Source organism: Nostoc sp., assembly GCF_036916655.1.
Taxonomy (GTDB): domain Bacteria; phylum Cyanobacteriota; class Cyanobacteriia; order Cyanobacteriales; family Nostocaceae; genus Nostoc.
In genome coordinates this window covers 168340-283682 of sequence record NZ_JBALFY010000093.1, presented here as the reverse complement: position 1 = coordinate 283682, position 115343 = coordinate 168340, and the positions used below count along the sequence as shown (strand labels likewise).

Annotated in this window: 92 protein-coding genes, 1 other RNA gene, 4 pseudogenes and 1 CRISPR repeat array (1 of these 98 running past the window's edge); of the genes and pseudogenes, 29 read left to right on the top strand and 68 right to left on the bottom strand. The window is 41.4% G+C overall.

The features are described from left to right. From V7L31_RS25320 to V7L31_RS25295, 6 genes and pseudogenes are all read right to left on the bottom strand, one after another. Window positions 1-1133, bottom strand: the beginning of a protein-coding gene (locus tag V7L31_RS25320; protein WP_334698814.1) for a trifunctional serine/threonine-protein kinase/ATP-binding protein/sensor histidine kinase. 4297 nt of this gene lie to the left of the window's left edge; the window shows 1133 of its 5430 coding nt (coding positions 1-1133); its start codon is at window positions 1131-1133; its stop codon lies off the left edge, out of view. Between the two features lie 86 nt (window positions 1134-1219). Beyond that, window positions 1220-1841: pseudogene (locus V7L31_RS25315) on the bottom strand (sensor histidine kinase); the annotation flags it as partial. Window positions 1842-1856: 15 nt separating this feature from the next. Then, window positions 1857-2033, bottom strand: a pseudogene (locus V7L31_RS25310) (IS701 family transposase); the annotation flags it as partial. 160 nt (window positions 2034-2193) lie between these two features. Next, window positions 2194-3288 (bottom strand): Gfo/Idh/MocA family protein, encoded by a 1095-nt coding sequence (locus tag V7L31_RS25305; RefSeq protein WP_334698813.1) that lies wholly within the window; start codon window positions 3286-3288, stop codon window positions 2194-2196. 116 nt (window positions 3289-3404) lie between these two features. Beyond that, a complete protein-coding gene (gene rnc, locus V7L31_RS25300; protein ID WP_334698812.1) occupies window positions 3405-4124 on the bottom strand; it encodes a ribonuclease III in 720 nt (239 codons plus the stop codon). Window positions 4125-4260: 136 nt separating this feature from the next. Further along, window positions 4261-4443: a hypothetical protein gene (locus V7L31_RS25295; protein WP_099104126.1), complete on the bottom strand. Its 183-nt coding sequence runs from the start codon at window positions 4441-4443 to the stop codon at window positions 4261-4263. Window positions 4444-4571: 128 nt separating this feature from the next. Here V7L31_RS25295 and V7L31_RS25290 point away from each other — a divergent pair, with 128 nt between their 5' ends. Beyond that, on the top strand, window positions 4572-4955 hold the full coding sequence (locus tag V7L31_RS25290; protein ID WP_334698811.1) for a hypothetical protein: 384 nt from the start codon (window positions 4572-4574) through the stop codon (window positions 4953-4955). Window positions 4956-5267: 312 nt separating this feature from the next. Here the strand turns inward: V7L31_RS25290 and rnpB are convergent. The 4 genes from rnpB to groL all read right to left on the bottom strand — a co-directional run bounded on the left by rnpB (window position 5268) and on the right by groL (window position 9661). Beyond that, window positions 5268-5684: RNase P RNA component class A (rnpB, locus tag V7L31_RS25285), an RNA gene on the bottom strand. A 46-nt stretch (window positions 5685-5730) separates the two neighbouring features. Beyond that, the gene (locus V7L31_RS25280) at window positions 5731-6429 is read right to left on the bottom strand and encodes a hypothetical protein (protein ID WP_334698810.1); all 699 of its coding nucleotides are present in this window, start codon (window positions 6427-6429) and stop codon (window positions 5731-5733) included. A gap of 66 nt (window positions 6430-6495) precedes the next feature. Continuing rightward, entirely contained in the window at window positions 6496-7638 is a 1143-nt protein-coding gene (corA, locus tag V7L31_RS25275) for a magnesium/cobalt transporter CorA (protein ID WP_334698809.1), read from the bottom strand. 358 nt (window positions 7639-7996) lie between these two features. After that, window positions 7997-9661, bottom strand: coding sequence for a chaperonin GroEL (gene groL, locus V7L31_RS25270; protein ID WP_334698808.1), 1665 nt, complete (start codon window positions 9659-9661; stop codon window positions 7997-7999). A gap of 158 nt (window positions 9662-9819) precedes the next feature. On the opposite strand from groL, the gene V7L31_RS25265 reads away from it, so the two are divergent. Beyond that, window positions 9820-10902: an MraY family glycosyltransferase gene (locus V7L31_RS25265; protein WP_334698807.1), complete on the top strand. Its 1083-nt coding sequence runs from the start codon at window positions 9820-9822 to the stop codon at window positions 10900-10902. Window positions 10903-10965: 63 nt separating this feature from the next. Here V7L31_RS25265 and V7L31_RS25260 read toward each other — a convergent pair whose 3' ends face one another. From V7L31_RS25260 to fabG, 3 genes and pseudogenes are all read right to left on the bottom strand, one after another. Continuing rightward, a complete protein-coding gene (locus V7L31_RS25260) occupies window positions 10966-11271 on the bottom strand; it encodes a DUF4351 domain-containing protein (protein ID WP_334698850.1) in 306 nt (101 codons plus the stop codon). 6 nt (window positions 11272-11277) lie between these two features. After that, window positions 11278-11871: pseudogene (locus V7L31_RS25255) on the bottom strand (Rpn family recombination-promoting nuclease/putative transposase); the annotation flags it as partial. A 95-nt stretch (window positions 11872-11966) separates the two neighbouring features. Beyond that, window positions 11967-12713: a 3-oxoacyl-[acyl-carrier-protein] reductase gene (fabG, locus tag V7L31_RS25250; protein WP_334698806.1), complete on the bottom strand. Its 747-nt coding sequence runs from the start codon at window positions 12711-12713 to the stop codon at window positions 11967-11969. Window positions 12714-13470: 757 nt separating this feature from the next. Here fabG and V7L31_RS25245 point away from each other — a divergent pair. Next, entirely contained in the window at window positions 13471-14145 is a 675-nt protein-coding gene (locus V7L31_RS25245; RefSeq protein WP_334698805.1) for a type 1 glutamine amidotransferase domain-containing protein, read from the top strand. 97 nt (window positions 14146-14242) lie between these two features. On the opposite strand, the gene V7L31_RS25240 is transcribed toward V7L31_RS25245, so the two are convergent. From V7L31_RS25240 to V7L31_RS25230, 3 genes are all read right to left on the bottom strand, one after another. Beyond that, the gene (locus tag V7L31_RS25240) at window positions 14243-16585 is read right to left on the bottom strand and encodes a heavy metal translocating P-type ATPase (protein ID WP_334698804.1); all 2343 of its coding nucleotides are present in this window, start codon (window positions 16583-16585) and stop codon (window positions 14243-14245) included. Between the two features lie 106 nt (window positions 16586-16691). Beyond that, window positions 16692-16886, bottom strand: coding sequence for a heavy-metal-associated domain-containing protein (locus V7L31_RS25235; protein ID WP_292720653.1), 195 nt, complete (start codon window positions 16884-16886; stop codon window positions 16692-16694). 171 nt (window positions 16887-17057) lie between these two features. Further along, window positions 17058-17225, bottom strand: a complete 168-nt coding sequence (locus V7L31_RS25230) for a hypothetical protein (protein WP_334698803.1) — start codon at window positions 17223-17225, stop codon at window positions 17058-17060. A 113-nt stretch (window positions 17226-17338) separates the two neighbouring features. On the opposite strand from V7L31_RS25230, the gene V7L31_RS25225 reads away from it, so the two are divergent. Both V7L31_RS25225 and V7L31_RS25220 read left to right on the top strand, forming a co-directional pair. Then, the gene (locus V7L31_RS25225; protein WP_334698802.1) at window positions 17339-18133 is read left to right on the top strand and encodes a class I SAM-dependent methyltransferase; all 795 of its coding nucleotides are present in this window, start codon (window positions 17339-17341) and stop codon (window positions 18131-18133) included. A 286-nt stretch (window positions 18134-18419) separates the two neighbouring features. Further along, entirely contained in the window at window positions 18420-19883 is a 1464-nt protein-coding gene (locus tag V7L31_RS25220; RefSeq protein WP_334698801.1) for an RtcB family protein, read from the top strand. 1106 nt (window positions 19884-20989) lie between these two features. Here the strand turns inward: V7L31_RS25220 and V7L31_RS25215 are convergent. Together V7L31_RS25215 and V7L31_RS25210 are read right to left on the bottom strand one after the other, a co-directional pair. Beyond that, window positions 20990-22114 carry an ATP-binding response regulator gene (locus V7L31_RS25215; RefSeq protein WP_334698800.1) on the bottom strand — a complete coding sequence of 375 codons (1125 nt, stop codon included), beginning with the start codon at window positions 22112-22114 and terminating at the stop codon, window positions 20990-20992. A 54-nt stretch (window positions 22115-22168) separates the two neighbouring features. Further along, a complete protein-coding gene (locus V7L31_RS25210; protein WP_334698799.1) occupies window positions 22169-23476 on the bottom strand; it encodes an ATP-binding response regulator in 1308 nt (435 codons plus the stop codon). A 1068-nt stretch (window positions 23477-24544) separates the two neighbouring features. On the opposite strand from V7L31_RS25210, the gene V7L31_RS25205 reads away from it, so the two are divergent. Continuing rightward, entirely contained in the window at window positions 24545-25267 is a 723-nt protein-coding gene (locus tag V7L31_RS25205; protein ID WP_179064032.1) for a response regulator transcription factor, read from the top strand. Between the two features lie 77 nt (window positions 25268-25344). Here the strand turns inward: V7L31_RS25205 and V7L31_RS25200 are convergent, their stop codons facing one another. Beyond that, window positions 25345-26694 carry a lipid-A-disaccharide synthase-related protein gene (locus V7L31_RS25200; protein ID WP_334698798.1) on the bottom strand — a complete coding sequence of 450 codons (1350 nt, stop codon included), beginning with the start codon at window positions 26692-26694 and terminating at the stop codon, window positions 25345-25347. A gap of 242 nt (window positions 26695-26936) precedes the next feature. Between V7L31_RS25200 and V7L31_RS25195 the strand changes: the two genes are divergently transcribed. From V7L31_RS25195 to V7L31_RS25185, 3 genes are all read left to right on the top strand, one after another. Continuing rightward, window positions 26937-28979, top strand: coding sequence for an outer membrane protein assembly factor (locus tag V7L31_RS25195; RefSeq protein WP_334698797.1), 2043 nt, complete (start codon window positions 26937-26939; stop codon window positions 28977-28979). 263 nt (window positions 28980-29242) lie between these two features. Further along, window positions 29243-31477, top strand: coding sequence for a hypothetical protein (locus V7L31_RS25190; protein WP_334698796.1), 2235 nt, complete (start codon window positions 29243-29245; stop codon window positions 31475-31477). Window positions 31478-31489: 12 nt separating this feature from the next. Further along, entirely contained in the window at window positions 31490-33805 is a 2316-nt protein-coding gene (locus V7L31_RS25185) for a COG1470 family protein (protein ID WP_334698795.1), read from the top strand. A gap of 116 nt (window positions 33806-33921) precedes the next feature. On the opposite strand, the gene V7L31_RS25180 is transcribed toward V7L31_RS25185, so the two are convergent. The 5 genes from V7L31_RS25180 to V7L31_RS25160 form a co-directional block, all read right to left on the bottom strand. After that, complete coding sequence (locus tag V7L31_RS25180) at window positions 33922-35124, bottom strand: FtsW/RodA/SpoVE family cell cycle protein (RefSeq protein ID WP_334698794.1); 1203 nt, start codon at window positions 35122-35124, stop codon at window positions 33922-33924. Window positions 35125-35364: 240 nt separating this feature from the next. Then, window positions 35365-36813: a sensor histidine kinase gene (locus V7L31_RS25175; protein ID WP_334698793.1), complete on the bottom strand. Its 1449-nt coding sequence runs from the start codon at window positions 36811-36813 to the stop codon at window positions 35365-35367. Window positions 36814-36823: 10 nt separating this feature from the next. Then, entirely contained in the window at window positions 36824-37375 is a 552-nt protein-coding gene (locus V7L31_RS25170) for a heme NO-binding domain-containing protein (RefSeq protein ID WP_292849785.1), read from the bottom strand. Window positions 37376-37783: 408 nt separating this feature from the next. Further along, window positions 37784-38518, bottom strand: coding sequence for a TenA family transcriptional regulator (locus tag V7L31_RS25165; protein ID WP_334698792.1), 735 nt, complete (start codon window positions 38516-38518; stop codon window positions 37784-37786). Beyond that, the gene (locus V7L31_RS25160; protein WP_334698791.1) at window positions 38515-39285 is read right to left on the bottom strand and encodes a class I SAM-dependent methyltransferase; all 771 of its coding nucleotides are present in this window, start codon (window positions 39283-39285) and stop codon (window positions 38515-38517) included. The genes V7L31_RS25165 and V7L31_RS25160 overlap by 4 nt, the downstream gene beginning before the upstream one ends. 446 nt (window positions 39286-39731) lie before the next feature. On the opposite strand from V7L31_RS25160, the gene V7L31_RS25155 reads away from it, so the two are divergent. Next, window positions 39732-40781 (top strand): hypothetical protein, encoded by a 1050-nt coding sequence (locus V7L31_RS25155; RefSeq protein ID WP_334698790.1) that lies wholly within the window; start codon window positions 39732-39734, stop codon window positions 40779-40781. 84 nt (window positions 40782-40865) lie between these two features. Here V7L31_RS25155 and V7L31_RS25150 read toward each other — a convergent pair whose 3' ends face one another. From V7L31_RS25150 to V7L31_RS25135, 4 genes and pseudogenes are all read right to left on the bottom strand, one after another. Further along, complete coding sequence (locus V7L31_RS25150; protein ID WP_179064020.1) at window positions 40866-41072, bottom strand: phycobilisome linker polypeptide; 207 nt, start codon at window positions 41070-41072, stop codon at window positions 40866-40868. A gap of 223 nt (window positions 41073-41295) precedes the next feature. Next, the gene (apcB, locus tag V7L31_RS25145) at window positions 41296-41784 is read right to left on the bottom strand and encodes an allophycocyanin subunit beta (RefSeq protein ID WP_179064019.1); all 489 of its coding nucleotides are present in this window, start codon (window positions 41782-41784) and stop codon (window positions 41296-41298) included. A gap of 65 nt (window positions 41785-41849) precedes the next feature. Continuing rightward, a complete protein-coding gene (apcA, locus tag V7L31_RS25140; protein ID WP_179064018.1) occupies window positions 41850-42338 on the bottom strand; it encodes an allophycocyanin subunit alpha in 489 nt (162 codons plus the stop codon). A 411-nt stretch (window positions 42339-42749) separates the two neighbouring features. Beyond that, a pseudogene (locus tag V7L31_RS25135) lies at window positions 42750-46043 on the bottom strand (phycobilisome rod-core linker polypeptide); the annotation flags it as partial. 527 nt (window positions 46044-46570) lie between these two features. On the opposite strand from V7L31_RS25135, the gene V7L31_RS25130 reads away from it, so the two are divergent. Continuing rightward, a complete protein-coding gene (locus tag V7L31_RS25130) occupies window positions 46571-46693 on the top strand; it encodes a hypothetical protein (protein ID WP_334698789.1) in 123 nt (40 codons plus the stop codon). A gap of 375 nt (window positions 46694-47068) precedes the next feature. On the opposite strand, the gene V7L31_RS25125 is transcribed toward V7L31_RS25130, so the two are convergent. After that, on the bottom strand, window positions 47069-48094 hold the full coding sequence (locus tag V7L31_RS25125) for a GGDEF domain-containing protein (RefSeq protein WP_334698788.1): 1026 nt from the start codon (window positions 48092-48094) through the stop codon (window positions 47069-47071). Between the two features lie 1007 nt (window positions 48095-49101). After that, a complete protein-coding gene (locus V7L31_RS25120; RefSeq protein WP_179064296.1) occupies window positions 49102-49302 on the bottom strand; it encodes a heavy-metal-associated domain-containing protein in 201 nt (66 codons plus the stop codon). Window positions 49303-49546: 244 nt separating this feature from the next. On the opposite strand from V7L31_RS25120, the gene alaS reads away from it, so the two are divergent. Then, entirely contained in the window at window positions 49547-52189 is a 2643-nt protein-coding gene (alaS, locus tag V7L31_RS25115; RefSeq protein WP_334698787.1) for an alanine--tRNA ligase, read from the top strand. A 285-nt stretch (window positions 52190-52474) separates the two neighbouring features. Here alaS and V7L31_RS25110 read toward each other — a convergent pair whose 3' ends face one another. From V7L31_RS25110 to V7L31_RS25100, 3 genes are all read right to left on the bottom strand, one after another. After that, window positions 52475-52969: an ureidoglycolate lyase gene (locus V7L31_RS25110; protein WP_334698786.1), complete on the bottom strand. Its 495-nt coding sequence runs from the start codon at window positions 52967-52969 to the stop codon at window positions 52475-52477. Window positions 52970-53206: 237 nt separating this feature from the next. Further along, window positions 53207-54226 carry an RNA polymerase sigma factor, RpoD/SigA family gene (locus tag V7L31_RS25105; RefSeq protein ID WP_334698785.1) on the bottom strand — a complete coding sequence of 340 codons (1020 nt, stop codon included), beginning with the start codon at window positions 54224-54226 and terminating at the stop codon, window positions 53207-53209. Between the two features lie 1009 nt (window positions 54227-55235). After that, entirely contained in the window at window positions 55236-55664 is a 429-nt protein-coding gene (locus tag V7L31_RS25100; protein WP_334698784.1) for a bifunctional diaminohydroxyphosphoribosylaminopyrimidine deaminase/5-amino-6-(5-phosphoribosylamino)uracil reductase RibD, read from the bottom strand. A gap of 21 nt (window positions 55665-55685) precedes the next feature. On the opposite strand from V7L31_RS25100, the gene V7L31_RS25095 reads away from it, so the two are divergent. Then, on the top strand, window positions 55686-55808 hold the full coding sequence (locus tag V7L31_RS25095) for a hypothetical protein (RefSeq protein ID WP_334698783.1): 123 nt from the start codon (window positions 55686-55688) through the stop codon (window positions 55806-55808). 126 nt (window positions 55809-55934) lie between these two features. Here V7L31_RS25095 and V7L31_RS25090 read toward each other — a convergent pair whose 3' ends face one another. From V7L31_RS25090 to V7L31_RS25075, 4 genes are all read right to left on the bottom strand, one after another. Continuing rightward, the gene (locus V7L31_RS25090; RefSeq protein WP_334698782.1) at window positions 55935-56333 is read right to left on the bottom strand and encodes a hypothetical protein; all 399 of its coding nucleotides are present in this window, start codon (window positions 56331-56333) and stop codon (window positions 55935-55937) included. Window positions 56334-57367: 1034 nt separating this feature from the next. Next, window positions 57368-57946 carry a hypothetical protein gene (locus V7L31_RS25085; protein ID WP_334698781.1) on the bottom strand — a complete coding sequence of 193 codons (579 nt, stop codon included), beginning with the start codon at window positions 57944-57946 and terminating at the stop codon, window positions 57368-57370. Between the two features lie 10 nt (window positions 57947-57956). Further along, complete coding sequence (locus V7L31_RS25080) at window positions 57957-59537, bottom strand: hypothetical protein (protein ID WP_334698780.1); 1581 nt, start codon at window positions 59535-59537, stop codon at window positions 57957-57959. A 27-nt stretch (window positions 59538-59564) separates the two neighbouring features. Next, the gene (locus V7L31_RS25075) at window positions 59565-61166 is read right to left on the bottom strand and encodes a hypothetical protein (protein ID WP_334698779.1); all 1602 of its coding nucleotides are present in this window, start codon (window positions 61164-61166) and stop codon (window positions 59565-59567) included. Between the two features lie 1177 nt (window positions 61167-62343). On the opposite strand from V7L31_RS25075, the gene nifJ reads away from it, so the two are divergent. Continuing rightward, window positions 62344-65988, top strand: coding sequence for a pyruvate:ferredoxin (flavodoxin) oxidoreductase (gene nifJ, locus V7L31_RS25070; protein WP_334698778.1), 3645 nt, complete (start codon window positions 62344-62346; stop codon window positions 65986-65988). Window positions 65989-66423: 435 nt separating this feature from the next. On the opposite strand, the gene V7L31_RS25065 is transcribed toward nifJ, so the two are convergent. Then, a complete protein-coding gene (locus tag V7L31_RS25065; protein WP_334698777.1) occupies window positions 66424-68004 on the bottom strand; it encodes a DHA2 family efflux MFS transporter permease subunit in 1581 nt (526 codons plus the stop codon). Window positions 68005-68494: 490 nt separating this feature from the next. Next, window positions 68495-69145 (bottom strand): HD domain-containing protein, encoded by a 651-nt coding sequence (locus tag V7L31_RS25060; RefSeq protein ID WP_334698776.1) that lies wholly within the window; start codon window positions 69143-69145, stop codon window positions 68495-68497. A 478-nt stretch (window positions 69146-69623) separates the two neighbouring features. Here V7L31_RS25060 and pruA point away from each other — a divergent pair, with 478 nt between their 5' ends. Beyond that, window positions 69624-72596: an L-glutamate gamma-semialdehyde dehydrogenase gene (pruA, locus tag V7L31_RS25055; protein WP_334698775.1), complete on the top strand. Its 2973-nt coding sequence runs from the start codon at window positions 69624-69626 to the stop codon at window positions 72594-72596. 236 nt (window positions 72597-72832) lie between these two features. Continuing rightward, on the top strand, window positions 72833-73279 hold the full coding sequence (locus tag V7L31_RS25050; protein WP_334698774.1) for a GNAT family N-acetyltransferase: 447 nt from the start codon (window positions 72833-72835) through the stop codon (window positions 73277-73279). Window positions 73280-73511: 232 nt separating this feature from the next. Here V7L31_RS25050 and V7L31_RS25045 read toward each other — a convergent pair whose 3' ends face one another. Continuing rightward, window positions 73512-75287 carry a sensor histidine kinase gene (locus V7L31_RS25045; RefSeq protein ID WP_334698773.1) on the bottom strand — a complete coding sequence of 592 codons (1776 nt, stop codon included), beginning with the start codon at window positions 75285-75287 and terminating at the stop codon, window positions 73512-73514. Window positions 75288-75819: 532 nt separating this feature from the next. On the opposite strand from V7L31_RS25045, the gene V7L31_RS25040 reads away from it, so the two are divergent. Next, window positions 75820-76746 carry a cobalamin-binding protein gene (locus V7L31_RS25040; RefSeq protein WP_334698772.1) on the top strand — a complete coding sequence of 309 codons (927 nt, stop codon included), beginning with the start codon at window positions 75820-75822 and terminating at the stop codon, window positions 76744-76746. 240 nt (window positions 76747-76986) lie between these two features. On the opposite strand, the gene V7L31_RS25035 is transcribed toward V7L31_RS25040, so the two are convergent. The 3 genes from V7L31_RS25035 to V7L31_RS25025 form a co-directional block, all read right to left on the bottom strand. Next, window positions 76987-77289 (bottom strand): TMEM165/GDT1 family protein, encoded by a 303-nt coding sequence (locus V7L31_RS25035; protein WP_334698771.1) that lies wholly within the window; start codon window positions 77287-77289, stop codon window positions 76987-76989. 69 nt (window positions 77290-77358) lie between these two features. Next, complete coding sequence (locus V7L31_RS25030; RefSeq protein WP_334698770.1) at window positions 77359-77790, bottom strand: TMEM165/GDT1 family protein; 432 nt, start codon at window positions 77788-77790, stop codon at window positions 77359-77361. A gap of 126 nt (window positions 77791-77916) precedes the next feature. Then, entirely contained in the window at window positions 77917-78267 is a 351-nt protein-coding gene (locus V7L31_RS25025; protein WP_334698769.1) for a YkgJ family cysteine cluster protein, read from the bottom strand. Window positions 78268-78619: 352 nt separating this feature from the next. On the opposite strand from V7L31_RS25025, the gene psb30 reads away from it, so the two are divergent. After that, window positions 78620-78763 carry a photosystem II reaction center protein Ycf12/Psb30 gene (gene psb30 / locus V7L31_RS25020; RefSeq protein WP_069068686.1) on the top strand — a complete coding sequence of 48 codons (144 nt, stop codon included), beginning with the start codon at window positions 78620-78622 and terminating at the stop codon, window positions 78761-78763. A gap of 168 nt (window positions 78764-78931) precedes the next feature. Here psb30 and V7L31_RS25015 read toward each other — a convergent pair whose 3' ends face one another. The 13 genes from V7L31_RS25015 to V7L31_RS24955 all read right to left on the bottom strand — a co-directional run bounded on the left by V7L31_RS25015 (window position 78932) and on the right by V7L31_RS24955 (window position 92724). Then, complete coding sequence (locus tag V7L31_RS25015; RefSeq protein ID WP_334698768.1) at window positions 78932-81055, bottom strand: single-stranded-DNA-specific exonuclease RecJ; 2124 nt, start codon at window positions 81053-81055, stop codon at window positions 78932-78934. Between the two features lie 81 nt (window positions 81056-81136). Next, on the bottom strand, window positions 81137-81562 hold the full coding sequence (locus tag V7L31_RS25010) for a hypothetical protein (protein ID WP_334698767.1): 426 nt from the start codon (window positions 81560-81562) through the stop codon (window positions 81137-81139). 226 nt (window positions 81563-81788) lie between these two features. Then, a complete protein-coding gene (locus V7L31_RS25005; RefSeq protein ID WP_334698766.1) occupies window positions 81789-81953 on the bottom strand; it encodes a type II toxin-antitoxin system RelE/ParE family toxin in 165 nt (54 codons plus the stop codon). Beyond that, the gene (locus tag V7L31_RS25000) at window positions 81922-82146 is read right to left on the bottom strand and encodes a hypothetical protein (RefSeq protein ID WP_334698765.1); all 225 of its coding nucleotides are present in this window, start codon (window positions 82144-82146) and stop codon (window positions 81922-81924) included. The genes V7L31_RS25005 and V7L31_RS25000 overlap by 32 nt, the downstream gene beginning before the upstream one ends. Window positions 82147-82506: 360 nt before the next feature. Then, entirely contained in the window at window positions 82507-83334 is an 828-nt protein-coding gene (gene pstB / locus V7L31_RS24995) for a phosphate ABC transporter ATP-binding protein PstB (RefSeq protein ID WP_334698764.1), read from the bottom strand. A 51-nt stretch (window positions 83335-83385) separates the two neighbouring features. Further along, window positions 83386-84285, bottom strand: a complete 900-nt coding sequence (gene pstA / locus V7L31_RS24990) for a phosphate ABC transporter permease PstA (protein ID WP_334698763.1) — start codon at window positions 84283-84285, stop codon at window positions 83386-83388. A 6-nt stretch (window positions 84286-84291) separates the two neighbouring features. Next, window positions 84292-85233, bottom strand: a complete 942-nt coding sequence (gene pstC, locus V7L31_RS24985; RefSeq protein WP_334698762.1) for a phosphate ABC transporter permease subunit PstC — start codon at window positions 85231-85233, stop codon at window positions 84292-84294. Window positions 85234-85282: 49 nt separating this feature from the next. Next, window positions 85283-86284 carry a PstS family phosphate ABC transporter substrate-binding protein gene (locus V7L31_RS24980; protein WP_334698761.1) on the bottom strand — a complete coding sequence of 334 codons (1002 nt, stop codon included), beginning with the start codon at window positions 86282-86284 and terminating at the stop codon, window positions 85283-85285. Between the two features lie 82 nt (window positions 86285-86366). Further along, entirely contained in the window at window positions 86367-87524 is a 1158-nt protein-coding gene (locus tag V7L31_RS24975) for a sulfate ABC transporter substrate-binding protein (RefSeq protein ID WP_334698760.1), read from the bottom strand. Window positions 87525-87854: 330 nt separating this feature from the next. Continuing rightward, entirely contained in the window at window positions 87855-88034 is a 180-nt protein-coding gene (locus tag V7L31_RS24970) for a hypothetical protein (RefSeq protein WP_334698759.1), read from the bottom strand. A gap of 340 nt (window positions 88035-88374) precedes the next feature. Next, entirely contained in the window at window positions 88375-89628 is a 1254-nt protein-coding gene (locus V7L31_RS24965) for an exonuclease SbcCD subunit D (RefSeq protein ID WP_334698758.1), read from the bottom strand. Between the two features lie 68 nt (window positions 89629-89696). Continuing rightward, entirely contained in the window at window positions 89697-90422 is a 726-nt protein-coding gene (gene cysH, locus V7L31_RS24960; RefSeq protein ID WP_334698757.1) for a phosphoadenosine phosphosulfate reductase, read from the bottom strand. A 712-nt stretch (window positions 90423-91134) separates the two neighbouring features. After that, window positions 91135-92724, bottom strand: coding sequence for a DHA2 family efflux MFS transporter permease subunit (locus tag V7L31_RS24955; RefSeq protein ID WP_334698756.1), 1590 nt, complete (start codon window positions 92722-92724; stop codon window positions 91135-91137). Between the two features lie 298 nt (window positions 92725-93022). Here V7L31_RS24955 and V7L31_RS24950 point away from each other — a divergent pair, with 298 nt between their 5' ends. Continuing rightward, on the top strand, window positions 93023-93619 hold the full coding sequence (locus V7L31_RS24950; protein WP_334698755.1) for a TetR/AcrR family transcriptional regulator: 597 nt from the start codon (window positions 93023-93025) through the stop codon (window positions 93617-93619). A gap of 96 nt (window positions 93620-93715) precedes the next feature. Here V7L31_RS24950 and patD read toward each other — a convergent pair whose 3' ends face one another. Next, a complete protein-coding gene (gene patD / locus V7L31_RS24945) occupies window positions 93716-94069 on the bottom strand; it encodes a heterocyst frequency control protein PatD (protein WP_334698754.1) in 354 nt (117 codons plus the stop codon). A 297-nt stretch (window positions 94070-94366) separates the two neighbouring features. On the opposite strand from patD, the gene V7L31_RS24940 reads away from it, so the two are divergent. Both V7L31_RS24940 and V7L31_RS24935 read left to right on the top strand, forming a co-directional pair. Continuing rightward, window positions 94367-96634, top strand: a complete 2268-nt coding sequence (locus V7L31_RS24940; protein WP_334698753.1) for a RelA/SpoT family protein — start codon at window positions 94367-94369, stop codon at window positions 96632-96634. A 328-nt stretch (window positions 96635-96962) separates the two neighbouring features. Further along, window positions 96963-97760 (top strand): hypothetical protein, encoded by a 798-nt coding sequence (locus V7L31_RS24935; protein ID WP_334698752.1) that lies wholly within the window; start codon window positions 96963-96965, stop codon window positions 97758-97760. A 75-nt stretch (window positions 97761-97835) separates the two neighbouring features. Here the strand turns inward: V7L31_RS24935 and V7L31_RS24930 are convergent, their stop codons facing one another. Further along, a complete protein-coding gene (locus tag V7L31_RS24930; RefSeq protein WP_334698751.1) occupies window positions 97836-98390 on the bottom strand; it encodes an acireductone dioxygenase in 555 nt (184 codons plus the stop codon). 399 nt (window positions 98391-98789) lie between these two features. Here V7L31_RS24930 and V7L31_RS24925 point away from each other — a divergent pair, with 399 nt between their 5' ends. Next, window positions 98790-100235: a deoxyribodipyrimidine photo-lyase, 8-HDF type gene (locus V7L31_RS24925; RefSeq protein WP_334698750.1), complete on the top strand. Its 1446-nt coding sequence runs from the start codon at window positions 98790-98792 to the stop codon at window positions 100233-100235. A 197-nt stretch (window positions 100236-100432) separates the two neighbouring features. Here V7L31_RS24925 and V7L31_RS24920 read toward each other — a convergent pair whose 3' ends face one another. From V7L31_RS24920 to V7L31_RS24900, 5 genes are all read right to left on the bottom strand, one after another. Continuing rightward, window positions 100433-101431, bottom strand: coding sequence for a hypothetical protein (locus V7L31_RS24920; protein WP_334698749.1), 999 nt, complete (start codon window positions 101429-101431; stop codon window positions 100433-100435). A 330-nt stretch (window positions 101432-101761) separates the two neighbouring features. Continuing rightward, the gene (locus V7L31_RS24915) at window positions 101762-102160 is read right to left on the bottom strand and encodes an MFS transporter (RefSeq protein WP_334698748.1); all 399 of its coding nucleotides are present in this window, start codon (window positions 102158-102160) and stop codon (window positions 101762-101764) included. Then, window positions 102135-102434 (bottom strand): MFS transporter, encoded by a 300-nt coding sequence (locus tag V7L31_RS24910; RefSeq protein WP_334698747.1) that lies wholly within the window; start codon window positions 102432-102434, stop codon window positions 102135-102137. Before V7L31_RS24910 ends, V7L31_RS24915 begins: the two co-directional genes overlap by 26 nt. 100 nt (window positions 102435-102534) lie before the next feature. Next, window positions 102535-102708 carry a hypothetical protein gene (locus V7L31_RS24905; protein WP_334698746.1) on the bottom strand — a complete coding sequence of 58 codons (174 nt, stop codon included), beginning with the start codon at window positions 102706-102708 and terminating at the stop codon, window positions 102535-102537. Between the two features lie 251 nt (window positions 102709-102959). Further along, window positions 102960-103754 carry a hypothetical protein gene (locus V7L31_RS24900; RefSeq protein WP_334698745.1) on the bottom strand — a complete coding sequence of 265 codons (795 nt, stop codon included), beginning with the start codon at window positions 103752-103754 and terminating at the stop codon, window positions 102960-102962. 879 nt (window positions 103755-104633) lie between these two features. On the opposite strand from V7L31_RS24900, the gene V7L31_RS24895 reads away from it, so the two are divergent. Together V7L31_RS24895 and V7L31_RS24890 are read left to right on the top strand one after the other, a co-directional pair. Beyond that, window positions 104634-104879 (top strand): hypothetical protein, encoded by a 246-nt coding sequence (locus tag V7L31_RS24895; protein WP_334698744.1) that lies wholly within the window; start codon window positions 104634-104636, stop codon window positions 104877-104879. After that, window positions 104860-105141, top strand: a complete 282-nt coding sequence (locus tag V7L31_RS24890; RefSeq protein ID WP_334698743.1) for a hypothetical protein — start codon at window positions 104860-104862, stop codon at window positions 105139-105141. Before V7L31_RS24895 ends, V7L31_RS24890 begins: the two co-directional genes overlap by 20 nt. A 245-nt stretch (window positions 105142-105386) precedes the next feature. Here V7L31_RS24890 and V7L31_RS24885 read toward each other — a convergent pair whose 3' ends face one another. The 3 genes from V7L31_RS24885 to V7L31_RS24875 form a co-directional block, all read right to left on the bottom strand. Next, window positions 105387-106616, bottom strand: coding sequence for a glycosyltransferase family 4 protein (locus V7L31_RS24885; RefSeq protein WP_334698742.1), 1230 nt, complete (start codon window positions 106614-106616; stop codon window positions 105387-105389). 396 nt (window positions 106617-107012) lie between these two features. Continuing rightward, window positions 107013-107645, bottom strand: coding sequence for a response regulator transcription factor (locus V7L31_RS24880; RefSeq protein ID WP_334698741.1), 633 nt, complete (start codon window positions 107643-107645; stop codon window positions 107013-107015). Further along, window positions 107642-108478 carry a S1C family serine protease gene (locus V7L31_RS24875; protein ID WP_334698740.1) on the bottom strand — a complete coding sequence of 279 codons (837 nt, stop codon included), beginning with the start codon at window positions 108476-108478 and terminating at the stop codon, window positions 107642-107644. The genes V7L31_RS24880 and V7L31_RS24875 overlap by 4 nt, the downstream gene beginning before the upstream one ends. 56 nt (window positions 108479-108534) lie before the next feature. Between V7L31_RS24875 and V7L31_RS24870 the strand changes: the two genes are divergently transcribed. After that, entirely contained in the window at window positions 108535-108795 is a 261-nt protein-coding gene (locus tag V7L31_RS24870) for a hypothetical protein (RefSeq protein ID WP_334698739.1), read from the top strand. Between the two features lie 118 nt (window positions 108796-108913). On the opposite strand, the gene V7L31_RS24865 is transcribed toward V7L31_RS24870, so the two are convergent. Further along, window positions 108914-109825, bottom strand: a complete 912-nt coding sequence (locus tag V7L31_RS24865) for a S1C family serine protease (protein ID WP_334698738.1) — start codon at window positions 109823-109825, stop codon at window positions 108914-108916. Between the two features lie 568 nt (window positions 109826-110393). Between V7L31_RS24865 and V7L31_RS24860 the strand changes: the two genes are divergently transcribed. After that, window positions 110394-110603, top strand: a complete 210-nt coding sequence (locus V7L31_RS24860) for a hypothetical protein (RefSeq protein ID WP_334698737.1) — start codon at window positions 110394-110396, stop codon at window positions 110601-110603. A 306-nt stretch (window positions 110604-110909) separates the two neighbouring features. Continuing rightward, window positions 110910-111458, top strand: coding sequence for a DUF4126 domain-containing protein (locus V7L31_RS24855; RefSeq protein ID WP_334698736.1), 549 nt, complete (start codon window positions 110910-110912; stop codon window positions 111456-111458). A 246-nt stretch (window positions 111459-111704) separates the two neighbouring features. Here the strand turns inward: V7L31_RS24855 and hemH are convergent, their stop codons facing one another. Continuing rightward, window positions 111705-112871, bottom strand: coding sequence for a ferrochelatase (gene hemH, locus V7L31_RS24850; protein WP_334698735.1), 1167 nt, complete (start codon window positions 112869-112871; stop codon window positions 111705-111707). A 93-nt stretch (window positions 112872-112964) separates the two neighbouring features. Between hemH and V7L31_RS24845 the strand changes: the two genes are divergently transcribed. Together V7L31_RS24845 and V7L31_RS24840 are read left to right on the top strand one after the other, a co-directional pair. Then, entirely contained in the window at window positions 112965-113588 is a 624-nt protein-coding gene (locus V7L31_RS24845; RefSeq protein WP_334698734.1) for a class I SAM-dependent methyltransferase, read from the top strand. Window positions 113589-113684: 96 nt separating this feature from the next. Continuing rightward, on the top strand, window positions 113685-114206 hold the full coding sequence (locus tag V7L31_RS24840; RefSeq protein WP_334698733.1) for a DUF29 family protein: 522 nt from the start codon (window positions 113685-113687) through the stop codon (window positions 114204-114206). Between the two features lie 3 nt (window positions 114207-114209). Next, window positions 114210-115117: a CRISPR direct-repeat array (repeat unit 37 nt; unit sequence GTTTCAATCCCTAATAGGGATTTTGATGAATTGCAAT). Window positions 115118-115343 lie beyond the last annotated feature (226 nt).

Sequence of the window (115343 nt, the reverse complement as noted above, 5' to 3'; positions counted from 1 at the left end):
TGCACAAATGCCGAAAAGGGAATATTGCGCTGGAATTGGTCATATTTCCCTTTAATAAAATAACCGCGTTGCCGGACAATGGGTTTATGAACTTCATTGACAATAGCAGTTTTCCCAATCCCAGAAAAACCTGCTACCAACATCATTTCTGTTGTTCCAAGGCTGACTTTTTCAAATGCTTGGAGGAGGGTTAATACTTCGGTTTCTCTGCCGTAGAGTTTTTCGGGAATGAGGAAGCGATCGCTAATATCTCGCTCTGCTAATCTAAAATGTTCAATGTTTCCGGTGGCTTGTAATTGACTTAGGCAAATCTCCAAATCATGCTTGATTCCCAAGGCACTCTGATAGCGTTCTTCGGCATTCTTCGCCATTAACTTGCTGATGATTTCAGATAAAACTAAGGGAATATTGGGATTGTGATGATGTACAGCAATGGGATTTTTGGCAAGATGACAATGCACTAACTCCATCGGATCGTCGGATACAAATGGTAATTTCCCTGTGAGTAATTCATAAAATGTGATACCTAATGAATAGAAGTCACTACGATAGTCAATTCCCCGGTTCATCCTTCCAGTTTGCTCTGGCGAAAGATAAGCAAGTGTGCCTTCTAGAACGTTGGCATTTTGAATTTCTTGGGTTTCTCTTGGTAGCAAAGATGCAATACTGAAGTCAATTAATTTAACTTGTTTGGTTTCGGGATTAATTAAAATATTACTGGGTTTAATATCTTTATGAATAATGCGATGACGAATGACAATATCTAATGTGTTACATAGAGATATAGCAGAGAGCAAAAATTCCTTTAGAGAGGTTATATGTAACCTCTCTACCTTGACAAAATCCTTAAGGGATATGCCCCCAAAGTCTTCCATCACCAACGCATAGCCATTTTGGTATGGTTCTAGGCTATAAGTTTGAATAATTCCCGGATAGTTAAGATTTTTGGCGATGGTGTACTGATTGCGAAACGACAAGAGTTCAGAGAAGCTAGGATAAGGATTTTTCAGCAGTTTAATCACTACAGGTAACGAGTCAGTCTCTCGAACCCCTCGATAAACCAGGGTTCTGGAACCATTGTAGAGTTCTTCACTGATGCGATATCCGGGAATACTGACTAAAGTGCTAACCATGCTGCTAAATCCTGAATACTTCCAGATTTAGTATTCCCAAAAAAATCCCCGACTTCGCGAAAGTTGTCGGGTATCTGAAGCCCAAACTATACCGGGATTTCAATGATAAATTCTGTTCCTTCACTCAGAACCGAGTTAAAACTTAATTTTCCGCCGTGAGTTTCTTCAACGATTTGCCGAGCGATCGCTAACCCTAAACCTGTCCCTTTACCCACAGCTTTCGTCGTAAATAAATGGTCAAATATTTTTGATTTCACCTCTTCGCTCATCCCCTTACCATTATCTCGAATGGCAATTCTAACTAGATTATTTACGACTGAAGTTGTAATTATAATGCAGTTAGGATTGGCTTGAATTTCTTCAAAACTGCGTCAGGTGTTAGATTCATCTAAGGCATCAATAGCATTTGCCAGAAGATTCATAAATCCCTGATTTAATTGACCAGGAAAACACTCAACTTGAGGCAATTTCCCATAGTCAGTTATCACTTCAATAGCGGGACGTTGTTCATTGCTCTTGAGACGATGTTTCAAAATTAAAATTGTGCTATCAATACCATGCAGCAATAAAACCGAGGGGATTATTCATTTCGTGAGCCACCCCAGCGACTAAGTTACCCAATGCAGACATCTTTTCACTTTGCACAATTTGTAGCGCCCAATGCCGTAACTGGGTTTGGTTTTGTGCCACCCGCTCCAATGCTGCTGACATCTCGCCTGGAGCTAGCCCTACAATTTTCGCTATTTTCGGTAGAGTTTTACGTTTTATATCAGAAACATATCCCATGTGTAGGTACTTCAAAGCTTCAAAGCTCCTAACTTCTGGAAAGAGGTTTTGATACAACTGGCAGTATTCGTCCACAAATTTTACTGTGGGTGCAGGTGGGCGAGGCTCAACCATACTCTCTGTCTTAGTTTTTGCGTAGGCGTAGCCCGTCGTAGACATCGCACTTAATTATACTTTGGCGAGAGTGACAAAAGAGGGCTAAGTTGACACGTATGGGCACTGCCGCCCCTACACCTTACGATCTAATGTCGTACCTCATCTGAATGATGAACCGCTATATTATTGATGCTTGATGAGCATTTAGAAAAACAGGTTTCCCACCTTGCTCAAGAGATACTGTTAGAGCAGCAAGAATTTCTACTAATTCACTACCTACCCAGCCAGATGAAACTTCTGAGGGAGTATTGTTGAGAATAGAAACAACAAAGGAGGAGCAAACCTTCTGCAATGGTTCCCCTGGCTCTAATTCCAGCACCACCTGCTTTTGATTTACAGGAATAAATTGATTATCCTGCTGTTCAAACTCTCCATATAGCAAGGTTAGAGGTGACGATCGCGACATTTCATCAAAAATCAAACTACCAAGGCTTCCCACAATCCCCAGCCGTCGCTGCTTATCAGGATTCAACCAGCATAAGTGAATGTAAGCTTGAAAGCCATCTGGGTATGTTAGTGTCAACCATACTAAATCAGCTAAACCTTGAGGCAGAGGAAGATTTGTATCTTTCTTCCCCTCTGCTCCCCTGCCCCCCTGCTCCCCTGCTCCCTGTAGCCACACCGTACCGGTTGCTTGTACTTTCACAGGGATCTGACCTAGCCAAGCGTTAAAGATGGCAATATCATGAATGGCTAAATCCCACAGCGCATCAACATCTTGCCGCACAGGCCCTAAATGAGTGCGGGTAGCGTAACCATAGCGTAAATCACCTAATTTACCCGCCTGTACTACAGTTTTTCCTCGCTCAACTGCTGGGTGAAATAAATAAGTGTGGTCAACCATGAGTATTAAATGATGCTGCTCTGCTAAATGGCAAAGTTCCCGACATTCTACTGGGTCGAGAGTTAGGGGTTTTTCAGCCAAAACATGGTATCCCTCTTGGAGAGCATCTTTAATCAAAGCATGGTGGGTAGTAGCTGGAGTTGCGATCGCCACTCCTGTCAACTCTGGCAGTATCTTTAAATCTTGCCATTGAGTTGTTAATAATACATTTTCATCTAAATCAAACTGCTGCTTTACCGCCGCTAATCGTTCTGGGTGGGGATCTACTACCGCAACTACACTTACTTGGGGATCGGCTAAGAAATTCCGTAGCAGATGCACTCCCCAACGCCCAACCCCGATGACAGCAATATTAATTTTATTTGTCATTATTTATTAGTCATTTGTCATTTGTCATTTGTCATTAGTTATTTGTATACAAAGGATGAGGGACAAATGACCACTGACAATCAACTGATTATCGACTAATTGTCCTTCTTTTAAGCTCAGGGTATTTGCGGATTAGAAATTGCTAAAAAAGCTACTTTAGCTGCGGCTTGTTCAGCAGTTTTGATCGATCGCCCCTTACCTTCTCCAAGTTTGTTTCCGTGCAGCCACACTTCGGCCATAAAACGTTCTTGATTGCGGTGCGGTTGAGTGACTTCCACAACCCGATATTCTGGTAAAACTTTAAATTGCGCCTGAGTCCATTCTTGGAGAGCAGCTTTGTAATTAAGTCTGGCAGGGTCGAGGCGAATTTCTGTTGCTAGTTGGTGGAAGTGGGGATCTAGCCAAGAGCGAATCAGTTCCAGATTTTGAGTACTTAAGTAAAGCGCACCCAGAACGGCTTCAAAAGCATCTGCCAGTCGTGACTCTAGACCAACTTTATCTGCGGTAGCACTACCAGCGACTAGTAAGTATAATTCTAAACCATAAACTCTGGCCAATTGGGCAAGGATGCGATCGCTCACCAACACCGAACGAATTGCCGCAAAATCCCCTACTGGACAATCGGGATAATTTTCCCATAACACAACAGCCGACACCAGGCGCACCACTGCATCGCCAACAAACTCCAGCTGTTCATAATTTGCCGAATCAGAGACAGTGGGATGAGTGAGCGCTAAATCTAGCAATTCCCACTTTATAGGTGCTTCTAGCGACAAACCAAATTTTTGGACTAAACTTTCAAGTTGCCGTTGACGGCGTGGATAGGCAAGGGGCATTGCATGATAAGGGGAAGGGGGCAGGGGGAGGGGGAGCAGGGGGGCGGAAGGGCAGAGGGGCAGGGGAAGCAGGGGAAGCTATCTATCTATATTTATATTCTTAAAGTTCTTGGACTATTACTCTAACAACTTTTTGTTACTTCTCTCTATCTAGCTTCTCTTGGATAGCTTGACGGCAAAATTCAGGAGGATCGTCTTTAGCTTTCACTTCTTCCTTCATTTCCTTGGTGACACGCAAATGTAGATATTCAGTTAGTGGTCGCTCTCTGTCCGTGGTGAATGGTTTTAAGTTATCTGGATTACCTTTATTTTTAGACATTGTATAGAAATACAAATAAAGTTATTCTCCACGTGTATATCAGTGGAGAATGTTAAATCGATGGGCATCTTAGCCTGAGAAACTTGTTGCCCACCGATTTCCACTTTTACAAGAGGTAACTCTATTTTATGTTTACGCGCACAGAATTAGAAGTTAAAAGCTTGAGAGCGTTACGCGATTTATGTCTGATACAGTATGGCATCCAAGGAATAGGGAATCCTGCTGATAAGGCATCATACATTAATGCACTTCTGACCTTCCCTGTTATCGCCTGCAAGCAAGTGTCGGAAAATAAAGGATTGAAGTCTCCTATATTCTCTCAAGTAGAAGCGCTAGAAGCGACACTAGAAGCTATGGGAACACCGACACCAGAGCAGTCAGCATTGCTCAAGGTGACGATGGAGGGGAGGAAGCTAGAGTATCCAGCACGGTACAGCCAAGAGAAACTGTTTGGACTCTATCGGGTTAAATGGCATCTGGATACAGCATTAGAGATATTGGGAATGCTTTAAATGATGGATTAATTTGAGTTCGATAAACCTCTCCCTGCCTTGAACTAAAGTTCAAGTCTGTCCCTCTCCGAGTCGGAGAGGGAAAGTTTTGCATAGTAAAACCAGGGAGAGGTCTTTTTTACGGCTGATTTTAGTTGGACACTATATGATTCGTCAAACTCACGCTGAATAATGATGAATTAGCGATGTCTACGACGAGCTTCTCTACGAGACGCTACGCGTAGCTTGCTTCTTGAAGGGTACGCTTACGCATAAAACCCATACAAAAAATAATAGAGTACAAACCGTGAAAGGTTCATACTCCATTAAAGGGGAGAGAGCAGGACATAAGCCGGGTTCTGTTCTCTTGCGAGGGCAGTTATCTATCTGGGACGTTTGTTACCAAACGCCTCAAGCGGCTCTCATTGAGCGGAACTGGTAAAAGACCAACCATAGTTCCTATCGCCTTGCTCCCAACCGGGGTTTACCGAGCCAGCACCTCTCGATACTGCTGGTGCGCTCTTACCGCACCTTTGCACCCTTACCAGATCAATTAAAAATGTAAAATTAAAAATTAAAAATTGTTCATTTTACATTTTTAATTTTTAATTGATCTGGCGGTATCTTTCTGTGGCACTATCCTCACGATCGCTCGCACTGGACGTTATCCAGCAAGTTTGGTCTTTCGGGAGCCCGGACTTTCCTCAAACCAGTGACTAAGACTGATCTGCAACCGCCTGCGCCTACTCTCTCCTTAGATCCAGTGTAATCTTGGATGGCATAGTGTGTCTGGTTGCTATTGCTTTTTTTTATTCCAAGGTAGAGCGTAAGTCCAAGGTAGTTTTCTAACCGTGAAAGGACAATTGATAATACTAATGGGAGGAAAATCACGACCTGGGGCTAGACCTAAACGCACTTCAGATATCCTCAGTACCAGTTGCAGGGAAAAATCTAACTCCTTTCTTCTATTAATAAAGTCGTTGTACAACTTTTTTTGCCCTTTTTGTAGCCCATTGATATCAATTAATGGTTTTTTTGCTGAATAGGTTCCAGCTACTTGATCGCGCTCGAAAACATCTTCTGCTGTCACAGTTTCCGAAAGTGTTTTCTTGGGAGCAATTAGGCTCGGACTTTGGGGTACTGCTAAGTCGCGGGTTAAGTCTGGTGATTTCCGAATCACGCGGCGCGATTGCTTACTATGTTCAACTACTAAAGAACTGTTATCCCAGTCAACGTATACGGCAACATTATCAGATTTATTTTCAATGCTAATTCCTAAATCTTTCAAATCATCAATTGGATATGAGGCTTTGAGTTTAAAGGAAATTCCAATTTTATCGTCGAGATTTTGTTCTTTGAGTTGCTCATCAACGGTTCCTTTCTTAAACTCAAACTTAATTTGATCATCGATGGATTCAATCATGCGGTTAAAAACATAAGAGACACCGATAATATAAATCGTCAAAACTATTAAATTCTGGTCGCTACTCCTCATAAATCAAAAATCTTAACTCCCGGTGCTAATGAATATATATTCAGACTTATTGCTCATCTGCAATTTTTAATTGCGCTTGGCTACTACAGAATTTTGTAGCCAGCCTCGTCGCCAAAAAAAGAATAGCAAACCAAGTGCGATCGCTATCATTATTGCCCAGCAAAGTGGATAACCCCAATACCAACTCAACTCAGGCATATTATATGGCGATTTTTCAGTATTGAAATTCATACCATATATTCCAGCGACAAAAGTCAGGGGAATAAAAATTGTTGAAACTACCGTTAGTACCTTCATGATTTCATTCATTTTGTTGCTTACTGCCGAAAGGTACACATCCATTAATCCAGATGCTAGTTCTCGGTAAGTTTCCACCATATCCATTACTTGCACCGTATGGTCATAACAATCTCGTAGGTAGATTCGCACGTCTTCACTAATCAAATCACTGCCATCTCGAATTAAGGCATTAATTGCATCCCGTTGGGGCCAGATAGCACGACGTAGTTGTAGTAATTCTCGCCTAATTTGATAAATATCTTGTAGTGTTTGTGGGGTAGGTCTGACTATTACCTCCTCTTCTAATTCTTCGATTCGCTCACCATAAAGCTCCAGCACTGGGAAAAAGCCATCAATAATTGCATCTAACACGGCGTAAGCTAAATAATCCGCTCCCTGTTTACGGATGATACCTTTGTTTTTTTCAATCCGCGATCGCACGCCTTCAAAGCAATCATGTTCTGGTTCTTCTTGTACTGTCAACAAATAATTTTTTCCTAATATCAAACTCACTTGCTCGCTGTAAAAACCACATGTTTTTTCCTTTGGTACTACCATGCGGGCAATGAATAGCAATTGGTCTTCATAATCCTCTGTTTTGGGACGCTCCGGTACATTGACTACATCTTCTAAAACTAGAGGATGTAACTCAAAAACATTACCTAATCGTTGTAATATGTCTTGACTACCTAAACCTTGTACATCTACCCAAGAAATTGATTCCATCTCCAGATAGGGAACACATTCCTCTGGGGTTGCTATTTGTTCGCGAGTGAAATTGGTTTGATTATAGTCAATCAAGAAAATGATCGGTAGCGGAGCATCTGCATCAATAATGATGGTTCCTGGTAGAGTCCCTGGTTGGTGATGGAACTCATCTTCATATCGCTTAGTGGCTATTTTAGGAAGGCGACGCAGTTTTCGTACCATGCAATATTACCTAATAGTCATTTGTCATTTGTTATTTGTCATTGGTAAAGAACAAATCACAAAGGACAGCTTACACGTAATTTTATAAAAATTAATATAAAGAAGGTAATTTCTAAACTATGCACTTACTAGGTTGCTAATTTGGTCATCAGCCAGATTTAATTTGACGAATCTCAATTACGAATTACGTTAGCGTAGCGGTAGCGAGTCCACGTACTCTTTTAGCGTCTCGTAGAGAGCGTAATTACGAATTACGAATTGGTATAACATATTGCCTCTGAATCAGCAATGTTACAAAAAAACAGTTTGCCTTGGCAAGACAAACTGTTTAAAAAATATTTATCTGGGTCAGCAGAAATTAGAACATACCCATGCCACCCATGCCGCCCATGCCACCCATACCGCCCATGCCACCCATATCAGGGGCAGGAGCAGCGGATTTCTTCTCTGGCTTTTCAACAACGATCGCTTCGGTGGTTAAGACCAAACCAGCAATGGAACCAGCGTTTTGCAAAGCTGAACGCACAACTTTGGCAGGGTCGATAATACCAGCAGCAATCAAGTCTTCAAATTCGCCAGTAGCAGCGTTGTAGCCAATGTTAAAGTCGCTCTCGCGGACTTTCGAGACGATTACAGAACCTTCAGCACCAGCGTTGTCTGCGATTTGGCGCAAGGGGGCTTCTAGCGCTCGTTCGACAATATCAGCCCCAATTCTTTCTTCGTCATTTTGTAAGGTCTTTTTAATCGCTTCTACTGCCTTAGCTAAGTGAATCAAGGTTGTCCCACCACCAGGAACAATACCTTCTTCCACAGCAGCTTTAGTAGCGTTGAGCGCGTCCTCAATCCGCAGCTTACGGTCTTTGAGTTCGGTTTCGGTTGCTGCACCCACTTTAATCACTGCCACGCCGCCAGCAAGCTTGGCGATGCGTTCCTGGAGTTTTTCTTGATCGTACTCAGAATCAGTTTCTTCTAACTGTCTGCGAATTTGACCAATCCGCTTTTGTACTTCTGGTTTGGTGACACTGCCAGCGACAATTGTGGTGCTTTCTTTGTCAATGGTGATTTTGCGGGCAGTTCCCAGCGCTTCTAGAGAAGCGGTATCCAAACTTAAGCCGATTTCTTCCGAAATCAACTGTCCGTCGGTGAGAATCGCAATATCTTCTAACAAAGCTTTGCGGCGATCGCCAAATCCAGGTGCTTTGATGGCAGCTACGGCTAGTACACCCCGCGCTTTGTTCACTACCAAAGTTGCCAAAGCATCACCTTCGACATCTTCAGCGATAATTAGCAAAGGCTGACCAGAACGGGCAACTTTTTCCAAAATCGGTACTAAATCTTGGATGCTGCTGATTTTTTTATCTGTCACTAAAATCCGAGCGTTTTCAAATTCGACGATTTGTCGTTCGTTGTTGGTGACGAAGTAGGGAGAAATGTAACCCCTGTCAATCTGCATCCCCTCAACTACTTCTAGTTCGGTGGTTAGAGATTTAGATTCTTCAACGGTAATTACACCATCTTTGGTGACTTTTTCCATTGCTTGAGCTAACATTTGGCCAACTTCTTCATCGTTACCAGCAGAGACAGTCGCAACTTGAGCGATCGCACTTCCTTCTACTGGCTTGGCTATTTTGGCAATTTCTAGTACCAATGCCTCAATAGTTTTGTCGATCCCGCGTCTCAAGCTAACAGGGTTACTACCAGCCGCGACGTTCTTCAAACCTTCTCTAATCAAGGCTTGTGCTAAAACGGTGGCGGTGGTTGTCCCATCTCCAGCGACATCTTTAGTTTTTGAGGCCACTTCTTGGATGAGTCTTGCACCAGTATTTTCCAAAGGATCTTCTAATTCAATTTCTTTGGCAACAGTGATACCATCGTTGACAATTTGAGGTGCGCCAAATTTTTTCTCTAAAAGAACATTGCGACCTTTAGGCCCCAAGGTGATTTTTACGGCATCTGCAAGGGCGTTAACACCCCTTTCTAGAGCTCGCCGAGATTCTTCATCAAATGCAATAATTTTCGCCATGTTTCATTTCTCCAGCGCTTCCATTAGACAATTTAGCACTCACAGCGCCAGAGTGCTAATCTCTCAAGCGGCTCAAGTTACAAATGGAAATAAAAAAAATTGATTAATATACAGGTGATGCTCATATTAGATACTGGCAGTAATGCTTGAATTGGGAGATGAATCTAGAGAACTCCCTTAAATCCCTTGGTATTGCCGACCCTGGCGGCACCGGCTGGTTGGCAGTAGTATTTACGTTCCTTTTAGCTTGCCTTGTAACTTGGCGTTTAATTCCGACAGTACGCAAATTCGCCTTGCGGGTAGGTTGGGCTGACCAACCCAACGCCCGGCGACTCAACCGAGAACCTTTACCCAATGCTGGGGGACTGGCTATCTACGCGGGTGTAATTGCCGCGCTGGTATTAGCTAGCCTTTTACGACCGATCGAACTCCAAACCGTGTTGGCTCAAGTGTTAACTATTCTGTTGGGGGGTTCGATATTAGTTCTTGTGGGCTTTATTGACGATCAGTTCGGCTTACCGCCCTCTGTGCGATTATGGGCACAAATTGTCACGGCACTATTATTGGTAGCTAATGGCATCAGTGTTAAAGTCCTATTTGGCACTCCCATCGACTCGTTCCTGTCCATATTGCTCACAGTACTATGGGTAGTAGGGATTACCAATGCCATCAACTTGATGGATGGAATGGATGGTTTGGCAGGAGGAATCAGCTTTATTACTGCAATGAGTTTGTTGGCAGTTGCAGCCCAATTTAACAATCGTGCAGCGGCAATTTTAGTACTCGCAGCTTTGGCAGGTGCGGCACTGGGTTTTTTACGCCATAACTTTCATCCTTCACGAATTATTATGGGTGATGCCGGAGCATACTTTTTTGGCTATGTGCTGGCAGCAACTAGTATTTTAGGTAAACTGCAACAAAACACAGTTTATGCCTTAATTCCTACGGTTTTATTTTTGTTGTTACCGGTGCTAGATACAACTCAAGTATTTGTGCGGCGGCTACTAGCAGGAAATAACCCTCTTAGTACTCCAGGCAAAGACCACCTGCACCACCGCTTACTTGCTTGGGGACTATCCCAGCGCCATGCTGCGTTTACCCTTTGGTCAATTACCTTAGTTTTCAACTTGCTGGCGATGAGAATACAAGGTATGAGTTTGGCTGTGATGCTGGCTACCGCTAGTAGCATTATCCTTCTTTTGGGTTTTACTGTCTGGCAAAGAATACGCCAACAGCCTTAGTTACTTGGTAGGGTGAGCATTGCAATGCTAGCCCTACTATGGTTTATTCTGTCCACAAAAAATTCAAGCTTGAGTTAAATTGTCTTGCAGCCAAACAACTAAATCTCCCTCTGTGGAAAAATCTAACAGTGCTTCGGCTAGATTTTCAAGCTGTTCAATAGATAACTGACTGATGCGTTCTGACAATTGCTGACTCAAATTACCAATGCGTCGTCGCAGCAGACGCATGACTACCTCTAGAGTCTGTTTTTGCCTGACTTCATTACGGACTTCTTCAATGATATCATCACGCACTTCCTCAATGATATCATCACGCACTTCCTCATAAATTCTGGTAGTTTTGATATCAAAATCACCAAGTCCAAACATTTTTATCAACTCCTGACGACTGATACGCGGTAGTTTGTAAACTACAATTGTTTCTATTAAATCTAGCACTTTTTTTTGAAGTGCTTTATCGCTCACTTCCAAACGTGTCTTTGCAATCAAACTTTTGACTAATATGGGAGTTTGTTTTTTATTTACAACTACTAATTTGATGATACCAACTCCCAAAGAATATTCAGTTACTTCTCCAAGCTCATTTAGATATAGCCTTGTTACTAATTGGCTTTCGAGTAAGACTCGATAAGGTTGTACTTGGATTGGTTCAAGGCTGCGACGAGGGAATATAACTACTGCTTGCCAATCTGTAGTAGGTGCATAAAGTCGTAAATACAAAAATATTTCTGAAAATAAACGAGCATAAAATTCGTCATCTTTTTGAAATTGAACCTCCACAAAATAAATCTACTGACTACTACTATCAGCAACAGGAAGAAAGACTCCATCAATGCGAAATGCTGTTTGCTTTAATTCTACTGAAGCGAAGTTATATGCATTTGCTTCTGATGGTTGCAGATTAATTAATTCAAAAAAAGCACTGGGGAAAGTTTGAAATAAACGATAAAAAATAGAGTCTGTTTTCATAATTAGTCTGTCAAATTTTATTTAATAAGTTCGTAGTTGGAGCTTTAGCACCAACTACGAAAAATCGCTACCCCTCAATTATTTAGCTCAACGATTTAAGCCATTACCATACCGCCATCGACGTTAAAAACTTGTCCGGTAACGTAGGCGGCGGCAGGATCGGCGGCGAGGAAGCGCACCATACCAGCGATTTCTTCCGGCTGACCGAAGCGACCAAGTGGAATGTATTTGAGAATATCTTCGGGGTTGTTGAGATCGCTGGTCATATCGGTGGTGATGAATCCAGGAGCGACGGCGTTAACGGTGATCCCGCGAGTCGCAAGTTCTTTGGCAACGCTTTTGGTGAAGCCGATTACGCCTGCTTTGGCGGCGCTGTAGTTGGACTGACCTGGGTTGCCCATTAGCCCAGCAACGGAGGTAATGTTGATAATCCGCCCCGATCGCTGCTTCAGCATAATTTTACTGATGGCGCGTGTACATAAGAAAACACCAGTTAGATTAAGGTCTATCACAGCTTGCCAATCTTCTGTCTTCAAACGCAAAAGCAGATTGTCGCGGGTAATACCTGCGTTGTTGACTAAGATATCCACACGACTAAACTTTTCGATGACGGTCTTAACTAGCGCGTCTACTTGCTCGATTTTAGAAACGTCTGCTTGGATAGCGATCGCCTGACCTCCCGCACTTATAATTTCTGTAACAACTGCTTCAGCCGCCGCACTCGAACTGGCATAATTAACAACTGCGATCGCTCCTTGTGAGGCTAATTCAATTGCGATCGCGCGGCCGATTCCTCGTGATGCACCTGTGATAATTGCGACTTTATCTTGTAATAGTGTCATTAAATGTTCCTCAATCTTAGAAATACTGCGCTAATTATCTTATGGTGATTTCGGGAACATCTGAATATTGTCTAGATAATATCTAACTCTTGCGGGATGACAATCTTGCTATCATGATACAAATTAAATTGCCAAATAGATCAGTTGCTAACTTTACGCTCTGAAATCAAGGGATTACTTTCAGGCTGGAAGAATATCAACGATCATCATGAGGAGACAATTTGTCCGATTATTCAAAATACTCCTCAGCGCTGTTAGCGGTAGCGGTGCGTTGAGCTAGTGCTGAGATATCAAAAGTCAGAAATGAAATTTGAGTAATTTCTCTATTATCCACTCAGAAATTAGGACTCAGAACCTTTTATAGAGAAGAAACCACCATAACTCTAATCCAGTTAAGGCTAAACCTGCGATCGCAACCCCAACTTTCAAGCCTAAAGGTTGCTCTATGCTCTGGAATTGGCTGGTTTGTTCGGAATATTAAGCAGTAGTTGATGGCGGCTATTATCACTGCAAGTCATTAAGTTTTTTCGTACTTAACCACATAACTAAAATTACTAGCTGATTACGCAAGCAATTAATTAACAGCAGCAATCCAATGATACAATGTCTCTGGCTTTTTGGCTCTCGCCTCAATATCTTACGAGGGAGCAACGCGATTTTGTGAGATGGCAGAGCAGGGGGGCTGGGGAAGTAAACAAACTCGTTTAAGCCTGCTTTCCGAACCAAATATTGAAACTGACCGCGCCAAGGAGCAATTATGTCGAAGAAAGTATTGATCGTCGTTTCAAACGCTTACGTCATTGGCCCACACAACAGAAGGACAGGCAATTTTTTGCCCGAAGTCGCGCATCCCTATGCTGAATTCGACAGAGCAAAATACCAAATCGACTTTGCAAGTCTTACCGGAGATACTCCGTTTCTGGACGCGCTCAATCTAGCTAACGACCCCGACAATCTCGCCTTTTTGGTAGGAAAAGGATGGGCCTCAATGCAGAAAGCCAAGAAACTGTCAGAGGTGGATGTCAGTCAGTATGACGCCATCTTCATACCTGGCGGTTTGGCGCCGATGGTTGATATGCCTGAACACCCGCTACTTAAGAAGGTTATCAAAGAGACATACGAGCGAAAGGCGGTCGTTGGAGCCGTTTGTCATGGCCCGGTATCGCTGCTCAACGTCAAGCTGAGTAGCGGAACCTTTTTACTGGCCGGGAAAAATATCAGCTCATTTACAAACGAGGAAGAAGAAAACTACGCTAAAGCTGATGTGCCTTTCGATCTGGAGACAGCCCTCACCAAACAAGGCGCTATCTTCCATAAGACCGCACCTTGGCAGGCATACAGTATTGCCGACGGAAATCTCGTCACCGGCCAAAATCCCGCTTCTGCCAAAGGCGTTGCCGAAAAAATGATCGAACTCCTGGAAGCTGTGTGAAGTAATATCCTGAAGGCATAATCACACGCTACAACGAACCGGGCGGGCGTCGCCCCAAAGCGTTTTTTGAGTGAACATTTCCTAAATTATCCTAAATTTATGAGTTAATTTTTGGTTTAAAGTTACGCAATCTGAGGGCGTTGCTAACAACAGAGAGCGAAGAAAGAGCCATCGCAGCGCCAGCAATAATTGGATTGAGTAACCAACCAAAGATGGGGAACAAAATTCCTGCCGCAATGGGAATACCAATAACGTTGTAAATAAAGGCAAAGAAGAGATTTTGCTTAATATTGTTGATGGTGGCACGGCTGAGTTGAATTGCTGTGACAATTCCTTGCAAATCTCCAGAAATTAAGGTGATATCGCTGGCTGCGATCGCCACATCTGTTCCCGTCCCAATAGCAATTCCCACATCAGCTTGTGCTAAGGCTGGCGCATCATTTATACCATCGCCTACCATCGCGACAATTGAGTGCTGAGTTTTGAGTGAGAATTTATCAGAATTCTCTCCCCTTACTCCTCTTCTGCCCCTCTGCTCCTCTGCCCCTCTGCCCCTCTGCTCCCCTTGCAAAGATTGGATAATCGCCGCCTTTTGATCTGGACGCACTTCAGCAAAAATTCGCTGGATGCCAACTTGCAGAGCGATCGCCTCAGCAGTTTTACGATTGTCTCCGGTAAGCATCACTACTTCTAAACCTAACTTCTGTAAGGCTTTCACCACTGCTGCTGACGAAGGTTTGAGGGCATCGGCAATACCCATTATTCCATGTAGTTCGCCTTCTACAGCAATCAAAATAACTGTTTTTCCAGCGGCTTCCCAGGCATCTTTATACTGCTGGAGACTTATGGTATTAATTCCAAGTTCTGTTAACCAGCGTTGTGTACCAATTTGCACAAGCTGATTTGCCACAACTGCTTGCACACCACTACCTGCATTAGCTACGAAGTTCTTTGCATCTATTAAACTCACCTCTTGAGACTGGGCATATCTCACCACCGCTTCAGCTAAAGGATGTTCAGAATTGCGTTCTACCGTTGCTGCTAACTGTAAAACCTGGATTTCATTACCATTAGCTGTGCCGTTGACAGTTACAAAGTCTGTAACTGTCGGTTTCCCTTGAGTCAAAGTGCCGGTTTTATCTAGAACGATGGTTTGAATTTTGTGTGCTAGTTCTAAGCTGTCCGCACCCTTAATCAAAATGCCATTTTCTGCACCTTTACCTGTCCCTACCATGACAGAAGTGGGGGTAGCTAAACCCAAAGCACAAGGACAAGCGATAATCAGTACACTTACCATTGTCATTGTGGCTAGGGTGAGGTTGCCAGTGAAGTTAAACCAAATGACGAAAGTGGCGATCGCAACGGCAATTACAGCTGGTACAAACCATCCTGTCACTCGATCTGCCAAGCGCTGAATTGGTGCTTTAGAACCTTGCGCTTGTTGCACTAGTTTGACGATTTGAGCCAAAAATGTATCATTTCCGACTCGTGTCACCCGAAACTGAAATGCACCCGCACCGTTAATCGTCGCCCCAATTACCTCATCTCCTGGTTGCTTTTTAACTGGCAAACTTTCACCAGTTACCATCGCTTCATCTACCGTCGAAGCGCCTGCAATCACTTTGCCATCTACCGGAATCTTTTCACCAGGACGCACTAAAATCACATCGTTGATCCTGACTTCGGCAATAGGAACATCAATTTCTCTACCATCACGGATAACTCTGGCATCTCTAGCTTGCAATCCGATGAGTTTGCGGATAGCTTCAGAAGTTTGTCCCCTAGCGCGATTTTCCAACAATCGCCCCAGCAAAATTAAGGTAATGACAAAGGCGGCAACTTCGTAATAAATATGAGGTATCAAGCCTTGAGCAATCAAAAATTCTGGAAAAACAGTGACAAACAAAGAATATAGATATGCTGCACTTGTACCCAAAGCAATCAGCGTGTCCATCGTCGCCGTATGGCGCTTCAGGGATTTCCAGCCATTGCGGTAAAAAGATCCACCACACCACAACACGACTGGTGTTGTCAGCACTAACTGCACCCAAGGATTTTGCAGGAAGTTTGGAATTAAAGGTAAATTTAGCCCAGTCATCATGGGCAATGACCCCAAAAGTAGGAAAATGCTGATTACGCCTCCCACCGCTACTTTGAGGGAGAGTTGGCGTTGTAATGCTTGCCTACTAGCTTTTTCAGCATCATCTTCTTTGGAGAGTAATTCTTCCTGGAGTGAGTCAGAAGAATATCCCGCAGATGCGATCGCACCTTGGATTTTCTCTAAATTTGCTAAAGAGCGATCGTACTTGATAGTGGCTTGCTCTGCTCCAAAATTAACGTTACAGTCAATTACCCCAGAAACAGAGCGAATCGCCTTTTCGATATTATTGGCGCAAGCGGCACAACTCATGCCTCGAAGTTTGAGCGTGAGAGTATCCATGTTGGGGATTAGGGATTGGGGATTAGGGATTAGGGATTGGGAGTTAGGGATTGGGGATTAGGGATTGGCAATTGGTCATTCTCCCAGTCCCCAGTCCCCAATCCCCTTAAGCAACTGGATAACCAGCAGCAGCCAACGCTTCCTTAATTGCTGTTTCTGATGCTTGAGTTTCTACATTGACCAGCTTGGTTGTTGGATCAGCCTGAACGCTAGCATTGGCATCGACTGCCTGAAGTGCTTTGGTGATCTTGCTTGCACAAACAGAACAAGACATGCTGGGAACTGTGAGTTGGAGAGTCATAGATTTACGGGATAAAATGAACAACCTTGCCAGATCAAGCTGGATGACTGAGATGTATCCCTCACCCGCCAAAATTTGTGGTTGAGGGTCGTCTTAAATTCATCCTAGACTCTCTAGCCGACTGGAGAGTCTAGAGATTTTTAAAAGTTTTTCGCTAAACTTCAAATTTCTTTACAAGTAACTTATATCTTGCACCAGGCGACTAGAAGTCGCGGCTATACAGACAAAACCTGCCTCCGCAGGTTGAAAAGCCTTGATTTTGTGTAGGCGGACTTCTCTGCGAGACGCTACGCGAACGTTTGTGTAGCCGCGATTTCTAATCGCTAGGGGTAGGTGCAAGATGAGAAGTAACCGTTATCCATCAAAAATACAACGTACTACAAAACGCTTGTCATCCAATGAAAGTGTGTGTTATGAAAGCGACATAAATACACCAGGGGAGTAATGCGATTTTGTTAGATAATTACAAAGAAAGTGCGACGCATAGAACATTACACATAAACCAGACTATTGAAAATATTTACAGTACGGGCACAGTTGTAGGGCAAAACGGGGAAGTTCACAAACTACACTCTGCAATCGATCGCGAAGAGGGCGAGTTTTTATCAAAAATCATTCATAATGATCCTAAAATTATAAAAACTCTCGAAGTTGGCTGTGCCTATGGACTTTCATCCCTGCACATTTGCTTAGGCATCCAAGAACGCGTTGGGGCTTCCCATACCATCATAGATCCATTCCAGTATATTTATTGGGATGGCGTTGGTATAAGGAATTTAGACGAGGCTGGAATTGACTTTTTCGATCTCATTCAAGTCAAGTCAGAATTTGCACTGCCACGCCTATTGGAAGAAAAGGAAGGTCAGTTCGACTTGGTTTTTATAGATGGTTGGCACACATTTGACCATACGCTCATAGATGCTTTCTATGCTTCCCGTCTACTCCGAGTTGGAGGATATCTTGTTGTTGATGATGTTTCTTTCCCAGCTGTGAAACGTGTAATTGATTTTTTGAAAAACTATCCCTGTTATGAGGAATATGATTCTCTGGATGGTGAGGTGTTGAAATCATGGAAAAAGATGATTGCAAGGAGGCTAATGTCTCCGATTAATCAAAAAACTTGGTCTCAGATTCTCTTACCAAGCCTCTATCGAAGAATATTTGATGATCGGATAACGCGAATAGTAGCACTACAAAAGACCCAAGAAGATACCCGCAATTGGAAATGGCACAATGATGCATTCTAGAGATTAATACAGTTAACAAGGCACTGCACCAGATTATTTCTGCCTTCTCAAAATCGCTCGGAAATGGTTGCCGATCAAAAATACAACGTACTACAAAACACTTGTCATCAAATGAAAGTGTGTGTTATTAATGCTATATAACCACATTAATCAGAATTAACCTGTTGTTTTCCCCACAGTTCTGGGAAAACAACACTCCGCACTACTTGAGACGCGGCTGCTGAACCCAAGTCTCCCTATCTCTTCACAACCGAGGGTCTTTTTTAAGACTCTATTTGGAGTTTTCATGCAGCCAAAAAATCTCAAACGTCTCCTGCGTGCCTTAGAGCGCCAAGGTTTAGATGTAACTTATAACAATCGCACTTATTCAGTCCGTTTAGTTAATTCTCCTGATGCGCCTGTAGCAGAAGTGCTACTACCGGAAGATTTTCCCGTAGAAGCTAAGGCATTAAAGCAGTTAGCGAATTTAGCAAGCGTCCGCCACCCATCAGGTGGATGTGTTTGTCGTGCTTGTGCTACGCCTGACTTTCACCCAGGTGATGCTGGTGTTGCCATTGGTTCAGTCATCGAAACTGTGGGTCAAGTCATCCCTGGTGCTGTCGGTTCTGACATCAATTGTGGGATGCGCCTGCATGTTGTTGATTTGACAATCGACGAATTCCTCGCAAAGCGCGACCAATTCGTAGAACGGATGAAGGGCGATTACTTCTTCGGTACGCGTGATGTAACGATGACTGCTCAAGCAATGCGATCGCTATTTCAATACGGTGTTCCTGGTTGGCTGGATGCCATGCTAGATAATCCTACGGGGAGTGTAGTCAAGTCTGATTTGCAGCAACTTGCCCAAGAGAGCGATGGCTCCGCCAACGCCAGGGGCGAACGCATCTTTTTAGGTGGTTCAATGGATGGTGACTGGAAACTTGCGCCAGAAGAATTGGTTCCCGATGCTGGACTAGTGCGCGATGGCGGACTGGCAACCATTGGCGGTGGTAATCATTTTGTCGAAGTGCAGCGAGTTGATAAAGTCGAAAATCGCTCACTTGCCCACGCCTGGGGAGTACGCGAGGGACAGCTAGCTTTTATGATTCACTCTGGTTCTCGAAATGTGGGTAAGTATATCGGCGGAATGTGGCGAGATAAAGCTAAGGCAACTTGGCAAAAAGGTCTAAAGTATCCTGATTCTCAAATTTTTCCTCTCTCTACTTATTCTCACCCGGAACTAGTTGCCAGTTACCTGCAAGCTCAGGCCACTGCTGCTAACTATGCCTTTGTCAATCGCCTGCTGTTAGCAGAATTGCTACGTCTGCGTTTACGAGAAGTATACAAAAATGTGGAAGCACCTCTAGTTTATGATTTGCCCCATAACATCACCTTGCCAGAAGGTGAAGGATGGGTGACACGCAAAGGCGCTTGTCCCGCCCATACAGGACAACCAGTGATTATCCCTGGTTCAATGGGTGCTTATTCTTATCTGATGGTGGGTAGAGGCAATCCAGCATTTTGTAATTCAGCGTCACATGGGGCGGGAAGAATTCGTTCTCGCTTCGATCTCAGTCGCAAAGGTGCATCTCAAAGTGAGTCGGAACTGGGATTAACTGGCGTAGATTGCATTACCCTGCGTGAAGAACGCCGAATTGAGGAAGCACCTGCTGCCTACAAACCGATTCAGTCTGTGATTGATGTGCAAGTTGAGGCAGAAATGGTGGATGTTGTAGCACGATTAAGTCCAGTGCTGACGTTTAAGGCGTAGCTACTAAGGGACTTCCAAATAATATGACAATTAACTCTTGTGGGGTGGGCGACACGAGAGCCATACAGACTGGGCTCTCGTGTCGCCCACCCCACAATATTGGATAATTTGTTTCTTGGAGTTCCCTAAATAAAAAGCCCCTGGTTCACATCCAGGGGCATCCATCTTTATTCCCTTATTTAGAATCGCATTTGTGAAGCTATAGTAAATCCGTAGTAATGCAATAAACACATCAAATCGATGATTATTTTGCAATTAACTAGTTACGCAGCAATTTACCCAATGTCATGAATGAGAGCGATGTCTACTGGCATGGCAAGCTTAAAATAGTGCATTAGCGCTTCTCATTCACATGAGTACACCCGTAGGGGCAATACCCTGTGCTGGTGTCAACTTCAGCTGGAAATAGCTTATCTGTTGGCTTCCATGCCTGCTCGGAAATAAATAAATGAGTAATGAGTAATGAGTAATAAGTAATGAGTAATGGGTATTACTTATTACTTCAAAAATAAATTTTCGGGCTAATAGCTTAAGTTTACTGAAGTAGACTGGAGATTTTTAGTCATCTTCAGATGACTTTAGCTATGAGACGGGAATTTCAATTCCCGGCGGATAAGCGGTTTCGCGTTAAGTTGACACCAATGTACCCTGCGGCAAGCCGCCAACGCGTCTACATGAATTGCCCCTACACCTTGATCTAAAAAAAGATTTAGCTGAGTGCTAAACCTTTATATACATACTTAGTGCTTAAGCAGATATCCCAGATTAATTTAGTTTTTATAAAAAAACACCCTGGGTATTATTTCAGGGTGTATACACATTTTTCAGGCATTAATTAAGCTGAATAATAACTCTATAAAATAGTTATTTCTACTATCCATAGAATGATCTAGATATTACTCCATATATGGTATTGGTGATTTTTTGATGGTGTTCCATAAAACTAAATTTGCAGACTTTCATGATATTTTTTATTCCTTTAGTATCAGGTAAAATATTCCCTAATCTGATAAGGATATTTTTTTAGAGTCAAAAATAAACTCAAATTGAATGTAATTTCTGAGAGAATCCCCTCAAGATAATCTCGCGATCGCTAACAAGTAGACTTAAGTATTTTTAGGTAGCTTCACAGTAAATAAGCTACCTTTACTTACTTCCGAAACGACTTGGATACTTCCTGCGTGTCCTTCGACAATCCGGTGAGATAGATGTAATCCTAAGCCACTACCTGAGCGTTTATTTTTACCTTGGCGAAATCGCTCAAAAATGGTTGCCTGATCTTCTGGCGCAATCCCATATCCTGTATCTTCTATCTCAATTGTTACTAAATCTGGATTTCCTGACTGAGATGGTGTTTCAAAAATGCGGATGGTTATGCCTCCTGTATCTGTAAATTTGATGGCATTTGCAACCAGATTGTTTAGCACTCGCCGTAGTTCTAAGCGATCGCCCATAATAATACCAGCATTTGGACTCAGTGGATCTAATTTACTGGTATCTATTTCTAGAGTCAAGCCTTTTTCATTTGTTAAGGGACTGAGTTCACTGACTACTTCTTGAGATATCTCACGTAAATTACACTCTTCCCAATTCAACGTTTTTTTACCTGCCTCGAAGCGATAGACTTCTAACAGGGTGTTCACCATTTCCATCAAATTTTGGTTACTGCGAATCATGACTGCGATCGCCTGTTTCATTTCCGGCGAAATTTTGCAGAATGTTTCCATTTCAAACAAATTCAACATACGATCGGCGGCTACTAGGGGAGTTCGCAAATCATGAGTCAGGCGGGAAACAAAGTCTTCCCGTTGGCGGGCCATTTTTTGCTGTTCGTCTAGACTATGCTTGAGACGCAATAGCGATCGCACTCTTGCCAGTAATTCATCAGTATCAAATGGTTTACGAATAAAATCGTCAGCACCAGCATCTAAACCTTCGACAACGCTGGATTGGTGAAAGGCAGTAATCAACAAAATTGGAATATAAGAAATTGCAGGGTTCTTCCGAATCCGACGTGTGACTTCATAACCATCTATCCCTGGCATCATCACATCTAACAGAATTAGATCGGGTGGAGATTGGTCAATTTTCTGCAAAGCCTTTATTCCATCTGAAGCCAAATCAATTTCATAGCCCTCACTCTCTAAAATTGCTTGAACTAAAATAAGATTATCTCGAGTGTCGTCAACTGCGAGGATACGATAAATTTTATTATTTTCAACTACAGACATGATTTATCAGTTTTTTTGGAAGTAATTTATATTTTAAATTTAGGATATCCTATTTTATGCTTTCCTACCTCGATAAGATGACTGCGGAGGATTTTTAGCAGGGCAAAAAAAATCGTCATCATCTAACTGCGAAGTTGGAGCATCAACATCTACAGTCGGTAATGTAATTTGACGTGGCAATTCAATTTTAAACATTGAACCAACTCCTACTTTGCTCTCAAGAAATATTTTGCCACCCATCATTCGCACCAGTGAATCGATAATTGCCAAACCCAGACCTGTACCTGGATATTTGCGAGTGATAGTTTGATCGACTTGCCGAAATGCTTCAAAAATATGTTTAAAATCTTTCGGTGCTATGCCAACACCTGTATCCTGAACAATAATTACCACTCGATTTGCAGGTAGTTCTTTAACTTCAACCCAAATTTCACCAGAATCGGTGAATTTAATGGCGTTGGAAAGTAGGTTAATTAAAATCTGTTTGATCCTAACTGGATCGTTAAATACTAAAGGATTTTGTAAATCGGTTTTTATTAATAACGAAAGATTTTTCGCCTCAGCTAGGGAGCGTATTTCACTAACGGCAAGATTTATTATCTTTGATATATTAAATATTTCTGCCTTTAAGTCTAATCCTCCTCCCTCCAGCTTGGAAAAGTCGAGAACTTCATTGAGTAACATTAGCAAATGCTTGCCATTATTCAAGATCCGCTCAACCATATCTCTTTGCTGGTGCGTTAGTTGACCGAACTTAGGACGTAGTAAGACTTGCGAAAAACCAATAATCGCATTCATCGGCGTCCTAAGTTCGTGAGACATAGTTGCTAAAAAGAGTGATTTTAGACGTGATGCCTCCAATAACTTAAAGTGTTGCATTTGAATCTGTTGCTGTCGTCTCTCCAGTTCTTGGTTCTTAGAAATTAGTTCTTCATGAGTTTCTCTAAGCTGCTGGCTGACCAAATCTGCCTGCATTTCAGCTTGATAAATGCGAATCGCACTCCGCAAAACTTGCGACAAAGTTTCTGGAGATATTCTAGACTTAGAGAGATAGTCTGTAGCACCAGCTTTCAATAACTGGAGAGTTATTTGTTCATCTCCTTGACCTGTTAGGACTATTAAAGGAACTTTAATTCCTGAAGAACGCAGCTGTTGAACCAAGGTTAGTCCATCTTGGTCTGGTAAGCGATAGTCGAGGAAAACACAATGATATGCAGTAGTGCTTAAGGCGGAAAATGCTTCATTTCCATCGCCTACTTCAGACAGTTCCATCTGAACACCCGCTTTAGTCAAGGCAGAACGAATTGCTATCCGGTCTACTTCGTCATCGTCTACAACCAAAATTTTCAGCGTCTCTTCCATCGGTTTTTATTTTTGCCGCCAAACATAGATTGATGTATAGTATTTTTATTTTCAGATTATCCAACTAAAGAATATAATATTTTCGGACATCTAAAATCTGTAACTTGATTGACTAAGACATTTTGTATAATGTCTGAAACGTTGAGCATTGCAATAATCTCAACATTTTTGACATTGCCTTAGCTTGAATTCAGTCTGTTGTATCTTCAATTGGATTAATTTACCAGAGTTTGGGAATAAAACTCTTAGTAAATGATCGATAGCTCTCAAAAAATTAGCAATTAACGAACTGAAAACTAGCGAACTGAAGACAGCAGATAGAAACTGATATAAAGTAAAATACAATACTTTACCAAGGTTAAGACTAATTGTAATTGAGTGAGCAAGTGACCGTCGTCAGTCATTGGTGAGAGTTGCATACTATTATCCTGTACCATAAGCTTGAACAGTTTTACCCTTTAGATTGATTAGATTAGGTAAATAACAAAATACTGTCTATACCTATTTGTGAATATGAAGTCATTCTACCTGCTGGAATTTCGACAATTTTCTTAGCGATCGCTAGACCAATCATTAGTGTTTTTACAGATGTATTGCAATTACAATGTTCTTAAAACTACCAATATTTAGCCCCTAAGAAAGCTTCCTGACAAAGGCTCCATTAATCGAATAAATCCAAAGGTTTGGTTAAAAACCGCTTGAAACCATCGTTTACTTTCTTTGAAAACAACTTCGACACATTGTAATTTTTTCATTTTCGGAAGCTTTTTTTAAAGTTGTATACAAAATAATACTAAATGAAACATAGCAACTCAAAGCTGGATTATCAGCCAGGAGTAGCAATTTGGCATTCGTTTCAATATTTCATACTTTTTGTGTAAGTATCCATATATCTTCAGCTAGATTTGTCCTCTATCGAAATATAAAAATTTCGGGTATTTATTATTTCTATCGGTGGATGCAGACTGGTTGAAATATCATCTATCTTTAGATTGGGATAATTAGAGATAGTAGTTACAAATAGGTAATACTTTGAAAGATGCAAACAGCGCAAGAGTGAGTGTAGCGATGAATGAAATTAGTATTATTTTAATTGAAGATCATGACTTAACACGAATGGGACTACGAGCAGCATTACAGTCTCACAGTGCATTGAAAGTAATTGGCGAAGCGGCAAATGCAACCCAAGGATTAAAACTTTTAGAAACGGCAAAGCCAGACGTAGCGGTTGTAGATATCGGCTTGCCTGATATGGATGGCATCGAACTCACTCGTAAATTCAGACGCTACCAGGCGGAAACTGGGCAATCGAATACGAAGATTCTCATCTTGACAATGGATCATACAGAAGACGCTGTACTAGCAGCCTTTGCTGCTGGTGCTGATTCTTATTATATGAAAGAAACCAGCATCAGTAAATTAACTGAGGCGATCCAAGCAACTCACGGCGGTAACTCTTGGATCGATCCGGCAATTGCCAACGTGGTATTGCGGAAGATGCGCCAAGGTATTCCTGGAGAAATTCAAGGTTCTGACAAGCCGAAAACTGTAAAAATTGAGGCACTAGCATCAGAATATGAGCAAGTTTTAGAAACATACCCCCTAACTCAACGGGAATTGGAAATACTAGAGTTGATTGTAGGTGGGTGTAGCAATGGGCAAATTGCCGAGAAACTCTACATTACAGTTGGTACTGTAAAAACCCATGTTCGTAATATTCTAAATAAACTGTGTGCTGACGATCGTACACAAGCTGCTGTGAGGGCTTTACGTTCTGGGTTGGTAGCATAAGGAGTGGTGAGTTAAGAGTTAAGAGTTAGGTAGGAATTTTATTTCCCCTCTCTCTGCCTCTCATGCCCAATTTTCATTCAAAAGCGTTCCTGTAAACATTCTGCAATACGTAGTGCGGCTCCTGGTTTACCCATGCGTCGCCCGCCATTTTCGGCAATAATTTGCAAAATATCAGGATCTTTGAAGAGAGACTGTACGACCTTGGCAATTTCTGCTGGCTGATCAATTAAAATCAAAGATGAGCCGAGAAGACGACTTTGAGCTTCAGCAAAGGCAGGGTTATATTGCGGCCCATTACCGGGAATTGCGATCGCAGGTTTCCCTAAACCGATAAACTGTTCTGTGGCTGTACCTGCCATTGCGATCGCTATATCTCCCAAATGCAAGCAATCATTATAGGCTTGTTGTGTCAAGACTAAATAAGCATTTCTTTGTTTAAATGTCAAGGTATTTGGATCGGAGATTTGGATCGGAGATGCTGATTCAGTGCGCCAGCCTTGAGATTGCACACTTTGGGATAAAATATTAGAGTCTAAACCAGGAGCGATCGCACCTAAAAATACTACTGTTTTAGAAGTATAGAAGATCGAATCTCTCTGCTGGAAACTTGCCATCAATGCAGATACGGCAATCATAATTGTTTCCCAGTTGGTATATGCCTCTGGCGGGCGAGAACCAGGAAGAAGAGTTACTACAAAAGGTCGAACTATTTCTCGCTGTTGGACATCCTGACTATAAAATTGATGGCGTGAAAACGTTGGTTCTAGACCATCCATCATGGGATTACCCAAACTGAAAGCTGGAATTGGCCATTGTTTTAATGTTTCCGTTGTCAGTCCATCTCTAGGAAACACCGCCTTACAACGGCGACGACTCATTACCCAACGTTCCCAAGGATGGTAAACTGAACCGGAAAAGTTTTCCCAACGCGCATCTTTAGATTTCCGTGGCAATAATCCAGCTTCATCCCGCACGTAATATTCAGATTTCGCCGTACCGACAAAAGCATAATTAGCGCCACTGAAAGTTGCAAACAACAGGGGGACAATATCTCCCACTGCTAAAATTGCTCTTTTATTACCTAATTTTTTTTGAGAACTTACCCAACGGCGGACAGCTTTAATCTGGCTGAGGGTCAGTTGCAATAAACCACCGCGTACATCCCGCGCTAATTGACGACCATCCATATAGATAAAGCCGCCAGAAGGCATATTAAGGACTGAACCGATAAAGGGGATATCCAACTGTTCATAAGCACGTCCTTCACCCACCAGAGGTAAAGCAAATATCTCTGGTGGGTTTGATTGTCGTTGGAGTTCTTGCAAAATCCGAACTGCAATTACATCTTCCCCATGACCGTTACTTAATACAAGTAACCGCAAAGGAGGGGAGTTAGAAGCTAGAGATGACCGAGATACATTACTCATAGAAACAAAATATCAAAATTAACTGTCTGTTTAGCTAAGAGGTATAAATAGGGAAATCGACGAAGCAGCTGGAAGTTAGTATTATCCCTATTTCTTTACTTCCCTACAACTAATACCAATTTTGGATAGAAATGTAATTGTTTGAAATTGCTCGAACAGCCTTTTGGTCAATACTTTTAATCAAAAATCTAAAATCTAAAATCCAAAATTAGTATAACTCCCAGTTAATTAGGTTAAATATTATGCGAGTTTCTGCTACTGCAATTTTTACTTTAGCTACTTTAGCTGCTGCCAATGTCACCCAGCAAGCAACGGCTGCACCTACTAAAACCGTTACCCCAACTGCAAAAGCTGGTAACTTGGTAGTGCCGATAATTGAAGACACTCCCGCACGAGTAGAGACAATTGCTTCCCCAGAAACTATAGTTGCACAACAATTTTCCCAAAATCCCGTCATTGTGCAAACGGGTGCAAACAAAAATTCTTCAGTAGTCTTAAAGGGTAATTCACCAGTAACACTCCCCCTCATCTCCTCATCCCCCGCTACTGAAAGCAATTTAGTAGTCACAGCTACAGATGTACAGGTAGTGGGAGGCAATCAAGAATTGCAGCAAATCATTCGCAAAGTGATTAAAACCCAGATGGGTGGAGAAACCAGCCAAAGCCAGCTACAAAAAGATGTCGCAGCAATTTTAGATACAGGTTTATTTAGCAATGTCAGTGTGAATAGCCGCAGCACACCCGCTGGATTGAATGTAGTTTATCAAGTGCAACCAGTGCTTGTGCGATCGCTGCAATTATCTGGTGCTAAAGTACTTACTTATCAAGTCGCCCTACAAAGTTTACAATCTCAGATTGGAACCACCATCAGTCCGGCGGGACTGCAACAATCAGTAGCACAAATTAACAAGTGGTACGCCGATAATGGTTATAACTTGGCGCGGGTACTATCAATTAAACCCAATCCTCAAGGAATTCTCACCGTAAATGTTGCTGAAGGTTTGGTGAGTGATATCAAATTTCGCTTTGTCAACGATGAGGGTAAAACCGTTGATAGTAAGGGTAATCCCGTCGGCGGACGCACTAAACCAGATTTCCTGCAACAACAACTCAAGTTGAAACCTGGTCAAATCTTCCAAGAAAATGTCGTCAAGCAAGATATACAACAGCTATATCGTACTGGTTTATTTGAGAGCGTGAATGTCGCCTTAGAAGGAGATGCGACAAAACTTGATTTAGTTTATCAACTCAAAGAAACTGGGGCGCGTGGTGTTAACTTGGGTGGTAGTTACAATGCCGATCAGGGTTTAGTAGGCACAATCAGCTATCAAGATCAGAATGTCGGTGGTGTTAATGATACTTTAGGTGTGAATGTTGGTGTCAGTAGTCGAGACTTGCAGTTTAATACCAAATTTACCAGTCCTTATCGGACAACTAACCCCGATCGCTTGGGCTACACTGTAAATGGTTTTCGTAGTCAGGAACTTTCGGAAACCTTTGATGACAAGATTAAGCTAGCCAACGGCGATAAAGTGCGAGAAGGTAAAATTGGTGGTGGTGTTAGCTTGCAACGACCAATTGACGACTGGAATACCTCATTAGGATTAAACTATACCCGAACTAGTATTCGCGATCGCCAAGGTAATATTACCCCAACTGATGCTCAGGGTAATCCCCTCTCTGCAAGTGGCACTGGTATTGACGACCTAACAACCGTATCCTTCACCGCCACCAAAGACAAACGAGATAATCCCCTCAATCCAACTCAAGGTTCCGTTTTGAGTCTGAGTACAGAACAATCTATACCCATTGGCGAAGGTAATATTTCCCTCAATCGCCTCAAAGCCAACTACAGCCAATATTTACCAGTGCAGTTATTTAATAGCAAACAGCCACAAGTATTTGCAGTTAATCTGCAAGCTGGTACTGTCATTGGGAATTTACCGCCTTACGAAAGTTTTAACTTGGGTGGTTCCAACTCAGTGCGCGGTTACGATTCTGGAGAGGTTGGGAGTGGGCGTAGTTATGTGTTAGCTTCGGCAGAATATCGTTTTCCCGTCTTACCAATCGTAGGCGGTGTATTATTTGCCGACTTCGCCTCAGACTTAGGCTCAGGTGATACTGTATTAGGAGATCCTGCGGGTGTGCGGGATAAACCAGGTTATGGTTTTGGTTATGGGGCGGGAGTGCGATTAAATTCTCCACTAGGCTTAATTCGGGCTGACTATGGCATTAATGACCAGGGAGAAAGCAAAGTGCATCTAGGTATCGGTCAGCGATTTTAATTTCAGTTCAAGCATTGCTGATAGGTTATATCCAAAAATTTATGCATTATCCATAACCCTTGTAGAGACGTAGCAGTGCTACGTCTCTACATTAGCGATCGCTTTTGAAAATGAATATTATAAATTGACCAATTTATTACACAATATTTAATAATATATACATTTCAATAATCCAACAAAAAAATTATTGTCACATTTTCGTAGACATTAATTTTTTATAGTGCTAATCAGACAAAATATCAAAAAATATTATAAGTAATAGTATGGAAAAAAGTGTTATAAATGCCAGCCTTTCCACCCAGAATCTAACCTTTCGTCCAGGTGATACCCCTGTATCATTTGAGGTAACTGTCAATAATGATAGCGATCGCTTTGTCAATTTTCAAATCGAAATTACCGCAGCCGGAGAAACCCGGAACACAGGCTATCGCTGGTATCGACTCGAACCAGAGGTAGCCGCAGCCAAGCCACCCGGTAGTAGTACCATCTTCCAGGTTTTTGTATTCAATACTCCCATTCCGGGATTTGTCGGTACTGTCAACCTGATGGTAAATATTTTTTCACCGCAATTAGCACAACAGTGCAGACTTGTGCTACGCCTGAAAATCGAGCGAGACAACAGACCAACACATTTAAGTGTAGAATTGCCTGTGCGGGAGTTCCAAGTTTATCCCCGCAATTCTGTAGATATACCAGTACGGGTGCGGAACTTGGGGCAACAACCGACTGATGTCGTATTACGTTTTACAGGTATTGATTCATCCTGGCTAGCTGGCAGTGCAGAACGCCGATTATTCTTAGATCCAGGTGGTTTAGCAGAAGCTACATTCCAATGCCAACCTCCTTCTGTAGTGCAAGCGCCCAGTCAAAATTACCCTTTTACCATTGAAGCTGTTAGCAATAATGGTTATCCAACTAATGCTGAAGGTAATGTTGAAGTTTTACCTGTGGGTTTTATAGACTTTACCACCACAGAAAAACACCTGAAAATTCCGAGTAAATCGGCATGGTTGCCTGACTGGAAATCTCATACAGCTTCCTTTGAATTGTTATTTAAAAATGCTAGCAACCTCAACCAGCAAATTAATGTCCAGATGCAGGGTAGAGACTGGCGAAAATGTAGTTTTAAAAAGCTTCCCGAAACTGCCAATCTCCATCTAGGAGAAACAAGTAAAGTCATCCTTGATGTTAAAACAAAACGCCCTTGGCTAGGAATCGGCAAAACTTTATTACTGGAGGCCAAATCGGAATTATCCGACCAACGTTTAGGGAGTACAGACCCAGCCACGCAGACATTAGAAGTGGAGACTTTGCCAATTATACCTTTATGGCTACAATTGGCTGCGATCGCACTTTTAGCCGCACTCCTAGCACTAATCTTTCAACCAAGAAATGTAATGCATACCCGTTCTGTAAACTCAGTGCGTTTTAGTGGCATTGGTTTATCTGTGGTCAGTGGCTCAGATGATTGCACCTTAAGACTTTGGAGAATCGGTACTGATAGCTTAGATCCTGATGATACAGTAAAATACACTGGGCAGCCCGTTGCTTGCGATCAGGCGCAACAACCCAAAGGTTTAATGGCGATTACTGATGACGCCGTAGAAGTCTTACGCTTCATGCCGTTACAAAATAATCGTGCGGCTGTTGGTTTAGATAATGGTGTCATTGAACTCAGAGATGTCCCATCAGGTGCCAAGATTAGCCAACTTCAAGACCTTAAAGATTCTAAAGCAAAAGGCGATCGCGTTTTTGATTTAGCTTTCACTTCAAACTCACTTAACTTATTTAGTGGTTATGGCAGTGGTAAAGTGAGACTATGGTCAAGATCAGCGCCTAACAGTGATTTTCTGCCAGAACCGCAAGTTATTGACGTACAAAGTACATTGAAACTATCAGGTTTCCAAGTCCGGGCATTAAATCTCAGCCCAGATGCAAAAACTCTCGTAATTGCCGGAAACTTCAAACGTTTCATCTTGTGGCAGTGGAATCCAAATCAATCTGATAAACAATCTCCCAGTTTATTAGTACAAAATCTAGAAAAACTAGACCCATTAGTTGGGCGTGAAGACTATATCTGGGGATTGGCTTTTGTTCCTAACTCGACTAGAAAAATCCTCGCAACATCTGATTCTGCGGGCTTCATTACAATTTGGGATTTAAATCAGTGTCAAACTATCAAAAATCCAAATCCCCTTGAAAAAGTAAATGAACTTAATTGTTCACCCCTAGACCGTTGGTCAGCATCAAAAACATCTGTGCGGACTCTCGCATTTAGTGACGATGGTAGTCTCTTAGTAAGTGGTGGCGATGATGGACGAGTCGTGGTTTGGTACTTAACCTCCGAACATAAACTCGACAAAACAAAAGCAGCAGAAGGTAAAACAATTTACCAAAGCGCTAAAAAAATCAATAGTATCGACTTGAAAACTAATCAAGGAACCATGATTGTAAGTGGTGGTGAAGATTTTCAGGTCAAACTACATCGCATCAAATAAGGAAGTCGATATATGCAAGCAAAATTCAATCCCCTACAAGTTGTTATCAACCCACCTGGAATTCAATTTGGGATGCCAGGAGATACTATTGAACTCTATATTGTTGTAATCAATCGGGGAGATCAAAGTGCGGTTATTGACTTATATTTTGTTTTTGACGAAGTATTTCAAAATTTAACTGGCTGGTCTACTTCTCCTAGAGAAAGTTTAGCATTAGCTTCAGGGCAAAATAGCGACGAAGTAAAATTTGAGTTTGAAATTGCTGCAAATGCTCTCCCCGGAACCTATGACTATACACTAGTCGTAGATTCACCTCTACATTATCCCCAAGATACTCCCATAACCTTCCCCAACCAAATTAAGGTTCTGCTAAAAGAACAGACTGCAATTCGGGTAAATGACCCGACATTTTCCCTTAGACCTAACACCAACCCCAACAAACCACTAATTTTCAATCCTAGTGAACCTCTGCAAGTGGAAGTAATAGTAGACAATCGCTCTTATCTTGTAGATAGGTTCCGCTTGAGTTGCCCAGATTTAGATGATGACTGGTTCACAATTAATTATCCTGCAACTGGGTTTGAAGGGACAGGGTTAGTGTCTGACGTGACTGCACTAGAACTAAATCCTGGTACTCAAGGTCAAATATTCTTGAAATTTCACCCACCTGGGGATACTCTGGCGGGAAGCTATTCTCCGACAATCCGCTTGTATTCAGAAAACTCTCCAGACTTAGTATTACTGGATTTGGTGTATATCCAAATTCCGACAAATTATCACCTAGATATAGAACTTCATACCATCTTGGCACAAGTTAGCCGTAGCCTTGGTAAATACGAATTATCACTAGCTAATCGGGGCAATATTATCCGCGAGCTGATATTAAACTTAAAAAGTCGAGACGAAGAAGAATTATATACTTACAAATTTGAACCTACTGAAATCAGATTATTACCTAATAGAAGTGCCGTAGCTAATTTGACGGTTAAACCCAGACCTTGGTGGCGACGACCGTGGTTTGGTGCAGGACTAGCGATCAATTTTCAACTCGACATCAAAGACCAACAAAGCTTACCTCTACCTAACACATTGCCTCAAGGAACTTTGGTATGGAAACCCCGTCCTTTGTGGCAATTTATTTTGTTAATTTTGGTAGTTTTAGGCTTACTAGGAGGCATAGGATTCCTCATTTGGCGAATTTTAAATCCCGATCCTTTAAGATTAGAAAATTTTAGTGCAAATGACTCTCAAATCACTGAAGGCGATGAAGTAGCTTTAAAGTGGGATATTCACAATTATCAACAGTTGCAAAAGTTAGTTCTCACAGCCAAAGGTTCGCAACCGATTCAGCCTATTACTTATGACTTTAGCAATGGCATTCCTGAAACACTGGGTAAGGGAAATGCTAATGAAATTCCTCCTTGTCAGGTGCAAGATAAACAACACCTAATTTGTAGCAACGTTAAAACTGGAGTGAAAACAAAAGGAAATTACACTTTTGAGTTACAGGCATTTTATCGTAATGGTATCCAATTATTTTCTCCCAAGAATCAAATAGCCAGCCAAACAACCCAAATAGAAATAGCTGAAAAACAAATTGCGGAAGTACTTAGTTTTCAAACGGATAAACCACTGTATACAAAAGGTCAAAATATTCTTTTAAGTTGGACAATTGCCCGTCCCTTATTATTAGGACAAATTCAAATTGCTGGCAATGCAGATGATGGTACATTATATAGTGAACCAATTACTTATAAATTTAATCAAGGTAATCTTGCCGATCCGAAACTCCAAAAGCTATGTACACAACAAAATCAACAACTACGATGTATAAATATTCCTCTTCTAGCATATAAAGCTGGTAAGTATGCGTTTGAAATTAAAGCTTTTCCTAACAATGGAAGTCAAAAAACTAGTTTGAAAAAGACTGAATCAAAAATTGAAATATTACCAAAACCATTTAAAATTGTCTTTTTTAGAATCAATGGTAGCGAACAACCAAATCTGGTTCTCAACGAAGGCGAATCTGCTACCTTGAGTTGGAGAGTAGAGGGAGAAAATATTCAAGTTAAACTTCTACCATACGGCAATGATGTTCCAGCCGTTGGTTCTATGAAGCTTCCAGTCAATCAAGCTTTCCCCCCTCAAATTGGACTGCTAGTCAATGATATATCTGGTAAGCAACAACCCCAGCAACGAGGATTTGCAATCACAGTGATCAAAAAAGTAGAGCCGACTCCTATACCTAGCATTAACCCAATTCCACCGACTCTGCCACCTAGTAATAACCCATTTAAGACTCCCTTACCTCTGAGGAAAGGTTTTTAATTGGTTTATTGGAAAAAATAAAAGTCTTTAGGAGTTACGCAATGACAAAAAACGTCACCCATATATACTAAGCTGCACAACGTTAAAAAAATTGACTTTGACAAAGGCATACTAGCTCAATTCCGATTTTTCTGAAAAGCTCTACGTCTTTGCCCATTTTCAAACAGAGGTTTTCGCAACGGTACTACCTCAGCTTCACTACTCTCCCGTGCTACCCGAATCAGCAACCCAGCAGCTACTAAACTGGCAATCATCGAATTACCACCATAACTAAACATAGGCAAAGGTAAACCAGTAGTTGGTAGAGAACCTGTAGCAACACCGATGTGAAGCAATGATTGTCCTACCATCAAAATCGTCACACCGATCGCAACTAATCTATGTACTATATTTTTAGCCTTGAGCGCCACAATTAATCCAAGAGTGGCGAATGTAGCTAAAAGTACTAACAGCACCATACTGCCAACAAAGCCAAACTCTTCAGCGAACACCGCAAAAATAAAATCAGTATCTTGAATTGGTAAATAAAACAGCTTTTGTTGAGAAAGCCCATATCCGGCTCCCCAAGTTTTACCAGAACCCACAGCTAGTAGACTTTGCACCAACTGGTATCCATCTCCTGTAGCATCCGCCCAAGGATTCAGGAATGACATTACCCGCTTACGCTGGTACTCTTTAATACTAATACTGAGTACTGCTAACATCACTCCACCAACTGCTGTTCCTCCCAGGTACTTGTAAGGTAAGCCAGCTGCGAGAGCAATTAGCCAAATAGTCATACCGCAAAGTGCCGTTGTACTCAAGTTAGGCTGGGCAAGAATTCCTAAAAGTACCAGACCGAAAACACCTAACCAAGCCAAGCGAACCCGCCAACTGATTCGTTCCCACTGACCAAAAAGCCGCGCACTTTGCAGCACCAAAAAGGGTTTAATTAATTCTGAAGGTTGAATCGGAATTGGCCCGATCGCAATCCAACGCGCTGCATCAAAAGCTTTTCTTCCTAATCCTGGGATCAGTGTCACGAAAATTAACCCCAAAAACAGCAACAAAAACCAATGGGATAGTCCCAAAATTTTCTGCAACGGCGAATTAACAATAATATTGAATCCAATTAAGGAAACGAAAACCCAAAGCAGTTGACGCTTAAAGTAGTACAACCCATCATTCTGACGGGCGTCAGCGACGGCATAGGATGCTGAAAATAGCATGATCAAGCCGATGAACAGCCAAATCAACGTTAACCAGCGCAACAACCGCGCTTCTAAGGCCCAGTTGGAGACTGAACTATCAAAAATTGGAATCAGGCGGCGTAGATTCACGATCGGTACAGGTAAAAGTTAGAATTTAGGAGTTAAAAATAAAACTCATAAATCATAACTTATAACTCATAAGTAGGCTTTACAACCATAAATCTTAGAGTTGTCAACTTCAATACACTACTATTTCAATATTTCTGACAAATTGCGATCGCTATTCCGCAATACAGAAGTAGTATTTTATACCTATTTTTTAGAATTTTTATAGTTAAGAGCGATCACTCAACAATTGACTTAAAGTATTTATTTAATTAAACTTAATGATTTCACGCAATTAACTAGTTGTTTATCCATAGATAAGGGAATTTCAATCCAGAACTCAGTCCCTTGCCCAGGTTCCGATACACATCTAAGTGTTCCCCCATGTTTTTCAACTACAATCTGATAGCTAATTGATAAACCTAATCCTGTACCCTTACCTACAGGCTTAGTTGTAAAAAATGGATCAAACAGTCGTTCCTTAACTGCTTCTGTTATTCCTGAACCATTATCGGCAATTCGGATCACACAGTTTGTTTCAATGATTTCCGTAGTAATTGTAATAATATTAGGATTAGCATGGATTTCTGCGATCGCGCGTTTAGTATCATAGTTATCGAGCGCATCGATTGCATTACTAATAATATTCATGAATACTTGATTGAGTTGACCAGCGTAGCAATCTACTAAAGGCAAATCTCCATAATTCTTAACTACTTTAATTCCAGGATGATCGACACTATTCTTGAAGCGACTCTGTAAAATCAGCAAAGTACTATCTAGTCCCTGATGAATATCAACTCTTTTCTTCTCCGCTTCATCAAGACGAGAGAAATTCCGCAGAGACAAGACAATTTCAGAGATCCGTTCGGCTCCTACTTCCATTGAATCTAGGATTTTGGGCAAATCATCTAGTAAAAAATCTAACTCAATTTCTTTAATATATTCTTTAATTTCTGACACAGGATTGGCATAAAATTGCTGGTAAAGATACACAAGATTTAGTAAACACTGTGTATAATCCTTTGCATACTTCAAATTACCGTAAATAAAATTAACAGGATTGTTAATTTCGTGAGCAACTCCTGCAACTAACTGCCCTAAACTAGACATTTTCTCAGCTTGGATTAATTGGGCTTGAGTTTGTTGTAGCTCCCGGAGAGATTTTTCCAATTTTTTAGACTGAGCCTCAGCAATTTCTGCTAAATTCTCCTTGATTTGTAGCGCACTGCGTAGTTGCGCCCTTTGCTGTTTCAGTTCACTTGTTAACTTTTTGGCATCAGCCAAAGCAGTATTCTGAGCTTGTAGCAGAAACAGGAAATCAACAATAGGGTCGTGAATTGCAAAGTCTTTGAGTTTAATACCCAGAGGAGCCAGGCTAGTTGTATCTGTAATCCAGGGAGAACCTAAAAAAAATATTACATCCTCCTCTGGTTGATACATCATCTGCCCCTTGAGATGCATTCCATTGTGGAGAAACTCTAATATAAACAGGGCACGAGACTGTTTACTGATAACATCAAAATCGACTAAAATTTTTGGACGATTGATCTGGAAATGCTGCTCAATCAATTTACCAACCAATGCTTCAGGACAAATACGCCCGAAGACATCACCAGCTTGTACAATTTCCCGATTACGGCTAAAGGCAAAGTGGAAAGGAAAAGCTTTCGCCAGTAACTCTGGTGAAAGTGTAAGGTGAGGAGGAGCCATGCTACTGCACTCAATTTGGTTTATAAATCACTAAAAATTCATCATGTTCAGCGCCCTCATCTCGACTTTGGGTTTGGGTAACATGAACTTCTGTATCAAACTTACTTCCCAATCCCTTGACTAATCCAAGAATCATTGGCGCTAGTCCTTCTCTATCAGAGCGATAATGTAAGCTCAGAGAATTTTCTTCCATATCAGTACATTCAAATGATGGGGGTTGGAGTTTAGGAAAACTAACTCCTACACGAGCATGAAGATTATCAAGGTTTTCTAAAAACTCAGGTAGTTCATCTCCACTCATATCCATCATTTCACCATAGCCTTCTTGGGCTGTATACTGAACCCAGAATTCTCCAAAGGCTTGCATAATCTCATTGGCAGATAAACCCAAAATGGCACTAGCAGCTTTTACCAGCTTGTGGGTGATGTCATCGGGATAGCCTTCCATACTGAGAAAAACATCTACATCCACCTCTGCTTTGTGCTTAATTTTTTTCCAAGTTTCTTCGCCAAAGCGACTGCACACCATGTCTTGAATCGCCTTGTTTACTAAACCGTACATGGAAGCCTCCTCTTGCTGCACCTAATTTTGCTTTGTGAATTTGCCTAAGACTCGACAACTAATTTTTTAAAAGGCTTAATTTAAATGACAAAATTTTCTGTAATCAAACCTTGAAATATTTTATTACAGCTTTAAAAACCGAAAAAATAGGGAAAACTGTTTGCATTTTAATGCTATAAATACTCATTATCACAACCGTATTTTCACTTATTACTTCTGCCCAGTGGTCTGTCCCAAAAGTTTTGAGAGGTTAGTGATGTTCAGATCCCCGACTTTTTCAAGAAGTCAAGGATCTAGCAGCCCCACAAAATTAATGGGACAGATTATTAGATGGCTTTAAGGTGAGGTTTTGTAGTAAGTATTTTAGTGTTTACTACAAATTTACTTGACTTAATCTTGACAGAGTAACTACAGCGATTCATCAAAAGGCAGCCATGAATCGGGATACAAGCTATATTTGGAAATTTGACGCTGAATGCCGTTAAAAAATTGGACACGGGCATCCATCGCTTCAGCAATCGCTAGCTTTACCTTGATATCCTCTTCATTCATAGTGATTCGAGGTTCAATAACTGCTGCTAGCTTCGCTGCATGACTATCATCTACATCAATATGGACTTCAAAAAAGATCAAGGCTTCTTTGGGTAAGGGAGCAGCGCCAACAATTCCTTTGTATAGTTGTGTGTATAGCGAACTAACAATCCCTTCGGAAGCATAACAGACAGCACCCAGTGCAGCTAAATAGCCGTACTTATGTGGCATTTGTAAGTAAGTTTCAATCAGGGCGCGAGTTTCCGGTGCAGTGGGTAGTGATGCTAAAGTTTCGTCATGGATACCAAGGGCGCGGGTAAATTGACGAAACAATTCTGGGTGAGACTGAGTTACATCTCCCTGTCCCATTTCGTCAAACAGGTTTTCCAAGATAACTAACTGACTACTTTCATCTTGGCAGCAAGACAAAATGCTAGCCAAGATGCGATTAAATTCTTTAGAGAATTTGTACATCTGAACAGCTAGTACTTGTATGTCTGGTAAAAATAAATTTCCAGTCCGACAGCGAGTTAAGAACTCATGATTCCATAGAGGATGATTAATCGCTATTTCATGAAAGGAATTTCTAACTAAAGAAGGTGTCTGTATCATCGTGATATTTGTAAGGCTAGATGGAGGGGTTGATCGAGTAAGGGGCTAAAAAATGATTCATCTATTGCGATATGTTCTGGAGTCACACGCAATTCCTGTAAGATTGGCATCGTATTGAAGCCAGCCATTTTCAAAGCATTAAAGTAATCCTCAAGAGTTTTATGAATCAATTGCACATTTAGCCAAGAACCATCTCGTTTCCAAATACGACCAGGAAACTGCTGATCTCGCTTGCTGAAGTAGCCTGAACCCTCAACTTGAAAATAAAACGGATATGCTGCCTCCCGCATATATGGAAAAGATGGATGGGGAACACTAAATACAAATCGACCGCCCGGACGAAGAATGCGTGCAACTTCTGCCATGCATTCTTGGGTCTGAGCAATTGTCAAATAGTTAAATAAAAACACTGCTACCACTAAATCAATTTCGCCATCATCAAACTGCTTGAGATTGGTAGCACATCCTACTTCATAGCTAATACCCAACGAATCTTCTATTTCTTGCGATTTTGCTGCTGCAATCATACTTTCGGAAAGGTCTATTCCATGTACCCATGCAGCGCCACGTCGGCTTAATTCTCGACTGCAATAACCTTCACCACAGCCGATATCAAGTACTCGCAAACCAGCAACAGGCTCACAAAGCCCTAATACAAAAGGGCGTGCGGTAAAGTCTGATAAGGAAGTAGGTTCTCCTCTAATCCATTCTGATGCTGTGCGATTATATAAGTTTTTAGTTGAGTTTTTGTGATTCACATTTGACATTTATCAGTATTGATTTATACTTAATTTACGCTTACTGAATTTAGTCCAAACGGGCTAAAATCATGAATATCTATTATTTAATAATGAATTTGTTTTACTGATAAGGTTGATCTTACCGATTTTCGCTTACTTGTCGATTTTGCGTTTAAAAACTAGCCTTTTCAAAGGAGTAGCTAACCTGAAAAGTGTCATCTTATTAGTTTCTTTAAATATAAACACCTAAATTGTATTTAACTTCATAAACTTGCGTTGTTACTTAGTTAATAGCAACTTTACATATAGATAGTTTGGCTTTTAAGCTCCAACTTCATCTATGCTTTATTAAATAAGTTAAAATTAACTCTTTTAGTCAAGATAGGTAAGAGAAAGAAAACAGTATATTTTACGAAGTATAAAAAGAATAACCTTGTTAATTTGTAATAGCCAAGATTCGTTTTAAAAACGAAATGGCTTTGGATGCATTTAGCCAATTTAAAATAACGTTGGAAGAAATGATGTTAGAAGAACTGTTAGCAGAATCACCGGTGCGCGATCGCTTACAATATGAACGTGCGATCGCATTTTCTGAGCTAGGCGATCGCCTCTTTGATGAGCTTGCTGATAAAATTGCTACAAAGCGACAGTACCGACTACTGTTTGAACACACATTAAAGCCTGAGTTATTCCAACAAATCCGAATTGCTGCTGCTGGTTATATTTCAGCGTGTCTGAATAGTCCCATCATTCTTTCGGAAGCTGAAATGCTGGAACGACTATTAGAAGCAAGAAGTACTTTGGCGAACTACACCGGCACTGGTCTTTTGATGCCCAAGCGAGAACACATTTTGGCATTTAACCTCTTTCAAAAGAGTGTCGCAGAGGCTTTCTACCAACTAGGAGCAAATGACCTGATTGATGCAGTGGATTTACCAGTCAATCTCCGCATGGTCTACGGTAAGACTGATGCCAAGAAGTTGGGTTTGCCCTTCGCTAGCTCAAAATGTCACAGTGATGTCTGGGCAGGTGTTGCTGCTGATGCAACTGTAGTGGTTCTGCCACTGTTTGGTGACATCGATAATATCACCATCGAAGCAGGTGAAATGCCCCGCGAAATGGAACTACCGTCTATGCACGTGATGTCAGACTTCGCTGAAGGTCAGGATATTCCAATGGTTGTCTCCTACACCGAAGCACAACTACAACACGGCACAATGTACTTTAATGATGCCCGTGGATTGCATCAAACAGTAAGAAGGAAAACTGAAGGTCTAAGAATTTCAGTAGATTTCCGGTTTCGGAGGAAATTTAATGAAGCTTACCGGGCAATGGTAGAACCTAATATTGGTGGTATTGAAGAAGATATGAGCGTACCATATCAAGACTGGCTGAAGGTTGGCAAAGAAACGCTAATTGTGTTTGATGAAACTGTTGAACAAGCTAAGAATAGACAGAATCCTGACGCTCCAGTTCCACTTTACACTCGTGGGTATCGCCTTTTAAATATGTTTAACTTTTGATTTGCAAAAATCTCAGTTACAAAAAAGAGGTCTTTCTTGACCTCTTACCAATTCCCTAAAATAATGTTCTATTTACATACAGAATTACGACAAGCCAGTATTAGCACCTTGCTTACCAGTTGCTAATTCCACTTTGATGATTGTGCCACCTGCTTTTTGAATACGTTGCTGTTCGCGGAACCAGTTTTCATAAGGAACTAGCTTAGTAAAGTAAGTATTTTGTAGTTCGCGTTGGGTACGAATTCGGGTTTGGCTAGGAACTAGAGCAGTAATTTTAAAGAAACGGGCCATGTTTTGAAAATCTCCTGTATATTTTGTGAAAACTTTTTTTATCTCAAAATCTTGAGTGCAAATCTTTTAATCATTCCAAGGCTGGAAATCAAACATCAATACTAGACCACCAACACTCATCACTGATAATTTACCAAGATAAGCAATCTAACGTTCTAGCACTCACGGTTGATTTCCAGACCTTAATAAAGCCGCACCTAAATTCTTAAGCGCAAACTAGCTCTTAGCTTAAGCCAGAAGAGATATAGTCTAAGTAAACACCGACTTCCTTACCAGCGTCAGAACCTACCAAGCTGGCAGCTACTTCCTTGATTGCTTGGATAGCTTGCACGGTAGCACCAACAGGAACGCCCAAGGAATTGTAGGTTTCCTTCAAGCCGTTTAGCACACGCTCATCTAGGATGGAAGGATCTCCAGCCAACAAAGCGTAGGTAGCGTAGCGGAGGTAATAGTCCAAATCACGAATGCATGCAGCATAGCGGCGGGTGGTGTACATGTTGCCGCCGGGACGAGTGATGTCAGAGTATAGCAAAGATTTTGCTACAGCTTCTTTAACGATCGCAGCAGCGTTAGCGCTGATGGTGCTAGCAGCACGTACCCGCAGTTCGCCAGTAGAGAAGTAAACTTTCAGCTTCTCTAAAGCAGCGTTGTCTAAGTATTTACCTTGAACGTCTGCGGAGTTAATGACAGCGGTAATTGCGTCTTGAGCCATGTTGTTAATTCCTTATTTCCAACCGTATTGCAATACTTCTGTTTAAGTAGGTAAACAGCTTCAACTTATCCTAGAAGGGCGCCAACTAGGTAGTCGAAGTAGCCACCAGCTTCACTAGCGTCATCACCAGAGAGCAATGTAGCAGCTCCGTTCTTCAGCCCACGGATACCTTCAGCAACACCATCGATAGGAGTTCCCAAAGACTTGTACAGTTCACGCGCACCGATAACACCAATTTCTTCGATGGGGGTAACATCACCAGCAACAATACCGTAGGTAATGAGGCGGAGGTAATAATCTAGGTCACGCAGACAGGTAGCAGTCAATTCTTGACCGTAAGCGTTACCACCAGGAGACACAACATCAGGACGCTTTTGGAACAGTTGATCGCCAGCTTGCTTAACAAGACGTTCGCGATTTTCTGTCAAAATTTGAGCAATCCGCACACGGCGCTCACCACTTGCAACAAAGGACTTGATCCGATCTAACTCACCAGGGCTGAGGTAGCGGGCTTCTGCATCAGCATTCACGATAGCTTTCGTGACAATACTCATTAATGGATTCCTCCAGTACGAATGAAACCAGGATTTGATTAAACTGGTGCGACTTTAGATTTGGTTTACTGAGTTTATTTTCGTTCTTTTAGACACAACCGTTTTACAACTGCTACGGCTAATAAATTACGAGTTTGCTTGAGTCAACATCAGTCAACTAGCTTTTAAACTCAGTTACCTTCCGCAAAACATTTTCCGGCATTCTGTTGAGCATTTATGACTGCTCTTAATACTTTGTAATATTGCTTTTCAGAATTTACTCTTTTAGCAGCAATCTGAGAGCAGTATTACGAAAGGTTACGAATGGGGGACTAGGGACTGGGGACTGGGGACTGGGGATTGGGGATGAGAAATAATCTCTTCCCTGTTCCCTACTCCCTACTCCCTACTCCCTATTCCCTATTCAACCCCTACACTGCCGAGGTAGTTACCTGCTGGCAGAGATGGGAAGCGGTTGTAAGGCACAACATCTTCACCGAAGTAGCGGCTGTATTCTGGACTTTCGACTATGGCTTCTACAGCAGCGGACAAACCACTATCGGTTAGTAGCTTGTTGTACTGGCTAATTTCTTCCTGAGTTGCGGGTGTACGCCCCAACAGATGACGGAAGAGGAACTCAATGACCTTGGCATGAGGATAAGGTGCCAAGAAGCGCTGGCGATAGATTTGGGAACTGGCTAGTTCACGTACAAACTCGCGGACGGAAATTTCACCATTCTGGAGTTTGCTATCTAAGTCAGTACGGCGGAAATTATCAGGCACTTCACCGCTAAATACATCCAACACTTGCCGATAAATGGCGTTGATTGCCTGTTGTTTTTCGGCTTGGTTGGTGTTTTCGGTTAGACGGTAAATGCGTGCATGTTTACGCACACCCGGTTCCACTGATTGTCCGCTAGCATCGTTGTAGGAACGACCCAGTTCCGCAAAGGATGGCTTCCCATTTGTTTGGGCTGCGATATCTGCGATCGCTTGTAGCACAAGTGGTGTATCGTTACTAGCTCCGACACGGGCTTGTACTGGCTTAAAGCTTGGCACAACCACGTCATCGTTTTGCTTGGTAAGCTGGTTGTACAACTTCTCTGTATTCGGGAAGTTTGCCGCAGGTAGGGTCGGGAAGCGACGGTAAGGAACCGTATCTTCACCAAACACTTGGTTATATTCCACACTATCTACCAAAGCACCAATAAAGGCACGAATACCTTGAGTAGCCAAAATCTGGTTATACTTGCGGATTTCTGCTTGGTCTAGTGGCGCACGTCCTAAGAAGTGTTTGGTTCCCAACTCAATCACTTTGGTGTTGGGGTAAGGTGTGTAGAACTCTTTCAGGTAGAGGTTAGAGTAACCCAAACCTTCAATAAATTCCTTCACACTAATTTCGCCATTCCCTAGCTTGCTTTCCCACTTTGTAAATTCGTTTTTGGCGATGTAGGGTGCAATATCCCGCTCAAAAATCTGACGATACGCAGCGCTAATCAAAGTTTTGACTGCAACTTTGTCACTGGTATTAGCCACAAGCTTGAAGATTTTGGTTTGTTCCCGTTGCTTGCTGACACCTTGGTTAATGCGGAACTGAATATCTGGTTCTGACCGATTTTCTGTTACAGTACCCAGTGTCACAAAGCTCGGTGTTACTTCCTTCTGGACTTTTGCGGCAATATCATCACGAATACTACCAACACGCAATTGTCGCCCGGATACACCACCAGGAGTCAAATACCGTTCGTAAGGAATTGTATCTTCACCAAAGGCTTCGCTGTATTCTACGCTGTTAATAATGGCATCAACCACCGCGTAAAAGCCCTGTTTTGAAGCAATATCAAAGTACTTGTTGATTTCTTGACGACCATAAGTCGGACGACCCAACAAGCGGCGGTGAATATACTCGATCGCTTTACAAACATACAGCGATGACCAGTACAGATTGCGGAACACATCTGACTTAGCCAAACCACGGATAAACTCTCGCACCGAGATGTCGCCGTTTTCCAGCTTGATTTCCAATACCTTCGGTCGTTGACCTTCGTAAAGATCGCGACCGAAAACTTGCAGGTAAGCAGCTTTAATCAATGCTTGCGTGGAGCTTTCGGAGTATCTGACGCTAGAATTTTTAGCAGCCTTTTTACCTCTAGTACCAGGTAGTTGATCTAACTTGAACACCTTGGGACCAAGAGTACCAGGAGCTTCACCCCGCGCCCTGGGATTACTATTTTGGTTATTAATCCCTGCCCCTTGGTGAATTAGGATGCGTTTGGTATCCTTGCCAAAAGGAGCAGGATTGGTGCTGGGGTTGCGAGTTTCTTTCGGGAAAATCGCCCCAAACTGAATTTCCAATGGGTCATTACCAGAACCGTAGGGATGTTGATCTGGTAGCGGTTGCTCGTAAGCCGCAAATGTGGTAATAAACTGAGGTATCTTGCGGAAAGGCGCACTGTAGTTAAACAGGTCTTGCTGCGGCCCCCAGTTGCGACATTCTTGTGCTTCTTGACCCAGACCCCGCAGGTAGGGTACTGTTTCTTCACCAAAATAGTCGCTGTATTCAGAAGAATCTACTAAGGCATCTACTAAAGCTGCCAGACCACCCTTAGAAATAATCGAGAAGTATTTTTGTACTTCTTCTCGGCTACTTGGCCCCCGTCCTAGAATGTGACGGAAAGCTAGTTCGATGACTCGGCTGTTAATAAAAGGCTGGTAAAACTGTTTTTGGTAAAGGGGAGATTTAGCTAAACGACGGACAAACTCTTTCACAGAGATGTCGCCATTCTTCACCTTGGATTCCAGGTCAGATATGGATAAGCTATAAGCACGGGTAATGTCGCGCTCAAAGATTTGCCGATATGCGGCCTTGATTACTTCATTTTTTTCGGTGGCTGATAACCCAGTCTTCAAGACAAACTTGGGACGACGTTCTGCGGCATTAAAGTAAATTTGCGGCAGTTGTAACCCTTGTTGGTCGCCAGAGGGGCGTTGGCGAACTTTGTTTGAAGGTGTGGCTGCTTTGAATTCTGTTAACAAAACATCCATGTACTGAGACACAATTTCTGTAGCCTCAGCATCGTTGCGGAAAAAGGAAAGTGATCCGGCTTTGATTTCTTGCAAAGCTACTAGCGTTGCTTCACCAGAGCAGGCATTTTCAATGATTTCCCGTAAACCCCTTGTATTCACCGCTATGATGTTGGGGTCGCCAGCAACGATCGCATAAGTAGCGTAGCGCAAGAACCAGGATAAATCCCGCAAGCTCTTGGCCATGTTGCTTGGGCCATAACGAGCAATGTTAATTGGTCTGAAACCTGCGGGTGTCGGGCCACTGGGGGATGAGTTGAAGATTGAGCGTAAATTTTCTAGGAACCCACCACGACTTTCAACGTAGGTTACAGTTCCTAGTCTGAGGTCTTCTCTAACATCTTTCCCACCACCAACAGTTACTAGTTCTACTTCTCTAGGCTTTTCTAAAAAAGCCATTGGCGAACCACCGACAAAAATCCGGTTGGCAGCCCGAGACACAATAATCTCGGCATTGTCCGTTAGCGTCTGGGAAATTTCTAGACGCTTTGCACCAGATGCAAAATAGCTTGCCAGTTCATTTAATTCACCATTTCCCAAGAAGCGGTCTTGCTGCTCTGCTTGGATAATCGTGGATACAGTTAGAGTTTGATATAGTTGCGGACGCGCAACCGAGCTTCCACCACTCGCCTTAACACTCATCGGATTTGTAAAACTCCCATCATAAGCGTTTATATGTTAAATCTGGATTGTTTTGAGGCTTGACACATCGGTGTGTCTATGCTTTATGAGCTTGAGAGTATTGCCTGCAAAACTGCCAGTAAATTAACCCAGTTAGCTTTTAGATTAGAACGTTTTGCGTTCTCAAGGCGGATTTATTAAGAAGTATGTAGAAGATGTATCTTAAATATCTCCAGTCTTAAAAGTGCATACTCCAGTTTGTCTGAGATTAAGTCTAAGTTTTGTAACTAAGTAGTAGGTTGGGAACTGTCTACTATCTACTGAATTTATTTTTCATCTAAACGCATAGGGGCGCAGAGGTACGCGGAGAATTTGCTACGAATTAATAAATGTTGTACTTAGTCGCTGGACAGTGCTTACCAGTCAATACTAAGTTGTTTTTGCTACTAGTAAACTCATATTCGCATCTGACACCACATAGGAAGTAATTCTTAATTGGTGATGGTTTAATCTGCGAATAGTCAGTATTTATATACAGAGGAAATACTATGCACAAAAGTTTTAATTTTAACTATTTATTTAATGTTACTTTGTCTGCGATCGCAGTTATTTTGGCTGTCACTCCTGCAAATGCGCTTCCAGAACAAAACATCAGCACCGTTGTCAAGTAGGTAAAGAGTAGACCTCAACTACCAACACTATTTGATTAGACCTGCCTATGTAACTTGAACAGTTGTCATAATATCTAATAATCCTAGAAAGACAGTGCTTTAGGGGAAAGGCTATAACTATAGCTAAATCAACGGATTGCAACAATCTATTACCCTAACCCTAAATTTCAGTATTTCTAAACCTATCGCTATCTAACTAATTACCAAGATTTACCAAGATATTTATGTAGAATTAAATGTATGAATAAAGACTTTAATTCAGACGATCGCACTTTTGAAAATACGATTAGTATCCAACAAGATTCCCAACTTCTTGAAAGAAATTAGGAATCTGAGCTTTTCATAACTCAATATCTGATTAGATGCTCCCCACTTTCACGAAGAAACAGCTTTCAAATGTGAGCCATGATGAGATAGGTAGCTGGAGTTAATCACCCGATTACGCCCAGAATTTTTAGCCTGTAACAGACATTGATCGGCACGATATAGCAGACTCTCTCCTTGTTCATCATCCTCAGATTGCAGAGAGGCTGTGCCTAGACTAATGGTGATATTAATTGTCAATTTATTATTGAGTGCAAATGGTTCGTCGCTGACTATGCGATTGAGACGACGGGCTACTAATAGTGCTTCATCATCGGTAGTGTTAGCCAGAAGAATTACAAATTCTTCGCCACCATAGCGGAATGCTGTATCTTGACAGCGCAGATTGTGGCGCAAGCGCTGACATAATATTTGCAAAATGCGATCGCCTACTAAATGCCCATGAGTATCGTTAACTTTCTTGAAATGATCTACATCCAGAATAATCAAACTTAGGGAAGTTTTTTGAGTCCTGGCTCTTTGAATTTGTCTGGGCAAGTCCCATTCTAAAGCACGACGATTATTTAATTCTGTCAATGAATCTGCTAAGGCGATCGCAGATAGGATATCATTTGTCCGAATCAAATCTCGATATTTTTGGGCTTTCCGTAAGCCAACTGTCAATTGAGCAAGTATTAGGCCATGATTAGCAGTCAACTCTGCCAAGCTATGGTCTGTTTTATCTTCAATCAGATGCCAAATATAAGCATCGGCTCCTTGCTTTAGTGCCGCTGCACTCATCTCTAATTCCCGATGCCAACCCTTGTTTCTATCAATAAGCTGCTGAGAACGATCCTCGAAGAGAATACAGTATATCCACGAAAGTTTTGTCTGATCTTTCAACCAATTACACAATTCCATACTGTCATCTAGGCTAGCCTGCACCAGTATGATATCGGGAGGCGTCATTTTAATTCGTGACACTGCCTGATTCAAATTGTCTATAACTTCTACACTAAAAGCAGTTGCATAACGGATCTGATCTGGAAGTGTGGCGATAAAATTATTTTTTCCAAAGACCAGAATAGAAATATTCATTAGTTTGTTTTTTATCCTATTTAAATTTTCAATAGATTAACTTGAGTAACTCGCTGTTCTTGTTGCCTAATACTAAATATAATGTTTCAGGCTTAGTTATATTTTTTGATATATGATTTTTTGAACGCCGATTTTATGGTGATTTTCCAAGCTTAATCTCCTTTGAAGGCTTTATTTTTACTATTATGGTTTCTGAAATATCCTCTTATGACAACTAATGTCTTCTTTACAGTTTGTTTTTAAAACAGTAAAAATACTGAATATTATTTGGAGACACAAAACCTATTTATGTAGTTTCTCAAGTGCTATTTTCCTGAGAAAAATACCAAAATAAATAGTTCATAATAACCGTTACATCAGATAGCTAAATTTCTTTTTAGGTAGAAAAATAAAGAAATTATAAAGTTTTTTATTGAAGTATCAAAGCCAGAATTTTTTCATTGAATTACAAATCTTATTTTCCATAAACTAACTCAGCCTTTTTCTTTACGAGCTAGGCTTTGAACGAGTATTAAGATAAGAGTTGAATTACAAAAAAATGTAAATCAAATAGACAGCAGAACTAGTTCCGGCTCTGGATAGGAGCTTTGTGGTACTAACATGCTCTAAAGTTACAGACTGAATTTATAGGGTAAAAATTCACAATGAAAAGAGATTGTGAACTCAAGTTGCACGATGTTCTAGCAGGAGAAAGAAAATATCTCTGCCTATGTGTTATCTGTGTTTTTTTATTTATTTACAGCTATTTTCAGGTAAATAGATCATGCGGTAGGGGCACAGCAATGCTGTCCCCTACGACAAATGTGGTTCAAATACGCGAAAACTGCTGTAATTTAAATTTTTTATTTGCTGCAACATCATAAATCTGGAAAACAAGGCTAAATAAAAAACTTGAGGGTAAATTGGTTACATTCCACCCATAGAAAGGGCGGACTAAACATAAAAAAATTTTGTTAGCGTCGCCTAAGATATTAAAATCTAAACCTCTGCCAAAAGTTAGAACCCGATCAATAACCTTCAATAGCGTAACCAGCAGCAACAATTACCTGTTTGATTGACTCCTCGGAAGCTGTGGATTCCACCGTGACAGTTTTAGCGTTAACATCGACATCCACCTTGGCATCAGGTTCCATAACATGGATGGACTCAGTAATTGTGTCTGCACATCCCTCACAAGCAATATTTGATACCTTCAGTTTTAGTGCCATTTGTTACCTCTGTATGGAAAATTTAAAGTATTTCTTAAGGATTAATATTAACCATTGAAATCAATTTGTGCATCATACCAGAGTCAGATTATGCTGTAGAAGCATCCTAATCACTGTATTTTGCTTACTGACTGGCAAAATTCACTGGCAGTAAGATGAAACAAAATGCAAGAATATATAAAGCTATTTATGAAAATACACTTACTTAGTGCCGCTACGCCTAAGTCTGAAGTTAAAAACACTTATGTCTTCAAATCCCCAGTACCTAAGCGGTAACGAAATTCGCAACATATTTCTCGACTTCTTCGCCCAACGGGAACACCAAATTCTCCCAAGTGCTTCCCTCGTGCCAGAAGACCCAACCGTGCTGCTGACGATCGCGGGGATGCTACCATTTAAACCAATATTCTTGGGGCAGCGCACACCAGAGTTTAAGCGGGCTACGACTTCGCAAAAGTGTATCCGTACCAACGACATCGAAAATGTCGGACGCACCAAACGGCATCACACGTTTTTTGAGATGTTGGGCAATTTCAGCTTTGGTGATTATTTTAAAGAACAAGCGATCGCTTGGGGTTGGGAAATCTCTACGCGAGTCTTTGGCTTTTCCCCCCAAAATCTCGTTGTCAGCGTTTTTGAAGATGATGATGAAGCCTTTGAAATTTGGCGCGATCAAATTGGTGTGTCGGTAGCGAGAATTAAACGTTTGGGCGAAGATGATAACTTTTGGGTATCTGGCCCCACTGGCCCTTGCGGCCCTTGTTCGGAAATTTATTACGACTTCCACCCAGAACGCGGTGAGGAAAATATCGATTTAGAAGACGATACCCGATTCATCGAGTTTTACAACCTCGTCTTCATGCAGTATAACCGGGATGCTTCCGGGAATTTAACGCCACTGCAAAACAAGAACATCGACACCGGCATGGGTTTGGATAGAATGGCGCAAATTCTCCAAAAAGTGCCCAATAACTACGAAACTGACCTAATTTTCCCAATTATCCAAACAGCAGGGCAAATTGCTGGTGTTGATTACCACAGCAGTGATGAAAAAACTAAAACTTCCTTAAAAGTAATTGGCGATCATATTCGGGCTGTCATCCACATGATTGCTGATGAAATTCGCGCTTCCAATGTGGGAAGAGGTTATGTACTGCGGCGATTAATTCGGCGGGTGGTGCGTCATGGGCGATTAATTGGGATTTCTGGCGAATTTACTACCCAAGTTGCTGAAACTGCGATCGCTCTTTCAGAATCAGCTTACCCCAATGTGCGCCAACGGGAAGCAGCAATTAAAGCTGAGTTGCAACGGGAAGAATCAAATTTTCTCAGAACTCTGGATAGAGGCGAAAAACTTCTAGAAGAAATCATCCAAGAGGTGAAACAGCGAGGAGAAACTCAAATTAGCGGTGAAAGCGCATTTACCCTCTATGACACCTACGGATTTCCACTCGAACTGACTCAAGAAGTTGCTGAGGAAAATAATCTCACAGTTGATGAAGCGGGCTTTGATGCCGAAATGCAAAAGCAGGTGGAACGTGCCAAAGCAGCACATGAAACCATCGATTTAACTGTACAAGGTTCCCTCGACAAACTAGCAGAACACATTCAAGTCACCGAATTTATCGGCTATACCCAACCTGCTGCAACTGCGAAAGTCGAAGCGATATTAGTAGAAGGTGTTTGCCAAGAGGAAGCAGAAGCGGGGACAGAGGTGCAAATTGTCCTTGACAAAACGCCATTTTATGCTGAATCGGGGGGACAAATCGGCGATCGCGGTTATATCTCTGGTGATGGTATCCTTGTTCGGGTGGAAGACGTTAAAAAAGAATCTGATTTCTTTGTTCACTTCGGACGCATCGAACGCGGTACACTACGCGTAGGCGATCGCATCACCGCCCAAATCGATCCCGCTTGTCGCCGTCGCGCCCAAGCTAACCATACCGCAACGCACCTATTGCAAGCGGCATTGAAGAAAATTGTTGATGAGGGCATATCTCAAGCTGGTTCCCTAGTTTCCTTTGATAGGTTGCGCTTTGACTTCAACTGTCCCCGCGCGTTGACAGCAGAGGAAGTCCAACAAGTTGAGGAACAGGTGAACACTTGGATTGCCCAAGCACATGCTGCGAAAATAGAAGTACTACCTTTAGCAGAGGCGAAAGCTAGGGGTGCTGTTGCGATGTTCGGTGAAAAATATGGCGATGAAGTGCGGGTGATTGACTTCCCTAGCGTCTCAATGGAACTATGCGGTGGAACTCATGTGAGTAACACGGCTGAAATTGGTGTGTTCAAGATTATTTCTGAAGCTGGTGTGGCTTCTGGAGTGCGGCGCATTGAAGCTGTTTCGGGGCCAGCAATCCTAGATTATCTGAATTTACGGGATAAAGTAGTTAAAGATTTGAGCGATCGCTTTAAAGTTAAACCTGAAGAATTGCCAGACAGAATCACAAGTCTGCAAAGCGAACTGAGAAATAGCCAGAAAGAATTAGAAACCTTAAAGGTACAATTAGCGATCGCTAAATCTGACAGCTTACTACAAACAGCCCAAACCGTAGGCGGCCATAAAATTATTGTCGCCCAATTAGAAGATGTCGATCCAGAATCATTGAAAACCGCAGCCGAACGCTTATTGCAAAAAATCGGTAATGGTGCGGTGGTACTGGGTTCTGTTCCTGAAGCAGGGAAAGTTAGTATAGTTGCAGCTTTTAGTCCAGAAGTCAACAAAAAAGGACTGCAAGCTGGTAAATTTGTAGGTGCGATCGCTAAAATTTGCGGCGGCGGCGGCGGTGGAAGACCAAACCTAGCCCAAGCAGGTGGACGCGATGCCAGTAAATTACCAGATGCGTTAGCACAAGCGGAAAGTGATTTAAAATCCGCCTTAGGTTAACGGTATAGCGCAATTCCCCACCCTTAACTTGCGAGTGCGGTGGGGATTCTTGTTAAGAAGTAAAAAGTGCATTAGACGTAGGTTGGGTGGAGCGGAGCGCAACCCAACATATATCAGGATGTTGGCTTTGGCAAAGCCTCCAACGCCACTTGCTACAACGCGGGGAACCCGCAAGGGCGCTGTGGCTCCCCAACCTACAATTTTTTTGCTAGTGATATGGACACTATAAGACAATAACTTGATTGCTGGAGTCAATCTAAAATCTAAAATCTAAAATTGTGTTATCTAAACCATCTCAAACTCTAATTGATGACTTTTGAGAAAATCATGAGTGAAATGATCTACGACATTTGTATCAGCTAGTTCTAAATTATAAAAATCCACAGTTTCATGGTCAAAATGGGGCCCCGCGTGCCAAGTACCCTGATGTAGCTTGATAAAACAATTCCCCGGAATGCGGAAAGCAGCAATCTCTTCTAATACTGGTTCATTCACATCATTATGAGGAGGAGAAACCGCCATTAACCAGTCCTTCCCTTCCAAAGAACCCAGACATTGAGTGCATTCGACATGGCGAGTAATTTTGTGAAACTTTCGCCCTCTCTTCTGCAACCGCATAATATAAAATCGTGGAATTCCGTTTTGCAAGCTTAAGTGGGCATCTTCTCCATCGTAAGTTTTACCATCAAGACTTGCAAAAATCACTTGTCCATAAGGTCGAAAGTTTTCAGAAGTCACCCATTGTGCTTGCAATTGCTGCACTGTTTTTGATGTACTCATATCAAATCTTTGAGAGAGATTACTTAGGTTTATAAGAAGAATTCAGAACTCAGGAGTCAGAATTCAGAATTGAATTCTGTACGACTAGGTAATGAATATTGGTTTAAAACCTTGCCCCTTGTGGGCGAAAAAATTAAAATATTCTCGCCTTAAAAATCTATCCCTTTATGGGTAGAGTATTCTGAATTCTGTATTCTGACTCCTGTTTTATTTTCCCTCAAAATGACTAATAATTATTTAGCTAGCTAGATAACTACGTACTTGTTCCTTTTGGCGTCTCAGGAGACTGAGAGCTTTTTGCTCTATCTGACGCACTCGTTCTCGACTAATGCCCATGCGATCGCCAATTTGTGCTAAAGAAAGTTCATAGCCATCAGTGAGGCCAAAGCGTAAGGTTAATATTTCTCGCTGCTGGGGAGACAGTTTTGCCAACAAGTCTTGTAAGTCTTGGTGGAGAGATTCTTCAACGGCATAATCTTCTGGAGAAGGGCCATCATCTTCCAAGATGTCTTGCAATTCTGTATCTTGTTGTTCGCCAACTCGCGCTTCTAACGAGAAGGGTTGACGCGCCAAGTACAAACACTCTCTAACTTGACTAGGTGTCAAAGATAGCGCGGTGGCAATTTCACCAGTAGTCGGAACGCGACCTAACTGTTGAGATAATTCTCGCTGTACCCGTTTAATTTTATTCAGTTTTTCAAAGACGTGAATCGGTAAACGAATTGTACGTCCTTGTTGAGCGATCGCTCGGGTGATTCCTTGACGAATCCACCAATAAGCGTAGGTAGAAAACTTATAACCAAGAGCAGGATCAAATTTATCCACTCCTCGCTCTAAACCCAAAGTACCTTCTTGAATTAAATCCATAAATTCCAAGTTGCGGTGCTGGTATTTTTTCGCCACAGCTACCACTAACCGGAGATTAGCCTGAATCATTTTCTGCTTGGCTTGGTGCCCTTGATTTAGCTGTTGTTCTAGCACCTCAACACTTGACTCCACCTGATCTGCCCATTCTTGCAGCGTGGGTTCGCGATCTAATTTTACAGCCAATTCTTCTTTTGCAGCTAGTAAATTCATCATCTGCTGCACGTGTTGGGCAAAAATAACCTCTTGTTCGCGAGTCAACAAATCTACACGCCCGATCTCTTGCAGATAACTACGCACAATATCATCTGTAGCTCGAGGTCTTTTATCTGCGGCTAAACTTTTTTTCTTCGTTTTTTGAACTTCGGTATGTGGAGATGTTAAGTTGCTCATGGTTATTTGCTCCTCTGTAACCTCATCAATTTATTGGTATCAAGTCTAGATATTCAGACCCATAGCCATTTCACACTGCTAATCAATCAATTGGCAATACTGATGAATTCTGGTCTATGATACATTACAAGTCAATTGTTGGAGATAATAAACCCAAAATCAACCCACCCATTAATAATAACATCATCAGCAGTCACAAATCAATTGCCTAAAGATATGATCGGTATATCCTTAGAAATAATTACACTCCTTTTTTCTAGATTTTTGCACATTTTCAAACACAATTATGTTTTAGTTTAATTATTCAATTTAGTTCCTAAAAAAATAAAAATTTTACTGAAATGATGATTTTGCAATCCCAGAAATAAATTTCTCACAGGAACTATCAAGATAAGTAATATTTATTCAATCACAAACAATTATTTATTGGAGTGTTAATAGTCTACTGATACTTCCATGTAATTCTCATTCAGTAAAAATTAAATCTAAAATACCCATTTTTGATCTCTATTTTTTTGCTAGATAATCTAATCATCTGAAGACGGGTAGGTAGGAGGCGATCGCTAAGGATGAAAGCAAGCACTTTTCTTATCCCTCCGCTAAAGAATAACTTTCTTTTTGAGTCTGGTATTAAGAATTTAGGATGACCAAGATGCAGGTATCTGCCACAATTGCCCTTGAGTCATACTACACGCAGATATCCGCATGAAATTTGGTATTATCAATGTAATTACTCCTGAAAACATTTTCTAGACTAACAGTGGTAACACTAACACCAAGTATTATCCTTGGCAAGATCGGGAACAGCTGCGATCGCCAGCAAGATTTTAATTGAAGCGGGTAGTTGACTGTTATGACTTCCACTTCCAATACGGTTCGGTTAAGGTTTTTTGATGAAAACTTTAGATCGCTAAAGATGCGATAATACAAAGACGCGATAAATCGGCGTCTCTACAACGAGCAGTCTGGCGATTCATCGCGTCTCTTGCCTTAACCAAACAGTATTGCATCACTTTCGTAGATATTGGCTAAGAAAAGCATTCACTTCATTGGCGCATAATCCGACATTAACCGTTTTTCCTGCAATTCTGAGAATATCTAATCCTTGACCATTGTTGCGGGGGTCTGGATCGAGTATAGATACATATATTTCATGTATTCGACGATCTTCAGCGATCGCTAAAGCACATGATGGTGTGCGTCCATGAAAAGAACAAGGTTCAAGTGTGACATACATTTTCAAGAAGTTGAAAGCTTTGCCTTGAATCTGTTGAAGTGCATCAGCCTCAGCATGGTGTTTTCCCGGTATCCGCGTGTATCCTTGAGCTATTATTTCTTGAGCATCTACAATTACACAGCCGACTGGTGGATTCGGCAAACATTCAGGCATTGCTTTTCTGCTTTGAGTTAAAGCAGCTAGCATAAATATTTCATTCATGTTTGAGCGTAAATTATTGAGTTGAAGAAGAATTCAGAAGTCAGAATTCAGGAGTCAGAATCAAGACGCTCTCTACGAGACGATGCGCGTAGAGAAGCCATGCCGCCTCTCCAAGAGTTGGCTTTACGCTGCGCTATCCGCTAGTCATACAGAATTCATTCTGTTAGCGGTAGCGGGGCGTTTAGCCCATTCTGACTCCTGACTCCTGAATTCAGTTCGATAAATTACACTACCAAGAATTGGTTATCTCTGGTTAAAAAAGTTTATATATTAAAACTGAGTAACTGTCACACTAATACCAGTACCAGAATCCAGTTTAGGAACCTTGAGGTACTCAATTGGCTCAGTACTTTGAGAACTTTGGGTACTTGCTGGCTGCTGACATTGCTTAAAAAAAGAGCCTGGGTCATTTATTAACTCAAGCGGGCTAATTTTTGGGCATCCTCGCTCTCGCGTTAGCGAAACTGATTCAGCAGTTTGTTGGGGATTATTAGCCTGTCCGATAAAATTATTCCATGTACTGTTAATCGTGGCTGGTTGTGTGAATAAAACTTGAGCTTGATTGCGATCGCTAGTTGTATTGAGAATATTCTCTTCATTGCCATAGGCACTCTGGGAAAGAGTAAGTGCGCTAATCACAACGACTAAGGTGATGAAAGAGGATTTCATAATTTAATCTCTCAAACATTTAATATCAGTTTAATAATTACGATTGGCTAGATACAGAAACCAAAAAATAACAGCCTAGTTTAAGTATTCCAAGCTAGCACAGATAGTTAAGAACTATAGCTAAACTTCATTAAAAATATAGTGGAGTCTAATTAGATGTAGACTTTTGTCTGGGAAGATGTTTTGATACAACTGGCAGTATTCGTCCACAAATTTTACTGTGAGCGCAGGTGGGCAAGGCTTAACCATACTCTCTGTCTCAGTTTTTGCGATCGCATTTAATTATGCTTTAGCGAGAGTGATAAAAAATGGTTAAGTTGAAACGCTTATTCCATAGGCATTTTACCCCACCCCTCCCCGCACGGCTACGGTGTACACACAAGTGGTATCTGCAAGGGTTTCAAGCTTTTTAGACCCAATAAAATTGTCATTACGAACGGAGCGAACTAATCGCAAAAACTATAGGATTATCAATACCTTCGCCAATTTACGAGGATGAGATGATGATGCTTTAACCATTAACTCCCTTTTATCTGAGGCTTGGCAAAAACAATCAGCCCTAAAAATTCCTTTGAGGTTTCTCACAAGGTTTTTTTAACGTATTCACAGCAGGATAAGGGTTTCAGATTCCAAAATACCTTTTTGACGAAATGCTTATCTATACTTGATTTTGCCAGTTTTACCAAAATTTATCTATGCTCTTATTTTGGCAAAGGTATTGATTATGCGATTGCTTGTCTGCCACACGCTGCGCGAACGTCGTTCCTCCTCTCTAGGAAACGCACTCGCGTTCGCAATGACGGGTCTCCCGGAGCAATCCAACAGCCCAGACTAGAGGACTAAACCAAGCGTCAGGTGGAATTTTACGACTTGTGTGTACACCGTAGCCCCGCACGGAGAGAGGCGGTTTTGGCTTTAGACAAAACCGGGGTAGGGTGACATGGATCGTAATGGTAAGTGAGTGAAATCAGAATCACGTCTTGACGAGAGTTTCACATTAAGTTGACACCAATGAGCATTGCTGTACCTCTACCTTATTCCCTGTACTCTGCTTCCAAAAACCCCTTTATTGCCTCAACCGAAATGCTAACAGCAGGGTTTTTATAAATCCCATCTAGGGTTTGTTTCAAAGCCTCCACACTACCTGTTTTAAGAGCATTCCACAATTTATCCTTCAAAGCAGGATCGCGCTTAATATGTTGTTCAATTTTTTTAACTATAGCCGTTTGTTTCTCTTCCTTTGTCTTAGTTGGATAACTCCGATCCAATTGAACAAGTAAATCCTGAATGTCTTGTGCTGCTTTGGCTAGATTTACCTCTTGAGCATGGTTATGGGTAACATTACCTGTGTAATCTCGTCCAGCAAAGCCACCAGAAAATGAGGGATTATTAAAGGTATATGTTGGTACAGTTTCATCTTTTTTAATTACTTGCAATGATGTAGAAATAGTACGCTCGTAAGGTTGTTTACCTTTCTCAGTATAACTAACTTCTATGTAAATAGGTACGTCAGTGCCACTTGCCAGAGGACATACTTGAAGAAAAAATGTTACAGTTTCACCTGTTAGTAAACGACCTAAAGAAACATCTTCATGACATTGAAATTGACCCATAGCTTTAACTTTAACTAGCTCCACTGCGATTAAGTCTATTAGCGGCTACATTAAGAGCCGATTGATTTTCAATCACTTGTTTGACATAAAAACCCTGTTCTGTGGAACTCATAGCATCAGTCAATAACCCGATAATATTATAGGTGGGACTAATGCCTTGAAAATCCAAAGTTCTCTGTCTAGTGGCAGAAAATTTATCATCTTCTGGAAAATTCTTAGTATGTTGATAGCGAATATTAGCCAAACTCAGTTGCAAATCTGCTTCAACTTCAGTCTGAATAATTGATTTATTTTTATCAAAAGATTTATGGGGTTTACCAGTAGGAAAATAAAACTGTATATCCTCTAAACCAGAGAGTGTTTTGTGAAAAACAACTTTCATTTTTCCTGTAATAATACTCTCATTATTGACAGGATCAATGCGGTTTTCAAATTGAACTAGGAAGATGCAACGACGGTCTTTATATGCTTCGTTTTCGATTTGAATTTTCCGCCAAGAGATTGTCCGTTCATCTTCTGCTATAGAGGCATTATCCCTTAAATTAATATTTTCGACTCGACCCCAACTTACAGGAAATTTTAGTTCTAATAACTCAATTTTACTAACTTGTAATTTGGGCAATTTATCTTTGTAATTATCAGATGTTTCTGGTTGATTCCATTGAATTGCTATTTCTAATCCTCGCCTATCTGTTGCTTGATGAAAACAAACAACTAACTGAATTGGAAAGAAATTGCTATCAGGATTTTTTAGTAGATTGTAACTTAAACTAATATGTTTTTTGTGTGCATTTCGCTCGTCATTTCCACTTAAAAGAGGTTGTTCATTTATATCATCAACTAACCGGATAGCCGTATCATTAGGATTGAGAATAATTGGACTGGATAAGACATCTTCGGTCAACTTAATTCCTGCTGCACCTTTTAAGACTAAAAAACCTGCATGAAATTTATCTGCTGAACGATATTTGGGACGATAATATCTTTCAAGCCGTTCATAGTCCTCACCTTGAAGGCTCATATCAATGTCCAACTGTCCTTGTAAAGAAGATAATCTGACTTGATAATTTCCATCGGAATCTAGAGTAATATGACCTTTCAAGATTTCCGTTATCTGAACTTTGTCAAAGCTAGGAAGCACTGGTAGAGGTGGCTTTTCTTGAAGAGCTTGCTTTTTTATTTTTCTGCTGGCATAAATTTCATATCCAACTAATCCTCCTCCTGTCAACAAACCGAATAATTTTATTCCTAGACGATTGTTAGGAATGGCTAATAAACTGATTACCAAAATGAAGCTTCCAATCAAAATTGGTTTCCAAGCAATACTCCTAACAATATGGATACAATCAGAGCAATGATAAGGTTCTTCTCCACATTCAGTATCACTAAGATTCAGTTTAGTAAACTCTGTAGTTAGCAATTTTGGTTTACTGTTCCCATTCTCTTGTTGATTTTTGTGACTCACCGATGTGAAAAAAGTATGGCTATCACACATAAGTCTTCCACAGTGATGACAGATATATGCAATATCTGTAGTTTTACACTTATAGCAGCGTGCTTTTGGAGCATTTTTCAGAAGTTGTGCGCCCATGATTTTTTCTTTTCCTTCATCTCATTTTTACAGTCCGGTAGCTGGTCCTTGTTGAACTCTTTCTAACTGCTTGCGGAGTTCCCGTTGTAAAGCATTCATTCTTTGTATTAAAATATCGCTACGACGAGGAAGTTTTCCTAGCAAATACATCGTCAACTTTCCAGTTGTTTCTTCCTGTTTGTATTCTATTTTTCCTCGAACAGTTACCAATGTTTTCTTTTCTTCTCCAGGGATAACAATCCATAAAGTCATTGTATCTATCCCTTCTGAACGTTCTGCATATATTAACCACTTTTGTTCGGTAATATTAATCTGACTATTTGACTGATTAGAACTTTGATTTCGAGATGGTGTTAGTGTTATGGAATCACTTGAAAATCCTTGAGATTTTAAGACATTTTTAATAATTCTTAGATTTTCCTCAGTTGGTAAGACATTATTAAAAATGAACTCTTGTGCAGTAGATCGAATTCTTTTTTTAAATGCTTCATTAAGATTTAAGTTAAAATTAGTAACAATTCGGCTTTTAAACTCACTATACTCTTTTTTATATTCACCAACTTTACTATTACTGTTGTTATTAAATCCGTAGAATCTAGTTTGCAATCCCGATAGGAGTAGGTCTGGAATTTCAATTTCAATTTCTCCTTTTAAATTAGGTTCCTGGTAAAGCTCACCAGGCTGAATAATTCCAAGTAACATCTTGATTTCATAATTTTGCCACTGAGCATTTGAATTTTCCAATTCTGCCTGCTTTAACTTAGTTATCAAAGCATCAGTTGATTGAGAAATCCATTCCAAACTTTTAGTGAGGGGATTATAGACGATATTTAGAGGATTGGAAACATTATTTTCTGTAGATGTATTCTGAGACTCAATAAAATTGAGACCAAAATTACGAAAAGATGTCAGAGTAGGCCATTCAATTGATAATCTTTTTATTCGAGGTAATTCAGGTAATTTAAATTCAATAGGTAAAGCTAGCCGAACTTTAATTTCTATAAATAATTTTCCTTTTAATAAATCGTCGTCTACTCCAAATCCTGATTTGATTTTTCTAGAAATGTTATCAGCAATATTATTGACAAGATCGCCCCTGTTGTATTGTTCCATTAAATTTTTTGAGGAATTCCAGAGGATTTTATCTTCTTGAGAAAACCTCAGATCATTGTAATCATCTAATACCTGTATTTCTAGATAAATAGGCTTAAATTCAGGGGTGATAGGCCGGTAGTCATATTCGATAATACACAGATGTTTATCCTCACCTAATTGTTTTATCTTAGACAAGGTATTGTTAGCAACAGGAATTAGAAGCGGTACAGACTGATTTTGTTGATTTTCAGATAACAAACTTTCTAAGTCTGTCTTGTCATAATTGCTGATTACTAAATGTCCAATGAGAGCCTGAACTTCTTTTTCTGAAGAGCTATTACTTATTTGTTTTGCAACATCTTGAATTGCTTTTTGATTAAAATGCTTATGACCATCATAGGGAATGATAACTTCGATTTTTCCTTTCGGAGCTTCTTTTTCCTCAAGAGATTCATTACTATCAATATATTTTTCATAGTAATAAGTTTCTATCAGCTTGATAGTTGAGGGGCTGACACGAGCATAAATCGTCATTTCTATCCTCCTAGTTGATGGGTAAAATGCATCCAAAACACTCATTTAGAAAGATTTCGACTCTGCTTAGTTAACTAGTATAATAAAGCATATAAAAATTTATTTAGTTTAATTATTATTCATGATTTTTTTATAGTTTGAGTGCTTCCACATATTTTTTTACAAATATTTATTTGTATTGTAGATGATTCTACACATCAGTGATGCCGGGTCGCAGTTGAGAACGTAGGCATCATTGCACGGCTAAAATCGCAGTACAGTTGTAGCAGACGTGTTATACCCTGCTTGTGGAACACAAGACAATGGCTAGATACCCAACTACCCCAACTATTTATAGTTAACCAACTTAAAAACGGTAAATTCCAGAAAAATTACTTATAAAATATAACGAATGGCAATTTTCTATCTGTAAGCTTTTATTAGCAAAGTTTTCAGGCTTGACATGACGGCTGGTGACAGCTTTACAGCGCTTCCCGCTATTATGCAATACAGTTTTTCTTCTTGCCCCTCTCCTAGCATAGCTTTCAGCTTTGAGGATGTACCTCATAGCTGCCGGAAGTGCTGTATTACCCCATTAGTGGCAAACGAGAGTGAATTTTTTCCAGGGGATCTGGGCTAGGGAATCCTCACCTAGTCAGAACACTAGCTAATATCGAGCAAAAAAGACATATAAATGTTGTCTAAAACTTTTACAAATACTGGGATATAAATTTCTGGACAAGTCTATTGATTATCTTCCCTAATTGTGAGCGCAGGTATTTCTTTGCCAGGAGAGTGAGTATCATTAGTTGACGAACACCCTGCATGTAGTGAGTTTTACACCTGTTTTCATTTATCTAGACCACACTTTTAGAAATCCCCGAACCCATACCCTACAAAAAACGAAAAACTGCCTGAAAGCCTTATCTAATCGAAAGTGTGATTAGTGAGTACATCATTAATACATATTAATAAATGCGATATTGCAAATGCAATACTAATATTTGCAGTATTTATTTAAAGTTAACTAAAGAGCCGAAACTCATTAATAATTCATACTTTAAACAAGGGTAAACCCTAACTATGACTCCTGAATTTTCCAATTTTAATACACTAGCTTCCTGGCTCTGGGTATTTATAATTTTCCTACTTACGTGTTCTGATAATGCAGTTTAGAGACGGGGACAAAAATCCAATTATGAACAAAACCTTTGCAACCATCGATGGGAATGAAGCTGTCGCCCGTGTTGCTTACAAACTAAATGAAGTGATTGCCATTTATCCCATCACCCCCTCTTCAGCAATGGGTGAATGGGCAGACGCTTGGTCAGCAGAACGTCGTCCCAACCTCTGGGGTACTATTCCCAGTGTCGTGCAGATGCAGAGCGAAGGTGGGGCGGCTGGTGCTGTACATGGGGCATTGCAAACAGGTTCTCTAAGTACCACCTTCACTGCATCTCAGGGATTATTGTTGATGATCCCCAACTTTTATAAAATTGCTGGTGAACTGACTAGCGCTGTGGTTCACGTTGCTGCTCGTTCTTTGGCTACCCATGCTCTATCGATTTTTGGCGACCATAGCGATGTAATGGCAGCTCGGGCGACTGGTTTTGCTATGCTGTGTTCGGCTTCGGTGCAAGAAAGTCAAGATTTTGCTCTTATTGCCCATGCTGCTACTCTAGAGACGCGAGTCTCGTTTATGCACTTCTTTGACGGTTTCCGTACCTCACATGAAGTACAGAAAGTCAAATTGCTTTCAGATGACGATTTGCGATCGCTCATCCACGATCATCTCATACTTGCCCACCGCAGCCGCGCCCTCACCCCAGATCGTCCAGTCTTGCGGGGGACTGCCCAAAACCCTGATGTCTACTTCCAAGGAAGAGAAGGCGCTAACCCTTACTACAACGCTTGTCCAGATATTGTCCAACGGATCATGGATGAATTTGGAGAACGCACGGGGAGGCATTATAAAATCTATGAATATTACGGTGCTAACGATGCCGATCGCGTTATCGTTATTATGGGTTCAGGCTGTGAAACCGTCCATGAAACAGTAGATTACCTAAACGCCCGTGGTGAAAAACTTGGTGTAGTCAAAGTGCGACTTTACCGCCCCTTTGATGTCCAAAAGTTTGTTGCAGTATTACCAACTAGTGTACAAGCGATCGCAGTTCTCGACCGCACCAAAGAAGCAGGTAGCGCTGGTGAGCCTTTGTATTTAGATGTTGTGGCTGCTATCCATGAAGGGTGGGGAGATAAGAGAGCAGGGGAGCAAGGGAGCAGAGGAGCAGAGGAGCAATTAGGATTAGATTCCCCTCTGCCCCTCCGCCCCTCCGCCCCTCTGCCTAAAATTATTGGTGGTCGTTACGGTCTTTCGTCTAAGGAATTTACGCCGGCGATGGTGAAGGGGATTTTTGATAATCTTGCCGAAGCTAAACCGAAGAATCATTTTACGATTGGGATTAATGACGACGTTAGTCACACTTCTCTCAGCTTTGACCCCAAATTCTCCACAGAATCGGATAATGTTGTCAGAGCAATGTTTTATGGATTAGGTGCGGATGGCACTGTTGGGGCTAACAAAAACTCTATCAAGATTATTGGTGAAGAAACTGACAACTACGCCCAAGGCTACTTTGTCTTTGACTCCAAAAAATCTGGTTCAATGACCGTTTCTCACCTCCGCTTCGGTAAAGAGCCAATTCGCTCCACCTATCTAATTGACCAAGCTAACTTTATTGGTTGCCATCACTGGGGATTTCTAGAACGCATAGATATTTTAAAAGCTGCTATTCCTGGGGCGACTTTGCTGCTTAATAGTCCATACAATGCAGATACCGTCTGGGAATATTTGCCGTTGAAAGTGCAGCAGCAAATTATCGAAAAGCATTTGAAGTTATACGTAATTAATGCTAGCCAGGTTGCCCGTGAAAGTGGCATGGGTGGCAGAATTAACACTATTATGCAGGTATGCTTCTTTGCTTTAGCTGGTGTCTTGCCCCAAGAAGAAGCCATAGCTAAAATCAAACAAGCCATTGAAAAAACCTATGGTAAAAAAGGCGTAGAAGTTGTCCGCATGAACTTGCAAGCCGTAGACAATACCTTAGACAACTTACATAAAGTAGATGTCCCCCAGACAATCCCCACTCCCCATTCCCTACTCCCTACTCTCCACTCCCCACTTAATTCCGCCCCCGAATTTGTGCGAGAAGTTCTAGGCAAAATTATGATTTGGGAAGGTGATGATTTACCTGTTAGCACATTACCAGTTGATGGCACATTTCCCGTCGGGACTGCCAAATGGGAAAAACGTAACGTTGCCGAAGAGATACCTGTGTGGGAGCCGGATGTGTGCGTTCAATGTGGGAAGTGCGTCATGGTTTGTCCCCATAGCGCCATCCGTGCCAAGGCTTATCAAGCAGATGAGTTAGTTAATGCGCCAGGAACCTTCAAATCAACTCCTGCAAAAGATAAAGATTTTGCCAATCAAAAATTTACCATTCAAGTTGCCCCAGAAGATTGCACGGGATGTACTATTTGTGTAAATGTTTGCCCTGCTAAAGATAAATCTGAGCCATCGCGGAAAGCGATTAATATGGCACAGCAGTTGCCTTTACAAGAGCAAGAGCGGAAAAATTGGGATTTCTTTTTGAGTTTACCTAATCCTGATAGGCGATCGCTAAAATTAAACCAGATTCGCCAACAACAACTGCAAGAACCCTTATTTGAATTCTCTGGTGCTTGTGCAGGTTGTGGTGAAACACCTTATTTAAAATTATTAACACAATTGTTTGGCGATCGCGCCGTCATCGCCAATGCTACAGGTTGTTCTTCAATTTATGGTGGCAATCTCCCCACAACTCCTTGGACAACCAACGCCGAAGGACGCGGCCCCGCATGGTCTAATAATCTATTTGAAGATAACGCCGAATTTGGTTTTGGCTTCCGCCTCTCCCTCAACAAACAAGCCGAGTTTGCAGCCGAGTTGTTGCAACAATTGGGCAGTGAAATAGATGAAAACCTTACTCAGTCAATCCTGAAAGCTGAACAAAAATCTGAGGCTGACATTTGGGAACAGCGCGAAAGGATAGAACTATTACAGCAGAGGTTAGATGAAATCGTCACTCTTGACCCCAATCTCAAATCTAAAATTCAAAATCTCAAATCTCTTGCAGACTATTTGGTGAGAAAAAGCGTCTGGATTGTTGGTGGTGACGGTTGGGCTTATGATATCGATTTTGGCGGTATCGATCATGTAATTGCTAGTGGTCGAAATGTCAATATTTTGGTGATGGATACAGAAGTGTATTCTAATACAGGCGGTCAATCTTCTAAAGCTACGCCAAAAGCCGCAGTTGCCAAATATGCCGCCAGTGGTAAGCCAGCACCTAAAAAAGACTTAGGGATGATTGCCATGACCTACGGAAATGTCTACGTAGCGAGTGTAGCCCTTGGTGCGAGAGATGAACATACCCTCAAGGCATTTTTAGAAGCAGAGGCTTATGACGGGCCATCACTGATTATTGCTTACAGCCATTGCATCGCCCACGGCATCAATATGACTACAGGGATGAATCATCAGAAAACTCTGGTAGAATCAGGTCGTTGGTTGTTGTATCGGCATAATCCAGAGTTGCTTAACCAGGGTAAAAATCCTTTGCAATTGGATATGCAATCGCCTACGCAATCTGTAGAACATTCGATGTATCAAGAAAATCGTTTCAAGATGCTGACTAAGAGCAAACCAGAGGTAGCCAAGCACTTGTTAGAACAAGCCCAAGTTGAAGTCGATGCACGTTGGCAGATGTACCAATATTTAGCAAAGCGCGAGACTATCTAGACATCTAAAATGGTTTTCTTAAGGAGCTAGGAGGTAAGGGAACTCCAAGAAATAAATTATCCAATATTGTGGGGTGGGCATCTTGCCATTGATGTCAACTTAAGTTGGAAATAGCTTAACTGTTGGCTTCCATGCCCGCCCGGAAATAAATTTCCGGGCTAATCGGCTTAAGTCTACTGAAGTAGACTGGAGATTTTTGGCGATATTTAGTCATCTTTAGATGACTTTAGCTATGAGGCGGGAATTTCAATTTCCGACGGACGAGCGGTTTTACGTTAAGTTGACACCAATGAGCAATGCTGTGCCCCTACCGCGTGGTCTATTTACCTGAAAATAGCTGTAACTGATCATAAAACCTATATACAAACAGACTTTCAACCCAGTCCCCAGTCCCCTGCCATAACACACCTTGAAAGGGCTACCTATAGAACAAGTCTAATGAGCCACAGCCCCACCTGTTGGCTTCACTTTTTTGAGGAATAAAACGGCAATGCCACTGAGTAATAATGCAATACCAATAAAGTAGAAACAATCGTTAAAAGCCAGCACAAATGCTTCCCGACGGACTATATTTGATATAGATGCGATCGCTTGATTATGAGCGGTATTTAAATCTGCCCCTCGACTGATAAAATACTGGGTCATTTGGTCAATTCGCTGTTGAGTTTCTGGATTATATAAAGATACTCCATCACCCAATCTATTCGAGTGGAATTGCTCTCTATTACTTAATAAAGTTGCTAAAGATGCAATTCCGATAGAACCGCCCATATTCCGCATCATATTAAATAAACCACTCGCTGAACCTGCTTCTTTTGGATTCAAACCAGCAGTGGCAATAGAACTAAGTGGTACCATAATTAGAGGTTGTCCCATTGCTCGCACAAATTGCGACCATCGTAATTGCTCTAATCCAGTTTCATGAGTCATTCCAGAGTTCATAAATGCACTGATGGAAAACAAAGTCACACCAACAGCCACCATTAAACGCACATCAATGCGTTGCATTACTCTGGGGATGAGAGGAATAATAAATAGTTGGGGAATACCAGCCCAAATCAATACTTCGCCAATTTGTAGCGCATTATATTGTTGAATTTGAGCAAGATATAGAGGTAAAATATAAATTGAACCATATAATCCTACCCCTAGCGATACATTAACAATACTGGCTAAACCAAAGTTACGCCGAAGTAAAAGTCGCAAATTAATAAATGGTTGTTTACGAGTTAGTTCTATTAAAAAAAATATCGTTATAAAAATTACTGCTAGTATACTTAAACGTACAATAAATGCTGAACTAAACCAATCTTTGCGGCTACCTTCTTCTAAAACAACTTGCAGGGAACCTAGCCCAATTGCCATCGCAATAATTCCCCACCAATCACCTTGTTTCAGTAAATTAATTTGGGGTAGCTCTTGCTTAATTCCATACCAAACGCCAGCTAGCATTAATATCCCTGGAATTACATTTATATAAAAGTTGTATTCCCAACCAAAATTTTCTGTTAACCACCCTCCTATTGTCGGGCCAATTGAAGGCGCAAAAACTGCACTAAAACCAAATGCAGCCAGTCCAATTGATTGCTTAGATTGAGGTAAAGTCGTTAAGACAACTGTCATCGCAGTGGGAATTAACACTCCTCCACTAAAACCTTGTAAGGCGCGGAATAAAATCATAGAATTTAGATTCCACGACCAAGCACAGCAGATAGAAAATAAAATAAATAGTGCAGTATTTACTAACAGATAACGCCGCAGAGAAAATACCCGTGATAACCATCCTGTTAGAGGAATTACCACAATTTCTGCTACAAGATAGGCTGTAGAAATCCAAGAACCTTCTTCTAGAGTCGCTCCTAGACTTGCTTGAATATCTTGCAGCGAAGCATTAGTTATTTGAATATCTAATACTGCCATAAATGCACCAAGCATACTAGCTAATACACCAATCCAGGTTCTTAGTGGTACACGCTCTGGAGGTGCTTGTTGATGAATTACACCAGTATTAGCCATAGTGTTTTTCCTATTTCCAAATTCAGTAGCAAAAAATCTCTTATTAAATCTTATCTTTCTTTCTGATGGCTAAATTAAAATATTAATATAGCATTTCCCAACCTAGTACATCCGTAAGGGCACGGCAGTGCCCATTGGTGTCAACTTAACGCGAAACTGTTTGTCCGCCGGGAATTGAAATTCCCGTCTCATAGGCAAAGTCATCTGAAGATGACTAAATATCGCCAAAAATCTCCAGTCTACTGAAGTAGACTTTAGCTAAAAGCCAAAAAAATTTATTTATGGGCGGGCATGGAAGCCAACAGATAACCTCTATCCGAGGCGGAGAGAGGCTTTGAAACCTGAGTTTAGTTTTTCTCTGCTTGTATGAAACTACCTTGTCTTAGCGTCGCGGCAAGTAGGTTAGGTTTTTTGTAGAACTTGCTACATGATGTGAAAAGTCAGTGCTACTTTAACAGGTGTTGCATCTATAAGGAAAATTGATGTAAAACTAACCAGACAATAAAGACTGAATTTCTCCCTGGATATTGCCACGGGCAGATGGTTCGGCGAACTCTAACATTAAAGGCGTAAAGTAGATATGCGATCGCCTTAAAAATCCCTCTAAAACCTGTTGACGACCTTTGATATAATCTTCTTCTGCCACCCAGGCATATTCCTGGCGAATGGCATGGGTGTATTCTTGATATTGCACTGGGTCAGTAGCCAAAATCCCTAAATCTGCATCAAGTAAAACTTGGCTATCATAATCATTCACCGCAGCTTGATGGTCTTTAGTGTTCAGAATCAGACGGGTGACAGTAGTGATGATAGTTTCTGGAATACCCAAATTACTCAGCAATTCAGAAGCATAGTCCGCACTTCGTTCTTCATTATCTTGAGCTTGAGAGTCATACACTACATCGTGAAACCAGGCAGCTAGTTGAACAGCTGCTAAGTTATTGGTGTAGCCTTGCAAAATCTGAATTGTGCTGAGAATGCGATCGACGTGTTTCAGTGTATGGTAGTAGCGACCAGGAGTAGAGTAAGCTGCAACCAAAGGATAAAAGGCTTTATCAGCCGCTACCTGGTCAACGCCAAAGGGTTGGAGTGTGTGTTGCCAGTTAGAAAATAAAATATGCGTGAGGTTTTCTGTAGGCATAAATTTAGTATTGACGCTCTTAGTATGACTGAGCTAATCTCTTGTGTTGCAATATCTGTGTATCAAATTAGAAATAGATCAACAAAAGGATAACATTTGTTATTGAATTGGGCATTGGGAAAGAGGAGGTAGGAGGCAGAAGGCAGGAGGCAGGAGGTAGGGGGTAGGGGGCAGGGGGCAGGAGGTAGAAATTCTTTAATTTTGAATTGAGTTCCCCACTGCCTACTAAATATGACGTGAATTCGATTACTCATATAATATCTAGCCAATTTGCTCAATCAAAAAACCTCTCCCTGGTTTTACTATGCAAAACCGTCCCTCTCCGAATCGGAGAGGGACAGACTTGAACTAAAGTTCAAGGCAGGGAGAGGTTCGTTGAACTCACGTTAAATATGGTGACTGCGAAATGAAAGCGTCAAAATAGAAGACACAGGGTTTATACAAAAAGCCTTGCCTTGATTAACGGAGTTTATTATCAGTGGTATTACAAGTACAAACAAGCACCTACGAAACTAAAACCCAAGAAATTGCTAAACAACTTCTCGCAGCAACGCAGGAAAATCGTTCGTTTTTTTCTTCCCTGCGGGATCAAATGCGCTGGGATGATAAATTACTAGCTTGGGCGATGAGTAATCCTGGCTTGCGGGTGCAACTATTTCGCTTTATAGATACACTACCTGCTTTACACAGTAAATCAGAAATTGCCTCACATTTACAAGAATATCTCGGCGATGAATCTGTAGAATTACCAGCAGCTTTGAAGGGGATGCTTAACTTTGCTAATCCCGACTCTGTACCAGGACAAGTTGCTGCTACAACTGTTGGTACAGCGGTTGAGACTCTCGCCCATAAATATATTTCTGGGGAAAATATTAAACAAGTCATCAAAACAGTTGAACGACTGCGAAAAGAGAAAATGGCTTTCACCATCGACTTACTTGGTGAAGCCGTAATTACAGAAGCGGAAGCGCAGTCTTATCTAGAACGCTATCTAGAATTAATGCAACAATTGGTGGAAGCATCAAAGAATTGGTCAGCTATCCCGGCTATTGATGAGGCTGATGGCGAAGCAATCCCAAAAGTTCAGGTTTCTGTGAAATTAACGGCGTTTTATTCCCAATTTGACCCATTAGATGCTAAAGGTAGTGAGGAGCGAGTTAGCGATCGCATCCGTACTCTCTTACGTCGTGCTAAAGAGTTGGGCGCAGCTGTGCATTTTGATATGGAACAGTATGCGTATAAGGATATAACTCTCAGCATCCTGAAAAAACTGTTACTAGAAGAAGAGTTTCGGCAACGTACAGATATTGGCATCACAATTCAAGCATATCTGCGTGATAGTGAGCAAGATGTCAAAGACGTAATTTCTTGGTTGAAACAGCGCGGTTATCCCCTAACAATCCGTTTGGTCAAAGGCGCATACTGGGATCAAGAAACCATCAAAGCAGCCCAAAAGCATTGGAAACAGCCAGTTTACAACGATAAAGCGGCAACTGATGCGAACTTTGAAACCATCACTCAGCTATTGTTAGAAAATCATCAATATGTCTATTCTGCCATTGGTAGCCATAACGTGCGATCGCACTCTCGCGCCATTGCCATTGCTGAAAGCTTAAATGTCCCTCGCCGTCGCTTTGAATTACAAGTTCTGTACGGTATGGGTGATAAAGTTGCCAAGGCGTTGGTTGACAGGGGTTATCGGGTAAGAGTTTACTGTCCCTACGGTGAATTATTACCTGGGATGGCGTATTTAATTCGGCGGTTGTTGGAAAATACCGCTAACAGTTCTTTTTTACGGCAAAATCTCGAAAATCGACCAATTGAAGAGTTATTAGCGCCGCCAATTGTCAAAGAAGAAAAAAACTCTTTAACTCCTAACTCTCATTTCCTCGGTGCGGCTGATACCGATTACGCTGAAGAAGAGGTGAGAACAAAGACGGCGCAAGCTTTCCAAAACGTTCGTCAACAGCTGGGTAAAACTTATTTACCTCTAATTAATGGCGAGTATGTCAACACGCCAGAATTTGTTGATTCTCTCAATCCTTCTAAGTTCAGTGAAGTAATTGGTAAAGTTGGGTTGATTAGCGTTGAACAGGCCCAACAGGCGATGCAAGCTGCGAAAGCGGCGTTTCCTGGGTGGAAGAAAACACCAGCCAAACAACGCGCTGATATTTTGCGGAAAGCGGGAGATTTGCTGGAACTCCGCCGCGCCGAATTTTCAGCTTGGATAGTGTTGGAAGTTGGGAAACCAGTTAAGGAAGCTGATGGAGAGGTTTCGGAAGCGATAGACTTCTGTCGATACTACGCTGATGAGATAGAACGTTTAGACGAAGGTGTGAATTACGACATACCTGGTGAAACCAATCGTTATATTTATCAACCACGGGGAATTGCTGTAGTGATTTCTCCTTGGAATTTCCCGCTAGCGATCGCTTGTGGAATGACTGTTGCAGCTTTGGTTTCCGGCAATTGCACTCTCCTCAAACCTGCGGAAACATCTTCTGTAATTGCAGCGAAATTTACAGAAATCTTGGTAGACGCTGGGTTTCCTAAAGGTGTATTTCAATACGTACCTGGCAAGGGTTCCCAAGTTGGGGCTTATTTGGTAAATCATCCAGATACTCATGTGATTGCTTTTACTGGTTCCCAAGAAGTAGGCTGTAGAATTTACGCAGAGGCAGCAACGCTGAAACCCGGACAAAAGCACATGAAGCGGGTGATTGCGGAAATGGGTGGCAAGAATGCCATTATTGTCGATGAAAGTGCTGATTTAGACCAGGCTGTTGTCGGGGTAGTGCAATCGGCATTTGGTTACAGTGGACAAAAATGTTCTGCTGCTTCCAGGGTGATTGTACTGCAACCAATTTATGATGCCTTTGTGCAGCGATTGGTGGAAGCGACGAAATCCTTAAATATTGGGGAAGCAGAGTTACCGAGTACCCAAGTTGGGCCAGTAATTGATGCTAATGCGCGCGATCGCATCCGCGAGTATATTGAGAAGGGTAAGGCAGAAGCACAACTAGCATTGGAATTACCATCACCCGAACAAGGATATTTTATCGGGCCAGTCATCTTTAGTGAAGTATCGCCAAATGCGGTAATTTCCCAGCAAGAAATTTTTGGCCCGGTGCTGGCGGTAATTCGGGTGAAAGATTTCCAGGAAGCGCTAACAGTCGCCAACGGTACAAACTTCGCCTTGACTGGCGGACTTTATTCTCGAACACCTTCGCACATTCAGCAGGCGCAGGAAGAGTTTGAAGTCGGTAATTTGTACATCAACCGTAATATTACCGGAGCGATCGTTGGACGGCAACCCTTTGGTGGATTCAAACTTTCTGGAGTAGGTTCTAAAGCAGGCGGTCCTGATTACCTCCTGCAATTTTTGGAACCACGCGCAGTTACAGAAAATATTCAGCGCCAAGGTTTTGCACCAATTGAAGGTGCAGAGTGAACGATAAAAGTAGGTAGTAGTCTGTCAAATTCCCTGTAGAGACGGCGATTTATCGCATCTCTCTAACCGTCAAAATGAATTTGACAGACTAGTAGGGCGTATGTCCTATCTATTTATAGGAATGAAAATGAATGTAGAGACGTTACATATAACGTCTCTACATAGCTTTCAGATAATTGATCATTAATTTCACCAGATGTCTATTGTATATATGAACCCCACAGATACAGATAATAATGAGTAATTTAGTTATAAAAGTTGCTGAATTTCCTCAAGATTTTCCGGCAATTCAAGCAATTAGAAAATCAGTTTTTCAAGAAGAACAAGGTGTAGATCCCGCTTTAGAATTTGATGGTAAAGATGAAATATCTACTCATCTAATTGCTTATTTAAATGGTGAAGTTGTGGGTACTACCAGAATCAGATATTTGGATGAAAAAACTGCCAAAATAGAAAGGCTTGCTGTTTTATCGATAGCTAGAGGGCAGGGTATTGGTAAAAAAATTATGGAAAATGCCCTACAAGTGATAGCTAAAAAAAATATTCCAGAAGTAATGGTTCATGCTCAAGAATATATAAAAGATTTATACAAAAAATTGGATTTTATCGAAGAAGGAGAAATATTTGAAGAAGCCAGTATTCTCCATATCAAAATGAGGAAAATTTTCTCAGATTCTAAGTGACAATGTATTGTATTTTTTTAAAAAATCTTTAAATTGTGTAGGTTGATTTGAGGAACGAAACCCAATATTTATAGGGCTTTGTTGGGTTGCTTTACAATTTTTCACAAAGCCAAGTGTATTGCCTTATAAAGGAGAGGGAAGCGAGAGAAAGGATGAAGTTTTGCATTTTATTTAATCCACGTTCCTATTCGGTCATGAAAAAATGTATTTTTATAACCAAGATAAAATTTGCTCACTCATCTCCCAGATGCGCTGAATTTGGTAGAAACAGAGTGAACTGACTACCCTTTCCTAGAGTTGATGTCACAGTAACATCTCCACCATGCAAACGTGCTAATTTGCGTGTTAATGCTAAACCTAAACCAGTGCCTTCATACTGCCGATTTAACCGACTATCAAGTTGTTTAAACGGTTCAAATAAAAATTGAAACTGACTTGAGTCTATACCAATTCCCGTATCTGAAATTGTAAACGTTATCCCTTGCGGTACTTTTTTGACTAGCAGTGATACAAGACCTGCTGGGGTGAATTTAATGGCATTTGTGAGCAGGTTGAGTAGCATTTGCTTGATACGCCGCTCATCAGCAATGCAAATATCGTCTTCTAGGTCAATTTTACAGGTAAGTTGCAATCCCTTTTCTAAGGCGCGATCGCGCACTGTCCAAATGGCATAATTACATAAATCGGACACTGGCAAAGGTGATAAGAACAGTTCCTCTTTACCTGCTTCTACCTTAGATAAATCGAGAATATCGTTAATCAGTTCTAGCAGATGTTCGCCACTACTATATATGGAATTTACATATTCGTTCTGCTTTTCATTCAGAGAGCCAACTATTTCTTGTTGTAGCAACTGCGACAAACCCATAATCGTATTCAGAGGCGTCCGCAACTCATGGCTCATGGTTGCTAAAAATTCACTTTTTGCCCGATTAGCGGCTTCTGCTGCTTCTTGAGAGGCACGTAGTTTCAACTCAGTTTGCTTACGTTTAGTAATATCCTCAATCATCGCTAAAAAAAACTCAGGTTCACCATTGCTGCCTGGTATAACAGAAACAGAGATATGAGTCCAAACTAAGTTACCATTTTGATGCAAGCAGCGTCTTTCCATCTCAATGCGATGTCTTTGGACAAGCTGTTCCTGATGTTTCGAGGCTTGAAAGCCGTCTCTCGAACTTCTCTTTAAATCTGTGCGAATTCCTGACATCAGTTGTTTGTAAAGTTTTAAATCCCCCCTTTCTGTGGAAATGTAATCGATAAAGGTCTTGCCGTATAGCTCTTCTCGGCTGTACCCTAAAATCTCACACAATGCTACATTAGCATCGACTATCTGCGCTTTCATGTCTATAAGTCCAATGCCGATAGAGGAACGCTCAAAAATCGCCCTAAATTGCGCCTCACTTTGTCGCAGCGCTTCTTGTACGACATTTCGCTCGCTTGCTTCTATCGCCAGTGTCACAAAATCTGCAATCGAGCCGGCAAAAGTCTCTTCTTCCAAAGTCCATTGGCGACCCTTCCCTATGTGTTCATGACACACTACGCCTATCAAACGACCCTCTAGCCAAATTGGTGCATCTAGTAGCGATGTAATGCCCATAACTGAAAGATAAGACTTAGATAATTCTTGAGTTCTGATATCGTTTATGGCATCATCTGCGGCTATGGTACGTTCCTCTTCTAAAGCCTGGAAATAAACTGGATAATTTATTTTTAAAAGCGAGTTACCAGAGGTATGCTGCTTAGTCCTCACATCATACAAATCAATACACTCGATTTTGGAACGTTCTTCATTATACAACCATACGCCAACTCGCTCGACTAAGAGCGTCCCAGCAGTAGTTTCTGTGATTTCTCTCAACACGGCATTGAGATTACCTTGCTGAAATGTCTTGCTTCTTGCCAGTTGTACCAGCGTTTGGCTTTGTTTTCGCCGACTATGCTCTTTAATTTTTAAAGCCTCTTGGGTCTGGTTGTACTCTGTAATATCTCTAGCTGACACCACTTGCATTAGTTGCCCTCAAGAAGAAATAATGTTGCCTTGCAGTTCTACGCAAAAAGTAAAACTATCTTTGTATAACTACAACTACTTGATATGGTTTTTCATAACCGGAAAGTATAATTTTTCTAATCAAATTTTATGATTCTGGCTAACGAGTTCTAAGCTAGATTTACCTGATTACTTCTGTTACTTCATACCAGTAATTTTTGCTAGGGGATAATTAGCATTGCAACGATTTTAAGTATCAAGTAATTCTACTATCAAGTAATTCCACTATCCAATGAAGATACTGTTAATTAGTATAATGTTTTGAACTTAGTTTTGAGGGCTGGAACTGGAAAAATCTTTCTTAATTTTTAATATTTGATACTTAATTCTTAATATTTAATCTCTCATCTTCAGTCTCCAGTCTCCAATATCCAGTTAAAGTTATTGCTTAGTGCTGACTACTAAAACACCCTTGATTCTCCTAGAGAAAGATACCTAATGACTCAAATTTTGTCAAAATCAGGGTAACGGCATCTTTTATGGAGGTGGAGCGATGACGGATAATGATGTAAGAATTGTTTCCCTGATTCCCGGTGGAACGGAGATTTTAGCGACACTAGGGTTGGTTAATGGTATTGTGGGGCGATCGCACGAATGCGATTACCCTCCAGAAATCCACAATCTTCCCATTTGTACCCAAGCACGTTTAAACTCCAATGCCTCCAGCAGCCAGATTAACGATGAAGTGAACAAATTATTGCAATCTGCTCTTAGTATCTATGAAATCAAAACAGATGTTTTAGAGCAGTTGCAGCCTACCCACATTCTCACTCAAGACCAGTGCGATGTTTGTGCTGTCAGCTTACACGAAGTTGAAAAGGCAGTTGCCACACTCGTTGACAGTAAACCTCAGATTATTTCTTTACAACCCAATATTCTCCAGGATGTTTGGACTGATATTGAACGAGTCGGCAACATCTTTGGCGTAGACTCGGTAAAAGTCTTAGAAAATTTAGAAGCCCGCGTCAAAATTTGTCACCACAAAATCCAAGGACTTTCTTTACATGAACTGCCTACTGTGGTATGCATCGAGTGGATTGATCCTTTGATGGTCGCTGCGAATTGGATTCCTGAATTAGTTAACTTAGCAGGAGGACAGTCTCTATTTTGCGCTACAGGTCAGCCTTCTGCTGTCTTGTCGTGGGAAACTCTATTAACAACGAATCCAGATGTAATTGTTTTTATGCCTTGTGGCTTTGATTTAAATCGCACTCGCCAAGAAGCCCAGTTGTTAACTCAACGTCCAGAGTGGGGAAAACTACACGCGACTGAAACTGGTAGGGTCTACATCACTGATGGCAATTCTTACTTCAATCGCCCAGGGCCACGACTGGTAGATTCTCTAGAAATTTTGGCAGAAATTTTGCATCCAGAAATTTTTCAATACGGCTACAAAGGAACTGGCTGGGAAACTTTGTGAGGAAGAATTCAGGAGTCAGGAGTCAGGAGTCAGAATTCAGAATTCAGTATGAATTCAAGTCTTGGAGAATTCCAATCCTCCATAAAGAGTAATTCTGATTCCAATACAGTTCAGAATGAGCAACAAAACAATTGTAGAGACAGCGATTTATCGCGTCTCGAATACCCACAATTGCTGCTAGTCGCCCTTAACCCAAGCGTATTGATTCTGATTCCTGGATTCTGAATTCTGAATTCTTCTTTATGGTATTTGTTTAGAATCTACCGATGGTTCATTGTTAAATAACAACAAGCGTGCAGCAAGAATGGCAAATCCGACAGCCGCGATCGCTTTTAGGACACGTGTAGGTAGTAATTCGGCTACTGCACCCCCTGCTAACGATCCCAACAAGCTTGTCAACAGCAATGCGCCTGCTGCACCGAAAAATACTGCACGTGGAGAATTAGAACGTCCTGAAAGTGCGATCGCCGCTAGCTGACTTTTGTCACCCAATTCTGATAAAAAAACTGTAATAAAGCTCAGTCCTAAAAGATGCCAATCCATATAATTAATGGGGAATGGGGAGTTTTTCTAATGACCAATGACCAATGACCAATGACAAATGACAAATAACTAATGACCAACCAATACATCCCAAAACAGCATTAGGGAAATTACCAGCAACATCACACCTGCTGATTTTTCTACAGTTTTTGGGCTGAGTCGGGTGGCTATCCAACTACCTAAAAGTACGCCTAATAAGCTGGTAGTTATCAGCGCCGCCGCCGAACCGATAAATACCACCCACGGCGAATGAGATTCTGCACTCATTAACAGAGTGGATAGTTGAGTTTTATCTCCAATTTCTGCTAGAAAAATAGTGACAAAAGTCGTACCAAAAACTACCAACACTGATTGCTGCTTTTGAGGACTATCGGCAACTACAGGATCAACTGATGAAGCGATCGCAGGAGTTAAGTTAAAATTATTGCTGTCTTTTAGTTCTAGCTCAACCTCAGACTGAGTTATGCCAGAAATGCCCAAAGGTGCAGAGTCAAGTTTCACAGGTAGTAGTTTTGGTTGCTAGGGTGCTTTCATATTTCTATCATAATCTCAGATTGTTGTAATAAATTGCAACTTCACAGATAGAGACAAAAAATTATCGGGTGTCTTTACTTTCTTGCATACTACTTACAGCCCAACAGCTTGATTAAAGCGTAGTATTTCCAGACTGCGATCGCCGTATACTCCTTCTATTTGCTGGCGACAGCAGTCAATAGCAAAATCGTTGACTTCTTCTGGTTCAACCCCGTACATATCTTGAAACACTTCTGATTCCACACGACAGAACCGAGGACGACTTGAATAGATGCGACATTCTCGCGTGGTATGGTCGAAATTAACGCACCATCCCCCTTCGCCTACCATGCTGAGGTAGAGTTCTAGTTCTGGTGGTGAGAGATACTCTTCTAAGTCTGGACGATCTGCTGGATCGAGATTACAGCAGGCTCCACATTGCTTTACGCATTGCCAAGTTGACATTTTGGATTGGGATTGGGGATTGGGGATTAGGGATTAGGGACTGGGGATTGGGGATTAGAGACAAGGAGAGAATAACTTATAAGCTGTTCTACATTTAAATTGCATAAGCTGGGCGGGCAAGATGCCCACCCCACAAGAGTTATATTTAATTCGATTATGCAAATTAGATGTTTTTTAGCTTACCTAATTCCCAATGCCCCATGCTTAATCCCCTATTTTACGTTTTTATGTCTTTTCTTATAATTTTGTTAAGTAAATTAAATCTAACAACCCATAGCCAGATATGATCAATTGCGGGTTTTGTAATTTAAGTTATTGAATTTTTTAAGGCAATTGAAAGGAGAAAGGAAAAATGTTTGATGCTGTGTCTGACTTGTTTAACGCTTTTACCAGTATCAATTGGGAAGTTATCTTCCAATTGTTGTCCGTGGCGCTAATTGTGATTGCTGGCCCAGCAGTGATCTTTGTGCTGGCATTTCGCAACGGCAACCTATAAGAGTGCTGAGTGCTGACTGAGAGTTAAAAGTGAAGAGTTAGGAGTGAGGAATTAAATTTTATTCTCAACTCATAACTTAATAACTCATAAATCAGCACTCGCAGTGTCAGAGTCACAAGTAAGAAGTTAATTAAGAACTGCTAATTTATAACTATTAACTTCTAACTCCTAACTCTTAGCTGATAACGCCTGAAGGGCAGCTTGGATAATATTGTCATAGTGTGGTTGAGAGATATCAACTTCTTTAGCATTTTGACGATTAGTTCCTATCAAACCAATTATACGTCCTGGCTGCATAGCTAAAACTTTACCTTCAGAATTTTTAATTCTTAATTCTGCTTCAATACCGTTTTTATAAAAACCACAAGTATACTGTCGCTGGTTATATTCAAAGTTGGTGCTTGACTGAATAGGTGGCGAAGCAAAAAATTGTTGAAGCTGAATTGGCAACCTGACACCGATTAACTCTAACTCAATGGTGGTGTTACCGTTAAAGTAATTTTCTCGCAGTTTGTAAGCAACATCCACTCGCGATGGTAAACGGAAATAGTCGCCCCAACGCCAAGCGATCGCTTTAATTTTATACTCCTGATTATCAATAGTTTGGGCAATTGTCAGTTTAATGTGACCCTTACCGACGATTTTTTGCTCAACCACTTGAACATTAGGTGTCCAGAAAACTGGATCGGGGTTGTCCATACCGCAGGGATGTAGAGCATTAAGCTGTTGATAAAGCTGCTGATTGAGATGATTGAGGTTGACTTCGGCATCAATTTTGAGCAGAGGCTTGAGATGCTGGGGTTCAAGACACTGGTTAGCAAACTTAATCAAACGCGATCGCACCATCTGTAAATTCTCTGCTGGTAGAGAGAATCCTCCGGCTGCTTTGTGTCCACCAAATTTGCCTAGTAAATCGTGACAATATTCCAAAGCTTCAAACACATGAAACTCTGGAATTGAGCGTGCTGAACCGCGTATATGTCCCTCATCCTCATAAGTACCAATGAACACGGGAACGCCGTAGCGTTCTACCAAGCGGGAGGCGACAATCCCAATAACGCCATGATGCCAATTGGGTTGAACAACAATTAATACACGATCTTTTTGTAGAGATTCAACAAATTCTGTTTCTACATAAGCGATCGCTTCTTGTTCAATTTGCTGACACATCTCCTGGCGAGAGGCGTTGACTTGTTCGCACTGCATTGCTCTTTCTAGCGCCACCCCCATATCATCTGTAGTCAGCAATTCAATCACAGTCTGAGGATTACCAATCCGACCAATAGCATTAATTCGTGGCCCCAAACGGAAACCGATATCTTCAGGCTTGAGCGATTTTGGATTTTGGATTTTGGATTTTGGACTTGAAATTTTCTCCCCTGCTCCCCTGTTCCCCTGCTCCCCTGCTTCCCCTGCTCTCTCCTCTCCTCTCGCTTGCACTCCACCTACCTGAATCAACGCCTGTATCCCAGCTAAGTTGGATTTGGGTAAATGCTGTAAACCACGTTTCACCCAACGGCGATTTACGCCAGTTAAGGGGGCTAAATCTGCGATCGTTCCCAGTGTAAACAGGGCTAGCATCGGCTGAATTAAGCCCTTAGTCTGCCCTAGCTGTTGCGCTAGAGATACTGCTAAAATGTAAGCAACGCCAACACCAGCAACACCCCGATAAGGTGAGGATTCAGCTATTAGTTTGGGGTTGAGGATAGCGTTAGCTGGCGGTAATTTTTGGGGGATATCATGATGATCGGTGATAATCACTGCAAGACCAAGTTCTCTAGCTCTAGCAACCGGTTCAAACGCAGAGATGCCATTATCTACAGTGAGAATTAGCCCTACACCTTCACTGTGAAATTCTTCAACTATGCGTTTATTAATACCGTAACCTTCGTGCATCCGGCTGGGAATAGCATAATCTACTTGTGCGCCTAAAGTGCGGAGACTACGCAAAAGTAGAGCAGTGCTAGTCATTCCATCAGCATCGTAATCACCACAGATTGCAATTTTGGTTTGAGAAGCGATCGCATTTTCCAACAACTCCAAACTAATCGCCAAATCTGGGAAATCTTCTAATGGCGAAGGCAAAACTAAAGATTCTGGCTCCAAAAATGCTTGTACCTGTTCTGGTGTTTCCATACCCCGATTGATCAACAACTGGCTAATAATCGGTGAAAGATTTGTCAAAGCTGCCAGATTTTGGGCGAATTCTGGTTTTTGCGGATAAATTTGCCAGCGCTGATCGGGTAAGCGTCGGTGAGGCTTTGAAAGTTCAGATACAGGTCGGTCTAGCACAATAAAAGTTAGAAGTTTTCAGTTATGAGTGTTGAATTGAAAGTTGTTTCTTAACTCATAACTAATAACACTATTTGCTACCTATAACACGTTTATCCTACCATCATCCATAATATATAACGAGCGATCGCCAGGAGAGCGCCAGGTTGGACGGAGTTCTAGCCGCAATGTCCCAAAGTTAGGTTTGGAGACTATTGCTTGTAGTGATAAACCCTTTTCACTCCAAAATATCAGAGATGTATTTGGCTCAGTACCCTCTATTTGTTCTAGATTTAATTTCTGCCCTGGACTCAAGGATATTGCATCAGTCCCGGAGGGTTTTTGAATTTTTATCAGGTTAGGTGTGCTATTTACAACTTCAACTCGGACGTGTTGCCCCGGTGTAAACTGAATTGGGTGCGACCCACACTTAGAAGCACAAGTTCCAGCTAAAGTATTGCTGGGATTATTGATTGATGCAACTATAATGCTAGCTGCAACTAAAGCAAATGACAAAGGCTTAAACATAATACACAGTATAAGTACTAAACTGAAATATTACTGCAATTAAGTACTGTCAAGCCTCAGTATATTTTCCCGAATTACTATTGGTAATTCCCAGTTATTAAATTACGAATTATTTGTTATAAACATCTCCTCTCGCACCAATAGCGTAAATTTCGATGTCTCTGGAATCAATATCGATTGTAAAAATAATTCTGTTTTTACCTATACGTAGTCTGTAAAATCCCTCTCAATCACCTTTCATCTTTTTGATATCTAGTTCTGTAAACGGGATAATACCTTGGTCTTCGACAGTAATAACAATTTGCTTTATTTTGTCTCGAAGATTTTCGACATCTTCGGGATTGGCTTTGTCTAAAAATTTAATCGCTTTTTTGCGAAATTTTATTGCCATATTTTACCCAATCTGTCATATCAATTACTTCATCCTCAACATCATCTGAAGGTACACCAAACTCGGCTTCAAGTTCGCGTTGCTCATCATCACTTATGTAAGGAATGAGAATTTGGCAGAGGCGAAGTCTTTCTTCTTGCAGAACTTCACGCATAGTTTCTTTAATCAAAGCTTTTAATTCTTGAATTTCCACTGTACGCTTTTTATTTATGGTTATATATATATTACCTAGTCTCAGCTTGTGCAGGGGTAATTTGTGTGAAAATAGCAAGCTGCAAAAGTTCGGGAAGTGTTTCCCAAAGAATAGCTCCTTTGCAAGCATTTATATAGTTGTATGGGAGCCTATTTATAAAGTAAATATTAAGTAGAGTGTGTTACGGCTGTGTAGGAATTTGAGGGTTTGAGAAAATCTAATTTAGCCGTAACGCACCTGGGAATATAATGCGTTATGCAGTGCTTTAACGCACTATATAATTTAGGGAAAGGTTTTGATAATAGTTGCTCACAACTGAACTTGGCTTTTACCTTTCCCCTTATGCTGTGATGCCTCTCTTTAACCGAAGCGTCCGCTGATATAATCCTCAGCTTCTTTAGTTTGAGGAGAACTGAATATTTGCGCTGTCGGATTAAACTCGACTAATTTGCCACGACGTTTGCCATACTCGTCAATTTCTGTATTGAAGAAAGCCGTGAAATCTGCGACTCTCGAAGCTTGCTGCATATTGTGTGTCACCATAATGATGGTGTATTGCTCCTTGAGTTGTAAACAGAGTTCTTCTACTTGGCGGCTAGAAATTGGGTCGAGAGCAGAACATGGTTCATCCATCAATAATACATCTGGCTTCATGGCGATCGCACGAGCAATGCAAAGTCGTTGCTGTTGTCCGCCAGATAATGCAGTTCCCTTCTCTTTGAGTTTGTCTTTGACTTCATCCCAGATAGCAGCGCGTCTGAGAGAATCTTCCACCAATTCATCAACGTTACCTTTGTAACCATTAGCACGGGGGCCAAAGGAAATATTTTCGTAGATTGACTTGGGGAAAGGATTCGGTCTTTGAAAAACCATTCCGACTTGGCGTCGTAATTTTACAGAATTTATCTTAGGATCGTAAATGTTGCGATCGCGATAATTTAGTCTACCCTCAACCTTAGCTCCAGGGATTAAATCATTCATCCGATTGAAGCAACGCAATAAGGTACTTTTACCACATCCTGAAGGCCCGATAAAAGCAATAATTTGTTTATCAGGAATCTTTAGATAAACATCTAAAAGTGCTAGAAATCCTCCATAGAAGACCTTCACACCTTCAACATTGAAAACGCTATTACCTTGTTCAATTGTGGCACTATCTGATTGACTTCTACTATTGCTATAAGTCATTTGGTTGAACTCCTAATATCTGTGAATGTATCTAATTAGATATTTAATTACCTAATTTATTGAGAAGCGTTGGCGAATATAAATTGCTACACCATTTAGAACTAAAATCAAGAGTAACAACGCAATAATTGTGGCTGCTGCTGCACTAGCAAAACCCGGTTCAGGACGAGTGATGTAACTGTAAATTTGAATGGGTAATGCCATAAATCTCTGAAATAAACCAGGGTTAAAGGTGAGAAAACCCACAGCACCCACAACAATCAAAGAGGCTGCATCACCTATAGCGCGGGATACAGAGATAATCACCCCCGTCAGAATACCGGGAACAGCATAAGGTATGACATGATTGCTGATAGTTCGCCATTTTGTGACACCTAATCCGTAAGAAGCATTTCTCAGGGAATCTGGGACAGCCCGAATTGCTTCTCTAGCTGTCACAATAATTACTGGTAAAGACAACAAGGATAAAGTCAATGCACCGGAAATCAAAGCGGGGCCAAACCCAAGCAGATAATTGAAAACCCCTAAACCCAGCAATCCGTACACAATAGAAGGTACACCCGCCAGATTACTGATATTTATCTCAATAATCGCTGTCCACCAAGCTTTAGGTGCATACTCTTCTAGATATAAAGCTGCCCCGACACCAATAGGGACAGTAACGAAAATCACAACCAATCCTAAAAGAATACTGCTGATAATTGCAGGGCGGATACCACCTTGGTCAGCAAAACGAGAAGGAGTTTCCGTGAGAAAGCCGGGTGACAAAAATCTACCTAATCCGTCTTTAAAAATATCAAAAAGTAGCAAAGCTAGGATAAATAAACCAATCAGCAATCCTAACAAAAAAAGCACTTCAAATACTTTTCCTAATGTCTCTCTACTTTCAACATTATCGGTAAATTCTGCCGCAGAATCTAGAGAATCATCTTGTTGATAACTTGTAGCCATATTTATTTAGTCGTATTTTTCTTTAAAGCGATTAGCAATCCAGAAACTAACAATATTCAAAGCAAGAGTAAGTAGAAACAGAACAGCGCCTACAGCATATAATGTCTTAAAATTAAGACTACCACGCGGACTATCTCCACCAGAAATTTGTGCCATGTAGGCTGTCATTGTTTCTACTGATTCCGCAAAGTTGATAGTTAGTCTTGGTTGCTGTCCGGCGGCGATGAGGACAGTCATTGTTTCACCCACAGCTCGAGAAATACCCAAAATAATCGAGGCGATGATTCCAGAAAGTGCGGCTGGTAGAACTACTTTAAAAATAGTTTCCAGTTTAGTGATACCTAAAGCATAAGATCCTTCTCGCAAAGAACGTGGAACTGCTCGGATGGCATCTAAGCTAATAGAACCAACGGTAGGAGTAATCATTACCCCCATCATTAATCCCGCACTCAAAGCGTTGAATATTTCCAGAGGGATAACATTTCGCAGTAATGGTGTTAGGAACAACAGTGCAAAGTAACCATATACTACTGTAGGTACTCCCGCCAAAAGTTCCACTGCCGGACGTAAAATAGCTGCTACTTTGGGTTGAGCATACTCACTTAAATAAATCGCAGAAGATAAACCTAGAGGGATAGCAACCGCCATTGCAATAGCTGTAGTTAAAAAAGTGCCATTAATTAAGGGCCAAATGCCAAAATGTTTCTCTGCAAATAGAGGTGTCCATTTATTATCAAGAAAGAATTGGGCAAAGGAGACTTCTTGGAAAAAACCAAATGTCTCCTGAAAGATAATTAGGACAATCCCAAAAGTCGTCAAAACCGAAACTAAAGCACAGGCAAATAAAATTACCCCGACAATCTTTTCAGATATATCTTCAGATGGATTTTTATCCAGTGATTCTCTGGATTGTAGATAAAGACCATCTTGAGAATTGGTATTTTGCATAAACAATTAACTTCTCACTAAAATTAAACTACTATGCCTGAGACTTTATTCAAATAAAGTTTGTAATTGGTTCACCTGGTTTTGCTTTTTTAAACTTTGTCCCAGTTTCACCAGTAGCAAATTTTTGTTTGACTTTGAGGTAAGCTTCATCAGGTAATGCTACATAACCAACACTATCTACCCACTTCCAAGAATTTTCTAGATAAAAATCTACAAATTCTTTGACTGCTGGCTTAGTATCTAAAGATTTTTTGCTGACATAAATGAAGAGAGGACGAGACAAAGGTGTATAGATATTTTTGATTACATTATCCACCGGAACTGGTTTTTCACACTTTCCAGTAAGACTTTCTACAGCAACTAGATTTAGTTTCTCTTGATTTTGAATGTAGTAAGATATCCCAACATAACCCAAGGCTGTTGCATCACCTGAAACTCCTTGTACGAGAAGGTTTTGATTCTGAGTAGCAGTGTAGTCTGTACGGCCATTCTTGGCTTTGCCAGTCACAGCTTGAGTCATATAATCGAATGTTCCCGTATCAGAAGATGGAGCATATAGCTTCAGCTTTTCGTTAGGAAACTTGGGATTAACTTGATTCCATGCCAATATTTTGCCGTCTGATTTGCCGCCCCAAATCTTGCCTAGTTCCTTAATAGTTAGACATTTGGCAAAGTTATTTTTACGGTTGGCAATCACGGCGATGCCATCTAAAGCTACAGGCAACTCTACAAAGTTAATATTCTTACTTTGACATTTTTTTATTTCTTCATCTCTAATGGTGCGAGAAGCACCAGCTATATCAATATCACCATTACAAAATTTACTGAAACCACCACCAGTGCCACTTGAGGCAACGCTTACTTTAGCTTCAGGTTTAACTTTACCGTATTCTTCTGCAACTGCTAAAGAAATCGGAAAACCTACAGCTGCACCGTCAATGCTTACCTGACTTTTCTTTTCCTCATTACTGCTACAAGCAGTGATACTGCTGGCAATAATCATTAAAAATGTCAGGAATAAACTATCCTTGAATCTGCTACGAAAGCTCATAAAATTATCAATTTTAAAATGAGTGCGAATTGATTATGCTTGGCTATCTGCAATTAGAGAATGCTACATGAAAAAATAAATATCATGCTTTATTTGCAGCTTGAATTTTATCAAATATTGCCCCATCTCCAAAAAACTTTTTCTGAATAATATCCCAGCCACCTAAATCTTGAGATGTGAATAAAGTTTGAATTGGCGGATGTTGTGATGCTACTTCTTGGCTAACGGTGGGGTTAACAGGACGATATTGTAATTTTGCGAATTCCTGTTGGGCTTCTGTGGAGTAAAGAAAATCAACAAAGGCTTGTGCAACTTCTTTTGTACTGTGTTTCTCAACGTTTTTATCAACTACCGCTACAGGATTATCAATAGAAATATTGACTTGGGGTACAACATAAGGCAACTTTGTCCCATTTTTACCCGCCAAAATCACCTCATTTTCGTAGTTGATTAAGACATCTCCCTCAGCTTTTTGGAAGAATAAATCGCTAGCCTCACGGGCATCTTTCGTTAGAGTCGGGGTATTCTTATAAACTTTGCTGACATAATCTAAGGCCGTCGCTTCGTCGCCTCCCGTTAGACTCACCGAACCCCAAAAAGCTAAGAATTCCCAGATAGCAATACCAGAAGTTTTTGGGTTAGCGGCAATCACTTTTACGCCATCTTTTGCCAAGTCTGCCCAAGTATTGATACCTTTTGGATTGCCTTCGCGGGTGACGATCGCAGCAACCGATTTGCTAACAATACCATTTCTGGGAGCTTTGGTTTCCCAACCTGATTTAATCAAACCTGCTTGCTGAATTTTGCTGACATCGAGGGGGAGTGCCAAGTGTACTATGTCTGCTTCTTGCGAACCGTCAATCACAGCAGCTGCTTGAGCGCCAGAACCACCATAACTTTGCTCAAATGTGACATTTTGGTTGTGTTCTTTCTTCCACTTTTCGATAAATTTGGGAATTATCTGGTCATGTGCAGCTTTGGTGACAGAGAATGAAACGAGTTTTAACTTAACATCATTTTTGCTAGCTGAACTGCTTCCAGAACAGGAAGCTACTGCTATGCTCAAAAAAATACTTATTAAAAACAGACTTACAAAGCTTTGGATACTGCGGCCATTCAACCAACTTCTAACTGCATGTTGATACGATAGTTGTATAGTCCGCAAAGCTTTCATGGCATAAGCCTGCATTCCCTCACTCAGGAATTTACTTAACTGTGTCGATTGTTGCGACTTGCTCATTAGAATCACCCCTAAATCTACGGTATTTCTACATGGATACCGTGATTATGAGAATTATAGGGTATATAGAATAATATTTATCATCTGGATTAAATTTTTTTGATTAATTTAGAAATTTATAATCAAAAGTAGCAAATAAATTTGATTTACCAAGGCATTTCAAAAAACGGGTTTTTCTACTGGAAAGTAAAAAAAACCGGCTATATACATAATATTTGCTAAAGATATGTAGTTTTTAATACAAAATAGTAGTGGGAACTCGACTTTTTTTAGCCTGTAAAGCTGTTTGTAAAACAAAGTAGCTGCATAATAGCATCTTAAGTATGATATCTAGCGATCGCTCCTGTTGTGAGAATATATAATCAGGCGATACAGATAAGCAAGAATTTGTGCAAGTCCTTGTTCGACTGAAAACGAAGCTCTTTTAGATTCAATAATCATCACCCATAATTGCTCTTTTAAAACTAAGGTATCTATTCTACCTTTGATAATTACATCTTCATCTGGCACAGCAATATCTATAGATTCTTCTGATTTTACGTAAAAAGGTCGTCAGATAAAAATCCCCAATAAAAAGTAATGGGTCTACAGCTGCTATTCTAACTACATCTTCTAGTAAAGGTGGGTAATTAATAAGATTAAAATAACCCGTTTTTACCTTATCTAAGAGTTGTTTTTCTAAATCATTGATTTCTGGTAAATCTTCTTGCTATTCGTGAAAAAATGAGTCATCTAAAACTAACTGAATACCAAAGTTATCGATTAAATAGCGTAAGTCAATGTCCTTGGCTTGGATTGTTTGCGTCATAAGTTTGGGAGAGTGGAGTATAGCAAATTAATTGGCTTTATCCTACTCATTAGTTGCTGCTTCCAGCCAAACTTCCACATCATCTGCTAGCAACTTCTGCGCTGCATTCATCATTGATGTTGCAATGTCCTTGAGGTCTTCGCGGTTGTTCAAGTAAGTTTTTAACGCTTCCATTGGGTCGATGCTGCTACTTGCGCTCAATTCAGGAATCCGAGGCCTAGCTAATTGACTGACTAATTCTGCTTGAATGGTGTAGGTATGAGCGGGACTTAAAGCAGTATGTAGAGAGGAACTGTCAATTAAATCCATCTGTTCAGAGCGAAGTTTGTAAATTAGCCGCACTACAGCATCTTCAATATTATATTTAGCGATCGCTTTCATTAACACCGCTTGTGGATCATCTGCTTTCGAGATATCTATCTCAATGGTTTGGAAAGTCCGAACTGTTAAGGGACAAAATTCCCACTCAGCCCTCCCCCGCTCCAGTTCCAGCATTACATAGCCTTTGTCTTCCTTTTCTTCGCTAAAATCTACCCGTTCAATACTCCCTGGATAAATCACCGGCGGGTTGTTGGATTTATTCAGATTTTGATGACGATGGACGTGTCCTAACGCTACATAATCAAAACAAGGTCGCGTCAGCAAAGATAGGGGTAGAGTAAAGCCTTTACCAACTGCCAAAAAGCGCTCTGCGCCCAAGGTTGCATTGTCAGCCATCAAGTGAGCCAAAAGGATAGTAGGCACATTGGGGTCAAGACGGCGAACTTCCCCTTCTAAAACAACTCGCAGACGTTCTGTTAACAGTTGGTTGACTTCCGCCAAAGACAAACCTTCAGTTTCTTGGCGAGTCATCAGAGTCGAACGAGTCAGCCAAGGCAGGGTGATTACTTGCACTTTGCCATTACGGGTTTCGATGCAGTGAGTAGTTAATGTATCACCAACAACAAATCCTGGCACTCCCAAAGTGCGGTAAATATTTAAACTCGCCCCTCCCTGTCCTTGAGAATGTTGGTCGTGGTTGCCTACCAACAGCACTGTCGGAATATTGGCATCCATCAGACGGCGAAACTGGCTGGCAAAAGCTTGTTGTACATAAGGCGGTGGTGTCGCATCTGGGAAAGCATCGCCACCAAATATCACCATATCAACTGCATCTGTCAGCGCTCGGTCAATACATATAGACAAAGTATTGACAAAATCCTCCAACCGTGTGTTCAATCCCGTTGCGGGATTAATTCGTCCGTGGGAGAAGCCGCTTCCCATGTGGATATCGGAGAGATGGAGGATTTTAATCATATTTGTCCTTTGTTCTTAGTCATTTGTCCTTTGTTTAATACTAATGACAAATGACCGATGACCAATGACTAAATATGAATTCCACATTCTGTTTTATCACTTCCCCGCCAGCGTCCAGCGCGTTCGTCTTCACCTTCGCCGACTTTGGTAGTGATGGGTTGGTCACCGATGCTGGGATAACCTTGGTCGTGGAGGGGATTGTAGATGACTCCGTGTTCAGCCACGTAAAGCCAGCTTTCTTTGCGTGTCCAGGTAGCGATAGGATTTACTTTCAGCTTGCCTTTACCATCAAATTCAAATATGGGCATATTTGCACGGGTTACTGCTTGGTCACGGCGGCGTCCGGTAATCCAAGCGACGCTATTGAGTTCGTCTAGACCCCGTAGCAGTGGTTCAATTTTTGTAATGTGGTGGAATTTGGCAATATCCTTGTCCCAGAGTTTGTCGCCGTACTTGGCTTCAAAGGCTTCACGAGTGTCTACATCTGGAGTTTTGAAAGTTTGCAAATCGAGGTCGTAGATTTGTATAGCTTTAGCAACTAATTCTAGGCTTTCAGGAAAGTGGTGCAAGGTGTCAAGAAAAATTACAGGAACGGGATGCTTCAGTTCACTGTAAAGAATATGGGTAATTATCATGTCATCCACGTTAAAGGCGCTTGTTTGCACCAGTCCCGTTGGGATATTTTCTATAGACCATGCCAGTATTTCTTTAGGAGTGGCAGTTTCAAATTGCTCATTTAATTTTTCTAAGTCAAAAGCGATCGCTTGGTTTCTAGATGCCGTGGAGACTGTCATGATAATCTTCTATTCAAATATTTTTACCTTGATTAAGATCGATCTTACCCCATTAAGACGCGTATTCCGCTCGGAGATAAGGTAATTATTTTGTGTGGAAATTACTACATTTTGAGAATGGGGATTGGGGATTGGGGACAAAGCAAGAAAGAAGATTTTCCCCTCCGCCTCTTTCTCAATCCTCAACGTCAAGTAAAAATTATTACATAAGTATAAATGAAATATTTATTAAGAAAGGTTAAAGTAATTTAAGTTTTACAAGACTTTTATAGATATTTATACTGATTTTGATATGGTTAAGGAACTATTAATAAAAGGGATTTTACTTAAATGAACAACGCAAAATTTAGCAATCCATTAGGCCAGTCTATAATTATGGGTGCTTTAATGATATTAACCAGCGTTGGGGTTATTACAATCATGAACTTTTTCTAAGATTAAGATTTCTCATTTTAGTAATAAGACTTCACATAGTCCCACTCAGTTTTGAGCGGGACTTTTACTTTTTTCATCCAGATCAATCCGTATGTGTTAACTTTCTGGTGTGACTTTCAGCGTTTTTACGCAGTTTTGCCATCAAAGAATTTCCAATCGGGATGCGATCGCTATTTCCTTTACCTAAGTACAACATTTCATTAATTCATAGCGAATTAACTTTGCCAAAACTCTGTGTTCCTCTGCGTTGAAAAAAGTTACGAATGTAAAGTTGTACTTAGTGACCGACTGGCGCTTTCACTCCTGCACCGCCTTTACCCAGGAATAATAATAGAGGTAATGAGCAAAGAAATCCTATGCCTACGACTCGAAAGCAATCTGCGTAAGACAAAACAGCAGCTTGAGTATCTACTGTTTGACTTAATAAAGCGAGTGCTTGTTGTTGAGCTGTTGCCGCATCTATGCCTTGACCTTGAAGTGCCCCATTGAGCAAGTCAAGACGTTGACTGGTTTCTGGGTCATAAGGGCTAAGTTTTGATAATAGGATATCTCGATGAAAAGACTGTCTGCGGTCAAGCAGAGTAGTAAGTAGGGCAATACCAATACTGCCACCTAGTTGTCGAGTCAGGTTGTAGAAACCAGAACCAGCAGAAATATCTTTTTTGGGCAGGGGGCCTAAAACTGCCAAACTCAAAGGCAGAAACATAAATACAGTAAAAGCTCCGCGCCATACCAATGGCCAAAATAAATCGTCTGTCCCGCTTTGTGGGGTAATTGCTGCCAATTGAAACATGACTCCAGATGAGCCGACAGCACCGATCGCAATTAAAAATCGGGCATCAACGATACTAGTCAGTTTACCTAATAAAACCATCCCGATCGCAGACGCTAAAGCCCCAGGTGCTAACAATAATCCTGTTTGTGTTGCCGTAAATTGCAGTACGCTTTGAGCAAATATCGGCACAGCAAAAAGTGCGCCATAAAGCCCCATACCCACCACTGCTGAGAGAACGCTTCCCGCAGCTAAAGAACGGTGACGTAAAACTCTCAAATCCACAGCCGGGTGATCTGTTTTCAGTTCTCGCCAAATAAACAACCCCAAGCCGATAATACCGAGAATAGTCAGAGAGACGATGAAACTAGAGGAAAACCAGTCGTCTGTTTCCCCTTCTTCTAATACAGTTTGTATGCTACCCACAGCCACGATTAAAAACCCAATTCCCCACCAATCAACAGCTTGGTTTTGGGTATCGCTCTTATCTTTATTCTTTGGCAAAAAGGCCAAAGACATCAGGACTGCAACGATCCCAAAGGGAATGTTAACAAAGAAAATCCAGCGCCAGCCTAAACCATCTACTAAAAATCCTCCTAAGGTTGGGCCAATCGCCGGGCCAGCAATTACACCCACGCCAAAAACGGCTTGGGCCAAACCTTGTTCAGCTGGGGGAAAAGTCTCGAATAAAATCGCCTGGGCTTTCGCTAGCAATCCGCCACCGCACAAACCCTGGAGAATTCGAGCCGCGATCAACATCGGTAGATTGAAGGACAGCCCACATAAAATAGAGGAAATCGTAAAACCAATCAGCGAGAAGATAAAGTAGGTTTTACGCCCAAAGTAATCTCCCAACCATGCAGATAAGGGAATTAAGACGACGTTAGCGATCGCATATCCGCTAACTACCCAACCCACTTCACTAACTGTTGCACCCAAAGTTGCTTGGATATCAGTCAGAGCTACGTTGACAATACTAGTATCAATTACTTCTAGGATTGCACCAAGGGAAGCCGTAAATGCGATCGCCCACTTCAATGGCCCGTGGACATAACCAAATTGGTCAATACTAGAACCTTTAATGTTGGTAGCCATTATTTAGCACAAATAATATCTGGGAGATGTCAAACCATGCCTTGGTTAGCCTACGCTGATACCAAAGCTAAAATTAAATTTTGTATACATACGCTACGGTAGCGTATCATATAAAAATGGTCAAGGGAGTTCTTCCTGAAAAGTGGCAGAAATACCTATGCTAAAGATGGATGGTCCTTGCAGCTGTTTTCGTGCATGAGAATTGGGTTACCCTGCTTATTTGTTTCCCAGAAGCTATGTTCTATGCCCAACAGTGGAGTAAATGACCAAAAAGATATTGCTTGGGGATGGTATTTTTATGAGTAAGCAAATTAACAGCGCCTCTGGACGCCCACGCAGTATCCACGCTGACCAAGCGATTCTGCAAGCAACTTTGGATTTGCTTGCAGAGGTAGGGTATGAAAGTATGAGTATAGAAGCGATCGCTTCTCGTGCTGGAGTTGGTAAAACGACCATCTATCGGCGTTACACTTCCAAAGAAGAACTAGTTGCAGACGCGATCGAAAGTCTCAGAGATGATGTAGCGATCCCCGATACTGGCAGCTTTTGGGGAGACATGGATATCTTGATTAATAATGCCGCTAAAAAAATAGATAGTCCCCTGGGTCGTCAGACACTTGCGCTGATTATTAGTACAGCGTCTAGCAATCCTCAATTTGCCGAGGTTTATTGGACAAAATATACAAAACTCCGACGTGAAGCCTTGTCTAAAGTACTTGAGCGTGCCAAGTCTAGAGCCGAAATTCACAAGGATGCAGATGTAGAGTTAATTATTGACCTTTTAAGTGGGTCACTGTACTATGCACTTATTTTTAAACCCATCACCGAACCAGTAGAAGCGTATATGCGCCGCACCATGAATCTTCTTATAAAGGGAGTAGGGAAAGAATTTTAAATCTCAATCCCCAATCCCATCTTGTTAGCAAAATAACTTTCCATCATAGGTCAGAAATGAGATGATGGAGAAATTAGAGAAAAAGGTGAACAATTGTTATTTTTCTCCTTCCGCTTCTGGTTGCAGAATGGCATCACAGTATTGAATGAGGGTTGTCAAGCGATCGCTAATCGTCTGAAGTCTCGTTTGTGCAGTCGATGCTTGCCGCGCTCCTTGGAAAAACATCACATCTATTGCCAACAAGCGCAATTGCTTGCTCATCTCCGTTTGATAAGACTGCACTCGCCAGTTTTCATCAGCCAAAGGCACAATCTGTTGCCCGAAAAATTGCTGCAACGTGGCTACACGCTGCCGCAGTTCGGGCGCAACGATTTGGGTATTTGTGGCATCAGAGCGTAATTGCTCTAGCAAGGTTACGAATGCTAGATATTTCTCACGGTTTAAAGACATCCAGTGCTAGTTAAGATAGTATTAATGTCAAGTAATTTTTCTTCTACAATAAACTTTCTTAAAGACTTATCACCATTAAAAGCCTCAAATCATGGTTTGAGGCTTTGTTTGCCATCAATGGTTATTCTTTTTTTAACAATCCATGAAACTCAAACTGGATGACTACCATAAGCAATTGGAAAATCATCCTGACACTGCTTTTTCTAACCTTCTCTGGGTCACAGCATCTTCTTAGGGCGATGCTGCCAGTTTTATTTATTTTTCACTTATCTACCGATTCACTCTAAACCCTATTTTATGAGCAGTCTAGCTATTAATTCATCAGTTGATCTAGCCATTCCGGAATGGTTAAAAAAATGTTTGAAGGAGTCATCGACAAGTAGCGGCACAGATGAAGATGACCGAAGGCATAGTGATGCAGTATTAATTGGTCGCGCCTTTGAATTTGCTTACCAACTGCATCAAGGTCAATACCGCAAATCGGGAGAACCATATATCGCTCATCCCATTGCTGTAGCTGACTTGCTGCGTGACTTGGGGGGTAGTGCTGCTATGATAGCAGCTGGATTTCTCCATGATGTTGTCGAAGATACAGAAGTCACAAGTCAAGAGATAGAAGAACGCTTTGGCCCAGAAGTGCGGCAATTGGTGGAAGGTGTCACCAAGCTTTCTAAGATTAATTTCACCAGCAAAACCGAAAGCCAAGCCGAAAACTTCCGGCGGATGTTTTTGGCAATGGCGCAAGATATTCGGGTAATTGTGGTGAAATTGGCAGATCGTTTGCATAATATGCGAACTTTACAATATATGTCAGAGTCTAGCCGCCGCCGCAGTGCCCAAGAAACACGAGATATTTTCGCACCTTTAGCCAATCGCTTGGGGATCTGGCGCATAAAATGGGAACTGGAAGATTTGGCTTTTAAGTATTTGGAACCGGAAGCCTTTCGCCAAATGCAGGAGTATGTCTCCGAAAAACGGACGGCGCGAGAAGAGAAATTAGCCAAAGCTACAGACATTTTGCGAGAACGTTTGCAGCAAACCGGAATCGTCTTTCAGGATATTAGCGGTCGTCCCAAGCACCTTTATAGCATTTACCAAAAAATGCACCGCCAGCAAAAGGAATTTCATGAAATTTACGATTTGGCGGCGCTGCGAATTATTGTTCAAACTAATCAAGATTGCTATCGGGCGTTGGCGGTGGTTCATGATGCTTTTCGCCCAATTCCTGGGAGATTTAAGGACTACATTGGGCTACCAAAGCCTAACCGCTACCAGTCATTACACACTGGGGTAATTGGATTAACTGGCCGTCCTTTAGAGGTGCAAATTCGGACAATCGAAATGCATCACATCGCCGAGTACGGGATTGCCGCCCATTGGAAATACAAGGAAACAGGTGGTTCTAGTATTAGCCATTTGACAGGCACAGATGACAAGTTTACTTGGCTGCGGCAACTGCTGGAATGGCAAACCGATCTCAAAGATGCACAAGAATATCTTGATAGCGTCAAAGACAATCTATTTGAAGATGATGTCTATGTCTTCACCCCTAAGGGGGATGTTGTTCCTTTAAGTCCTGGTGCTACAACTGTAGATTTTGCTTATCGCATTCATACAGAAGTGGGAAACCACTGTTCAGGGGCGCGGGTAAATGGGCGAATGGTTCCACTGTCAACGCGGCTGCAAAATGGCGACATTGTAGAGGTTCTCACCCAAAAGAACTGTCATCCGAGTTTGGATTGGTTGAACTTTGCCAGGACTTCAGCCGCGAAATATCGGATTAAACAATGGTACAAGCGATCGCGCCGAGAAGAAAATATTGCCCGTGGACGGGAGTTGTTAGAAAAGGAACTTGGTAAAACTGGTTTTGATAGTTTACTGAAGTCGGATGCGATGCAAATTGTTGCTGAAAAGTGTAACTACCATAGCGTGGACGATTTACTAGCTGGTTTAGGTTACGGAGAAATTACCTTGAACCTAGTGCTAAATCGTTGGCGAGAAGTGGCGAAAGGACAACAACCAGTTGCCACTGTGTCGCCATTTATCCCCAAAGAACCAAGTTCAAAAGCTTTGCGAGATGCGCCTCCAAGTACTTCTCGCTCCACTGATTCGCCAATTGTTGGAGTGGAAGGGTTAATGTATTATTTAGCTGGGTGTTGTACCCCGATTCCTGGCGAACCGATTATTGGTGTGGTGACGCGAGGTAGGGGGATTTCAATTCATCGCCAAGGCTGCAATAATCTGGAGTGTGTGGAGTATGAACGCCTAGTACCAGTTAGATGGAACCCAGCCGCCGAAAATAGTGGTCGTCCGCACACTTACCCAGTGGATGTACAAATTGAAGCCCTGGATCGTGTAGGGGTACTAAAGGATATTTTGTCACGGTTAAGCGACCAAGGAATCAACGTCCGCCATGCCCAGGTGAAAACCTCTATTGGTCAACCTGCATTGATGGACTTAGGTATAGATATACGCGATCGCTCTCAACTAGAGCAAGTGTTCGTCCAAATTAAGAAAATGAGCGACATTTTGAATATCCGCCGCGTTGGTCAAATTGACGAGTAGATGTGCCAATTGGTAGGGTGCGTTAACGGAGTTTAACGCACCAATTTAGGAGTAGAACCGCAGAGGGCACAGAGGAAGAGAGAAGGGAATAAATGCACCGTGTTATTGCTTAGATAAGTGTATTTTATTTGATAATTTAAAATCAACGACACTATTTTTTTGCCTTGGTTACTAATCAAATAATCTGGTACTGACGGCTTATCTATGCCGTCTTTAGCCCTGGCGGGCGAAAAAAATTAAAATATTCTCGCCTTAAAACATCTATCCCTTTATGGGTAGAGTATTCTGTATTCTGACTCTTGTTTTATCGTGAGTTCACAGTCAGGGGATGAAACACCTAAAATCGCGTTCTCAAGACCTGCGGAGTTTATTTGAGAACAATATTACCATTGAATACGTGGCAGAACCCCTAAAAGCTATGCCAGCTGATGCAGAGGTAAAAGAAGTGCTGCATTGGATGCAGGCACAAAATTTTGATGTTATCGGTGTTGAGACGGGAGATATTATTAGCGGTTATGTAGAACGCTCTAGTTTGATTCCAGGCAAAGAAGGTAAATGTAGCGACTATCAACGGGTGTTTCATCCTAAAGAACTAATTGCTATTTCTACCCCATTAATAAAGTTGCTACCCATTTTGCAACAAACTCCACGATTGTTTGTTTTGGATTGCAATCAGGTAAGTGGTATTGTTACCTGTGGTGACTTGCAAAAAGCACCTGTGCGAATGCTACTGTTTGGCTTGGTAACGCTGCTAGAAATGAATTTGCTGCGCCTGGTGCGGATTTACTATCCTCAAGATTCTTGGCAAAAAGTCCTTAAACCTGAGCGCTTAGAAGTTGCTCAACGGCTATGGCGAGAGAGCCAAGAAAGAAACGAAGCCACCGATTTGTTAGATTATTTGCAATTTTGTGACAAGCGAGAGTTGATTTTAAATCAACCAGAACTTCTCCAGCAACTAGGACTAAAATCAAAACGGTTTGGTGAACGCTTCCTGAAGTCTGCTGAACAGTTGCGAAACCGATTAGCTCACGCCCAAAATTTAGTTAGTGGTTCTTCTTGGACAGAGTTGATTTCTCTAGCAGAAGCGATGGAAAAACTGTTAATTCACTGTGAGGAAGTTGAGTGAATTTTTCAGCCTTACAATATATTGTCTGCTGCTGTGGAGAAATCTAACAATGCTGCGCTATGATAAAATTCAGCTTTAATGTGGCTTGTTGAGTGAATCACTCACTTGAGTACCTGTATAATTAGGAACCCAAGCTTCGGCGATCGCAAAATAGCGTATCCCTTTGAAATTCAAAGATGCAGTCGGGCTACACCAATGCTCAACGCCTGCGGGGATGTAGAGATAATCTTGTGCCTGAATTAAAAGCTGTACTTGGCTACCATCAGGTCGCACAAAGCCATAGATCATTTCTCCTGACAACATGTAGAGAGGTTCAGCGGCAGGATGAGTATGGTAACGCCCGTAGGTTGCTATCAGGTGGTGAAGATTGAAAGAACCTGGATGCACATTTAGCAAGTCACACCAGATACCGCCATTTTCTTGCTGAATAAATTCAAAGACGCTGTTATGGAGTTCTACACAATAGCGTTTCTCAGCCTCAGTTAAAACGTCTTGGTCTAGCAGATCGGGGAAGAGTAGCGATGTTCCTGGGTCGTAGTGTCTAAGTTCAATACCAAGAGATCCAAGCTCACGAGCTATTTCGCCTAAGTCGCTCTCAATCGTACCGTCGTCAAGTAGTAGGTTAGCCATGACAAAAAGACTAATTAACTGTTAAGAAGAGTATACCCAATTTTTATTTAAAAAGCCACTATTCCCGACTGAGAAACCGGGGATTTAGGATTGGGGATTGGGGAGTAGGGAGTAGGAAGTAGACATCTAAAGAATTGGCGTAGGGACTAATACCCTGCGCGAAGCCGCTTTGCGTCTACATGAATTGTCCCTACAAAGGGTTTCAGGTAATGCATATTTAATTTTCAAAGATGTCTAGTGAGAACTAGGAAATAGGGATTAGAGAAGAGTTTTCTAATACCCAATACTCAATACCCAGTCCCCAATCCCCAATCCCCATTAAAAAATTTATCCCCAGAATGATCCTCATTGGTACCACTAGCATCTAAGCTAGTACGGGTGAACTATATGCAGCATGGAATGTCTGACTTAATTCTGTTTTGGCATCGGCGCGATTTACGCATTTCTGACAATACGGGACTGGCTGCGGCAAAACGGCAGAGTCCGAAGGTGGTGGGCGTGTTTTGCCTCGATCCGAATATTCTGGAACGGGATGATGTTGCTCCTGTGAGAGTAACTTATATGATTGGCTGTTTGCAAAAACTCCAAGAACGATATGCTGAAGCTGGTAGCCAGTTGTTAATACTCCGAGGCGATCCTGTACAAGCGATACCAGCTTTAGCAGAGGCAATAAATGCCAAAGCTGTTTTTTGGAATTGGGATGTAGAACCTTATTCACAAGAACGCGATCGCACCATTATAAATGCCCTCAAAGAAAAAGGCATTGAGTTTCTTAACCAAAACTGGGATCAAATCCTCAACTCTCCAGATGAGATCCGCACGGGTGGTAACAGTCCTTACACAGTTTATACTCCCTTCTGGAAAAATTGGATTACTAAGCCAAAGGCTCAACCAGCAGAAACACTACAAAATGTTGAGGGGTTAACGGAAGCTGAACAGAAAATTGCCAAACTTGGAGGAGCGATCGCATTACCTTCAGCAAAAGATTTAGGGTTTATTTGGGATGAACAATTGATTATTTCACCGGGAGAGGTGGCGGCGCAAGAACGGCTGGAGGAATTTACTAATAAAGCGATTACTGAATACCAAGAGCAGCGAAATTTCCCCGCAGTTGACGGTACATCACAACTGAGTGCAGCTTTGAAATTTGGGGTAATTGGCATTCGCACCATTTGGCAAGCCACTATAGAAGCACTGGAAAATAGCCGCAGTGAAGAAACAGCAGTTAATATCCGCACATGGCAACAAGAATTAGCTTGGCGGGAATTTTATCAACACGCAATGTATAACTTTCCCGAATTAGCTGATGGTGCTTTCCGCGACACCTTTAAAAACTTTCCCTGGGAAACTAACGAAGCACATTTCCAAGCTTGGTGTGAGGGTAGAACAGGCTACCCCATTGTGGACGCAGCAATGCGCCAGTTAAATGAAAGCGGCTGGATGCACAACCGTTGTCGGATGATTGTCGCCAGTTTTCTCACCAAAGACTTGCTAATTAATCCCCAATTGGGAGAAAAATATTTTATGCAGAAGTTGATTGACGGAGATTTGTCTGCTAATAATGGTGGCTGGCAATGGAGTGCTTCTAGTGGTATGGACCCTAAACCTGTGCGAATTTTCAACCCAGCCAGTCAAACACAAAAATTTGATCCAGATGGTGAATATATTCGGCAATGGGTATCAGAATTGCGGTCTGTAGATACAGAATATTTAGTTACTGGTAAAATTCCACCTTTAGAACGTCATGCTGTTGGCTATCCCGATCCAATTGTGGATCATAAAATACAACAACAGCAGTTTAAACAGCGTTATCAACAGCAAAAAGTTCTTAGTAATGGCGAGTAAAATTGTGATTTTTTGAATGGTTGTTTAGGGTTTATATTATGATATGCAGCATTTTGCAACTATATGAGTGATGTACACCCCTCCCCGTGAGTTCAGGGAGGGTGTGCGATCGCGCAGGTGGTATCCAGTAAACTTTTACAAAAGATCCTTAACTTCAGATGCAACAAGCAATGGGATGCCAGTAGCGCCGCAGCAGTTCACGTCTTGACAGGGAAACGAGAAATTGTCCATAACATGAGCAGGAAGATTAAGTAAATTGCGCCAACCAGCCCAAACTCAATCAGAGGAATATAGGTTACTTCATAAATTCTGCCTAAGCCGCGTTCAGTTAGTGCATAAACGGCCAGTACACTCACTAAAAAGGCTCCATAGATAGTACGTTTAATCCAGATACCCACAGGTAGACCGTGAAGCTGAGTAAGTACCAGAATGCCAAGAAAACCAAAGAGAAATGTTGGCCACTTGCTTTGTCCTAGCATCAATGACACAACGACACTATGTAAAACCACTGTAATTTCTAAAGAGAATGTCCACCAACGGTTTACATGGCTGCGGTTAAAGATTAACGACGATTGGAGCAAAAGCAAGAACATATAGAGAAAACCGATTAAGTGCCCCAAAGTCGCTTCCATTGGATGATACCAGAAGGTGTAGATAGCGGCAAAGGAGAAAAAGTAGCCGTGGTATAGCTTGATAATTTGCAAAAATTGTTGATGGAATGGAACAGAATTGCCAAAAAATAAACCGCGTCGAGGCGTTTCCAAAATCAGTACGAACACCAGTAGGAGGACAACCGCACCTTGGGAAGCCCAAATGGAAGTATCTTGAGCTAGAGCATCGTACCAAATATAGGTCTGGAGAAAGTGTAAAGCGATGAATACACCATTCATGGCAAGCATAAGGTAATTAATCGGGTGCAAGGCTGATTTGTATTTCAATTGCGATGCCTGCGGCGGGCGTAGCCATCGCTGCGCCCATAAGATACACGCCCAGATGCTAAACTGATGCCCAAGGTACATACTCCAAGCCGTCGCTCGACTCCAAAAAGTGGGGTTTGGAAGCTTCCAGTAGTACCAGTTTAATCCTTGGTCAGGAAGTTTAATGATGCTTGCAGGAATACTCCCACCTAACCAAATTGCATAGGTGAGGAGGATGCTTACAAAGATGCCTAAAAACAATACTCGGCGACCTATCATAGTAATTCGTAATTCGTAATTCTTACAGCTATTTTCAGGTAAATAGACCACGCGGTAGGGGCACAGCATTGCTCATTGGTATCAACTTAACGCGAAACGGGCGGTTAGAAACCGCGTCTACACAACCAAAACTCACCTCCGTGGGTTTCAAACTCTTAATTTGACTTTAGTCCGCGGAGGCGGACTTTGCCTGTGTAGCCGCGTTCATGCAGTGTGCCGCAGGCAATTCCATTCGCCGGGGCTTAAGTTGACACCAATGAGCATTGCTGTGCCCTTACGACAGACGTGGTTCAAATACATGAAAACTGCTGTAAATTAAGACCTAGATTTTTAGGCGACACGTTCTGTGTTTGGTTCAGATACGCTTTTAGTCACTCGCAAACTAAGAGTCAAAGCTACCAGCATTAGTAAAAATCCACTCAAAAAAGGAGCAGAACTCCCAAGTTTCATAAAACTAACCCCTGCCCACATTGGGCCCCCAATGCGTGCTAACGCAGAGCAAGAACTAGCAATTCCTAATATTTGTCCTTGATCTTCTGGGGCTGTTATCTGGGAAATCAGGCTGTTTAATATTGGTTGACTAACACTAATTCCCCATGCCACAAGTGTGGAGGCGACTAGTAATAAAGTTAAGCTTTGTGAGAATCCAATTAAGAGTAATCCTGAACCTAACCCTAATATCCCCAAGATAATTAACTTGATTTCACCAAATCCATAATGAATTGGCAAAGGCTAATCCTGCGTATGCAATTACAGAACCGCATAAAGTCAGTAATAGAATTGGACGACGACCGTAGCGATCGCTAAATTTGCCCCATAATGGCGCAAATAAAAATTGCATTAAAGAATAAATAGCTACAAGTAAAGTTGCTTCATTAGGTTTTGCGCCGAATTGTTCAGCATACAAAGGTAGGATCGGTAGGATAATTCCGAAGCCGAGCAAGTCTATAAATACAGTCAAGAATAAGACGAATATAGCCCTGCCATTATTTTTACTCTCCATCTGTGCAATTCTCTTTTATAAAAAATATGTATAGCTCGGATTAATTTTATGGACATCCGGGAATGCTCGATCATAAAAATTCATTGAATGCAACCAGTAATCACCTTAAGCAAAAGGCGTTAATCTGAGTGTGGTTGAGCAAGATAGCGTGGAATAAACCCATGATAAAAATCAAGCCAATGATACTACTAATAAAAGCAACTATTAACTCGTGCTTTCGGATAGCTTTTTGGATCTTGGCATCTATAATGTTTTCTAATTCTTTGTATAACATGGAGTTGAATCGGGCTAAATACAAGAATTATATGGAATTTACCTACTAAAGTAAGTGAGCGTGAATAATTAGAGGTTTATAGTCAGCAGATCAAGTTATCTTTTCAGAGCTATAATCTATGACTACAATCAATTTAATTAATATTACTTCACGTAATATATGTTGATTTTTTCTTACCCACTTACATGAGTTTGAGTATGTCCAAAACCTCTAGCTTATTAAATAAAAGCTATTTCCATACCCTGAAAGTGTCAAGTGCGTTGGCGTAATTTAAAAGCGATACCTGAAATACCAAAAGCTAATATTGCCAGGGTATAAGTTGATTCGGGAACTGCAAGAATGCTTACCTGATTAATGGCCAAGCCATATTGTGGAGCAGAACTGCTAAAAACGAGTCGTGAGATGTTTGCAGTGTCACTACGAATCCCCAAAAACACTGCCGAATTATCTAATGCTAGGGACGAAACATTTGAAACTGAGAAACTACCCAATAGGTTGTTGGCGCTATCAAAAGCGCTGATAAAATCTTCAATTTGCAACTTACTAGTGTCTACAGCTATCTGAGTACCAGCACCAAAAACAGGTTGGGCAAAACTAATGCTAAATGGGCCGCCGTTCCCCTTAGTACCAGGATCGGGAGTACCAGGAGGAAGAGGTATAAAACCTGTTGGATCTATGCCTCCAAAGAGAATAAAATCTCCTTGAGCAAAGTTACTCCGAATGCCAGGGGAAGGTAAAGTTTGAAAGACAAATGGTGGAGTAACCGCAGGATTATTAGTTGAAGCTATATTTATATCCAAACTTAAACCATTTTGGGATGTTGTCGAGAAAGAGTTAGGTAAAAAAACAGAAAAATCAGGAGCTATGGGATTGAAGACTTTACCTAAACTCGCCCAATCAACTTCATCATTAGCTCCTAAAGCAGCGCGTTCAGTTACTAAAAATGTAGCTGCTTTAACTGGTAATGGAATAACCGTTACTATAGCTGTAATTACTGGTAAATATTTGATAGACAACTTGAATAATTGATTGATCGTAAATGCCACTAGTCTTACTCCTTAATTTTTTAGAAGATATCATCAAAATGCAATAATTCAACACCCTGCATGAGGCAATGCATTGGTATGGTTGAGAGAGTTGTACTCCTTCGGGGAAGCAAGCTACGTGCAGCGTCTCCCTTTCTCCCAAAGGTAGACGCTAGTACAAGAAGGCAAAAGTAAAAAGGCAAAAGTAATTAGAAGTACTAACAATAATTGACATGATATAGGACTCATATCTGATTTTTGAACAAGATTTCAGAGAAAACCCTTATAAAATAGGCTTTTCAGCCTCAGTATGTTTTCATAAATCAAATCGGAGTCCTATATATACCTGTATAGGTTTGCATATCAAATCTATTTGCTCTTTGTAATACTTGCATAGTACAAGGAGCGAAACTATGAATTTTTGATGAAGTCTAATTAAAGATAATTAATGTTTTAGCATTTACACGCTGTAAAAATTAACCATAATGTGTATTACGATGCCTACTCATTTTAGGTACTTCGTCTAACCCTGATTTACTTCGCATATTTGCGTAGGCATAGCCCGTCCTAGACATGGCTGAAATATCCCAATTGCGTGTATTACTTATGTAGGATGTGTAAGCCCTAGCACTTTTATATATCTCGTGAGAGAAAAATACGTCAGGATTCAGGTTTCTCAAAAATGCGTTCTTGTGTCAGAAAATATGCGAACGGCGATGTCTCCGACGGGCTACGCCTACGCACCTAAATCAAAATTGCCGAGTTTTCATAATTTCTGATACATCACCGCAAATGCGCTGATATTTTAATTTCCCTTCTTCATAAATTCCGCAAAAACACCGTTACGCTATTCGTACTTGTGATCAAAACTTAGAGCATCCAGTTTATTAGGGCGTGTTTATGACCAACCCTGTAAAGACGGTTATCCAAGTCAATCTGGAGATGGCTCTAGAAGTAGCTCAAGAATTGGAGCAAGCTCCATACACTCAACTCAGTACCTATTGTTTGGAAATTTTACGAGAGATCGGATGTCCTGGTACTGAACTCCCTGTTAACTTACAAACTCGCGATCAGCAGCTAAATTTTATCACAGGCTTCGCATCTTATGCTTTTGGGGAGGTACAAAGTGTACAGAGCATTAATTGATGATATATTTTCTGATTCAGAAGGGGTAGAAGAAACTACTTTTCCAGCCACAGACGAAGATTTACTAATTTTAACAGAAAAATTTTTAGGGTTTGAAATTCCCTCAAAGGTTTTCTTACAAGCTATAGCCATTGCTGATTACGACTGTGCAGCTGCTTTTCGCTACGTTGATAATTATTTGACTACCCTCAAGCATAAAAATCAGCGCAAGCAGAAGAAATTACTTGTGTTAGGGTGTTCGACTAGGTTTGACAATAATTGACGTGCTGATTCAAAAGCTAACTAAAAACCAATACGATTTAGATCAGATAATTTGCACTACCGATGTAGAGACGTTGCAATGCAACGTCTCTCCACATATTTATCCTATTCTGACAAGAAAGAACAATTAGAATTTATCTATTGAGAAATAAGATCCCCAACTTCTTTGAGAATTCGGGGATCTGTAGGTTGAAATTACGAATTACGTTAGCGTAGCGATAGCGAGTCTGCGAGGGTCATTACGAATTACGGATTACGATTACTTTTCCCAAGACAAACTTGTTCATAGCTTTTACCTGCAATATCCCAAGTGAATTCTGTTTCTACTAGTTGTCTGCCGTTGTGAGACAATTCTGAACGCAGATGTGGACGATCGAATAGTTGACTAATAGCGGTGACGTATTCTGCTGGTTTATTTGCTCGTAATGCCCTGAGTGGATGATTAGCACCATCTACAGCTAACCCTTCTAAGCCGCGATCGCTCGCTACTACAGGTATGCCGGCTGCCATTGCTTCTAAAGTTTTATTTTTAATACCAAACCCAGTCCGCATCGATACAACGCAGATAGTGGCTTGGTGTAAATATTCTGCCATCGAAGGTACACGCCCAAGCACATTAATTCCTGGTTTTTGAGCGAGTGCTAAAACTTCTGGAACTGGATGAGAACCAACAATATCGAAAGTTGTATTAGGATACAATTTTTGGATTTCTGGCAAAACTTCGTTGCTGAAAAAACAGACAGCATCAATATTTGCTAAATTATCCATTGCACCGATAAAAATTAAGCGATGTCCTCCGGGATCGGTGGTACGGTTGGGGAAAGCAACTAAATCTACGCCATTGGGAATAACTGTAATTTCACTATTGGGGTTAAATTCTTGTAGCTGAATTTTATCTTCTTCAGTTGTTGCCACAATTGCCGAAAATTTAGCGCAGTAGCTTTGCTCATAACGCCGCAAAAGTGGCAGATTAATTTTATCTCTGAGAGAATTTTCGGAAATTCCCGTTGCTAGCTGGTTGCGACAGGTAGCGTAAACAGAACTATGAACATTAACTATGGTTTTTAGCTGTTTCTGAAAATGCGGTTGGATATAAATTTCATTGACGCTATGTTCGCAGGTAATTACATCACATTTTCCCGCTTCCACACAGTTATGAATCCATGTTTGCATCTCAACTGAGTAGCGATTAAGTACGCTTGGCGGTGTTCCCTGTTGTAAAAATCTGCCAAATCGCTGAATTTTCTGGAATATTCCGGCGGTTTGAGAATCTGGCGGGCGTTCAAAAATAGCTAAATGATCGACACAATCGCGTAATCCGGTGATTTCTGCGTCTGCAACATCGCTCTCGCGTTGAGTTGCGAGGGTGATAGTATGGCGTTGACTGAGATACTTAAGTAAATTAAATGTCCTAACTTGGGTTCCCCCGCGTGTTGGTGGGTAGGGAAAGGTGGAAGATAGCATTAAAATGTTCATACAAGTGATGAATCAAATCTGATACATACACCATGACCTGATTGAAGGCTGTATGTCATCATTTGATATTGAATAGACCTCTCTTCTTTTAGGCTACGGTGTACACACATCTCTCTGGAAAACCAAAATCATCGTAGATCCTCCTAAATCCTCCTTAAAAAGGAGTACTTTGAGAGCTTTTAGCCCCCCTTTTTAAGGGGAGTTGGGGGGATCAAAAGCCTGTGTGGCAACTCTAGAAGACTTGTGTGTACACAGTAGCCTAAAAGGAGAAAGGCAAAGGCTTTGAGGCTACCCCCCTTTCCTTGCAGGGAAGGGGCTGGGGGTTAGGTCTTTTTTTATAGTCTACTCAACTGAAAATCGCTGTATGCAATGAGGTATATTCCATCCAATCGATAATCACAGCATAATCAAACCCAATCTGACACCTACAGCAACAGCCTCGGTGCGGCTGGAGACACTGAGCTTTTGAAAAATAGATGAGAGATGAAATTTGACGGTATGCTCAGAAATATGTAGGCTTTTAGCGATCGCTTTATTTCCCAACCCAGATCCAAGCATCCCTAAAACCTCTATCTCTCGTGGTGTCAAGCTTTGTACGGGATTCGTTACCACTTTTTCTCGGATAGACAGCAATTCTACAGCATCCGGGTGCAGCACTAGCAAACCAAAAGCGATCGCCTCTACAGCCGCGATAATTTCTGACTCTGTGCTGGTACTGGGTAATATTCCCCGGATACCAGAATGTAATGCCGTTTCTAAGTCGATGCTGTCGAGTTCCTCAACAATGACGATTATTCCTAATGGATATTGCTGTTCTTGAATAACCAGCAATTTTTCCCACACCGATTGTTGCAGATTACCACTCAAATCTACCAGCACTACATCTGGTTGTAATTGCTCAACTTCCCTTGTCAATACATCCAAATCAGATGCACTCCCCACAACCGTCAGCCGAGGATTGGTTGTCACCACAGCTGATAACCCTGCCCGGACTACAGGGGAAGTAGCAACTACCATTACCCGAATCATGTCGCCTCCACAGCAGTTTTCCCAGCTTGTACTGCAACATAAATCACGAATTGCTGGCTACCGCGTAGGAGTTGTAGCGGCACAGATCCTTTACTTTCATGGAGATATTTACTTAAATCATTCATGGTAGTGAATAATCGCCCCGAAACTCCAATTAAAACATCGCCAATTTGCACACCAGCAGCTTCCGCCGCGCTATCAGGTAAAATTGACAACACCAATAAACCCAAGGTACGCCTACCTAAAAGCACAGGTTGTAGTGTAACTCCCAGTTGCGGACGACTATTTCCCTGTAAAAAACGCTCAACGGTGTTGCTAGGAACTGCCACAGCTAAACCATTAACAATCATGGTGTTAATTCCCACGACAAGGCCTTGACAATCGGCAAGTGGCCCCCCAGAGTTACCAGGATACAACTGCAAATCAGCCATAACTGCCCGTGGATTATTTGCATGGATAATTCCAGTTGTCACAGCACCACTTTCAGCAAAGGGATTACCCACTGCCAAAACTAATTCACCCACTCGTAGCGCCTCAGAATTACCAATGGTTGCAGCAGTTAAATTAGTGGCAACAATTTTCAGGGCTGCTAAATCTTGTTGTGGATCAAATTGGGTACGCACCGCATCGAATACCCTTCCATCTGCCAGTTCCACAGTTGCGCGGCTGCTAGTTGCCACATGGGCATTAGTGATAATCAGTCCATCGGGTTGCCAAATTACACCAGAACCGACTCCCAAAGAGCCACTTTTGACTTTGACAGTGCGATCGCGTAGTTTAGCAGCTACCTCTGTCAATTCAGCAGCGATGTTAGTTAATGCTGTGTTTGCCATGTTATGCAGTTTTTGAGCGTGTCAAAGTAAAATCAGTAAAACGTTCGAGCAAAAAGGTGCAAGTTCCGAGTTCAGAAGTGCAACGTTCGAGCAAAAAGGTGCAAGTTCCGAGTTCAGAAGCGCAACGTTCGAGCAAAAAGGTGCAAGTTCCGAGTTCAGAAGCGCAACGTTCGAGCAAAAAGGTGCAAGTTCCGAGTTCAGAAGTGCAACGTTCGAGCAAAAAGGTGCAAGTTCCGAGTTCAGAAGTGCAACGTTCGAGTAAAAAGGTGCAAGTTCCGAGTTCAGAGGTGCAACGTTCGAGCAAAAAGGTCGAATGAATCGGAAAATTTAGATAAATCTTGACAAAGCGAGTAGTCTGTCAATAAATAATTGATGGATAAATTACCTGTAGAGACGGCGATTTATTGCGTCTCTCAAACTCATCCCCAATTGGCATTATTCCTCTTTAGTAGGTCGTTCGCCAACTGCGATCGCTAACTCAACTAACACTCCACCCCTGACAAGTTGCACATTCACAGCTTTACCAATGCGATCGCTACTATTAAGCAACGCCAACACATCACCTGTATCGCCAACAGTTACGCCATCGAATGTTACCAAAACATCGCCAAGCAGCACACCTGCATTGTCAGCAGGCCCCGCAGCCTCAACATTGACAACAATTACCCCAGTTGCCGAACTTAAATTGAGAGCAGTTTTTAGATTCTTTGGTAAACGTACAGGCTGCATTCCCACACCCAAGTAGCCCTTAGAAATGTGTCCTTTTGCCACTAATTGGTCAACCACGCGATCGATTGTAGCAGTGGGAATAGTCAGAGCAGTACCACGCCGCCCCGATGTATTCATACCTACCACAAAACCAGCCGCATCTACCAGCGGCCCGCCTGCAAAACCAGAGTAAAGAGTGATGTCTGGGCGAATGAATTGGTCAATATTCCCGCCATTCATACTCCGCCAAGCACCGCTAACCACGCTGACTGCACCCATCGCCGCCCTTAAGTCACCTTCGCTACCTCTTGCCAGCCCAAGAATCAGATGACCAACTTTCAGCGTTTTGGCATCACCAACTTTTGCCACAGGTATTTCTGCATTTTCTAGTTTAAAAACAGCTATATCAGTGCTAGAGTCATGACCAACGAGTGTTACTGGTGCAGTACTACCATTTGATAACGTAATGGTGATGTTGTCATAGCGCTGGAGAGACTCATCAGAGGTAACAATAATGCCATTACGCCAGTGAATGCCACTTTGAGAAAGACGTGTACCCCCATTTACGGCAACTACAGCACTTCCAGCTTCTTCTACGGTGTCAGCTAAACTGTTGGATAAAGCCAGTAATGAAGACATAAGATTTTTATACCAATGTTCTTAGATGTTCATATCGTGCCGTTTTCTCAACACAGATGGCATCGGAAAAATGGGGAGAATTCATCCTAGAAAAATGGCTAGGGCAAAAGTCAAAAGATAGACCCGATAAATAAATTCAGGGGATTTAATAAGGATTTATGGCAGTCTTAAATCAATAAGATCCCCGACTTCTTTGAGGGGATCTGAGTCTCTCGATTTTCACAACTCATCCCATTTCACTTTAATAATGATACAAATATGCTGGAAAGGGCATGGCATTGCCCATTGGTGTCAACTTCAGCTGGAAATAGCTTAACTGTTGGCTTCCATGCCCGCCCGGAAATAAATTTCTTTGGCTAATAGCTTAAGTCTATTGAAGTAGACTGGAGATTTTTGGCGATATTTAGTCATCTTCAGATGATTTTAAGTAAGTCGGTGAGAAAAATTTAATGTATATGAAGAAATATAAATTAGCTGTAGGGTGTGTTAGAGACCTCCACAAAAAGAAATGCCCAATTGTCATTGCCGTTCGCCCCTGGCGTTCCCAAAGGGTATGGAGCGAAGCGAAATGAAGCAACCGCAAAATCTTGGGATTGCTTTGCTACACTCCGTTTCGCTCGCAATGACAGCTTTTGGATCAATCATTCTGTGGAGTTCTCTTATGCCTTATGGCAACGCACCTGAGATTGTTGATGGTGCGTTGCGCTTTGCGACAACACACCCTACATTAAAATTCCTTAACATCGCTGGAAATATTAGCACCGACTTACTTAGCTAGTATACGGGAATTTCAATTCCCGGCGGACAAGCGGTTTCGCGTTCAGTTGACACCAATGAGCAATGCTGTGCCCTTACGACAGATGTGGTTCAACTACATGAAAACTGCTGTAAATTGGATATTTTTTTATTTGTCAGTCTCTTACCCCAAAAATACGCAGATATTATCAAACAAGATATATAAAGATACCAACAACATTTAGTATTACATTCCTGAAGAGTGTCCCTCTAATGCTGGGATTATTGTTTACACTGGGTAGTATATACAACAAATACTTACTTATTTATTAGTATTAAGAGTGCTTTGATGATTGAAATCCTAGCCACACTTTCTGCCTCTGCGGCAGCAGGAATGAGAATAGGCATACCTTTGCTGATTATTGGACTATTGCAAGGTAGTGACTTGTGGTCACAAGTTCCAATTTTATCTCACATTTCTCCACCAATATTATTAGGTTGCCTCACCACTTGGTCATTGATTGAATTATTAGCCTCAAAAAAACTCTGGGGGCAAAGATTGTTACAGCTGGTTCAGTTATTCATGTCTCCCATCGTCGGCGCAATTATGGGGTTAGGAGTAGCTACCGCAACAGCAACGCCAAACTGGTTGATTGCCATCATTGGAGGTTTGTTAGCTTTGGTACTCCAGCTAGTCCAGGTTGGTTGGTTCTATCGGTTACGTGGCTTACCATTGTGGGCAGTCTTTCTTCAAGATACCTTGTGCATTGCCCTAGTACTATTTGCCTTTGATGCTCCCTGGCAAGGAGGAGTAATTGCTTTAATACTGCTTTGGTTTGCAGTTCGTAGTGCGAAGCAATGGTATGACTGGCGCAGGGGATTAGGGACTAGGTACTAGGGACTGGGGATTGGGGACTGGGGACTGGGGACTGGGGACTGGGCAATAGGTTCAGTTAAGGCAAGAGACGCGATGAATGGCCGTCTCTACAATAATCAGTCTAAGGGATTATATTATTCTTCCTTTACCTCTCCTACTTCTTTCTGCTTTTCCCTTCCACTTCTCCCTCTTCATATACCCAGTCCCCAATCCCCAATCCCCATTACCCCTTATCCCCAGAGGGGGCCCCACCTTACCCAGCCCCCTTTACTGCAAAATCCCAATCATGTGCAAGAAGCCGTGACCGGTAATTAGCTCGATGATTAAGGCAATAAAACCCAGCATTGCAATCCGACCATTCCATACTTCAGCGCTAGTTGTCAGTCCCCATTCCCAACGCTCTTGGGGGTACATCTTTACCATTTTTTTTATTTGGGCAGCTTGCGAAAGCTTGAAACTAGGGTTTCTCAGCGCATCAATCACTAACTGGGCTAGTGCATTAATAAATACTGGATGGGTATTGGGAGCCGGTACGCGGCGGAAGTTATGAATTCCTGCTTCTTCGGCTACTTCTCGATACTCAATATCAATTTCTTGTAGTGTCTCGATATGCTCTGAGACAAAACTGATTGGCACTACAACCAAATCTTTTACGCCTTGTGCGCCTAGTTCTTTGAGGGCATCTTCAGTATAAGGTTGGAGCCATTCTACTGGGCCGACACGACTTTGGTAAGCTAAGGTGTGAGCATTGGGTCGATTGAGAGTCTGTATAATCAGGGCACTACATTCTTCAATTTCCTGCTGGTAAGGGTCGCCTGCTTCTTCAACGTAGCTTTTCGGAACGCCGTGAGCGCTGAAGAATATATGAACCTCATTCGGGTTAGGAAACTGCTCAAGTTCTTGGGCTATTAGTTGCGCCATTGCTTGCAGGTAGCCTGGTTCTTTGTACCAAGAAGGAATGACGGTGTAATCAATGGGTTGAAGTTTTGGATCTTCTTGCCAAATCTTTTCTAAAAGCCGGAAGCTGGAACCACTGGTACTGATAGAAAACTGGGGATATAGTGGTAATATTACTAAGTGTTCTACATTATCTTGGGCAATCTGTGCGATCGCTTCTTCTGTATAGGGATGCCAATAACGCATTCCTACGTAAATATTGGCTTCTTGTCCCAAATAACCCAACTGTTCTTTTAAAGCTTCCCCTTGCGCTTCCGTAATCCGCCGCAGTGGAGAACCACCACCGATTTGCTTATAATTTGCTTGAGATGTTCTGGTTCGCCGCGTGGCAATAAACCAGGCTAGGGGCTTTTGCAACCAGCGAAATGGTAGGCGAATAATTTCCGGATCGGAAAATAGGTTGTACAAAAACGGCCCGACATCCTCTAGCTTGTCAGGGCCACCGAGATTGAGTAATAAGACGCCTACACGACCCATAGCAGTTACTTTCCCCCAATCTTTTCAGGTTTTTTACTAATGTTAACAATATATCTTTATTAAATATAAAGCTTAATAGCAAGGAAATATGCAATGGCAACAATTTTAAGAGATTGGAGTTACCGTTATCAGTGGTTGTATGATGGTATTTCGCGTTTAGCAGCCTTAAGTGTAGGTGGTGAAGCCCGTTTTCGGCAACTTGCTTTGCAAGGCTTAACAATTCACTCAGATACTCAGATTTTAGATTTGTGTTGTGGCAGTGGTCAAACGACGCAATTTTTGGCAAAAACTTCACAAAACGTAATAGGATTAGACGCTTCACCCAAGTCTTTGCAACGGGCGCGGCAAAATGTACCTGAAGCTTCTTATGTAGAAGCTTTTGCCCAAGAGATGCCATTTGCAGATAATCTATTTGATTTGGTGCATATCAGCGTTGCATTACATGAGATGCAGCCTCAGCAATTACAAAAAATTATTAATGAAGTTTATCGGGTGCTGAAACCTGGAGGAGTATTTACGCTGGTAGATTTTCACGCCCCGACAAATCCGATATTTTGGCCTGGGGTATCAATATTTTTGTTGTTATTTGAGACGGAAACAGCTTGGGAATTGTTGAAAACTGATTTAGCTGAGTTGTTAACTAAGACTGGCTTTGAAGTGGATAAGCTAACTTTATATGCAGGTGGTAGTTTGCAAGTGATACAAGCGAAGAAGTGAAGAATGCTACTTTATTAATGGCAGCTAATAAAACTCTGCTATTAATAAAGTAGAGGTGATTATTATATAGTACTTAAGCAGGTAGGCGGAGAAAAAATGACGCAGGAACTAATAGACCTCAAAAAGAGTATTTTGGAAGGACGTTATGCAGATGCCCTAGCAATTGTAGACGAATTAGAAGGCATGAGTAAACAAGCTATTCTGCGGAATATCCAGGCTTATTTAAGGATTCTGCTGATTCATTTGATTAAGAACCAAGTAGAACAACGATTAACTGGTTCATGGGCAAATTCTATTCGTAATTCAATCCGAGAAATTAAAAGTCTTAATATCAAAGATAACAAAAAATCTTACTATATTAATTTAGGTGAGTGGGAGAGTTTGATAGAAGAGGAAGTGATTGAAGATGCGATCGCTGATGCCAGCGATGAAGTAATGAATGGAGTATATAATCAATTCCAACTGTCTGAAATAGTGGATAGGAACCAACTTCTTCAGACTGCATTGAAGTTTTTGGCACTAACCTATTCCTATTCGGCTAAGGAGTTACCCGCAGTTTTAGCTGAAAATTTAACTCAGTTATCCGGTGGAGAGGATTGGAAAGCGGGTAGGCGGTAAAATGTTTCAATCCCTAATGGGGATTTTGATGAATTGCAATATTATAGTTTTATACTTACCTTTTAATCAAATTTAAGTTTCAATCCCTAATAGGGATTTTGATGAATTGCAATGCGAAGGCAGGAAACGCATTAAAAAGGGAATAAAGGTTTCAATCCCTAATAGGGATTTTGATGAATTGCAATTGAACTTCCAAAAACTAAATACGAATGGTCAATTTTTGTTTCAATCCCTAATAGGGATTTTGATGAATTGCAATTTAGAATCTGCTTTTCTGTCTCTTCTATTAAGGTTTAAGTTTCAATCCCTAATAGGGATTTTGATGAATTGCAATCTTTAATGGCTCTTTCTCTGCTTTAGAACTACCATTTACGTTTCAATCCCTAATAGGGATTTTGATGAATTGCAATTTCTTCAGTTAGCTTCTTAACTGAATCAACTGTAATAGTTTCAATCCCTAATAGGGATTTTGATGAATTGCAATTAAACTCTACAACTACTGATGGTAGTAATGAAGATTGGTTTCAATCCCTAATAGGGATTTTGATGAATTGCAATTTAGCGCCTTTGCTCGTTTCTACGACATCTTTAGTTTCAATCCCTAATAGGGATTTTGATGAATTGCAATTTTGGACGGTTTGGCGTTAGCAATCCTTACTGAGTGTTTCAATCCCTAATAGGGATTTTGATGAATTGCAATCTAGAAGATAGCGTAATTCCTGCTATTAAATCATGTTTCAATCCCTAATAGGGATTTTGATGAATTGCAATGAATTTGCTGGCAAGCCTTAATCCAGGTGAACCAGTTTCAATCCCTAATAGGGATTTTGATGAATTGCAATGGGTGCAAAGCGCGATTCGCAGTGCGACTGCTGTTTCAATCCCTAATAGGGATTTTGATGAATTGCAATGGCGGGAGCCTGAAAGCCAAGCTATATTTAGTTTTCAAGGTGCGGTTGCGCAAATATAGAACAATCATAGCATTAGAGAATTTTTTTGGGAAGAGTGTTGGGAAAGCTTGAAGGATGAAACCTATTTAATGTAAGCATTTCAGAGATTGCGCGGATGTAAATTGGGTATTGATGGGGTGAAATGCTTGCTGGGGTTGAGATAGAAGCACTTTTTTCAAACTCTGAA

What these genes read in the sequence shown, in the direction of transcription:
- V7L31_RS25175 (WP_334698793.1), bottom strand. Translation starts at nt 36,813, where the DNA reads ATGGCTCCTCCTCACCTTACACTTTCACCAGAGTTACTGGCGAAAGCT.
- rnc (WP_334698812.1), bottom strand. Translation starts at nt 4,124, where the DNA reads ATGCCCCTTGCCTATCCACGCCGTCAACGGCAACTTGAAAGTTTAGTC.
- V7L31_RS25265 (WP_334698807.1), top strand. Translation starts at nt 9,820, where the DNA reads ATGAATCTAGAGAACTCCCTTAAATCCCTTGGTATTGCCGACCCTGGC.
- V7L31_RS25280 (WP_334698810.1), bottom strand. Translation starts at nt 6,429, where the DNA reads ATGAGGAGTAGCGACCAGAATTTAATAGTTTTGACGATTTATATTATC.
- V7L31_RS24975 (WP_334698760.1), bottom strand. Translation starts at nt 87,524, where the DNA reads ATGAGCAAGTCGCAACAATCGACACAGTTAAGTAAATTCCTGAGTGAG.
- V7L31_RS25205 (WP_179064032.1), top strand. Translation starts at nt 24,545, where the DNA reads ATGAATGAAATTAGTATTATTTTAATTGAAGATCATGACTTAACACGA.
- cysH (WP_334698757.1), bottom strand. Translation starts at nt 90,422, where the DNA reads ATGACAGTCTCCACGGCATCTAGAAACCAAGCGATCGCTTTTGACTTA.
- V7L31_RS25190 (WP_334698796.1), top strand. Translation starts at nt 29,243, where the DNA reads ATGGAAAAAAGTGTTATAAATGCCAGCCTTTCCACCCAGAATCTAACC.
- pstA (WP_334698763.1), bottom strand. Translation starts at nt 84,285, where the DNA reads ATGGCTACAAGTTATCAACAAGATGATTCTCTAGATTCTGCGGCAGAA.
- V7L31_RS25150 (WP_179064020.1), bottom strand. Translation starts at nt 41,072, where the DNA reads ATGGCCCGTTTCTTTAAAATTACTGCTCTAGTTCCTAGCCAAACCCGA.
- V7L31_RS25050 (WP_334698774.1), top strand. Translation starts at nt 72,833, where the DNA reads ATGAGTAATTTAGTTATAAAAGTTGCTGAATTTCCTCAAGATTTTCCG.
- V7L31_RS25130 (WP_334698789.1), top strand. Translation starts at nt 46,571, where the DNA reads ATGCACAAAAGTTTTAATTTTAACTATTTATTTAATGTTACTTTGTCT.
- V7L31_RS25210 (WP_334698799.1), bottom strand. Translation starts at nt 23,476, where the DNA reads ATGGAAGAGACGCTGAAAATTTTGGTTGTAGACGATGACGAAGTAGAC.
- V7L31_RS25110 (WP_334698786.1), bottom strand. Translation starts at nt 52,969, where the DNA reads ATGAGTACATCAAAAACAGTGCAGCAATTGCAAGCACAATGGGTGACT.
- V7L31_RS25075 (WP_334698779.1), bottom strand. Translation starts at nt 61,166, where the DNA reads ATGACGATTTATGCTCGTGTCAGCCCCTCAACTATCAAGCTGATAGAA.
- V7L31_RS25080 (WP_334698780.1), bottom strand. Translation starts at nt 59,537, where the DNA reads ATGGGCGCACAACTTCTGAAAAATGCTCCAAAAGCACGCTGCTATAAG.
- V7L31_RS25240 (WP_334698804.1), bottom strand. Translation starts at nt 16,585, where the DNA reads ATGGATACTCTCACGCTCAAACTTCGAGGCATGAGTTGTGCCGCTTGC.
- V7L31_RS25040 (WP_334698772.1), top strand. Translation starts at nt 75,820, where the DNA reads ATGACGGATAATGATGTAAGAATTGTTTCCCTGATTCCCGGTGGAACG.
- V7L31_RS25005 (WP_334698766.1), bottom strand. Translation starts at nt 81,953, where the DNA reads ATGGCAATAAAATTTCGCAAAAAAGCGATTAAATTTTTAGACAAAGCC.
- apcB (WP_179064019.1), bottom strand. Translation starts at nt 41,784, where the DNA reads ATGGCTCAAGACGCAATTACCGCTGTCATTAACTCCGCAGACGTTCAA.
- V7L31_RS24930 (WP_334698751.1), bottom strand. Translation starts at nt 98,390, where the DNA reads ATGGCTAACCTACTACTTGACGACGGTACGATTGAGAGCGACTTAGGC.
- V7L31_RS25045 (WP_334698773.1), bottom strand. Translation starts at nt 75,287, where the DNA reads ATGCAAGTGGTGTCAGCTAGAGATATTACAGAGTACAACCAGACCCAA.
- V7L31_RS25195 (WP_334698797.1), top strand. Translation starts at nt 26,937, where the DNA reads ATGCGAGTTTCTGCTACTGCAATTTTTACTTTAGCTACTTTAGCTGCT.
- V7L31_RS25105 (WP_334698785.1), bottom strand. Translation starts at nt 54,226, where the DNA reads ATGAGCAACTTAACATCTCCACATACCGAAGTTCAAAAAACGAAGAAA.
- pstC (WP_334698762.1), bottom strand. Translation starts at nt 85,233, where the DNA reads ATGCAAAATACCAATTCTCAAGATGGTCTTTATCTACAATCCAGAGAA.
- V7L31_RS24880 (WP_334698741.1), bottom strand. Translation starts at nt 107,645, where the DNA reads ATGATTCGGGTAATGGTAGTTGCTACTTCCCCTGTAGTCCGGGCAGGG.
- V7L31_RS24875 (WP_334698740.1), bottom strand. Translation starts at nt 108,478, where the DNA reads ATGGCAAACACAGCATTAACTAACATCGCTGCTGAATTGACAGAGGTA.
- V7L31_RS25085 (WP_334698781.1), bottom strand. Translation starts at nt 57,946, where the DNA reads ATGGGTCAATTTCAATGTCATGAAGATGTTTCTTTAGGTCGTTTACTA.
- hemH (WP_334698735.1), bottom strand. Translation starts at nt 112,871, where the DNA reads ATGGGTCGTGTAGGCGTCTTATTACTCAATCTCGGTGGCCCTGACAAG.
- V7L31_RS25220 (WP_334698801.1), top strand. Translation starts at nt 18,420, where the DNA reads ATGCAGCCAAAAAATCTCAAACGTCTCCTGCGTGCCTTAGAGCGCCAA.
- V7L31_RS25200 (WP_334698798.1), bottom strand. Translation starts at nt 26,694, where the DNA reads ATGAGTAATGTATCTCGGTCATCTCTAGCTTCTAACTCCCCTCCTTTG.
- V7L31_RS24935 (WP_334698752.1), top strand. Translation starts at nt 96,963, where the DNA reads ATGAAACACCTAAAATCGCGTTCTCAAGACCTGCGGAGTTTATTTGAG.
- V7L31_RS24905 (WP_334698746.1), bottom strand. Translation starts at nt 102,708, where the DNA reads ATGTTATACAAAGAATTAGAAAACATTATAGATGCCAAGATCCAAAAA.
- V7L31_RS25245 (WP_334698805.1), top strand. Translation starts at nt 13,471, where the DNA reads ATGTCGAAGAAAGTATTGATCGTCGTTTCAAACGCTTACGTCATTGGC.
- V7L31_RS25215 (WP_334698800.1), bottom strand. Translation starts at nt 22,114, where the DNA reads ATGTCTGTAGTTGAAAATAATAAAATTTATCGTATCCTCGCAGTTGAC.
- V7L31_RS24885 (WP_334698742.1), bottom strand. Translation starts at nt 106,616, where the DNA reads ATGAACATTTTAATGCTATCTTCCACCTTTCCCTACCCACCAACACGC.
- V7L31_RS25010 (WP_334698767.1), bottom strand. Translation starts at nt 81,562, where the DNA reads ATGTTTAAGCCTTTGTCATTTGCTTTAGTTGCAGCTAGCATTATAGTT.
- V7L31_RS25295 (WP_099104126.1), bottom strand. Translation starts at nt 4,443, where the DNA reads ATGTCTAAAAATAAAGGTAATCCAGATAACTTAAAACCATTCACCACG.
- V7L31_RS25090 (WP_334698782.1), bottom strand. Translation starts at nt 56,333, where the DNA reads ATGAAATCCTCTTTCATCACCTTAGTCGTTGTGATTAGCGCACTTACT.
- V7L31_RS25035 (WP_334698771.1), bottom strand. Translation starts at nt 77,289, where the DNA reads ATGGATTGGCATCTTTTAGGACTGAGCTTTATTACAGTTTTTTTATCA.
- V7L31_RS24980 (WP_334698761.1), bottom strand. Translation starts at nt 86,284, where the DNA reads ATGAGCTTTCGTAGCAGATTCAAGGATAGTTTATTCCTGACATTTTTA.
- V7L31_RS24855 (WP_334698736.1), top strand. Translation starts at nt 110,910, where the DNA reads ATGATTGAAATCCTAGCCACACTTTCTGCCTCTGCGGCAGCAGGAATG.
- V7L31_RS24965 (WP_334698758.1), bottom strand. Translation starts at nt 89,628, where the DNA reads ATGATTAAAATCCTCCATCTCTCCGATATCCACATGGGAAGCGGCTTC.
- psb30 (WP_069068686.1), top strand. Translation starts at nt 78,620, where the DNA reads ATGTTTGATGCTGTGTCTGACTTGTTTAACGCTTTTACCAGTATCAAT.
- patD (WP_334698754.1), bottom strand. Translation starts at nt 94,069, where the DNA reads ATGTCTTTAAACCGTGAGAAATATCTAGCATTCGTAACCTTGCTAGAG.
- V7L31_RS24950 (WP_334698755.1), top strand. Translation starts at nt 93,023, where the DNA reads ATGAGTAAGCAAATTAACAGCGCCTCTGGACGCCCACGCAGTATCCAC.
- V7L31_RS25165 (WP_334698792.1), bottom strand. Translation starts at nt 38,518, where the DNA reads ATGATACAGACACCTTCTTTAGTTAGAAATTCCTTTCATGAAATAGCG.
- V7L31_RS25260 (WP_334698850.1), bottom strand. Translation starts at nt 11,271, where the DNA reads ATGTTTGGACTTGGTGATTTTGATATCAAAACTACCAGAATTTATGAG.
- V7L31_RS25100 (WP_334698784.1), bottom strand. Translation starts at nt 55,664, where the DNA reads ATGAATGAAATATTTATGCTAGCTGCTTTAACTCAAAGCAGAAAAGCA.
- V7L31_RS25305 (WP_334698813.1), bottom strand. Translation starts at nt 3,288, where the DNA reads ATGACAAATAAAATTAATATTGCTGTCATCGGGGTTGGGCGTTGGGGA.
- V7L31_RS25155 (WP_334698790.1), top strand. Translation starts at nt 39,732, where the DNA reads ATGGCTTTGGATGCATTTAGCCAATTTAAAATAACGTTGGAAGAAATG.
- V7L31_RS24955 (WP_334698756.1), bottom strand. Translation starts at nt 92,724, where the DNA reads ATGGCTACCAACATTAAAGGTTCTAGTATTGACCAATTTGGTTATGTC.
- corA (WP_334698809.1), bottom strand. Translation starts at nt 7,638, where the DNA reads ATGGTACGAAAACTGCGTCGCCTTCCTAAAATAGCCACTAAGCGATAT.
- V7L31_RS24895 (WP_334698744.1), top strand. Translation starts at nt 104,634, where the DNA reads ATGACCAACCCTGTAAAGACGGTTATCCAAGTCAATCTGGAGATGGCT.
- pstB (WP_334698764.1), bottom strand. Translation starts at nt 83,334, where the DNA reads ATGACTTATAGCAATAGTAGAAGTCAATCAGATAGTGCCACAATTGAA.
- V7L31_RS24840 (WP_334698733.1), top strand. Translation starts at nt 113,685, where the DNA reads ATGACGCAGGAACTAATAGACCTCAAAAAGAGTATTTTGGAAGGACGT.
- fabG (WP_334698806.1), bottom strand. Translation starts at nt 12,713, where the DNA reads ATGACACTATTACAAGATAAAGTCGCAATTATCACAGGTGCATCACGA.
- nifJ (WP_334698778.1), top strand. Translation starts at nt 62,344, where the DNA reads ATGAACAAAACCTTTGCAACCATCGATGGGAATGAAGCTGTCGCCCGT.
- V7L31_RS25235 (WP_292720653.1), bottom strand. Translation starts at nt 16,886, where the DNA reads ATGACTCTCCAACTCACAGTTCCCAGCATGTCTTGTTCTGTTTGTGCA.
- V7L31_RS25065 (WP_334698777.1), bottom strand. Translation starts at nt 68,004, where the DNA reads ATGGCTAATACTGGTGTAATTCATCAACAAGCACCTCCAGAGCGTGTA.
- V7L31_RS24940 (WP_334698753.1), top strand. Translation starts at nt 94,367, where the DNA reads ATGAGCAGTCTAGCTATTAATTCATCAGTTGATCTAGCCATTCCGGAA.
- V7L31_RS25120 (WP_179064296.1), bottom strand. Translation starts at nt 49,302, where the DNA reads ATGGCACTAAAACTGAAGGTATCAAATATTGCTTGTGAGGGATGTGCA.
- V7L31_RS25025 (WP_334698769.1), bottom strand. Translation starts at nt 78,267, where the DNA reads ATGTCAACTTGGCAATGCGTAAAGCAATGTGGAGCCTGCTGTAATCTC.
- V7L31_RS25185 (WP_334698795.1), top strand. Translation starts at nt 31,490, where the DNA reads ATGCAAGCAAAATTCAATCCCCTACAAGTTGTTATCAACCCACCTGGA.
- apcA (WP_179064018.1), bottom strand. Translation starts at nt 42,338, where the DNA reads ATGAGTATTGTCACGAAAGCTATCGTGAATGCTGATGCAGAAGCCCGC.
- V7L31_RS24925 (WP_334698750.1), top strand. Translation starts at nt 98,790, where the DNA reads ATGTCTGACTTAATTCTGTTTTGGCATCGGCGCGATTTACGCATTTCT.
- V7L31_RS25060 (WP_334698776.1), bottom strand. Translation starts at nt 69,145, where the DNA reads ATGCCTACAGAAAACCTCACGCATATTTTATTTTCTAACTGGCAACAC.
- V7L31_RS24910 (WP_334698747.1), bottom strand. Translation starts at nt 102,434, where the DNA reads ATGGAGAGTAAAAATAATGGCAGGGCTATATTCGTCTTATTCTTGACT.
- V7L31_RS25170 (WP_292849785.1), bottom strand. Translation starts at nt 37,375, where the DNA reads ATGTACGGTTTAGTAAACAAGGCGATTCAAGACATGGTGTGCAGTCGC.
- V7L31_RS24860 (WP_334698737.1), top strand. Translation starts at nt 110,394, where the DNA reads ATGAAGCAACCGCAAAATCTTGGGATTGCTTTGCTACACTCCGTTTCG.
- groL (WP_334698808.1), bottom strand. Translation starts at nt 9,661, where the DNA reads ATGGCGAAAATTATTGCATTTGATGAAGAATCTCGGCGAGCTCTAGAA.
- V7L31_RS24845 (WP_334698734.1), top strand. Translation starts at nt 112,965, where the DNA reads ATGGCAACAATTTTAAGAGATTGGAGTTACCGTTATCAGTGGTTGTAT.
- V7L31_RS24920 (WP_334698749.1), bottom strand. Translation starts at nt 101,431, where the DNA reads ATGATAGGTCGCCGAGTATTGTTTTTAGGCATCTTTGTAAGCATCCTC.
- V7L31_RS25125 (WP_334698788.1), bottom strand. Translation starts at nt 48,094, where the DNA reads ATGAATATTTCTATTCTGGTCTTTGGAAAAAATAATTTTATCGCCACA.
- V7L31_RS24865 (WP_334698738.1), bottom strand. Translation starts at nt 109,825, where the DNA reads ATGTCTTCATTACTGGCTTTATCCAACAGTTTAGCTGACACCGTAGAA.
- V7L31_RS25160 (WP_334698791.1), bottom strand. Translation starts at nt 39,285, where the DNA reads ATGTCAAATGTGAATCACAAAAACTCAACTAAAAACTTATATAATCGC.
- V7L31_RS25290 (WP_334698811.1), top strand. Translation starts at nt 4,572, where the DNA reads ATGTTTACGCGCACAGAATTAGAAGTTAAAAGCTTGAGAGCGTTACGC.
- alaS (WP_334698787.1), top strand. Translation starts at nt 49,547, where the DNA reads ATGTCTTCAAATCCCCAGTACCTAAGCGGTAACGAAATTCGCAACATA.